This window comes from Kribbella sp. NPDC020701, from assembly GCF_055562215.1.
The window spans coordinates 1-112,102 of the sequence record NZ_JBVHFT010000016.1; the positions used below are offsets into that span (position 1 = coordinate 1).

Annotated in this window: 105 protein-coding genes; 58 read left to right on the top strand and 47 right to left on the bottom strand. The window is 68.0% G+C overall.

The window, feature by feature from the left end:
* Positions 1-95: 95 nt before the first annotated feature.
* Together ACZ3HV_RS32265 and ACZ3HV_RS32270 are read right to left on the bottom strand one after the other, a co-directional pair.
* Positions 96-389 carry a helix-hairpin-helix domain-containing protein gene (locus ACZ3HV_RS32265; RefSeq protein ID WP_465689820.1) on the bottom strand — a complete coding sequence of 98 codons (294 nt, stop codon included), beginning with the start codon at positions 387-389 and terminating at the stop codon, positions 96-98.
* A 74-nt stretch (positions 390-463) separates the two neighbouring features.
* Complete coding sequence (locus ACZ3HV_RS32270) at positions 464-1,462, bottom strand: hypothetical protein (RefSeq protein ID WP_465689821.1); 999 nt, start codon at positions 1,460-1,462, stop codon at positions 464-466.
* Between the two features lie 99 nt (positions 1,463-1,561).
* Between ACZ3HV_RS32270 and ACZ3HV_RS32275 the strand changes: the two genes are divergently transcribed.
* The gene (locus ACZ3HV_RS32275; protein ID WP_465689823.1) at positions 1,562-2,047 is read left to right on the top strand and encodes a P-loop nucleotide/nucleoside kinase family protein; all 486 of its coding nucleotides are present in this window, start codon (positions 1,562-1,564) and stop codon (positions 2,045-2,047) included.
* Here the strand turns inward: ACZ3HV_RS32275 and ACZ3HV_RS32280 are convergent.
* From ACZ3HV_RS32280 to ACZ3HV_RS32300, 5 genes are all read right to left on the bottom strand, one after another.
* Entirely contained in the window at positions 2,044-2,694 is a 651-nt protein-coding gene (locus tag ACZ3HV_RS32280) for a hypothetical protein (RefSeq protein WP_465689825.1), read from the bottom strand. The two genes, ACZ3HV_RS32275 and ACZ3HV_RS32280, sit on opposite strands and share 4 nt — an antisense overlap.
* 207 nt (positions 2,695-2,901) lie before the next feature.
* Positions 2,902-6,024, bottom strand: coding sequence for a coiled-coil domain-containing protein (locus tag ACZ3HV_RS32285; RefSeq protein WP_465689827.1), 3,123 nt, complete (start codon positions 6,022-6,024; stop codon positions 2,902-2,904).
* Positions 6,021-6,725 carry a hypothetical protein gene (locus ACZ3HV_RS32290; protein WP_465689828.1) on the bottom strand — a complete coding sequence of 235 codons (705 nt, stop codon included), beginning with the start codon at positions 6,723-6,725 and terminating at the stop codon, positions 6,021-6,023. Before ACZ3HV_RS32290 ends, ACZ3HV_RS32285 begins: the two co-directional genes overlap by 4 nt.
* Positions 6,718-7,467: a hypothetical protein gene (locus ACZ3HV_RS32295; protein WP_465689830.1), complete on the bottom strand. Its 750-nt coding sequence runs from the start codon at positions 7,465-7,467 to the stop codon at positions 6,718-6,720. Before ACZ3HV_RS32295 ends, ACZ3HV_RS32290 begins: the two co-directional genes overlap by 8 nt.
* Entirely contained in the window at positions 7,464-8,654 is a 1,191-nt protein-coding gene (locus ACZ3HV_RS32300) for a hypothetical protein (RefSeq protein ID WP_465689832.1), read from the bottom strand. Before ACZ3HV_RS32300 ends, ACZ3HV_RS32295 begins: the two co-directional genes overlap by 4 nt.
* A 332-nt stretch (positions 8,655-8,986) precedes the next feature.
* Between ACZ3HV_RS32300 and ACZ3HV_RS32305 the strand changes: the two genes are divergently transcribed.
* The 3 genes from ACZ3HV_RS32305 (at position 8,987) to ACZ3HV_RS32315 (ending at position 11,238) form a co-directional block, all read left to right on the top strand.
* Positions 8,987-9,781 (top strand): TrmH family RNA methyltransferase, encoded by a 795-nt coding sequence (locus ACZ3HV_RS32305; RefSeq protein ID WP_465689834.1) that lies wholly within the window; start codon positions 8,987-8,989, stop codon positions 9,779-9,781.
* Between the two features lie 47 nt (positions 9,782-9,828).
* The gene (locus ACZ3HV_RS32310; protein ID WP_465689836.1) at positions 9,829-10,809 is read left to right on the top strand and encodes an SGNH/GDSL hydrolase family protein; all 981 of its coding nucleotides are present in this window, start codon (positions 9,829-9,831) and stop codon (positions 10,807-10,809) included.
* Between the two features lie 75 nt (positions 10,810-10,884).
* Positions 10,885-11,238 carry an iron chaperone gene (locus ACZ3HV_RS32315; RefSeq protein WP_465689838.1) on the top strand — a complete coding sequence of 118 codons (354 nt, stop codon included), beginning with the start codon at positions 10,885-10,887 and terminating at the stop codon, positions 11,236-11,238.
* Here the strand turns inward: ACZ3HV_RS32315 and ACZ3HV_RS32320 are convergent.
* Both ACZ3HV_RS32320 and ACZ3HV_RS32325 read right to left on the bottom strand, forming a co-directional pair.
* Positions 11,235-12,785: an SWIM zinc finger family protein gene (locus ACZ3HV_RS32320; protein ID WP_465689840.1), complete on the bottom strand. Its 1,551-nt coding sequence runs from the start codon at positions 12,783-12,785 to the stop codon at positions 11,235-11,237. The genes ACZ3HV_RS32315 and ACZ3HV_RS32320 overlap by 4 nt on opposite strands.
* Positions 12,778-15,639: a DEAD/DEAH box helicase gene (locus tag ACZ3HV_RS32325; protein ID WP_465689841.1), complete on the bottom strand. Its 2,862-nt coding sequence runs from the start codon at positions 15,637-15,639 to the stop codon at positions 12,778-12,780. Before ACZ3HV_RS32325 ends, ACZ3HV_RS32320 begins: the two co-directional genes overlap by 8 nt.
* A 91-nt stretch (positions 15,640-15,730) precedes the next feature.
* Between ACZ3HV_RS32325 and ACZ3HV_RS32330 the strand changes: the two genes are divergently transcribed.
* Positions 15,731-16,702, top strand: coding sequence for a zinc-binding dehydrogenase (locus tag ACZ3HV_RS32330; RefSeq protein WP_465689843.1), 972 nt, complete (start codon positions 15,731-15,733; stop codon positions 16,700-16,702).
* On the opposite strand, the gene ACZ3HV_RS32335 is transcribed toward ACZ3HV_RS32330, so the two are convergent.
* On the bottom strand, positions 16,692-18,026 hold the full coding sequence (locus ACZ3HV_RS32335; protein ID WP_465689845.1) for a GGDEF domain-containing protein: 1,335 nt from the start codon (positions 18,024-18,026) through the stop codon (positions 16,692-16,694). The two genes, ACZ3HV_RS32330 and ACZ3HV_RS32335, sit on opposite strands and share 11 nt — an antisense overlap.
* A 121-nt stretch (positions 18,027-18,147) precedes the next feature.
* Between ACZ3HV_RS32335 and ACZ3HV_RS32340 the strand changes: the two genes are divergently transcribed.
* A complete protein-coding gene (locus ACZ3HV_RS32340) occupies positions 18,148-18,345 on the top strand; it encodes a DEAD/DEAH box helicase (protein WP_360378644.1) in 198 nt (65 codons plus the stop codon).
* Between the two features lie 81 nt (positions 18,346-18,426).
* Here the strand turns inward: ACZ3HV_RS32340 and ACZ3HV_RS32345 are convergent, their stop codons facing one another.
* Positions 18,427-19,671 (bottom strand): MFS transporter, encoded by a 1,245-nt coding sequence (locus ACZ3HV_RS32345; protein ID WP_465689847.1) that lies wholly within the window; start codon positions 19,669-19,671, stop codon positions 18,427-18,429.
* Positions 19,672-20,056: 385 nt separating this feature from the next.
* Between ACZ3HV_RS32345 and ACZ3HV_RS32350 the strand changes: the two genes are divergently transcribed.
* Both ACZ3HV_RS32350 and ACZ3HV_RS32355 read left to right on the top strand, forming a co-directional pair.
* Positions 20,057-22,624, top strand: coding sequence for an MXAN_6230/SCO0854 family RING domain-containing protein (locus ACZ3HV_RS32350; RefSeq protein ID WP_465689849.1), 2,568 nt, complete (start codon positions 20,057-20,059; stop codon positions 22,622-22,624).
* 144 nt (positions 22,625-22,768) lie between these two features.
* Entirely contained in the window at positions 22,769-23,320 is a 552-nt protein-coding gene (locus tag ACZ3HV_RS32355; RefSeq protein ID WP_465689851.1) for a hypothetical protein, read from the top strand.
* 99 nt (positions 23,321-23,419) lie between these two features.
* Here ACZ3HV_RS32355 and ACZ3HV_RS32360 read toward each other — a convergent pair whose 3' ends face one another.
* From ACZ3HV_RS32360 to ACZ3HV_RS32370, 3 genes are all read right to left on the bottom strand, one after another.
* The gene (locus ACZ3HV_RS32360; RefSeq protein WP_465689853.1) at positions 23,420-24,808 is read right to left on the bottom strand and encodes a sensor histidine kinase; all 1,389 of its coding nucleotides are present in this window, start codon (positions 24,806-24,808) and stop codon (positions 23,420-23,422) included.
* Positions 24,808-26,457 carry an NAD(P)/FAD-dependent oxidoreductase gene (locus ACZ3HV_RS32365; RefSeq protein WP_465689855.1) on the bottom strand — a complete coding sequence of 550 codons (1,650 nt, stop codon included), beginning with the start codon at positions 26,455-26,457 and terminating at the stop codon, positions 24,808-24,810. The genes ACZ3HV_RS32360 and ACZ3HV_RS32365 overlap by 1 nt, the downstream gene beginning before the upstream one ends.
* A gap of 75 nt (positions 26,458-26,532) precedes the next feature.
* Positions 26,533-27,291, bottom strand: a complete 759-nt coding sequence (locus ACZ3HV_RS32370) for a FadR/GntR family transcriptional regulator (RefSeq protein ID WP_465689857.1) — start codon at positions 27,289-27,291, stop codon at positions 26,533-26,535.
* 189 nt (positions 27,292-27,480) lie between these two features.
* Between ACZ3HV_RS32370 and ACZ3HV_RS32375 the strand changes: the two genes are divergently transcribed.
* The 9 genes from ACZ3HV_RS32375 to ACZ3HV_RS32415 all read left to right on the top strand — a co-directional run bounded on the left by ACZ3HV_RS32375 (position 27,481) and on the right by ACZ3HV_RS32415 (position 37,301).
* Complete coding sequence (locus tag ACZ3HV_RS32375; RefSeq protein WP_465689859.1) at positions 27,481-28,986, top strand: ABC transporter substrate-binding protein; 1,506 nt, start codon at positions 27,481-27,483, stop codon at positions 28,984-28,986.
* 6 nt (positions 28,987-28,992) lie between these two features.
* Positions 28,993-29,943, top strand: a complete 951-nt coding sequence (locus ACZ3HV_RS32380; RefSeq protein WP_465689861.1) for an ABC transporter permease — start codon at positions 28,993-28,995, stop codon at positions 29,941-29,943.
* Positions 29,940-30,758, top strand: coding sequence for an ABC transporter permease (locus ACZ3HV_RS32385; RefSeq protein WP_465689863.1), 819 nt, complete (start codon positions 29,940-29,942; stop codon positions 30,756-30,758). The genes ACZ3HV_RS32380 and ACZ3HV_RS32385 overlap by 4 nt, the downstream gene beginning before the upstream one ends.
* The gene (locus tag ACZ3HV_RS32390) at positions 30,755-31,846 is read left to right on the top strand and encodes an ABC transporter ATP-binding protein (protein WP_465689865.1); all 1,092 of its coding nucleotides are present in this window, start codon (positions 30,755-30,757) and stop codon (positions 31,844-31,846) included. Before ACZ3HV_RS32385 ends, ACZ3HV_RS32390 begins: the two co-directional genes overlap by 4 nt.
* Positions 31,839-32,684, top strand: a complete 846-nt coding sequence (locus tag ACZ3HV_RS32395; protein WP_465689867.1) for an ATP-binding cassette domain-containing protein — start codon at positions 31,839-31,841, stop codon at positions 32,682-32,684. Before ACZ3HV_RS32390 ends, ACZ3HV_RS32395 begins: the two co-directional genes overlap by 8 nt.
* Positions 32,681-34,114 carry an aldehyde dehydrogenase family protein gene (locus tag ACZ3HV_RS32400; protein ID WP_465689869.1) on the top strand — a complete coding sequence of 478 codons (1,434 nt, stop codon included), beginning with the start codon at positions 32,681-32,683 and terminating at the stop codon, positions 34,112-34,114. The genes ACZ3HV_RS32395 and ACZ3HV_RS32400 overlap by 4 nt, the downstream gene beginning before the upstream one ends.
* A 14-nt stretch (positions 34,115-34,128) precedes the next feature.
* Positions 34,129-34,929: an SDR family NAD(P)-dependent oxidoreductase gene (locus ACZ3HV_RS32405; RefSeq protein ID WP_465689871.1), complete on the top strand. Its 801-nt coding sequence runs from the start codon at positions 34,129-34,131 to the stop codon at positions 34,927-34,929.
* 83 nt (positions 34,930-35,012) lie between these two features.
* On the top strand, positions 35,013-36,389 hold the full coding sequence (locus ACZ3HV_RS32410) for an amidase (RefSeq protein WP_465689873.1): 1,377 nt from the start codon (positions 35,013-35,015) through the stop codon (positions 36,387-36,389).
* Positions 36,390-36,401: 12 nt separating this feature from the next.
* Entirely contained in the window at positions 36,402-37,301 is a 900-nt protein-coding gene (locus ACZ3HV_RS32415; protein WP_465689875.1) for a sigma-70 family RNA polymerase sigma factor family protein, read from the top strand.
* 10 nt (positions 37,302-37,311) lie between these two features.
* On the opposite strand, the gene ACZ3HV_RS32420 is transcribed toward ACZ3HV_RS32415, so the two are convergent.
* From ACZ3HV_RS32420 to ACZ3HV_RS32430, 3 genes are all read right to left on the bottom strand, one after another.
* Positions 37,312-38,088, bottom strand: coding sequence for a L,D-transpeptidase (locus tag ACZ3HV_RS32420; protein WP_465689877.1), 777 nt, complete (start codon positions 38,086-38,088; stop codon positions 37,312-37,314).
* 73 nt (positions 38,089-38,161) lie between these two features.
* Positions 38,162-38,734, bottom strand: a complete 573-nt coding sequence (locus tag ACZ3HV_RS32425; RefSeq protein WP_465689879.1) for a GNAT family N-acetyltransferase — start codon at positions 38,732-38,734, stop codon at positions 38,162-38,164.
* 51 nt (positions 38,735-38,785) lie between these two features.
* Positions 38,786-39,202, bottom strand: a complete 417-nt coding sequence (locus ACZ3HV_RS32430; protein WP_465689881.1) for a hypothetical protein — start codon at positions 39,200-39,202, stop codon at positions 38,786-38,788.
* 152 nt (positions 39,203-39,354) lie between these two features.
* Between ACZ3HV_RS32430 and ACZ3HV_RS32435 the strand changes: the two genes are divergently transcribed.
* Positions 39,355-40,260 carry a LysR family transcriptional regulator gene (locus tag ACZ3HV_RS32435; protein ID WP_465689883.1) on the top strand — a complete coding sequence of 302 codons (906 nt, stop codon included), beginning with the start codon at positions 39,355-39,357 and terminating at the stop codon, positions 40,258-40,260.
* 13 nt (positions 40,261-40,273) lie between these two features.
* Here the strand turns inward: ACZ3HV_RS32435 and ACZ3HV_RS32440 are convergent, their stop codons facing one another.
* Positions 40,274-40,426, bottom strand: coding sequence for a hypothetical protein (locus ACZ3HV_RS32440; protein WP_465690278.1), 153 nt, complete (start codon positions 40,424-40,426; stop codon positions 40,274-40,276).
* On the opposite strand from ACZ3HV_RS32440, the gene ACZ3HV_RS32445 reads away from it, so the two are divergent.
* Together ACZ3HV_RS32445 and ACZ3HV_RS32450 are read left to right on the top strand one after the other, a co-directional pair.
* On the top strand, positions 40,376-41,020 hold the full coding sequence (locus tag ACZ3HV_RS32445; protein ID WP_465689885.1) for a LysR family substrate-binding domain-containing protein: 645 nt from the start codon (positions 40,376-40,378) through the stop codon (positions 41,018-41,020). The two genes, ACZ3HV_RS32440 and ACZ3HV_RS32445, sit on opposite strands and share 51 nt — an antisense overlap.
* A gap of 146 nt (positions 41,021-41,166) precedes the next feature.
* On the top strand, positions 41,167-42,708 hold the full coding sequence (locus ACZ3HV_RS32450; RefSeq protein ID WP_465689886.1) for a plasmid pRiA4b ORF-3 family protein: 1,542 nt from the start codon (positions 41,167-41,169) through the stop codon (positions 42,706-42,708).
* A 95-nt stretch (positions 42,709-42,803) separates the two neighbouring features.
* Here the strand turns inward: ACZ3HV_RS32450 and ACZ3HV_RS32455 are convergent, their stop codons facing one another.
* Positions 42,804-43,307 carry a hypothetical protein gene (locus ACZ3HV_RS32455; protein WP_465689888.1) on the bottom strand — a complete coding sequence of 168 codons (504 nt, stop codon included), beginning with the start codon at positions 43,305-43,307 and terminating at the stop codon, positions 42,804-42,806.
* A gap of 10 nt (positions 43,308-43,317) precedes the next feature.
* Positions 43,318-43,776, bottom strand: coding sequence for a hypothetical protein (locus tag ACZ3HV_RS32460; protein ID WP_465689890.1), 459 nt, complete (start codon positions 43,774-43,776; stop codon positions 43,318-43,320).
* A gap of 159 nt (positions 43,777-43,935) precedes the next feature.
* On the opposite strand from ACZ3HV_RS32460, the gene ACZ3HV_RS32465 reads away from it, so the two are divergent.
* Both ACZ3HV_RS32465 and ACZ3HV_RS32470 read left to right on the top strand, forming a co-directional pair.
* Complete coding sequence (locus ACZ3HV_RS32465; protein ID WP_465689892.1) at positions 43,936-45,930, top strand: sensor histidine kinase; 1,995 nt, start codon at positions 43,936-43,938, stop codon at positions 45,928-45,930.
* Positions 45,927-46,574 carry a response regulator transcription factor gene (locus ACZ3HV_RS32470; protein WP_465689894.1) on the top strand — a complete coding sequence of 216 codons (648 nt, stop codon included), beginning with the start codon at positions 45,927-45,929 and terminating at the stop codon, positions 46,572-46,574. Before ACZ3HV_RS32465 ends, ACZ3HV_RS32470 begins: the two co-directional genes overlap by 4 nt.
* A 70-nt stretch (positions 46,575-46,644) precedes the next feature.
* Here the strand turns inward: ACZ3HV_RS32470 and ACZ3HV_RS32475 are convergent, their stop codons facing one another.
* From ACZ3HV_RS32475 to ACZ3HV_RS32505, 7 genes are read right to left on the bottom strand one after another with little or no spacing between them, the layout of a single operon-like run.
* Positions 46,645-47,619 carry an aldo/keto reductase gene (locus tag ACZ3HV_RS32475; protein ID WP_465689896.1) on the bottom strand — a complete coding sequence of 325 codons (975 nt, stop codon included), beginning with the start codon at positions 47,617-47,619 and terminating at the stop codon, positions 46,645-46,647.
* Positions 47,620-47,677: 58 nt separating this feature from the next.
* Positions 47,678-48,643, bottom strand: coding sequence for a BadF/BadG/BcrA/BcrD ATPase family protein (locus ACZ3HV_RS32480; RefSeq protein ID WP_465689898.1), 966 nt, complete (start codon positions 48,641-48,643; stop codon positions 47,678-47,680).
* Complete coding sequence (locus ACZ3HV_RS32485) at positions 48,640-49,941, bottom strand: family 4 glycosyl hydrolase (RefSeq protein ID WP_465689900.1); 1,302 nt, start codon at positions 49,939-49,941, stop codon at positions 48,640-48,642. Before ACZ3HV_RS32485 ends, ACZ3HV_RS32480 begins: the two co-directional genes overlap by 4 nt.
* A 3-nt stretch (positions 49,942-49,944) precedes the next feature.
* Entirely contained in the window at positions 49,945-50,718 is a 774-nt protein-coding gene (locus ACZ3HV_RS32490; protein WP_465689902.1) for a sugar phosphate isomerase family, read from the bottom strand.
* A gap of 1 nt (position 50,719) precedes the next feature.
* Positions 50,720-51,532 carry a carbohydrate ABC transporter permease gene (locus ACZ3HV_RS32495; RefSeq protein ID WP_360376533.1) on the bottom strand — a complete coding sequence of 271 codons (813 nt, stop codon included), beginning with the start codon at positions 51,530-51,532 and terminating at the stop codon, positions 50,720-50,722.
* A complete protein-coding gene (locus tag ACZ3HV_RS32500; RefSeq protein ID WP_465689904.1) occupies positions 51,529-52,461 on the bottom strand; it encodes a carbohydrate ABC transporter permease in 933 nt (310 codons plus the stop codon). The genes ACZ3HV_RS32495 and ACZ3HV_RS32500 overlap by 4 nt, the downstream gene beginning before the upstream one ends.
* A complete protein-coding gene (locus tag ACZ3HV_RS32505; protein ID WP_465689906.1) occupies positions 52,458-53,801 on the bottom strand; it encodes an ABC transporter substrate-binding protein in 1,344 nt (447 codons plus the stop codon). The genes ACZ3HV_RS32500 and ACZ3HV_RS32505 overlap by 4 nt, the downstream gene beginning before the upstream one ends.
* A gap of 123 nt (positions 53,802-53,924) precedes the next feature.
* Here ACZ3HV_RS32505 and ACZ3HV_RS32510 point away from each other — a divergent pair, with 123 nt between their 5' ends.
* Positions 53,925-54,638 (top strand): GntR family transcriptional regulator, encoded by a 714-nt coding sequence (locus tag ACZ3HV_RS32510; protein ID WP_465689908.1) that lies wholly within the window; start codon positions 53,925-53,927, stop codon positions 54,636-54,638.
* A gap of 56 nt (positions 54,639-54,694) precedes the next feature.
* Here ACZ3HV_RS32510 and ACZ3HV_RS32515 read toward each other — a convergent pair whose 3' ends face one another.
* From ACZ3HV_RS32515 to ACZ3HV_RS32525, 3 genes are all read right to left on the bottom strand, one after another.
* Positions 54,695-57,790 carry a DEAD/DEAH box helicase gene (locus tag ACZ3HV_RS32515; RefSeq protein WP_465689910.1) on the bottom strand — a complete coding sequence of 1,032 codons (3,096 nt, stop codon included), beginning with the start codon at positions 57,788-57,790 and terminating at the stop codon, positions 54,695-54,697.
* A gap of 138 nt (positions 57,791-57,928) precedes the next feature.
* Positions 57,929-58,378, bottom strand: a complete 450-nt coding sequence (locus ACZ3HV_RS32520; protein ID WP_465689912.1) for a deaminase — start codon at positions 58,376-58,378, stop codon at positions 57,929-57,931.
* 55 nt (positions 58,379-58,433) lie between these two features.
* Positions 58,434-59,060: a RibD family protein gene (locus ACZ3HV_RS32525; protein ID WP_465689914.1), complete on the bottom strand. Its 627-nt coding sequence runs from the start codon at positions 59,058-59,060 to the stop codon at positions 58,434-58,436.
* Positions 59,061-59,211: 151 nt separating this feature from the next.
* Here ACZ3HV_RS32525 and ACZ3HV_RS32530 point away from each other — a divergent pair, with 151 nt between their 5' ends.
* The gene (locus ACZ3HV_RS32530; RefSeq protein WP_465689916.1) at positions 59,212-60,228 is read left to right on the top strand and encodes a helix-turn-helix transcriptional regulator; all 1,017 of its coding nucleotides are present in this window, start codon (positions 59,212-59,214) and stop codon (positions 60,226-60,228) included.
* On the opposite strand, the gene ACZ3HV_RS32535 is transcribed toward ACZ3HV_RS32530, so the two are convergent.
* The 3 genes from ACZ3HV_RS32535 to ACZ3HV_RS32545 form a co-directional block, all read right to left on the bottom strand.
* Positions 60,225-60,836: a hypothetical protein gene (locus ACZ3HV_RS32535; protein ID WP_465689918.1), complete on the bottom strand. Its 612-nt coding sequence runs from the start codon at positions 60,834-60,836 to the stop codon at positions 60,225-60,227. The two genes, ACZ3HV_RS32530 and ACZ3HV_RS32535, sit on opposite strands and share 4 nt — an antisense overlap.
* Before the next feature lie 14 nt (positions 60,837-60,850).
* On the bottom strand, positions 60,851-61,204 hold the full coding sequence (locus ACZ3HV_RS32540; protein WP_465689920.1) for a hypothetical protein: 354 nt from the start codon (positions 61,202-61,204) through the stop codon (positions 60,851-60,853).
* Between the two features lie 79 nt (positions 61,205-61,283).
* Entirely contained in the window at positions 61,284-61,646 is a 363-nt protein-coding gene (locus ACZ3HV_RS32545) for a hypothetical protein (protein ID WP_465689922.1), read from the bottom strand.
* Positions 61,647-61,750: 104 nt separating this feature from the next.
* Between ACZ3HV_RS32545 and ACZ3HV_RS32550 the strand changes: the two genes are divergently transcribed.
* The 3 genes from ACZ3HV_RS32550 to ACZ3HV_RS32560 all read left to right on the top strand — a co-directional run bounded on the left by ACZ3HV_RS32550 (position 61,751) and on the right by ACZ3HV_RS32560 (position 65,871).
* Positions 61,751-62,125, top strand: a complete 375-nt coding sequence (locus ACZ3HV_RS32550; RefSeq protein ID WP_465689924.1) for an effector-associated constant component EACC1 — start codon at positions 61,751-61,753, stop codon at positions 62,123-62,125.
* 575 nt (positions 62,126-62,700) lie between these two features.
* Positions 62,701-63,057, top strand: coding sequence for an effector-associated constant component EACC1 (locus tag ACZ3HV_RS32555; protein ID WP_465689926.1), 357 nt, complete (start codon positions 62,701-62,703; stop codon positions 63,055-63,057).
* A 3-nt stretch (positions 63,058-63,060) separates the two neighbouring features.
* Positions 63,061-65,871 carry a caspase, EACC1-associated type gene (locus ACZ3HV_RS32560; RefSeq protein ID WP_465689928.1) on the top strand — a complete coding sequence of 937 codons (2,811 nt, stop codon included), beginning with the start codon at positions 63,061-63,063 and terminating at the stop codon, positions 65,869-65,871.
* Between the two features lie 40 nt (positions 65,872-65,911).
* Here the strand turns inward: ACZ3HV_RS32560 and ACZ3HV_RS32565 are convergent, their stop codons facing one another.
* Positions 65,912-67,042 carry an epoxide hydrolase family protein gene (locus ACZ3HV_RS32565; protein ID WP_465689930.1) on the bottom strand — a complete coding sequence of 377 codons (1,131 nt, stop codon included), beginning with the start codon at positions 67,040-67,042 and terminating at the stop codon, positions 65,912-65,914.
* A 54-nt stretch (positions 67,043-67,096) separates the two neighbouring features.
* On the opposite strand from ACZ3HV_RS32565, the gene ACZ3HV_RS32570 reads away from it, so the two are divergent.
* Positions 67,097-68,092, top strand: a complete 996-nt coding sequence (locus tag ACZ3HV_RS32570; RefSeq protein WP_465689932.1) for a helix-turn-helix transcriptional regulator — start codon at positions 67,097-67,099, stop codon at positions 68,090-68,092.
* On the opposite strand, the gene ACZ3HV_RS32575 is transcribed toward ACZ3HV_RS32570, so the two are convergent.
* Entirely contained in the window at positions 68,089-68,733 is a 645-nt protein-coding gene (locus ACZ3HV_RS32575) for a response regulator (RefSeq protein ID WP_465689934.1), read from the bottom strand. The genes ACZ3HV_RS32570 and ACZ3HV_RS32575 overlap by 4 nt on opposite strands.
* The gene (locus ACZ3HV_RS32580) at positions 68,730-70,766 is read right to left on the bottom strand and encodes a histidine kinase (protein WP_465689936.1); all 2,037 of its coding nucleotides are present in this window, start codon (positions 70,764-70,766) and stop codon (positions 68,730-68,732) included. The genes ACZ3HV_RS32575 and ACZ3HV_RS32580 overlap by 4 nt, the downstream gene beginning before the upstream one ends.
* A 168-nt stretch (positions 70,767-70,934) precedes the next feature.
* On the opposite strand from ACZ3HV_RS32580, the gene ACZ3HV_RS32585 reads away from it, so the two are divergent.
* The 4 genes from ACZ3HV_RS32585 to ACZ3HV_RS32600 all read left to right on the top strand — a co-directional run bounded on the left by ACZ3HV_RS32585 (position 70,935) and on the right by ACZ3HV_RS32600 (position 73,535).
* A complete protein-coding gene (locus ACZ3HV_RS32585; RefSeq protein ID WP_465689938.1) occupies positions 70,935-71,279 on the top strand; it encodes a hypothetical protein in 345 nt (114 codons plus the stop codon).
* Positions 71,276-71,962, top strand: a complete 687-nt coding sequence (locus tag ACZ3HV_RS32590) for a hypothetical protein (protein ID WP_360376591.1) — start codon at positions 71,276-71,278, stop codon at positions 71,960-71,962. Before ACZ3HV_RS32585 ends, ACZ3HV_RS32590 begins: the two co-directional genes overlap by 4 nt.
* 77 nt (positions 71,963-72,039) lie before the next feature.
* Positions 72,040-72,879, top strand: coding sequence for a methyltransferase domain-containing protein (locus ACZ3HV_RS32595; protein WP_465689940.1), 840 nt, complete (start codon positions 72,040-72,042; stop codon positions 72,877-72,879).
* A 68-nt stretch (positions 72,880-72,947) separates the two neighbouring features.
* Positions 72,948-73,535: a flavodoxin family protein gene (locus ACZ3HV_RS32600; RefSeq protein WP_465689942.1), complete on the top strand. Its 588-nt coding sequence runs from the start codon at positions 72,948-72,950 to the stop codon at positions 73,533-73,535.
* Here ACZ3HV_RS32600 and ACZ3HV_RS32605 read toward each other — a convergent pair.
* The gene (locus tag ACZ3HV_RS32605; protein WP_465689944.1) at positions 73,516-74,580 is read right to left on the bottom strand and encodes an alpha/beta hydrolase family protein; all 1,065 of its coding nucleotides are present in this window, start codon (positions 74,578-74,580) and stop codon (positions 73,516-73,518) included. The two genes, ACZ3HV_RS32600 and ACZ3HV_RS32605, sit on opposite strands and share 20 nt — an antisense overlap.
* Positions 74,581-74,704: 124 nt before the next feature.
* On the opposite strand from ACZ3HV_RS32605, the gene ACZ3HV_RS32610 reads away from it, so the two are divergent.
* Positions 74,705-75,520, top strand: coding sequence for a hypothetical protein (locus ACZ3HV_RS32610; RefSeq protein WP_465689946.1), 816 nt, complete (start codon positions 74,705-74,707; stop codon positions 75,518-75,520).
* A 28-nt stretch (positions 75,521-75,548) separates the two neighbouring features.
* Positions 75,549-75,908: a hypothetical protein gene (locus ACZ3HV_RS32615; protein ID WP_465689947.1), complete on the top strand. Its 360-nt coding sequence runs from the start codon at positions 75,549-75,551 to the stop codon at positions 75,906-75,908.
* On the opposite strand, the gene ACZ3HV_RS32620 is transcribed toward ACZ3HV_RS32615, so the two are convergent.
* Positions 75,905-76,819 (bottom strand): DMT family transporter, encoded by a 915-nt coding sequence (locus tag ACZ3HV_RS32620; RefSeq protein WP_465689949.1) that lies wholly within the window; start codon positions 76,817-76,819, stop codon positions 75,905-75,907. The two genes, ACZ3HV_RS32615 and ACZ3HV_RS32620, sit on opposite strands and share 4 nt — an antisense overlap.
* 78 nt (positions 76,820-76,897) lie before the next feature.
* Here ACZ3HV_RS32620 and ACZ3HV_RS32625 point away from each other — a divergent pair, with 78 nt between their 5' ends.
* From ACZ3HV_RS32625 to ACZ3HV_RS32645, 5 genes are all read left to right on the top strand, one after another.
* The gene (locus ACZ3HV_RS32625) at positions 76,898-77,803 is read left to right on the top strand and encodes a LysR family transcriptional regulator (RefSeq protein ID WP_465689951.1); all 906 of its coding nucleotides are present in this window, start codon (positions 76,898-76,900) and stop codon (positions 77,801-77,803) included.
* 81 nt (positions 77,804-77,884) lie between these two features.
* Positions 77,885-79,969, top strand: coding sequence for an alpha-amylase family protein (locus tag ACZ3HV_RS32630; protein ID WP_465689953.1), 2,085 nt, complete (start codon positions 77,885-77,887; stop codon positions 79,967-79,969).
* Between the two features lie 106 nt (positions 79,970-80,075).
* A complete protein-coding gene (locus ACZ3HV_RS32635; protein ID WP_465689955.1) occupies positions 80,076-80,993 on the top strand; it encodes a D-2-hydroxyacid dehydrogenase in 918 nt (305 codons plus the stop codon).
* A 41-nt stretch (positions 80,994-81,034) separates the two neighbouring features.
* Positions 81,035-81,700, top strand: a complete 666-nt coding sequence (locus ACZ3HV_RS32640) for a GntR family transcriptional regulator (protein ID WP_465689957.1) — start codon at positions 81,035-81,037, stop codon at positions 81,698-81,700.
* 312 nt (positions 81,701-82,012) lie between these two features.
* Positions 82,013-83,377, top strand: a complete 1,365-nt coding sequence (locus tag ACZ3HV_RS32645; protein WP_465689959.1) for an FAD-binding oxidoreductase — start codon at positions 82,013-82,015, stop codon at positions 83,375-83,377.
* 55 nt (positions 83,378-83,432) lie between these two features.
* Here the strand turns inward: ACZ3HV_RS32645 and ACZ3HV_RS32650 are convergent, their stop codons facing one another.
* The 4 genes from ACZ3HV_RS32650 to ACZ3HV_RS32665 form a co-directional block, all read right to left on the bottom strand.
* Positions 83,433-83,927, bottom strand: a complete 495-nt coding sequence (locus ACZ3HV_RS32650; RefSeq protein WP_465689961.1) for a hypothetical protein — start codon at positions 83,925-83,927, stop codon at positions 83,433-83,435.
* Complete coding sequence (locus ACZ3HV_RS32655) at positions 83,924-84,508, bottom strand: hypothetical protein (RefSeq protein WP_465689963.1); 585 nt, start codon at positions 84,506-84,508, stop codon at positions 83,924-83,926. Before ACZ3HV_RS32655 ends, ACZ3HV_RS32650 begins: the two co-directional genes overlap by 4 nt.
* Positions 84,509-84,692: 184 nt before the next feature.
* Positions 84,693-85,232 (bottom strand): dihydrofolate reductase family protein, encoded by a 540-nt coding sequence (locus ACZ3HV_RS32660; RefSeq protein ID WP_465689965.1) that lies wholly within the window; start codon positions 85,230-85,232, stop codon positions 84,693-84,695.
* A gap of 15 nt (positions 85,233-85,247) precedes the next feature.
* Positions 85,248-85,811 (bottom strand): NADPH-dependent FMN reductase, encoded by a 564-nt coding sequence (locus ACZ3HV_RS32665; protein ID WP_360369770.1) that lies wholly within the window; start codon positions 85,809-85,811, stop codon positions 85,248-85,250.
* 96 nt (positions 85,812-85,907) lie between these two features.
* On the opposite strand from ACZ3HV_RS32665, the gene ACZ3HV_RS32670 reads away from it, so the two are divergent.
* Positions 85,908-88,952, top strand: a complete 3,045-nt coding sequence (locus ACZ3HV_RS32670) for an AfsR/SARP family transcriptional regulator (protein WP_465689967.1) — start codon at positions 85,908-85,910, stop codon at positions 88,950-88,952.
* Between the two features lie 97 nt (positions 88,953-89,049).
* Positions 89,050-90,561, top strand: coding sequence for an LLM class flavin-dependent oxidoreductase (locus ACZ3HV_RS32675; protein WP_465689969.1), 1,512 nt, complete (start codon positions 89,050-89,052; stop codon positions 90,559-90,561).
* Here the strand turns inward: ACZ3HV_RS32675 and ACZ3HV_RS32680 are convergent.
* Complete coding sequence (locus ACZ3HV_RS32680) at positions 90,554-91,180, bottom strand: DUF6308 family protein (protein ID WP_465689971.1); 627 nt, start codon at positions 91,178-91,180, stop codon at positions 90,554-90,556. The genes ACZ3HV_RS32675 and ACZ3HV_RS32680 overlap by 8 nt on opposite strands.
* A 419-nt stretch (positions 91,181-91,599) precedes the next feature.
* On the opposite strand from ACZ3HV_RS32680, the gene ACZ3HV_RS32685 reads away from it, so the two are divergent.
* Positions 91,600-92,298 (top strand): lysine transporter LysE, encoded by a 699-nt coding sequence (locus tag ACZ3HV_RS32685; RefSeq protein ID WP_465689973.1) that lies wholly within the window; start codon positions 91,600-91,602, stop codon positions 92,296-92,298.
* Here ACZ3HV_RS32685 and ACZ3HV_RS32690 read toward each other — a convergent pair.
* Both ACZ3HV_RS32690 and ACZ3HV_RS32695 read right to left on the bottom strand, forming a co-directional pair.
* Positions 92,295-95,873, bottom strand: a complete 3,579-nt coding sequence (locus ACZ3HV_RS32690) for a UvrD-helicase domain-containing protein (RefSeq protein WP_465689975.1) — start codon at positions 95,871-95,873, stop codon at positions 92,295-92,297. The genes ACZ3HV_RS32685 and ACZ3HV_RS32690 overlap by 4 nt on opposite strands.
* A complete protein-coding gene (locus ACZ3HV_RS32695; protein ID WP_465689977.1) occupies positions 95,866-98,967 on the bottom strand; it encodes a PD-(D/E)XK nuclease family protein in 3,102 nt (1,033 codons plus the stop codon). The genes ACZ3HV_RS32690 and ACZ3HV_RS32695 overlap by 8 nt, the downstream gene beginning before the upstream one ends.
* Before the next feature lie 122 nt (positions 98,968-99,089).
* On the opposite strand from ACZ3HV_RS32695, the gene ACZ3HV_RS32700 reads away from it, so the two are divergent.
* The 11 genes from ACZ3HV_RS32700 (at position 99,090) to ACZ3HV_RS32750 (ending at position 107,219) form a co-directional block, all read left to right on the top strand.
* The gene (locus tag ACZ3HV_RS32700) at positions 99,090-99,287 is read left to right on the top strand and encodes a hypothetical protein (RefSeq protein WP_360369791.1); all 198 of its coding nucleotides are present in this window, start codon (positions 99,090-99,092) and stop codon (positions 99,285-99,287) included.
* A gap of 7 nt (positions 99,288-99,294) precedes the next feature.
* On the top strand, positions 99,295-99,690 hold the full coding sequence (locus ACZ3HV_RS32705; protein ID WP_465689979.1) for a VOC family protein: 396 nt from the start codon (positions 99,295-99,297) through the stop codon (positions 99,688-99,690).
* 104 nt (positions 99,691-99,794) lie between these two features.
* The gene (locus ACZ3HV_RS32710; protein ID WP_465689981.1) at positions 99,795-102,545 is read left to right on the top strand and encodes an FtsK/SpoIIIE domain-containing protein; all 2,751 of its coding nucleotides are present in this window, start codon (positions 99,795-99,797) and stop codon (positions 102,543-102,545) included.
* Entirely contained in the window at positions 102,542-103,219 is a 678-nt protein-coding gene (locus ACZ3HV_RS32715) for a hypothetical protein (protein ID WP_465689983.1), read from the top strand. Before ACZ3HV_RS32710 ends, ACZ3HV_RS32715 begins: the two co-directional genes overlap by 4 nt.
* Before the next feature lie 18 nt (positions 103,220-103,237).
* The gene (locus ACZ3HV_RS32720) at positions 103,238-103,498 is read left to right on the top strand and encodes a hypothetical protein (protein ID WP_328519649.1); all 261 of its coding nucleotides are present in this window, start codon (positions 103,238-103,240) and stop codon (positions 103,496-103,498) included.
* 10 nt (positions 103,499-103,508) lie between these two features.
* Positions 103,509-104,792 carry a hypothetical protein gene (locus ACZ3HV_RS32725; RefSeq protein WP_465689985.1) on the top strand — a complete coding sequence of 428 codons (1,284 nt, stop codon included), beginning with the start codon at positions 103,509-103,511 and terminating at the stop codon, positions 104,790-104,792.
* Positions 104,792-105,268, top strand: a complete 477-nt coding sequence (locus tag ACZ3HV_RS32730; RefSeq protein ID WP_465689987.1) for a hypothetical protein — start codon at positions 104,792-104,794, stop codon at positions 105,266-105,268. Before ACZ3HV_RS32725 ends, ACZ3HV_RS32730 begins: the two co-directional genes overlap by 1 nt.
* Positions 105,269-105,538: 270 nt before the next feature.
* Complete coding sequence (locus ACZ3HV_RS32735) at positions 105,539-106,000, top strand: hypothetical protein (RefSeq protein WP_465689989.1); 462 nt, start codon at positions 105,539-105,541, stop codon at positions 105,998-106,000.
* The gene (locus tag ACZ3HV_RS32740) at positions 106,000-106,122 is read left to right on the top strand and encodes a hypothetical protein (protein ID WP_465689991.1); all 123 of its coding nucleotides are present in this window, start codon (positions 106,000-106,002) and stop codon (positions 106,120-106,122) included. Before ACZ3HV_RS32735 ends, ACZ3HV_RS32740 begins: the two co-directional genes overlap by 1 nt.
* A gap of 450 nt (positions 106,123-106,572) precedes the next feature.
* Complete coding sequence (locus ACZ3HV_RS32745) at positions 106,573-106,827, top strand: hypothetical protein (RefSeq protein WP_465689992.1); 255 nt, start codon at positions 106,573-106,575, stop codon at positions 106,825-106,827.
* Positions 106,824-107,219 (top strand): hypothetical protein, encoded by a 396-nt coding sequence (locus tag ACZ3HV_RS32750; RefSeq protein WP_465689994.1) that lies wholly within the window; start codon positions 106,824-106,826, stop codon positions 107,217-107,219. The genes ACZ3HV_RS32745 and ACZ3HV_RS32750 overlap by 4 nt, the downstream gene beginning before the upstream one ends.
* 135 nt (positions 107,220-107,354) lie before the next feature.
* Here ACZ3HV_RS32750 and ACZ3HV_RS32755 read toward each other — a convergent pair whose 3' ends face one another.
* The gene (locus tag ACZ3HV_RS32755) at positions 107,355-107,666 is read right to left on the bottom strand and encodes a hypothetical protein (protein WP_465689996.1); all 312 of its coding nucleotides are present in this window, start codon (positions 107,664-107,666) and stop codon (positions 107,355-107,357) included.
* A 186-nt stretch (positions 107,667-107,852) separates the two neighbouring features.
* Between ACZ3HV_RS32755 and ACZ3HV_RS32760 the strand changes: the two genes are divergently transcribed.
* Both ACZ3HV_RS32760 and ACZ3HV_RS32765 read left to right on the top strand, forming a co-directional pair.
* The gene (locus ACZ3HV_RS32760) at positions 107,853-108,842 is read left to right on the top strand and encodes a Rossmann-fold NAD(P)-binding domain-containing protein (protein ID WP_465689998.1); all 990 of its coding nucleotides are present in this window, start codon (positions 107,853-107,855) and stop codon (positions 108,840-108,842) included.
* 11 nt (positions 108,843-108,853) lie between these two features.
* Positions 108,854-109,345 (top strand): metallophosphoesterase family protein, encoded by a 492-nt coding sequence (locus ACZ3HV_RS32765; RefSeq protein WP_465690000.1) that lies wholly within the window; start codon positions 108,854-108,856, stop codon positions 109,343-109,345.
* A 95-nt stretch (positions 109,346-109,440) separates the two neighbouring features.
* Here ACZ3HV_RS32765 and ACZ3HV_RS32770 read toward each other — a convergent pair whose 3' ends face one another.
* Complete coding sequence (locus ACZ3HV_RS32770) at positions 109,441-109,596, bottom strand: hypothetical protein (RefSeq protein ID WP_166677970.1); 156 nt, start codon at positions 109,594-109,596, stop codon at positions 109,441-109,443.
* Positions 109,597-109,747: 151 nt separating this feature from the next.
* On the opposite strand from ACZ3HV_RS32770, the gene ACZ3HV_RS32775 reads away from it, so the two are divergent.
* The 3 genes from ACZ3HV_RS32775 to ACZ3HV_RS32785 all read left to right on the top strand — a co-directional run bounded on the left by ACZ3HV_RS32775 (position 109,748) and on the right by ACZ3HV_RS32785 (position 112,102).
* Positions 109,748-110,248, top strand: coding sequence for a hypothetical protein (locus ACZ3HV_RS32775; protein WP_465690002.1), 501 nt, complete (start codon positions 109,748-109,750; stop codon positions 110,246-110,248).
* A 73-nt stretch (positions 110,249-110,321) separates the two neighbouring features.
* On the top strand, positions 110,322-111,551 hold the full coding sequence (locus ACZ3HV_RS32780; protein ID WP_465690004.1) for an exonuclease domain-containing protein: 1,230 nt from the start codon (positions 110,322-110,324) through the stop codon (positions 111,549-111,551).
* A 26-nt stretch (positions 111,552-111,577) separates the two neighbouring features.
* Complete coding sequence (locus ACZ3HV_RS32785) at positions 111,578-112,102, top strand: orotate phosphoribosyltransferase (RefSeq protein ID WP_465690006.1); 525 nt, start codon at positions 111,578-111,580, stop codon at positions 112,100-112,102.

Sequence of the window (112,102 nt, forward strand, 5' to 3'; positions counted from 1 at the left end):
GATGGTACTGCGACCGGGAGGTCGTGGGAGAGTAGGACGCCGCCGGACATTCACACTGTTAAGGGCCACCCCGCAAGGGGTGGCCCTTAACATTTCTACCGATGATTCTCCCCAAGCAGCTGCTTGCGGGTGGGAGTGTAGGACCACCACGGGCGAGCGGGGTTGCCGTTGGCTTGGTCCACGGCGGACATGATGGTGTCGAGGAGGCACGGATCGTGGCGGTGTCCGTCGACCGTGCAGATCTTGTCGTAGATGTCGACCGGGTCCCGGCCGGCCAGCTGGTGGACTTCGGTGATACCGGCGCGCTGCAGGTAGCCGGCTACGGCCCGGCCGACGTTCATGAGAGTCGTCAGATCTGAGGCTTTCGTGCTGTCTCGAGTGGTTGGCATCTGTCGATCGTCACCCGCGCTGGGTCCGGTGTCTTGAAGGTTTCGGACACACGTTGATCAGGTCCAGACCAGACTCAGTAGGTCTGGTAGTAGATGAGTTCGCCAGATTCACCAGGGGCGGCGCCCTGGCTCGGGATGAACAGCGTGACCAGGATGGCCGGCTGCCCGTTCGGTGCTCGGAGAGCAGTCACGGTCGGATTCGCGAAGGCCGTGCTGCCGCCGTCGGTGTGGATGGTGGTTCGGTCGGCATTGCCGGTTTGATAGTCGTACACGAATGTGCGCCAGGAGCCGAAGTCACCTTTGGTGTACTGGCCCTCGATCAGACCGAAGCTGTAACCGCGGAAGACAGCCTGGTCGCGGTCGCCGATCTTGCCGCCGACGCCCCAGTACAGGAGGGCGTAGTTCGGCTGCGCCGCCGTACTCCAGGAGCTGAAGTTGGTCAGGCGTCCGCGTTGCTGCCGGTCCCGGTCGCAGTTCCACCAATAGTGCCCACCGATGTCGATCGTCGAGTGGTCGATGTCGGGAGAGAGGGTGATCCCGTAGATGTTCGGCGTACCCTCGGCGCAGGACGACAACTGACGGGGAGCGTCGAAGGACCGCGTCACCTGGCCGGCCAGCAGGGCGGTGCGGCTGGCGAAGTAGCGGAAGGCGAGGTGATTGTTTCCACCTCCGGGCTGCTCCTGCTCCCAGGCGAGCACGAAGCCGCCGTTGGACGCCTGCGCGATCGTCGGCTGCGATGCCGGTCCAGTGTTGCTGCCGGCCAGCTCGCGAACCCAGTGCCAGTTCAGCAGGTCGGTCGAGGTGGCGAGGTTGACCCGGAAGTGGCCGTCTGCCGCCAGATGGTGCGAGACGGCGAGGTAGCCGCCGGTCGTGTCCTGAATGATCTTGACTGTGTCCATCACGTGACCGGCATCGTCCTGCACCGCATAGCGTTTGCCGGTCGCGCCGCTCACGTTCTCGACGATCGATCGGAGCTCGGCGCGAGCCGGATCCGATGGCGGGGCAGCGGCGGCTGCAGGTGCTGAGACAGTGGCGAGAAGCAGCGCTGAGCTGGTCAGGAGTCTGATGAGCATGGCGGTCCTCCGTGGGGCGGGTGTGTAGGACGCTTGCCCACCGCGGAAGCTCGGGAAACCCGTTGCCATGATCAACGGCCGGGTGCGTAGGGTCTGGGCATGGAGCGTGCGGTGATGGTGCTGATCGTGGGGTTGCCGGGAGCCGGGAAGACGACGTTGGCGCGTCAGTTGGAGGTTGAGCGAGCGGCGCTTCGGTTCACGCCGGATGAGTGGATGGAGGCGTTGCTCGGGGTGAGTGAGGACAACGGGCGGCGCTGGGTGCTGGAGTCACAGCTGTTCTGGGGGCTCGCCGCTCGGGCGTTGACGCTGGGCGTGAGCGTGATCCTGGATTACGGGTGCTGGTCCGAGGCTGAGCGGGACCTGTTCCGGGAGCGGGCCCACGAACTCGGGGCGGACGCGGAGATCGTCGTACTGGATCTGCCGTTGGACGTGCTGTGGAAACGGCTCGAGGCTCGTAATGCGGCATTGCCGGCCGGGACGTTCGCGATCAGTCGGCAGGAGTTGGAGGAGTACGCCGCCATGTTCGAGGTGCCGAGTGCCGCGGAAGTAGCGCGGTGGGATCGCCAGACCGTGGTGACGAGCTAAGCCTCGGGGGCGATACCGACCAGGGCGGCGGCTGCGCAGATGTGGACCGGGGTGAGGTCGGCCGGGGCGACCGGGGCCTGGAGCAAGGTGCCGCGCTCGAACGGCGTCAGTCCGATATCGATGCCGTGGGCACCGGCCACGAGACCGCGTACGTACGTGAGCCAGCCCATCATCGGGATCCCGCGACGGAACACGCCGGCCGCAGCCGCGAGTTCGGTGTCGGCGATGCTGGCCCACTCGGGCTCCCAGATCGTCACGACCGCGCGCAGCACCTGCGCGAACCGCTCGGACTGGGCGAGTGCATCCTCGTCGCTCCAGTGCAGCGTGAGCTGGTCGGAGACCGTGGTGAGCGTGCCGCCCATCGAGAGGTCGAACAGCCACGGCAGCTCGCCGGTGCTCTGCAGATGCAGCCGGGTCGTGCTGGAGCCGTTCGCCAGGACCTTGGTGGTTGCCTCGACCATCTCCTGGAGCGGGCTGGAGCCGTCGGCCTCGAGGACGTGGTACCCCCAGCGTTCGTCCTGAGTCCAGTTGTGTACGTCGGGGAACGCGACAGCGACCGCGGTCAGGGTGCGGCCCACGCGGAGCGCGCGGTGTTCGACGGACTCGTCACGATGGGTCCACTGGGCGCGGAGCAGCCACGATGCCATTCACGCCCTCCGATCGTGAGACGACCAGACCCGAACTGGAGACGGTACGCCGGTAGTCGAGCGCTTGACCAGAGCTCCGCGGACTCGGTGTGAGCGGGCGGCACGGATCTCTGGAGCGGTCACCGGTCCAGTCTGAGGCACCCCTGGGTAGGAGGTCTGCACCGGGGTCCGATTTAGGTAACCACCCGGCCAAAGTCTGGACAACTGTCAAGGAGTAAGGGTGGGGGAGGCGAGCTCGAGTGTCGGGGTCTTGCCGCGGTAGGAGCTCAGCCAGTCCCGGAGCAGCTCGACCCGGCCGGCGTACTCTTCGTTGCCCTTGACGACGGGTGCCTGGTTGTACGCCATGGTGTCGGAGCTCCGGCGGAGCTTGACGTACAGCCGCGAAGACGCCAGCGCATAGCGCTCCATGTCGTCCTGCAGGGCGCCGATGACGGTGATGTTCCGGTCGCGGCCGATCTGCTCGAACAACGCCACGGCCTCGCGGCGGTGCTGGGAACCCAGGTTGCGTCCCAGCTCGTCGAGGATCAGCAGCAGTGGCCGGTCCGAACCACCCGCGAGCGCGGCGGCGCAGACCAGCTTGACCGCTTTCTCGTCCATCTGGGCCGTGTTGCCCTTCACGTTGAACGCGGAGAACGGCCCGCCCTCCGAACGCCGCCACTTCGGCGTGACCGTCCAGCGCCACGGCTTGTCCGGCTCGGCCGGCGGGTCGGGCTCGGGGAACTCGAGCTTCGCGCCGTACCCGCCGTACTGCTGGTCGAGCCGGTCGAATTCCTGCGAGACCAGGCGGAGGCGCGCTTTGATGCCGTCGGCAAGCGACGCGCGGTGTGCGCGCGCGGTGCTCTCGGCCTCGTCCAGTCCTTCGCGGGCCCGTTCGAGGGCGGCGTTCCGTTCGGCGCGCTGGCTCGCGATCTGCTGTTGCTGCAGGCTGTCGAACGTCTCATGCTGCGCGAGGTGACTGCTCAGGGTCCGATGCAGCGCCGGGACCAGGCCGACGCGGGCGCCGAGAGTACCGTTCGACCAGCCGTCCGGACCGTTCAGGATCTCCCAGAGCTCGGTCGGGATCTCCTCCCGTGAGCGCGCGTTCGGGAAGCACCGGCGGATGACGTCGTCGAGCTGTGTGCAGGCCTGGTGGTTCCAGTCGGCCGTCGTACGGCGTTGTGCGTCGTCCGGCAGTCCGAGAAGGAACTCCTCGGCCTCGGCAGGAGTCCCGCCCCAGGCCGTGGCTCTGCTCGTCAGGTCGAGCGACGTCTGCTCCTCCAGCAGCGTCAGCCGGCGCGCGGTCAGGTCGTCGAGGATCCGCTGATGGTCGCGACGGGTCGATTCGAGGTTCTTGAGCCGTTCGTCCCGGACGAGCTGCTGTCCGGCGGCGGCCTCGGCGGACTCCTTGGCGGCCTGCAGCTCCGGCGCGAGCGCATCACGGTCGGTCTCGTGGCGGTCGATTGTCTCGCGGAGGGCGAGGATCTGCTCCTGCACCGACTCTGCGTGGGCGAGTGCGCGGGCGGCGGCCGTACGGCGCTCTGCCTGGTCGACCCGAGATCGGGCCTGCTCGAGCGCCGCGGATGCGACGGCCCGGGCCTCGACCGCGGCCTCGACCCGGCGACGGGCTGCCTCGATCCGCGCGGTCCGGCCGGTCAGCGGCTCGTCGAACTGGCCGACCGCGAGGACGCCCGCGACGTCGTCGATGTTGTCCTTGGTCGCGCGTTCGCCGATGGTCGCGAAGAAGGCGTCCAGCGTGAATCGCTTGTCGGCGGACTTCGGGCCACCGCGCTGACCCGTGCGCGCACCCGGCCGATTCGCGAGCACCAGCAGGAATCCGGCGTACCCGGCATCGGCCAGCGCAGTCGATGCGACCGTCGCGTCACCGGCGTCGATGACGACAGCCTCGCGGTACGGCGCGAGCCGCGGCTCCCACTCGGCTCGGTCCGACGACGGCAGCTCGGTGATGTCGGTCAGCGCACCGCACTCGATGCCTGCGTTCTCCAGGACCTGCTGCTGCGGCGCCGAGACGGTCTGGCCGCTCTCGGCCTCCCGCAGCTCGGCGGTCGCATAATCGATCGCGGATCGCGCCGCGTGATCCCGGCCGATGTGCTCCTCGAGAACGGCGCGAGCCTCGGTCTGCTCCTCGGCCGCGGCGGCCAGGTCACGCCCGTCCGCCGAACGCCCCGCGTCCACCAGCCGGCGATGCTCCTGTCCGAGCCGCTCCAACTGTTCCCGCACCGAGCGCTGCGCGAGGTCGAGCTCCCGGTCGCGTGCGTCCAGCTTGTCGCGCTCCTGCCGGGTCAGCTGAGCGTCCCGGAGGAGGACCTCTTCGTTGCCAAACGCATCGACCTCGGCGTCGACGGCCTCGCGCCGCGCCTCCTGCTCGGCCACCCGCTCGTCCAGTACGGCGAACTCCTGTCGGATCTCGTTGTTGCGTGCGTCGCCGTCGATCAGATGCCGGGCGCCACGAGCCTGCCAGGACTCCTTCGCCGCGGCGAGCGCCTCCCGGGCGGCGGCGCGCTGCAGGATGCCGGCCTCGACCGTCGCCATCTCCTGCTCCCAGCGCTGCAGGTCGGCCGTCGCCTGCTTGGTCGCCTCGCGCTGGGTGTGCTCGGCGGAGCGGTGCGCCTGCTCCTGCTCGAGTTCGTGATCGAGGCCGGTGAGGGTGGCGATCGCGTTGAAGATCCGCGCTGGGCCGAGCTCGTTGAGTGGCTCGGCCAGGAGGTTGGCGGTCGGACTGGATCGGACCGAGGTGGACAAGAACGAGACACACCGGACCTGACCGCCGTACAGAACTGTGGACAGCTTGTTGGCGTGGAAGTCGGTGCGGCCGTTCGAGTGCGGCAGCGCGGCCCACAACGCGTCGGCGCCGGCGGCACGCTCCGCCTCGGTTGCGCCGTACGGGACGTGCAAGCCGTTCTTCCAGCGCAGGTCGATGTACGACGCCTTGCGGTTGATGCGGATCCAGACGGTGATCGCGGCCGCCTCGATCTCGGCGAGGTCGGTCAGGTCGGGGTCGGAGAAAACGCCGACGATGTACCCGCGGTCGACGTTGGACCAGTTGCCTTCCTGGCCGGCCGCTTCGGCGGTGAACAGCAGTTCGGCGGAGCCGGGAGCACCGCTGGTCAGGCGCCACTGGTCGTCCGCGTGCAGGAGACTGAGCGCTGCGATCCAGGACGACTTGCCGGCGCCGTTCGAGTCGGTCGGGCCTTGACCGGCGACCGTGACGAGGCCCTGGCCGACCATCGGGATCGGGTGCGTCGAGAGGCGCGACAGGTCGACGACCTGGACGCCGAGCAGCACCTTGGACCCGAGGATGTCGAACGGACCGTCCTCAACAGTGCTGCTCATACCGCTCCTTCTTCCGTGGTGCCGGCGTCCGTCATGCCTTCGTCTGTGCTGCCTTCATCTGTGGTACTTGGCGTGCCGTTCCGGGCTCGGATGGCTTCGGCTATTGGGCTCGCGGGGGCGGCGGCGAGGATCAACTGGTCTTGCAGGCGGCGGCGGGCAGCCGGTGTGAGTCGCTGGAGTTGTGGGCCGGGGATGTAGCTCGGGCCGCCGGAGTGATCGCCGGAGAGCTGGATCAGGCCGGCGGCGCGGAGGCGCTGGAGTGCGAGGCGTCGTTCCTCGCCGCTGATCCTTGTTGTGCGCAGCTCGTCGACCGTTGTCGGGCGGGCGGACTTCCAGCTGTCGCCGGTCAGGATCCCTTCGCTGCGGGGGATCGCGACCGAGTGGATCAGCACGAGGACCAGTACGGCGCGGTCGATGACGGACAGGGGTTGCCAGCCCTGCGTGGTCAGCGTGGCGGCGATGTCGTCGGCGTACCCGGAGGTCCAATGCGTTCCGTCGACGTGGACCAGAGTCCGGCCGATGAGCTTCAGCATCTTCTGGACATGTCGACGAAGCGTCACGTCGCGCAGGCCGGCCAGCTGCACCTCGGCGACCGGGTGGGCGGCGTACTGCACCGCGCTGAACGCAGCCAGCACCTCGTCCCGAGCCCGATCACTCAAGTCCTGCAACAGAGGATCGAACAACACATGCTGCTCAGTCATCCGACACCTCCGTACGCCGCTCGTCCGCGGAGCCGGCGTCCGCGGCGGTGGGGATGCCAGCGCCCGTCGAATCGACCGCCGGGCTGGCGTCGGGTGGGAGGGGGTCTGGGGGTGTTTCTGGAGTGGTGGGGGTGGTGAGGAGGGCGGGGGGTGGGTCGGGGAGGTGGCGGCAGAGGTCTCGGAGGGTGGCTTCGTCGCCGGGCGTCCAGGTGATGACTCGCGGGCCAAGGCGGACCTCGCCGGATTTCTCGTTCCAGAGGAGCCAGTGCGTGGCGTGGAGGCGGCGGAGGCTACCGATGATCAGGGTCAGGTCGCTGGACTGCTCGGGGCGGCCGCGCATTCCGGCGTACACGGATCTGATCTGCGCGAGCGTGCCGGTGGAGCCTGGCCAGGCGGGTCCGCTGCGGTCGGTCCAGCAGCACGCGACGCAGATCGCGAGTACGCGGGCGGTCTCGTTCGGCTGTTCGACGGCGACTGGGGGAGTGCCGAGCTCTTCGAGGACGGCGTGACCGGCGCCGGAGGGCAGGGTGGGCACGAGCCAGACCGTCGAGCCGTCCGGCGATACAGCCCGGGTCAGGCCTGCGACGGCGGGTGTGTCCGGTTCGACCTCGAGCGGGCCGGCGGACTGCACCTTCGCCCACCACAACGCGTTGTACAGCCGCCGCTCCACAGCCTCCGACCCCCGCCGCGGCTGCGCGTCCGGCGCGCGTTGGTCCACGGCGTCCGGAGACGGGGTGCTCATGCAGTCACCCGGCGGAAGGTGCCCTCGGTTGCCCAAGGGGTGCCGGCTGTCGGATCGATGCGCATTCCGTCGGACCAGACCAGCTCGTAGTCGAGTTCGTCGTGGAGGTGTGCCGCGGTGAGCTCTGCCAGGACGCGGCGGGCGGTGATCCAGTCGCCGGCGTCGTCGAGGACCTCGACGATGTCCACCGACGTTCGTCCGGCCAGCACGCGCTCGGCTTCCGCGCGGAGTTCCTCCCGGTCCGTCGCGGCGGCCGACTCCGGTGCTTCGACGTCGCCGGTCGGGCGGGGTGGCGCCATCCGGGCCGTGCCGGTACGACGTCCTGTCTCGACGGCCTCCACCATCGTCTGAGGCGAGAAGTCCGGTGCGGCCGCGTCGAACAACAGCCCATCGAGCACCCCGGCCAGCACCTCCGGCTCACTGCTCCGGGTGAACGTCAGCCACGTCTCGATCGGCAGCAGCCCAAGTGCGCGCGTCGTACCCGCTCTCTCCACGAGGCGCCCAGCGGCGAGTTGCACGGCATCGGCGTACGCCGCCAGCGCCATCCGCAAGGAGGTACACGCACGGTGCAGCCCGGGCCACCGGTCCAGCACGATCCGGTGCACCTTCTCGGCCTGCTCGATCAGCCGCTCGTTACCCCAGGCGAGCTGCGCGTTCTCCCGCAGTTGGGCGGTCGTGCTGGTCGAGACCAGGATGGCGAGCTCGTTGCCGAGCAGCCGGAAGACCTTCGTGAGTCGCTGGATCGAGGCGAGCCCGTCGTCCTCGGTCGCGCTGGGGTCGCTGACGCTGTGAGCCTCCAGGGTCAGCAGTTGGTGCAGCTCGGCCTGACCGCCCTGGACCGACATCCGGCGCAGGAACATCAGCATCACGTACGGCGCGAACGCGGCGCGGTGCCGCAGCTCGTTCGGCCGGTCGACGAGTTTGGTGATCGCGCCGTACTGCCGCAGGACGTCGAAGCGCCGCACGATCACGTCATGCGGATAGGCGCGGCATGCGAGCGTCGCCTGCTCGACCGTGAGCCCATCGCTACCGGCCTCGGCGAACGCGTCCAGGATCGCCTGGTCGACGTCCAGCAGGTCGGGGTCGACGATCATCGCGCCGGCCTCGCGGGCGAGCACCGCGAACACCTGACGGTAGACGCGGAGGACAGCCGCCTCGGCCTCGGCATCGAGCAGTGTCGCGTCCATCCCCGTCCCTCCCGTGTGATAGCAGACGTGCCTACCAGAGCAATGGACTCTAACCACCGACACCGACAAGCCAAAACTCACCTGCCAGGTAGCTGTGGACAACCGCAAAGACCGGCCGGACGGAGCCCTGTGGAAAACCGGATGACGGGGTGAGGTGGGCGTCTTACCATCCGATACGTGAAGAGAATCCTTGGCTGATGCGGTCCAGGTAGACCGCGTCCGTACCACGGCGCCCTAGGTCAGTCATGACCGTGGGCGTTCGCCACGCCGGCGTGGACCCACGACAGGGTCCCCGGCGCGCTTGCTGATTCTCTCCTGACGGAGCTTTGCACATGACCGTGCATGACGCGCGCCCCATCGGTGCGCAACACCCCCGTGTCCGCGACCTGCTCACTGTCCGCAAGGATGCGTCTCCCGGCCGGATCATGGTCGAAGGCAGCTGGGAACACGACCGCCTGCTCGCCACAGTGACCACGATCGAGGCCTTCTTCTGGTGCCCTGAGGCCGGTACGACGAACGCCGTACACCGGATCGCCGAGCGCGCCGCCGAGGTGTACCGCATCTCGGAGAAGCTGCTCACCCGCCTGTCCCGCAAGACCCGTTCCGATGGGCTGATCTCGATCGCCCGCCTGCCGGTGTGGACGCCGCAGACGTTCCGGTTCACCAACGAGTCACTGGTCCTCGTCGCCGACGGCGTCGAGTACGCCGGGAACCTCGGCACCCTGATCCGTACCGCCGACGCGGCCAACGTCGACTGCCTGGTCCTCACCAGTCGGCGCGCCCGGCCCAGCCACCCGGCCGTGTACTCCGCGAGTCGTGGAACCGTCCTGTCCACACCGGTCGTGGAGTTCGACGACATCGCCTCGGCGGCAACGTGGCTGCGCGGCCACCACTTCCGCGTTCACCTCGCGGATCCGGCGGCGACGGGCAGCTACCGGGTCCCGCAGTACGACGGACCGACGGCCTTCGTGGTCGGCTCGGAGGGTGCGGGCCTGTCGCGTGAGTGGCACGAGCAGGGGTTCGGCGCGGTGTCGATCCCGATGCTCGGCCAGGCGGACTCGCTCAACGTCGCGCTGTCGGCCGGCATCCTGCTGTTCGAAGCGCGGGCGCGCAAGGAAGGCTGGTGACGGGCCAGGCAGAATTGCACCCGCCACCGAAACCAAGGAGTCAGCCAGTGCCGTTCGAACCAGGCGAGGTCGTCGCCCCGTCAGATCCGCGCATCGTCCTGGAAGGCCAGTGGGGTCAGCAGCCCGGAGTGGCGATCACCGTCAACTCCGGGTCGCGGATCTCCTTCTCGTACGCCGGCGAGCGGCTCCAGCTCCTGTTCGACACCAACGGCCTCACCGTCGCGCCGCACCTGTGGATCACGGTCGACGACGGTGAGCCCGAGCTCCACCTGATCGAGGACCCGGTCATCGAGCTGTCCGCGCCGACCGGACAGCACCGGGTCGAGGTCGTGGTCAAGGACGTGAACGAGCACGCCAACCGGTGGAACCCGCCGTTCGAGTGCGCGGTCGTGTTCGCCGGTCTCGTGCTCGACGTGAACTCGCGCCTGCGGCTGAGCGGGCGACCGGGCGGTCCGCGGCTCGAGTTCTACGGTGACTCGATCACGCAGGGGGTGCGGTCACTCAGCTCGCATTCGGAGTCGGAGGGTGCTGACGGTACGACGACGTACGCGTATCTGACCGCCCGCGCGTTCGGCGCGACGTCGTACCAGGTCGGGTTCGGGAGTCAGGGGATCAGCAAGCCCGGGAACGGCGAGGTGCCGGCCGGGGTGGACTCGTTCGGCTGGAACTTCGCGGGCTCGCCCGCCGAACGCGTCGAGCCGTCTGACGTCGTCGTGATCAACCTCGGCGTGAACGACCCGACGCTGGAGCCGGAGGAGTACGCCGGTTACGTCACGCGAGTGCGCTCGGTGTACCCGGAGAGCACGATCGTGGCGCTCACCCCGTTCAGCGGCAAGCACGCCGACATCATTCAGGCCGCGGTGAAGTCCCTCGACGACGCGAACCTCGTCTGCATCGACTCGACCGGCTGGATCACCGAGGACGACTGCACCGACCAGGTCCACCCGACGGTCGCCGGCCACGCCAAGATCGCTGCCCACCTGATCCCCGCTCTAGAAACCCACACCACCCTCCGCCGCCCCAGCTGATCCCGCGACCGGGTCCCCGCCGCCGCGCCAGGGTGGTGGGTTGCCGGGAGGGATGGGGGTGGTGAGGATGGCGGGGTGGCGGAGCAGAAGTTCGGGAGTGTGGATGAGTACATCGCGTCGTTCCCGGTGGAAATCCGGCAGGTGCTGGAGGAGGTACGGCGGACGATCCATGCCGTCGTACCGGGAGCAGGGGAGAAGATCAGCTACCAGATCCCCACGATCACCCTGGACGGGAAGTCGTTGCTCTACTTCAGCGGCTGGAAAGAACACATCTCCCTCTACCCGATCCCACCCGTCGATGACGCCCTCGCGGCGGCGATCGAGCCATACCGCTCCGGCAAAGGCACCCTCAAGTTCCCCTTGAACGACCCCATCCCCTACGACCTCATCACCCGCCTGACCCAAGCCTTCCTCGCCGCCCGCGGTTAATCCGTGAGGAGGTCGCGGGGGTCGGGGGAGGGTGGGCGGGTCAGGGTCCAGTCGTTGAAGTGTTGGTCGAAGCGGTACCAGAGGGCGTCCGCGCCGAGCCGGAGTTGGATCTTGCCGGCGGTGACGCGGTTGGAATCCGTGGTGGCGTTGGGGAGCGCCTCGAGGGCTTCGGCGAGGGATTCTGGGTCGACGTCGGTCGGTTCGTCGACCGTGGCGGCGAGACCGCCGGGGCCGGCCTCGCGCCAGGCGACGGCCCAGCTGGTGAGTTGACGGGCTGGTACGCCGGCTCGATGCGCGAGGTCGGCGAGCTCCGGCGTACCCAGGAGCAAGGCTGCTCGGCGGGTGAGGTCCTGATCGACGGTCAGGCCCAGACCTCCGTCGCCGTCGCCGGACGCGACCTCCCAGGCGCGGCGGGCGGCGTCGGTCGCCAGCGCGACCAGATCCCGTACGTCGACGCCCGACGACCGCGGTGGATCCAGCACGCGCACGGCCGCCGGGACACCGGGGGACGCAAGCGGCCTTGGGGGAACGGGCACTGGAACCGGGCCGGACGTGTCGTCGGAGTCGAGGTAGCGAGCGAACGCTGCTATTGCGGGAATACCTGGGGGAGCGGGCGCGCGGACTCGGGTCTCGACGGCTGGGGCGGAGCGGCGGGAGCGGAGGGCGGAGAGGAGCTCGTCCTTGCGGCGGCCGCGGAGGAGCAGCAGGGCGAACGGATCGTCGTCGAGAGCGTCGGCCACGAGGTAGCAGACGGCGGCGGAGTGCTTGCACGGTACGGCGAAGTCGGGACAGCTGCAGTTGGTGAGGACCTCGCCCGCTCCGGGGAGAAGGTCCAGGCCGGCGGCGTGCACGTCGTCGACGACCTCGGGTGGCAGCTCCCCGTCGAGGAGTGCGGCCACGCGGCCGATCTGGGCCGAGACCACGTCGAGGACGGCTTCCCATTCGGAGGTCGAGAACGCGCGGATCCGAACGGTCACCTGGTACGGCGTGACGCGGCTGCCCTGGACGACTGCCTCGACCTCGCCCGGGGTGACCGTTACCTCGAGCACACTTCCGCGCCGTGCGTACGAGCGTCCGCGCGACAGCCGGTTCGGGTCCAGGCGGGCCCGGTGCTCCAACGCGTCCAGCCAAGCCCGCCCCCACCACGTCGCACCGAACGGCCGCCGACTACCCGGCCCCTTCGCCGCCGGCAACCCAGCATCGTCCCCGGGCCGCCGCCACCCCTGCCACGGCGCCCGCTCACCCGCAGCCCGCACCTCCCGCGCTCCTGCCCTCAGCTCGAGCGACCCCGACCGCAACTCCAGCGACCCCGACCCACCGGCCCCCTTCCCCGGCGATCGCCTGTCCGCCGCCTGCCGCGCAGCAGGCGAACCCGCCGCCTCCCGCCCGTCCGCCGCCTCCCGCCCGTCCGCCGCCTCCCGCCCGTCCGCCGCCTCCCGCCCGTCCGCCGCCTCCCGCGCGGCCGGCGATACCGCCGTCTCCTGTGACTCCGCCGTCTCGCGCGCGGCCCGCGGATCTGGGGTTTCCTTCGGGGATTGTTCACTCATGGAGCTCACCGCCCGGAGTGACGCGCCCGACGGCGGACGGGTTGAGCGGCCCGGCCGCGCCGGCCCGGAGCGGCGTCGTCGACAGCTCGACCAACTCGGTCAGCTCGGCGTCCGACAGTTCGCTCAGCCAGGCTTCGCCAGACCCCACCACAGCGTCGGCGAGGTCGCGTTTGGCGGCGATCACCGTGGAGATGCGGTCTTCCAAAGTGTTCTCGGTGACGAGTCGATGCACCTGGACCGGCCGGTCCTGGCCGATGCGGTACGCACGGTCCGTCGCCTGGTCCTCGACCGCCGGGTTCCACCACCGGTCGTAATGCACCACGTGCGTCGCCTGCGTCAGCGTCAGCCCGACCCCGCCGGCCTTCAGCGACAAGAGGAACACCTGAGCCTCGCCGTCCTGGAACTGCGAGACGAGTTGCTCCCGCTTCCGCACCCCGATCCCGCCGTGCAGGAACAACGACTTGACCTGCCGCGCCGCCAGATGTGCCTCGATCAGCCGGCACATCTCGACGTACTGGCTGAAGATCAGGACCGATTCGCCTTCGGCCAGGATCACGTCGAGCAGCTCGTCCAGCGCCGCGAGCTTGCCCGACCGTCGCTCCAGCGGACCAGGCTCGTGCAGGAACTGCGCCGGGTGGTTGCACACCTGCTTCAACTGCGTGAGCAGGCTGAGCACCAGACCGCGCCGCGCGATCCCTTCCGCCGACTCGATCTTCGCCAGCGTCTCCTTCGCCACCGCTTGGTACAGCGTCGCCTGCTCGGTTGTCAGCGGTACGACGACATCGTGCTCGGTCTTGCGCGGCAACTCCGGCGCGATCCCGGGATCACTCTTCCGCCGCCGCAGCAGGAACGGCCGCGTCACCCGCGCCAGCCGAGCCGTCGCCTCCTCGTCGTGATACCGCTCCACGGGGACGGCGACGTCGTGCCGGAACCGCTCCAGCGTCCCCAGCAACCCGGGCGCCGCCCAGTCCAGGATCGACCACAGCTCCGACAACCGGTTCTCCACAGGTGTCCCGGTCAGTGCGATCCTTGTTGCTGACGGCAACGTCCGGAGCGAACGGGCGGTCCGGGACAACGGGTTCTTCGCGTGCTGCGCCTCGTCCGCGACCGCCAGCCCCCAGAACACCTCGCCGAGAACCCGGTGGTCCTGCCGCACCACGCCGTACGTCGTCAGCACGACCTCGTCCGCGGCGAGATCGGTCAACGACCGCCCGGCCCCGTGGTAGCGCCGCGTCGGCACGGAAGGCGCGAACCGGGCGAACTCCCGCTCCCACGTCCCAAGCAACGTCGACGGGCACACCACCAGCGTCGGGCCACGGCCGCGGCCCAGCAACTGAAGATGCAACGCGATGACCTGGATCGTCTTACCGAGACCCATGTCGTCGGCAAGACAGCCACCGAGACCGAGATCCGCGAGTTGCGCCATCCACGCGACCCCGCGCCGCTGGTAGTCCCGCAGAGTGGCCTCCAGCCCGGGAGGCGAGCTGAATGGCGCCGGCTCCTCGGCCGCCTGCAACCGAGCCAGCATCGAGGCCAGCGATCCATCGGCGTCGAACGCCACGAGCTCGCCATCGACCTCGATGGACCCGGTCAGCGCCGCACCGAGCGCCTCGGCTCCGGTCAGCTTCCGCGTGCCGCCACGGCGCAGCTTCCGAACCAGGTCGTGATCGACCCGGACCCACCGACCCCGCATCCGGATCATCGGCCGCTTCGCCTCCGCAAGCGCCGCCACCTCATGCTCGGTCAGCTCTTGTCCGTCCAGCGTCGGTCGCCATCGGAACGCGACCAGGTCGGTCAGACTGAAGTCCGGCCCGGTCACCGCACCAGGCGCCGGGGTCGCGACTGTCCCGCGCACGGCCAACTCACCCGCGAACAGTTCGGTCGGCCAGAGCACCTCGATCCCCGCGCCCTCCAACGCCGTACTGCCCTCGGCCAACTCCTCCAGCGCCGCGTCGTCGACCTCGACATCCGCCGGCGCAGCGTCCCGCAAGGCAGCACCCAACGGCGGCCAGACCCGAGCCCCACGCCGCAACGCCAGCAGCAGATCGGTCTCCGCCCGCTCCCCAAGCGCGGCGAGCACAGCCGCCGGCGCACTCCACACGTCTGACACGTCAACCAGCAGGCTGGGATCCACGCCGCTCCGCAACTGCAGCACGGCCCGGAACTCCTCGACCGACTCCGCCGGCGGCTCGATCCGCAGCACCAGCCGAGCCCCGGCCTCCTCACTCAAGGCAGTCTCGTCCAGCCACCCCGCAGGTCCGCTCAACTCGGCTGGATCCCACGACGCGAACGGCGCCGCCCCCGGACGTACGGCGACCGATGCGGCCGGCGTCCGTACGAGCGTGTCCGCCAACGCATCCCAGAACGCCCGGACCAACTGCTCCGGATCGACCAGTCGCACCGGTCGCGTCCCCTCGATCGCCAACGCATGTCCGTACGCCGGCATCGCGGCACCCAGATTCCGCAACCAGCCGCGGTCCAACAGATCCAGCGGCGCCACCCGCCAAGCGCCGTACCCGCTCGGGCTTCGATCCGGCACGAGCCGACCACGCCCGATCAACCCCAGACCGGCCAACGCCGCCGACCGCCACGCCTCCCAACTGGTCGAACCGGTCAGCCCCAGCCGCTCGAGGACCTCGTCGATCCGCAGCAGGCGCGCCGGGACCGTGGTCCGTCGCACCGCCGACCCCTTCGGCAGCACCAGATCCACGGTCCCATCGGCAACCTCACCGGCCGCCGCGAGATCGCCGTACAACGCCAGCCGGCCCGCGCGTGGCGGGTCGGCGGGGACGAAGACGGCGTCGAACATGCCCTGCACAGTACGCCGGACCACCGACAACTTCCCGCCCGTCACACCAGGCCTGTGGACAACTACCCGACTTGACCTGAACCAGCGTTGAGGTTGCAGTCTCGGAGACTCCAGGACACAGCCTGAAGGAGCAGATATGCGCGCAGCAGTAGTCACCGAGTTCGGCGGTCCGGATGTGATCAAGACCCAGGACTGGCCAGACCCCGTGCCGGCGGATGGCCAGATCCTGGTCAAGGTGATGGTGGCAGACGTCATCTTCGTCGAGACAGCGATCCGGCGGGGACAGCAGAGCCAGTTCTTCGACGTGAAGCCGCCTTATGTGCCAGGCGGATCACTGGGTGGACGGGTACGGGCGGTCGGCGCCGGCGTGTCTGAGGAGTGGCTCGGCAAGACCATCGTCGGTCGCTCGATCGGCTTTGGCGCGCACGCCGAGTTGGCCCTGGTGCAAGACCCGATCGAGGTGCCCGCCGAACTCGATCTCGAGACCGCGGGCGCAGTCTTCGGCGACGGTTTCACCGCCCTCATGCTCGAGGAACTGGCGCCACCGCTGCACGGCAAGGAGGTGCTGATCACCGCGTCTGCCGGCGGCATGGGACTGCTCCTGACTCAGCTCGCGCACCAGGCCGGAGCCCACGTCATCGCGGCTGCTCGCGGCCAGGAGAAGCTCGACCTCAGCCGCGCCCAGGGCGCCGAGGTGGTGATCGACTACGGCACGCCGGGCTGGGAGAAATTGGTGCTAGCGGCAACGAACAACGACGGGGCCGACATCGTGTTCGAAGGCGCCGGCGGTGAGCTCGGTGTGACCGCGTTCACGGTGGTGCGGGACGGTGGCTGGTTCTCCGCCCACGGAGCTCCGAGCGGCGGCTTCGCGGCGTACGACGCAGCCGAGGCGCAGCGGCGCGGGATCACGGTGAAGGGCATCATGGATCTCCGCGCCGACACGACGTCCACGACAGTCACCGGTGCCGAGGTGATCAGGAGAGCCGCCGTCGGTGACCTGAAGCCCGTGATCGATCAGGTCTACGACCTCGACCACGTGGCTGATGCGCACACCGCCCTGGAGAACCGGACTCTCCGCGGCAAAGCCCTGATCAGGGTCAGTCGCTGACCGGCTGATCCGCGTGGTCGGTGACAGAAGGCGGGTTCGGCCGGGCGGTCACGATGCGGTTCCGGCCGTCCCGTTTGGCGCTCAGCAGTGCGTTGTCGGCGGCGAGGATCAGCTGGTCCATGGTTTCCGCGACATCCGGATAGACAGCGGCGCCGAAGGACGCCGGCACACCGGTGATCACGGCCGTGGTGGCCGTCGTGGTGTCCACCGGCACGCTGAGTGTGCTGAGCCGGGCGCGGATCCGCTCGGCCACCTCCAGCACCTCGGTCTCTGAGGCGCCGGGCAGCAGGACGGCCAGTTCGTCGCCACCGACCCGGGCGACGAGGTCACCCTGCCGGACCTCTGCCCGGACGCTCTCGCCGACCGCGCGCAGTGCCTGGTCTCCGGCCGGGTGGCCGTAGGTGTCGTTGATTTCCTTGAACCTGTCCAGGTCCATCATCAGCAGACCCACATTGCTGCGCAGCGTCTCCGCCCGAGCCAACTCGGCCGGCACTGCGCTAGCCCAGTACGCCGGAGTCGCGAGGCCGGTCTTGACGTCGGTCCCCGCAGCCCGCTGGAACTGCGGGAGCAGCAGATCGCGGTGGAGCGTGAGCACCGTGACCATGAGGATCGGCACCACCCACGGGTACGACGCCTGGAGCGCGGCGACCGCCACACCGAGGCCGAGACCCGCGACCACGACGAGCTGATCGGCCAGATCACCCAGAGCGCCGCGAGCAGTGGCGTCCGGGGACGACAGCAGGATCGCGCCGATCACCAGTGCGAAGTTGACCAGCCACCACGTGGTCGCCGCGGCCACCACGACGACCAGGGACCACGGCCCGGTCGGCACCCGCGGCTCGGTCAGCAGACCGCCGGCCCGCAGCACCGCGGCGGCCGCGGCACTGGCCAGGATGAACGTGCTGGCGGAGAACACCTTGCGGTGCGCGATGGTCCGGCCGTAGACCCGGATCCATGAGTATCCGTACGAAACGACGACCAGTGCGACGACCAGGCTGAGCGGGAGCAGCAGCAGGCCAGCGAACACCCAGAGGCTCTTCAGGTTCGTGTACGGCGAAGTGTTCGCCGCCATCTCGCGTCGGCGCTCGATTCCGCGGGCAGACTCCAGGTGAAGCACCGAGGCGGCCGCGAGCACAGCGAAGGCGACCCACTCATCCGGCCTGATGCCGTTGTGGGCGCCGAACACCGTCGAGGCCACAGCCAAGGTGGTGATCATGACTGCAACCGCGTCGACACCGAGCACGTAACTCAGCGCAGGACGCGACAACGACCAGAGCTTCCACCGGCGGGGTGGCACCCAATTGCTCCGACCGATCAGAATCATGGTGGCCTCACACAGATAGACCTGAACGGCTATTCCTGAATAGTAACTGGTTGTTCACGCGAGGTCATCCCCGACCCGCATCTATTCCATCTGGCGGATGGCGAAGGAAGGATCCAGCACCATGTCGAAGATCAGCACCGGCAACGAGTGGTTCCGCGGCGGCAACGAGTGGTTCACCGGCGGCGGCAACGAGTGGTTCCGCGGCGGGAACGAGTGGCTGCACGGTGGGAACGAGTGGTTCACGCAGGGTGGCAACGAGTGGTTCCGCCGGCCCGGTGGATCCGGTAACGAGTGGTTCACCGACGGCAACGAATGGTGATCTGGGGCTGACCCCCGTAATTTCTTTACCGACATTTTACGGAGTCTGTCCGGAGGCAATTCCCCTGAATCTCCGGCCAGCTCATCCGGCACCCATTTCGGCGGCGCCGGCCCTGGATCGGCGGGCGCGCGACCACGCGGCGCCCGCCACCAGGGCGGCGATCGTTCCGGCGCCGCCCATCACGCCCAGCGCGACCGACGGCGAGGCCGCACTGGCGATCAGTCCGGCGATCAGGATGCCTGCGCCCTGACTGCTCTTCAAAGCCGTACTCGCGACTCCGAAAGCCTGTCCGCGCTGCGCGTCCGGCACGGCCTGGACGAACGCCGCACTGGTCGGCAGGTGGTACGCGGACGCGAGGCCTGAAACCGCCCACAGGACCATGGTGAGCACGAGCCCTGGCGCCAGGAAGCTGACGATCAGCGGCGCACACGCCAGCATGGCCAACGGGCCGAGGAAGTTCATCCGGCGCTCGGGCGGCCACAGCGTGATCAGCCACATGCCGGCGACCGCGCCGGCTGGGCTGGCGGCCAGGAGGAGTCCGGCTGCCGTGGTGCCCATGCCGATCTCGTGTGCGTAGGGGACAGCTAGGCCCTCCACAGTCACGTAGAACCCGGCGATCGTCGCCAGAAGGACCAGTGTGCGGAGTTCCGGCGTACGGGCGACCAGTGTGAAGCCGGAGGCCAAGTCCCTGAAGTAGTTGGTCGATGGCTCATCAGTGTCACGGGCAGGCACCGGGCGACGTCGTACACCGGCCGCGATCAGCACCGCGGAGAGCAGGAAGGTAGCGGAGTCCAGCAGCAGGCCGCCTGACGTTCCAACGGCGACCACTACGAGGCCTCCGGTCCCGAAGCCGAGCACCTGGCTGAACTGCACGACCATGTCGTTCGCAGCCTTGCCCAGGACGTAGTGATCGCCCGGGAGTACGGCGGGGAGCGTCGCTGCTCGTGCTGCGTTGAAGGGCGAGCCGAACGCCTGCAGTGCGAGCAAGAGGAGGATCACGACGACGAGCGGTAAGGCCTGGATCGCCATAGCTGCAACGAGAATCGCCCGTGCGAGGTCGGTGACGATCATCACGGTGCGACGGGGGTACCGATCCGCGAACCCGGCCAGCAGTGGCCCGAACAGCAGGTCCGGCACATACGTCAGGGCATAGGTGAGCGCAGTCAGTCCCGCGGAGGCGGTGCGGTCGAAGACCAGGACGGACAACGCCACCCGGGCCAGCTGGTCGCCTGCGACCGATAGCACCCCGGCCAGGAACAGAGCCCTGAACTCGGCGTGCCCGAACACGTCGCGCCAGCGTGCACGCTGGATCACCCCACCCTCCATACCTACGACCCTAACCACAATCCGTGGCGTGACACCTCCCGGCTGTAACTGAAAGGGTTTCCCTGCACCGGGATGACCGTGGTTCAAGGGTTTGATCACGGCGCATCAGTGCCAGATCGGGTACCCGGTGGCGCCGTATTTGGGTGAACGTTCTACTCTGGAGATCTCCGGTAGCGGGGTCTGGGCGGGGCGGCCCCGACCCTGCTACCGGAGCTCTTCTTTGTGGGGCCCGCTCGGCGCGAGAAAACTGTCGGTGGTGACCGGTAGCGTTCTCAGTGCCAGGGGCGGCTCCTGGACGTGCTTCCTTCTCCTTCACCAGGCCAAGTAGCGCGTCCGCTCTCCGCCCCTGGCGCCTTCGTCCACGACGCGCCAGTGGGGAGACGCGATGCCAGAGCTGAACCCGGACGCCACCGCCGCAGTGCTGCTGCGCCGCCGGCGCCTCGTCGACGCCACCGCGCTGACACCGCCGGTGCGTCGTTCCGCGTGGCAGTGGCTTCGACGCCCACTCACGATCCAGCTCGGACTGTCCGCGTTGCAGGCCGACCTGGTCCAGCGCGGCTTCCTGCTGTCGGTCAGCCTCTACCGGTACTGCGCCTCCCTGTCAGCGCCTGCACTCGCCGGATTCGGCGGCGCGCTGCTCGACCTGCTGGACGCCGAGTCCGGTCACGACACCGAGCACACACCGCTGTTCCGCGGCTTCCCGGAGAGCGTTCCCGGCAACACGGACACGTTCTACATCAACCGGGTGTTCGCCCGACTCCTGCAGGAGCCCGAGCAGCCGTGCGTACTGTGCGGCGACGCGAAGGCTGTGCATGCGGTCTCGCCCTGCGCGCATCTGGTCTGCCGGACGTGCTGGGACGGATCGGACCTCAGCGCGTGCCCGCTGTGCCTGCGCCGGATCGATCCGAGGGACCCGTTCCTCAAACCGTCGTTCGACGAGGTGCAGTCGGCCCACGTGCGGTCCGACCGCCTCCGTCTGCTTTCCCTCGCGTCGTCCGATTCCGCCCGCCAGGCACTCGAGGCCTTACTGGTACGACGCTCTCCGCTGTCGGCTGTGGATCGTGCCGACTTGCGCGTGCTGCTCGCCGGAGCCGACTCGTCCTGGTTGCCCGACGACATCCCCGTCCGCGAGACGCTGGCGCTCGTCATCGCGGACTTTCTCGCCGACGACCCCGAGCTGATCGATCGCGCCGGCACCGCGACCGACGTACTGCGGCTGCTCTACGCGCTGATGGATGCCGACCCCGGGTTGCGGACGCCGCCGGGCCGGCGGAAGTCGTTGCCTCGGGCAACGCGTCGACTGATCCTCGAGCGCCTCGATCGGCTGCCGGTCGAGGCGCTCGTAGAGGACATGCTCCGGCACGAGCGCGCATGGAAGCGGATCGCGGAGAACCTGCATCCGTTCGAGTTCGCGGCCCGGTATCCGGTGGCGGCGCTGGCGTTCGCGATTCTGCGCCGTACCGATGTGGATCTGGCGACCGCGGCGGGGCGGGCGGTGGCGGGCGAGGCGGCGCGGAGTCCTTTTGTGCGCCTGGAGGGCGGGCGGCTGGCGACCAGTACGTTCGCGTCGCGGGTCGAGGGTGCGTTGGCTAACGGGCGACCGGGACATGCGCTCGACCTGCTGCGTCAGCGGCCGGGAGACTTGGTGCGGCGACTCGTGCAGTTGGCGCGGGCGCTGCCGTCGGATCAGCACGGCGCCTTGATGGATGCGTTGACGACCGCGGTCTCGGATGTGTCGCCCGCGGTGATCACGGCCGCGCTCGGTCAGGTCCGCACGCCGCCGGGCGATCTGCGGTTGTTCTTCCCGCGCGGCGGGACGGCGCGGATCTGGACGGCGGTGGACGAGCGGGAGCCCTTGCCGTCCGAGCTGAGTGCGGCGCTGGCCGGCGTACTGGTCGGCGAAATGTTGCGCCGGGCAACTGATCTGCCGCGGTGGCGACGGGTGTTCCTGGACGAGGAGCTGACCCGGCTGGTGGCGCCTGGTTCGGAGCGGAGCTCGTCGTCGACCCTGCTGCGGATGACCCGGGGGAGTGCGGTGCCGATTCCGCAGGACGAGCTGTTGCGGCTGTTCCTGCACTGGGTCGAGCCGAGCGGCCGGCGAGTCGATCTCGATCTGTCGATCGCGGTGTTCGACGAGGAGTGGGGTTTCGTCGGGCTGTGCGACTACACGCGGCTCCGGTTCGATCAGGACGCGTTGGTGCACTCAGGTGACCTGACGTCGGCGCCCGCGCCGGATGGGTCGACCGAGTTCGTCGATCTCGACCTGCGCGCGGTGCGGCGGGTCGGCGGGCGGTATGTGCTGCCGGTGGTCTTCAGCTACAACAACGTGCCGTTCGACGAACTCGAGCGCGGGTTCATCGGGGTGCTGCGGCAGCCGACCGGGCTGTTCGACCCGGCGGCGGTCGAGGAGCGGTTCGACCTCGCGGGTCCGGCGAAGATCCTGCTGCCGTTCGGCATCGATCTGCTGACCAAGGAACTGCGCTGGTACGACGTCAACCTCAGCGCGGCCGGCTACGGCCACAACATCGCGCGGTACGGCGGTTATCTGGCGCTGATGGCGGCGACCCTGGAGGAAGTGCACGGCTCCGGGGATCGGGTGAGCCTGTGGGAGATCTGCTGCTGGCACGCGGCGGCCCGCTCCGACGACATCGCCGTACGGTGTGCCGACGGGTCGGTCGTCGGCTACCGGCGTGACCCGGCCGAAGACCTCGCGTCGTTCGCGCGGCGGCTCACGGCCCGGTTGGAGCCCGACCGCGTCTGGGACGAGGATGTGGCTGCGCGATCCGACTTCGTCGCGGTCCTGACCGGCGACATCACCGCCCGCCGGGGCGCGGAGATCTACGCGCTCCACCCGCACCTTCTGGACCACACCAGTCACCACCTGATCGACGCGCCGCACCTGCTCGCTGCGCTGCCGCCCGACTCCCGCGCCCACGCTCCACTCCCTACCTGAGCCGCGGATCCCCGGTCCGCGCGGTCGGGCGAGTCTGGCAGGAACCTGAGAGGAGTTTGACAATTCCGTGTCGGTGGCGCGGCGGGTCCTTTGGTGTGCTCCGGCGCAGGAGTACAACGGAAGTGACTGCGAAGGGAGCCACGCATGACGTACGACGTGGTGGTGCTCATCGAGCGGGAGATGAGCGAGGGCGACGCGCGCCGCGTTGCCGCCCTGCATGCAAGGTATGAAGAGCCCGTGGACTACCACCTGCTCGTCTCCAGCCATCCGGAGAGCGGATTCGGTGGCCCGATGGCATTGCTCGGCTCGACTTTCGCGGACGTGGCCGGGATGACCGGCTCGACGACCGTGGTCGGATCCGCGACCGGCCCGTCGGCCAGGGTCAGTGCGCCGGCCGCTCCGGTCCGGACGTCCTCGATGGCCGCCCTCGCGGACCCGGACGTCGATCTGGCCTCGGTGATCGAGCACAGTTCGCGCCGGCTGCGCGCGGCCAGTGGCTACCCGCTCAACGTCTCCATCACGCATGGCGAGGTGCTGCTGGCCCTGATGACCCTGGTCAAGAGCACCCATAGTCGCGAAGTCGTGGTGGTCGCCTGGCCGGAGACGGCGGCCAGGTTCGTCTGCTCCGACTGGATCACGAAGGCACGCAAGGTCCTCAAGGTCCCACGGGTCCGGATCCTCGAGCATGACACCTGACCGACAGGTTCCGAACGACAGGAGGTAGTCACCACGTGGAGCGGGCGGGCTCCGTGGTGACGGCGAGCGCCGCCACTACCTCCTGTCGTTCGGTGCCTGTCATCGCGTCGGCGGCTGACGCGGCAGCCGGACCTGCAGCGTCGTCTCACCGGGGTGGCACGTGATCGTGATCGTCCCGCCGTGGTGGTCGGCGACGATCCGCTGGGCGATGTCGAGCCCCAGTCCGGTGCCTTTGCCGACGTCCTTGGTCGTGTAGAACGGCTCGAACGCGCGCGCCGCGACATCGGCCGGCATGCCGGGTCCGGTGTCGGTGAACTCCACCACGATCCGGTCACCATCGGTTCGGGTGCTGATCCGCAGCGTCCCGGCGCCGTTCATCGCGTCGACCGCGTTGTCGATCAGGTTCGTCCACACCTGGTTCAGTTCGCCGGCGAAGGCGTCGATCCGCGGTACGTCGGCGCCGTACGACCGGATCACCTCGATCCCGTCGCGGAGTTTGTGCCCGAGCATGACCAGAGTGCTCTCGATCCCCTCGGTCACGTCGATCGTCTGGATCGAGCCGCGGTCCATCTGCGAGTACGAGCGGACGGCGGCGACGAGCTCGGTGATCCGCCGGGTCGACTCCTTCACCTCGCCCAGCAAGGTGGCCGCGGAGAGCGTGCTCGCGACCCACTCCAGGCCGGGCTCCACAGCATCACCCAGTACTACGGCCACGCGGTCGCACCACTCGACTCCGGCCCCGGCCGCGGCCAGCGGCGGCGCAATCAACCAGTCCTGGTCGACGCCATGCGCGTCGAGCCAGTCCGAGATCTTGTTCTCGTCGTCGGCCAGGTCGACCGGATCGGTCACCGTTGCGCGCGCGCCGAGTTCGCGCCGCAGGTCGTCGAGCGCGCCGAACTGGGCGGCCGTCACCTCGCCGGCCGCGAGCCGCCGCAGCGCCGACAGCAACGAGACACAGGCCGTGTCGAGAGCGCTCACCGAGCGTGCCGCAGCCGCGGCGGGATTGTTGATCTCATGCGCCAGCCCGGCCGCGAGCGTGCCGAGCGTGATCAGTGCGTCCCGCTGCCGCGCGGTCGACTCGATCGCCCGAGCGGTCCCGTAGACACCCTTGATCAGGTGCCCGCCGAGCGGGAACCAGGCGTCGACCCGGTCCCGCAGCACCTCCGCGGGCACCCGTAGTACCCGGCCTTCGGTCACCCCGCGGCCGCTGGCGAGGTAGACGCCGTGCTCGTCCCAGGCGCGGAACCCGCCGGCCCAGCGACCCGGAACGTCGATCTTGGCCATCACAGTGTCCTCGCGGCCGATCTTGCGATGCAGGGCGATCGCGCCGTCGACGAGCACCCACCAGAAGTCGGCCGGCTCGCCCTCGTGGAACAGGTCGACGCCTGGCTCGATCGGCAGTTCGGTGCTGCCGTCGATGAGCTCGGCCAGCTGATCGTCGGTCACTCCGGCGAAGAGAGCGATCCCCCGCAGGTCGTCGACGTTCATCAGATCGTCGCCAGGTAGCGGTGGACGAGATAGATCGACATAGCGCCCTCCCCAACGGCCGATGCGACCCGTTTCATCGAGTCGAGCCGGACATCACCGGCCGCGAACACGCCCGGCACGCTCGTCTCCAGCGCGTACGGCGGACGCCGCAAAGGCCAGCGCTCCAGCGCGACGGTGTCCGGCCCGGTGATGATGAAGCCTTTGTCGTCCCGGACGACGGCTTCGCCGAGCCACTCCGTGCGCGGTGAGGCGCCGGCGAAGATGAACAGCCAACTGGCCAGCACTTCCTCGACCCGGCCGGAGATCCGCTCGGCCAGCGTCAGCCCCTCGAGATGGCCGGAGCCCCGGCAACCGACCACCTCGGTCCGGCACCGGACCTCGATGTTCGTGACCTTGGTGATCTTGTCGATCAAGTACTTCGACATCGACGACTCCAAGGTGTCCCCGCGGACCAGCAGTACGACCCGCTTGGCGTAGCGCGCGAGGTTGAGGGCCGCCTGGCCGGCCGAGTTCGCGGCGCCGACGATGTACACCTCCTCGTCCTGCACCTGACTGGCCTCGCTCGCCGTCGCGCCGTAGTACACGCCGCGGCCGGTGAGGTCGCCGAGGCCGTCGACGTCGAGGCTGCGGTACGCGACGCCGGTCGCGACGATCAGCGCACGGGCCTCGATCTCGCCGGATCCTTCGAGCAGTACGGCGTGCACCGGGCCGCGGGACTCGAGTCCGACGACCGAACGGGCGAGCACCATCTCGGCACCGAACCGGGACGCCTGAGCAACCGCTCTCTGCGCGAGATCGGAGCCGGTCAGCCCGCGCGGGAACCCGAGATAGTTCTCGATCGCGGCGCTCAACCCGGCCTGTCCGCCGGGGGCCTCGCGCTCGACGATCACCGTGCTCAGCCCTTCGGACGCCGCGTAGACGCCGGCCGCCAGGCCCGCTGGTCCGCCGCCGACGATGCAGACGTCGTAAAGCGGTTGCTCGGCTCGGGTCCGCAGGCCCAGAGCGGAGGCGAGGTCGACCGTGGAGGGGGAGCGGAGGGTGTCGCCCTCGGGCATCAGGACCAGGGGCAGGTCGTCGTCCGACGCGTCGGCGAGGCCCCGGAGCCGTTGGCCTTCGGCGTCGCGCTCGACGTCGTACCACACGTACGGCACGTGGTTGCGGGCCAGGAACGTCTTGATGTCATGCGCTCGGTCCGACCAGCGGTTGCCGACCACGCGGAGGTCCGAGGTGTGTTCAGGATTGGCATGTCGCCAGTCGTCGAGCAGATCGTCGACCACGGGGAACAGCTGATCCTCGGGTGGGTCCCAGGGCTTGAGCAGGTAGTAGTCCAGGCCGATGTCGTTGATCGCCCGGATCGCGACATCGGTATCGGCGTACGCGGTGAGCAGGAGGTACTTCGCCGTGGGAGCCTGCTCCCGGGCCCGTTCGAGCAGTTCGATGCCGGTCATCCCCGGCATCCGCTGGTCGGTCGCGATCAGTGCGATCGGCTGGTTCCGCAAGGCGAGTTTGGTCAGGGCGGCGAGCGCCTGGTCGCCCGACGTCGCCTTCACCACGAGGTAGTCGTCGCCGTACCGCCGGCGCAGGTCTCGGGCGATGGCTGCCGAAACCATCGGGTCGTCATCGACGGTGAGAATCGCAGGTTTGCTCACGCGGTGCTCCCACAGCAGTGAACCCAGTCCCGTCAGAATGACACGAGATCCACGGCCGCGGCAGGGACAGTTGCCTCAGTCCTCGATCAGCGCGTGCAATGTTTCCCGTTCGGAGTCGGGCACGTACCCGGCGTAGTAGTCGTACATGTTCTGCCGGGCGAGCCGGGCCGCGGCGTGCCCGTCGCCGTCGCGAATCGCCTCGACCACTTCGGCGTGGTGGTGCAGTGACTCGAGCATCAGCGCCCGGCTGTTCGGCGCGTGCGCGATCTTGTCCGAGATCAGGCTCAGTACGACGCCGCGGACGACCTCGTTGCAGGTCTGGATGAGCGAGTTGCGGCTGATCTGCGCGATCACGTCGTGGAAGGCGAGGTCCGCCTCGCTGAACGCGGCGAAGTCGACCTCGATCGCCTCCCGCATGGCGATCAGCGTCTCCTCCATCTCGGCGAGCTGCTCGGGGGTGCGCAGCCGGGACGCCACCTGGATCGCGGCGCCGTCCATGATCATCCGGAACCCGATCAGCTCGGAGAGCGTGAGCTCGTCGACCCGCGCGAGCCGCACCATCTGCTTGCGCAGCGCCGAATGCGAGAACGGCAGGATCTCCGGACCGTTCGGGTCACCGGGGCGGGACCGGACCACGCCGTTGCTCTCGAGCACCCGGAGCGCCTCGCGCACGGTGGACCGGCTGACCGCGAACTGCGCCACCAGTTCCCGCTCGCTCGGCAGGCGTTGCCCAGGCGCGAGATCGCCCCGAGCGAGCGCTTCCTCGACTTGCTCGACGATCCGCTGGTACGCGCGCACGGTCTGCACCGGCTGGAACTGCGGGCCGTTCGCCATCCGGTGCACCCCATTCGCCTTGACAGACCCGTGTGGTGCGACAAACCTAGTGCCCCACTGATACCTAGTCCACTGGTCGGACCAGTCACAGCTGGACGGCGAAGTCCGCCGTACGGCGTGGCCCCGGCTGCGCGGGCGGACCGGGATCGTCAGAATGCGGCGACAGCTCGAGGCACTGGAGGAGTTCGCGTGAAGACGTTTCGCACCCGTGCGGTCGCGGTCGCCGCTGCGGCAGTTCTGGCCCTCTCGGCCTGCTCCGCCGGTTCGAGTACGACGGGTGGCAGCTCGCCGGGAGGTGATCAGTCGCTCGCGATCGGCCTGGTCGCCGAGCCGGCCAGCCTGGACTTCACCACCACCGACGGCGCCGCGATCCCGCAGGTGCTGCTCGGCAACGTGTACGAGAGCCTGGTCAAGCAGGACGACTCCGGCAAGATCGTGCCGTCGCTGGCGAAGTCGTGGACCGTCTCGCCGGACCACAAGACCTACACGTTCGACCTGGTCGACAACGCGAAGTTCACCAACGACAAGCCCTTCACCGCGTCCGACGCGGTGTTCAGCATCAACCGGGTGAAGACCGCCTGGACGACCTCGCTGAAGGCCGCGATGGACGTCGTCTCGGAGACGAAAGCGCTCTCTCCGACCCAGTTGCAGGTCACGCTGAGCAAGCCGAGCAACGACTGGCTGTTCCGGATGACGACCCGGATCGGCGCGATGTTCTCGGAGAGCGGTGTCAGCGCCCTGGCCACCGAGCCGATCGGCACCGGGCCGTACAAGTTCACGAAGTGGAACCGCGGCGACTCGATCGTGCTGCAGCGCAACGACGGCTACTGGGGGACCAAGCCGTTCTTCAACCAGATCACGCTGAAGTACTTCAAGGACCCGACTGCGCTGAACAATGCGCTGCTGACCGGCACGATCAACGTGGTCGGCACTGTGCAGGCGCCCGAGGCCCTCAGCCAGTTCAGCGGCAATGACAAGTACCAGGTGATCGAGGGCACGACGAACGGTGAGGTCCTGCTGTCGTTCAACAACTCGCGGCCGGTCTTCAAGGACATCCGGACGCGGCAGGGGATCCGGCAGGCGATCGACCACAAGGCCTTGCTGGACACGTGTTTCGCGGGTCGCGGCAAGCTGATCGGCAGCATGGTTCCGCCCACCGACCCGTGGTACGAGGACCTCACCGGGATCGCGCCGTACGACCCGGTCAAGGCGAAGTCGTTGCTGCAGGCATCGGGCGCGGCCGGCCAAACGCTCCGGTTGCGGTTGCCGACGTTGCCGTACGCAACGTCCTGCGGTCAGGTGGTGAAGAGCCAGCTGGAGCAGGCCGGGCTGAAGGTGCAGATCGACCAGCTCGAGTTCCCGGCGGCGTGGCTGACGACGGTCTTCAAGAACGCCGACTACGACATGTCGATCATCGCGCATGTCGAGCCGCGGGACCTGGGTGCGGTGTTCAACCCGAAGTACTACACCCGGTACGACGACCCGACGCTGCAGGGCTATCTGGCGGCGGCGGACTCGGGTGACGAGGCCGCGCAGGTCGACAACATGAAGAAGGCCGCGCGGCGGCTGTCCGAGCAGGCCGCGGGCGACTGGCTCTTCCTGCTCCCGAACCTGATCGTCGCGGACAAGAACATCAAGGGCCTGCCGCAGAACGCGATCACCGAGAACTTCGATCTCTCCAAGCTATCGAGGTGACCTGAGTTGATCCTCCGCCTGATCGAGCGCACCGGTGTGTTCTTGGTCAGCCTTGCGGTGAGCTCGGTGCTGGTGTTCGCGTTCATGGCCGTGCTGCCTGGCGACCCGGCCCGGGTCGCGCTCGGTGTGAACGCGTCGGACGAGGCCGTGGCCGAACTGCGCCGGCAGTTCGGCCTCGACCGGCCGTTGCCGACGCAGTACTTCGACTGGCTCGGCGGATTGCTTCGCGGCGACCTCGGGACGTCGTACATCTCGAAGGTGGCGATCGCGCCGCAGGTGTTCGACCGGCTCCAGGTGACGCTGTGGCTGGTCGTCGCCGGCATGATCATCGCGCTGGCGGTCGCGGTACCGGCCGGCACGGTGATGGCCGCGCGGCACCGCAAAGTCTCCGGGTTCGCGCTCTCCGCGCTCTCTCAGCTGGGCGTCGCCGTACCGGCGTTCCTGGCCGGCATCCTGCTGATCGTCGTGTTCGCGGTGAAGCTCGGCTGGCTGCCCGCGAACGGCTGGACGCCGCCGGCGCAGGATCCGGGGATGTTCTTGAAGCAGTTGATCCTTCCCGCGTTGGCACTCGGCCTGGTGCAGGGCGCGGTCCTCACGCGGTACGTGCGTAGTGCTGTGCTCGACGTGTTGCGTGAGGACTATCTGCGGACTGCGCGGGCCAAGGGTCTGCGTCCGTTCCAGGCGTTGTGGCGACATGGATTGCGTAACGCTGCCGTGCCGGTGGTGACGGTGCTCGGTCTGCAGTTGGCGACGTTGCTGATCGGGGCGGTGGTCGTTGAGCGCGTGTTCGTCATCCCGGGGCTTGGCAGCCTGTTGCTTGATGGCGTGTCGAACCGGGATCTGCTGCTCGTCCAGGACGTGGTGATGGTTCTGGTGGTCGCCGTGCTGCTGGTCAACTTCGTCGTCGATCTGTTGTACGTCGCGCTCGACCCGCGACTGCGGACGGGGTCGAGATGAGGCGACTGAACCCGAGTCTGGTCACCGGCGGCGTGATCGTCGGGATCATCGTGCTGATGGCGCTGGTGTCGTTCGTCTGGACGCCGTACGACGCGACCCTGGTCGACCCGGCTGCGCGGTTGCTGAAGCCCTCGTGGGAGCACTGGTTCGGGACCGACAAGTTCGGGCGGGACGTGTTCAGCCAGATCATGGTCGGGTCCCGGACCACGTTGTTCGTCGGTGTGGTCGCGGTGGGCGTGGCGGCGGTGATCGGCGTACCGCTGGGGATCCTCGCGGCGATGTCGCGGCGGTGGACCTCGGAGCTCGTCATGCGGACGAACGATCTGCTGCTGGCGTTTCCGGCGTTGCTGCTGGCCATCATGTTCGGCGCGGTGTTCGGGGCGAGCACGCTGACCGCGATGATTGCCATCGGCGTCGCTTCCGTGCCGGGCTTCGCGCGGGTGATCCGCAGTGGAGCGCTCCAGGTGATGCGGACCGAGTACGTACTCGCGGCACGGGCGGCCGGACGGCAACCGTGGCCGATCGCGGTCCGGCACGTGCTGCCGAACGTGACCAGCCTGATCACGGTCCAGGCATCGGTGTCGTTCGCGATCGCGGTACTCGCCGAGGCAGCGCTCTCTTTCCTCGGCTACGGCACCCCGCCGCCGACTCCCTCGTGGGGCCGGATGCTCCAGGAAAGCCAGGAGTTCCTCTTCACCGCGCCCCGACTCGCGATCTTCCCCGGCGTCGCGATCGCCATCGCCGTCCTCGGCTTCAACCTTCTCGGCGACGGCCTCCGAGACCGCTTCGACCCCAAACTGGAGGACCGCCGATGACTAACCGGGCGAGCCAGGTGCGGACCGATGAGGCGGATGACGTGCTGAGTGACGCGGAGGACCGCGTGCGGGATGACGTGGCTGACCGTCGCCCGGATGACGTGCTGAGTGTGAGCGGTCTGACCGTGACGGTGCGGGACCGAACGCTCGTGTCGGATGTGGATCTGACGGTCGGGCCGGGAGAGCGGGTCGGTCTGATCGGGGAGTCCGGCTCCGGCAAGTCACTGACTGCCCTGAGCGTCCTCGGACTGCTTCCCGAGGATGTGATCGCCTCGGGCTCGGTACGCCTGACCGGGGTCGACCATGACCTGATCGGCGCCGACGAACGCCGGATGTCGGGCATCCGCGGGCTGCGGATCTCGATGGTCTTCCAGGAGCCGATGACCGCGCTCAACCCGACCATGCGGATCGGCGACCAGATCGCGGAGGCGATGCTCATCCATCGCACCCGGTCCGGCCGCGCCGCCGCGCGAACTGCCGCGACCGACCTGCTCGAACGCGTCCAGCTGCCAGCAGAGACGCTGCGCGCCTACCCGCATCAACTCTCCGGGGGCCAACGGCAACGAGTGGTACTAGCGCTTGCCCTCGCCAACGATCCCGCGCTGCTGATCTGCGACGAACCAACCACCGCGCTGGACGTCACCGTACAAGCGCTCGTCCTGGACCTTATCGTCAAAGGCGTGGTCGCCCGATCTTCCGCCCTGCTCTTCATCACCCACGACCTAGCCGTAGTCGCCACCGTCTGCGAACGCGTCATGGTCATGTACGGCGGCCGCGTCGTCGAATCAGGCCCCGTCACCGAGGTGTTCACCCGCCCCCGCCATCGCTACACCGAAGGCCTCCTAGCCGCCTCGGACCTCGAAACAGCCGACCGCCGCCTCCCCACCATCCCAGGCAACGTCCCCCCGGCCGGCCAGTTCCCCTCCGGCTGCGTCTTCCGCACCCGCTGCCCCCACGCCACCGACCTCTGCGCCACCGCCCCTCCCTGGACCGGCACCTCCACAACTGGCTACGCCTGCCACCACCCAGCCAACACACCTAACGACCTAACCGCTGCCCAGCGTTCTGTGGGTGATGGTCATGACTGATGCTGCGGCGGCTATTCAGGTGGTTGACGTCGTGCGGGACTACCCGCGGCCGCGGACGTCGTTGCTTCGGCCGGCTCCCGTCGTCCATGCGTTGCGCGGGGTGAGTCTGGAAGTCAAGCAGGGTGAGCGATTCGGCATCGTGGGGGAGTCCGGCTGCGGCAAGTCGACTCTGCTGCGCATCATCGCCGCCCTCGATCGCGCGACCTCAGGACACGTGATCGTCGAAGGCACTGACGTCACCCGGCTGCCGGAGCGCCGCCTGCGCTTCCTCCGCGAGAACCTTCAACTGGTTTTCCAAGACCCGATGAGCTCCCTCGACCCCCGCATGCGCGTTCGCGACATCATCGCCGAACCCCTCGTCGTGCAAGGACATCCGGCCTCGGGCCAACGCGTCCGGGAGCTGCTCGAAGCGGTCGGCCTGTCGGCGGACGCGGGCGAGCGCTACCCGCACCAGTTCTCCGGCGGTCAACGCCAGCGCATCTCGATCGCCCGCGCCCTCGCTCCACGCCCGCGGATCCTGATCGCGGACGAGCCGGTGAGTGCTCTCGACGTCTCCGTCCGCGCCCAGGTCCTGAACCTGATCTCGGATCTCGTCGACGAGCTCAACCTGACCCTGGTCTTCGTCTCCCACGACCTGTCCGTCGTGAAGCACGTCTGCGACCGCGTCGCCGTGATGAACGCCGGCCAGATCGTCGAGACCGGGTTCACCGGCGACGTGTACGCCGCTCCCCAGCACCCGTACACCCAACGCCTCGTCTCCGCGATCCCGACGCTTCCCCGTGCGTTGTCCGGGGCAACGACCTCCGACCTGCTCACGACGAAGGGAGAACCCGCGTGACGTTCCCAGCCGGCCTGCCCATCGGAGAGTCCTGGATCGAGGCCCCGTGGACCGCTCCGGTCATCTTCCCGTACGACGGTTCGACGGTGGCGGACGCGCCCGTCGGGGATGTGGACCTCGCCCGGCAGGCCCTCGACCACGCCCTCGCCGTCCGCGAGACCGTCGGCCGATTGCCGTCGTACCTGCGCCGGAAAGTCTTGCAGAGCGTGCATTCCGCGGTCTTGGCCGCACGGGATGACTTTGCCGATCTGCTCGTGCTCGAGACCGGGAAGCCGCTGGTCGACTGCCTGGTCGAGATCGACCGTACCCTGCTCACAGTGGAGACATCGGCCGAGGAAGTCGCTCGGCTGCACGGCGAGACAGTTCCGCTCGACCTGCTCCCGAGCGGCGACGGTTTGCTCGGCTTCTGGGTCCGCAAGCCGATCGGCGTGGTCGTCGGCATCACCGGGTTCAACTACCCGCTGCTCCTCGCCGCCCACAAGATCGCGCCGGCCTTCGCCGCCGGCTGCCCGATCATCGTCAAGCCCGCGCCGCAGACTCCACTCGCCACCCTCTGGCTGGTTCACCTGATGCGTTCGGCACTGCTCGAGGCGGGAGCACCAGAGAGCGCCCTCCAGTTGATCACCGGTGGTCCCGACGTCGGCGCGGCACTCACCACCGACCGGCGGATCGGTGCCGTGTCCTTCACGGGATCCGCCGCCGTCGGCCACCGGATCGCCCGTGACGCGGCCCCGACCAAAGTCCTCCTCGAACTGGGCTCCAACTCCGCCCTGGTCGTCGCCGAGGACGCGGATCTCGACGCGGCCGCGGATGCCATCGTGCGCGGCGGGTACTACGCGTCCGGTCAGGCATGCATCTCCGTCCAAAGAGTCATCGCCGTCGAATCCGTCCGGCCGGCGCTGCTGGAGAAGCTCGGCGCGCGTCTCCCCACGGTGACCGTTGGCGACCCACGGGACCCGTCGACGCGCGTCTCTGCGCTCATCGACCCGAACTCCACGGCCCGCGTGCGTGAGTGGGTCGACGAGTCGGTCCACGCGGGTGCCACGATCGCCTACGCGTCCAACGGCGACGTACTGGGTCCGACCGTCCTGACCGACGTACCGTCCGGTCAACTCGCGTGGGACGAGGAGATCTTCGGACCGGTGATCGCCGTACGGTCGGTGCCGGACATCGACACCGCGTTCCGCATGGTGAACGAGACACGCTACGGCCTGCACGCCAGCGTGTTCACATCGTCGCTCGACACGGCGTTCGCCGCGATCGACCGGCTCGAGGTCGGGGGAGTGGTGATCAACGAGGTGCCGGGGTTCCGTTCCGACGTGATGCCGTACGGCGGGGTGAAGGACTCCGGCATCGGCCGCGAAGGCCCGCGCTTCGCGATCGAGGAACTCACCACCACCCGCATGGCGATCATCCGCCCGCGCCCATGACGAGAGGTGACGACGTGACGGACTACTCGAGGCTGTTCCGGCTTGACGGTAAGCACGCCGTGGTGATCGGCGCCGGCAGCGGAATCGGTCGAGAGAGCGCTCTCGCCCTCGCCGCTCACGGCGCCCGGGTAACCTGCGCCGACCGCGATCTCACGGCCGCCCACGAAACGGTGGCCCGCGGCAACGAATCGCTCGGCGGATCTGCGGACGCTGGTGGGCTGACGGCCTACGAGTTGGATGTGCTCGATGATGCGGCGATCGATCGGGCGGTGGTGGAGTTCGGGGCGGTCGACGTGCTGGTGTTCACGGCGGCGACCAATGTGCGGAAGCGGATCGTGGACTACTCCGGTGAGGAGTTCGATCGGGTGATCGCGCTGAATCTGCGGGCGTCGTTTCAGCTGATCCGGGCCTTCGGCAAGGAGATGGCGGCGCGGGGGAGCGGGAGCATCATCGGGTTCAGTTCGATCCGCGGTACGACGGTTGAGCCGGGGCAATCGGTGTACGCGGCAACGAAGGCCGGGCTCGTCCAGTTGCTCCGGACCGCGGCTGCCGAGCTCGGACCGTACGGCGTACGCGCGAACGCGATCGCACCCGGGGTCGTCGAGACACCGCTCACCGCCCAGATCAAGGCGAACCAGGCGTGGTACGACGCGTACGCACAGAAAGGCGCGCTCGGACGCTGGGCCCAGCCGGGCGAGCTCGCCGGCGCGGTCGTCTACCTCGCCTCCGACGCCGCCAGCTTCGTCACCGGCAGTGTCCTCGCCGTCGACGGCGGCTGGACCGCGGTTGACGGCCGCTTCGACCCACCCAACTGAGACGAGCTTCGATCCAACTGAGACTGCGGCGTCGTCCGCCGAACTGGGACGGCCGTTCGATTTCCGACCACTGAGGAGCCTGCATGAGTCTCGCTGATCTGACCGCGACCGACCTGCTGTCTCGCTATCGCGACCGTTCGATTTCACCGGTCGAGGTGATCGAAGACGTGCTCGCGCGGGTCGAGGAGTTGGAGCCACGGATCTGCGCGACGTACGCACTCGACCCGGACGGCGCCCGGGCCTCCGCGCAGGACTCGGAGCGCCGCTGGCGTGACGGAGTCGCCGGTCCGCTGGACGGCGTACCCGTGACAGTCAAGGAGAACATCGCCACCCGCGGCACCCCGATCCCGCAAGGCACCGCCGCCACCGTGCTGATCCCGGCCACCGAGGATGCGCCGGCCGCGGCGCGACTCCGCGACGCCGGTGCGGTGATCTTCAGTAAGACGACGATGCCGGAGTACGGGATGCTCTCGTCAGGCGTGTCGACCTTCCATCAGCTGACGCGCAATCCGTGGGACCTGTCGAAGACGGCAGGCGGTTCGAGCGCCGGCGCCGCGGCAGCCGCGGCGGCGGGGTACGGACCGATCCACCTCGGCACCGACATCGGCGGCTCGATCCGCCTGCCCGCCGGATGGTGCGGCCTGGTCGGACTCAAGCCCACGCACGGCCGGATCGCCGTCGGTAACCCGTACCCGGGTCGCGCGATCGGCCCGCTCACCCGTACGGCGGCCGACGCTGCGCTGGCGTTGTTGGTCACGTCTGGCTACGACCCGCGCGACCACACGTCGTTCCCATCGTTGTCTGATGAGTACACGGAGGACGTGCACGTCGACGGTCTCCGCGTCGCACTCCTGCTGGACGCAGGCGTTGGTCTGCCCGTGGATCCCGAGGTGACCGCGGCGGTCTCGTCGGCGGCCGCCGTACTCGAGAAAGCTGGGGCGATCGTCGAGCCGATCGCTCCTGTCATCACTCGCGAGATGCTGGATGGATTGGACCGCTTCTGGCGGGTACGGTCCGCGGCGGACATCGCGGCGCTGCCCGAGGAACGCCGTGCGAAGGTGCTCCCGCAGATCCGTTCCTGGGTGTCGACGGCCGGCGAACTGTCCGGGTTCGACGTCTTCGACGGGTACAGCCAGATGGGCGCGATGGCATCCGCGGTCACTACGGTGTTCACGTCGTACGACGTGATCCTGTCGCCGGTCGCGCCGATCACCGCGTTCGCGGCCGAGCTCGCGTACCCGACCGACGACCCGTCGAGACCCTTCGAGCACATCGGGTTCACCGTTCCGTACAACATGTCCGCCCATCCCGCGACCACGGTGAACGTCGGCTGGTCCTCCTCGGGGTTGCCGATCGGCGCGCAGCTCGCCGTACCGCATCATCAGGATCTGACCGCACTTGCCCTGGCCGGGTATCTCGACAGCCAGCAGACCGAGCGGCGAGACTGGCCTGTGGGGTGACGACTTGGGCTGATGGACGGCAACGTGTTCGACGAGGTGGCGGTTCGCGCTGACCCACTGCAGCGCGGGCTGATCTCCCACTGCTACCGAATGCTCGGCTCCGTCACCGAGGCGATCCAAGTCGCCGACAGTGCCTCGTCCTACGAGGTCGCGACGCGTGAGTGCCTCCACCGAGGCGGCGCGCGCCCGCTCCCGACCGACCTCGCTCCCGCGAGCGGCGATCCCGAGGGAGAGCTGAGCCGCCGTTCAGAGGTGCTCTGGCTCGAACCCATCCCCGACACGCTCGCCGACGACCACCTGATCGACCTGCAACTCATCGCCGCACTCCAACGCCTCCCGGCACACGAGCGGGCAGCGGTCATCCTGCACGATGTCGAAGGTTGGCCCGTGCCACGGATCACCGATCTGCTCGGTCAGGTCGACATCCGCCAGGCCAGGTCACACTTCCGCCCGGCGCCGGGTCATCAACTCGACCAGCCCGAGTTGCTCGGCCGGTATGCGCGCGCCTTCGAGGAGTACGACGTACCCGCGATCGTCGAGCTCTTCGGGGACGACGCGATCTGGGAGATGCCGCCGTTCACCTCATGGTTCCGCGGGGCGCGCAACATCGGCCGGCTCATCTCGACCCACTGCCCGGCCAAGGGGCCCGGCGACCAGATCCTCGTCCCGGTCAAGGCCAACCGCCAACCGGCCTTCGCCGTCTACATGCGAGACCCGACCGACAACATCCACCGAGCCTTCCAGATCCAGGTCCTCACCCTCACCGCCGCCGGCATCATCCACGCCATCGCGTTCTTCGACCTGAGCCTCTTCCCCACCTTCCAGCTCCCCGACCTCCTGGCCGGCCTCCCCCCAAACCCCTACGACGGCGCCCCCCGCCCCCACATAGAACGCCTCCACCCCCACGACTAGCCGGTGAGCGTCAGTACTCGCCGTAGACCTGGACTTTGGTGCCGATGGGGGTGTCGGCGAAGATTTGGTGGATCTCGGGGCGCATGACGCGGACGCAGCGGTGGCTGGCGGGGTAGGGCTTGATCAGGGAGTTGACCCGGGAGCCGTGCAGGGCGATGCCGGGGCGGTCGCGGAGGAAGTAGAGCGAGTCGTACATGAACGCGTCGTCGTACAGGCTGCTCTCGTGCGCGCCGGCCCACTTGCGCCAGACCTTGCCGGTGCGGTTCGGGGTCTCGTACCCGGGTGCGCCGGTCGAGACCCAGACGATCCGCTTGTAGGTCTTCCCGACGATTTGGTACAGGATCTGGCAGGTCTTGTTCACGTAGATGCCGGGGGAGCGGGTCGGCGTCGGGCGCTTGGTTGCGTTGAGCACCGAGTATGCGTCGGTCAGCGTGAGGCCGCCGCGGCTGACCGGCAGGCCGTTGGTCTCGCGCCACGCGCACAGTGCCTGCTTGGCGCGGACGGTGATGTCGCCGTCGATGTCGCCGACCGGGTACCCGAGCTTGTCGAGTTGCCGCTCCACGCGCAGCGCGTAGTACTGCGGCTTCTGCTTCACCTTGGGCTTCGGCTTGGCCGTCGGGGTCGTGGTCGGCTTCGCGCTCGGCGTACTGACGGAAGCGGAAGGCGTGCTCGAGGTCGGCGTACTGGAGGGGGATGGCGTCGATTCACTCGCGGCCACATCGGAACACCCCGCGAGTACGAAGGCCAGTACGACGGCACCGGCAACGAGACCACGTCGACGAGACACGATTCCCCTCTCCCTCGAGCACTTTTCAGGGTCGCAGAACCTCATCGAGTGAGCCTGCAACGACCCGCCGAGATTAGTGCTCCGAGGGTTCCCCGCAGGCGTGCTGACCCGGTCCCGTCACCGAACCGTTGTCGACCACAGGCCCCGGGTCGTCCCGCAACCTGCTGTACAGATACCCGTCGCGGTACTTTCCGGCCCGGAACTCACACGCGCGGATCACTCCTTCGAGGGTGAAACCCGCCTTCTCCAACGACTTCTGCTCGGCCACGTTCTCCGGATGCGTCGCGGCCTGGATCCGCTGCACCGGCGTGTGATGGAACAGGTACTCGGTCAGCATCGCCTGCGCGCGCCACCCGATCCCGCGCCCGCGGTACTCCGGCAGGAGCGCGATCCCGATCTCCCAGTACGACGTCCTGCCGTCGAACGACCCGGTCCGCCAACTTACGAGCCCGGCGGTCTCGTCGTCGGCCCGGACCATCAACCGGGAGTCGTCCTTACCCAGGAACCCGTCTTCGGCGAACCGCCGTACCGACGCCTGCGCGTCACGGAACCCACCCCAGTCCAGCCCGACCAACCACGGCTCGACCGAGAACCGCCGGAACAACCCGAGATCCTCTTCCACCGCAGGCCGCAGTTCAACGCGCATGCGGTTCAGATTAGGTGACTCCCGGACCACCCGTCGTACTCGGTGCGGCTGTCAGAGGCCGAGGTCGCGCAGGAACTGCGGCTTGTAGGCCTGCATCGCCACGTAGTGCGGATCCGGGACCTCCATGCCCGCATTCTTCGCCGCGTCGCTGGCCGCGTCGTGCTCACCCACTGGCACGCCCGGGTCGGTCCACTCCTGCTCGGCCGGATTCCACCGCGTCACCGTGTACTCGGCATCGAGTTTGTCCTTGGCAACGAGTTCCTTGGCGGTCCGCTCGGCCTCCTGCGCATCCGCGAGGGTGTGCGTGTACATCAGCATCCGGTTCCCGTCCCGGGTCACGGTCACGTGGTTCCCGAGCCGCTTCTTGGCATCGTCATCCAGATCCAGTGCCCGCAACCGATCCCAGAACGACAACCTGTGCTCTTCACTCCCGAGCACAACCTCAACCCGAAACTCCTCATCCGCCATGCCCACCACCCTACCGATCCCCAGACCTCGAGAGCGGGGAGGGCTTTGCCCCCGAATCGGGCAGAAATCCGCCCCAGTCCGGTTCTGGCGGCGGGTGGCCAACATGCGGGATAGGTGAATCGTTTTGCTTCGATCGACTAGAGTTCTTAGTCATGGAGCTGAGGCACTTGGAACACTTCGTGGCGGTGGCCGAGCAGAAGCACTTCACGCGAGCCGCCGAGGCGATGTCGATCTCCCAGTCCGGCCTGTCCGCCTCGATCCGCGCGCTCGAGCGTGAGCTCCGCGCCCCACTGTTCGTCCGCAACACCCGCAGCGTCGAGCTCACCGAGGCAGGGCGGGCGCTCCTGTGCGAAGGACGTCGTACGCTCGCCGCCGCCGAAGCAGCCAAGGACGCGGTCGCCGCGGTCCAGGGTCTGCTGCGCGGTCACCTCACGGTCGGGCTGGAGCAGTGCCTCGGGGTGGTCGACGTACCGGCGTTGCTCGCCAAGTTCCGCTCTGCCTACCCCGGCGTCGAGATCGAGGTCCGCCAGGCCGGCTCCACCCCGATGCTCGACGAGTTGGCGTCCGGCCGGCTCGACGTCGCTTTCGTCGCGACCGCGGGCGACCCGGTCGACGGCCTCGACCTCCGCCCGCTCTCTCGCGAGTCGATGGTGCTCGTCTGCGCCCCCGACCACCGCCTCGCCAACGCGACCGCGGTCACGCTCGATGACCTGGCGGGGGAGTCGTTCGTCGACTTCGACCCGACCTGGGGCGCCCGCGCCATCTCGGACCGGGCCTTCGCCACCGCCGGCGTCGCTCACCCGGTGACGATCGAGGTGAACGACGTACACACGCTGCTGGCCCTGGTCGCCCACAACCTCGGCGTGGCCCTGGTCCCCGAACGCATCGCCGCCAAACGAGGCGACCACGTCACCGTCGGCCTGACCCCGGGCAGCGCCTCCGACTGGCAGGTCTCAGTCGCCGTCCCCACCGGCACCGCCGCCTCCCTAGCCGCCGACGCCCTCATCGGCATGCTCCCCACCAGCGCTACGCATACCAGGCCCGATCGGCTTTCCTGACTCGGCCTCGCCCTTAGCCGACGAGTGCCGGCTCGGCTTCGAGCTGTTCGAGCGCCTGCCGCGCGGCCTGGCCCTCACCGACCAGGGGAGTGCTCTGCTCCCCGTCGTACGAGCGATGCTCGAGACCTGGGACCGCGGGTACGTCGAGGCGCGGGCACTCAGCCACCCTCAGCAGTTGGTCGTCGGCATGCAAACCGCCGTCGGCCGCGACCTCCAACGCCCCACGGTCCAGCGCTTCCGCGAACGCGCCCCCGGCTGGACGGTCGCTCTGAGGCTCGTCGGCTGGGATGACCCAACCGCCGGCCTCGCCGACGCCACCAGCGACGTTGCCTTCGTCTGGCTCCCGGTACCTACCGGGCTGGCGACCCGAGTCCTGATCTGCGAAGACCGCTGGGTAGCCCTGCCCTCAGGACATGCGCTCGCCGACCGCGCCGAGATCCCCTTCGCCTCGCTGCTCGACGAACCATTTGTCGCCTTGCCGGTCGCAGCGGGCCGACTCCGCGACTTCTGGCTGGCGCTGGACGCCTGCCGCGGCCCGGCGCTGATCGCAGCAGAGGCCACCGCCGCCGACGAGGTCCTGGAACTGGTCAGTGCAGGTGTCGGCGTCGCCCTCATCGCCGAGGGGAACGCGCACCTCTACAAACGCCCCGGCCTCGTCTTCCGCCCAGTCCCCGACCTCGCACCGACTGAGTTGGCCATCGCCTGGCGCCGGGACGACCCCCGCGACGTCGTCCGCCTCTTCGTCGACTCCATCGGGTGATTTCGCCAGTACGACGACCGGCCGCGAACCTCGGCGATACGACCGTGCGTCCCGTGCGCTGTATTCCCGCGGGGCCCGAGTGGGCTGCGCACCTACTACGCAGGCTTCCCCGCACCGTCACACCTGGCGGGCGGTAGCGTTTCCGTATGGTGCAGAACCACGATCCCCAGGTGGCTTCGGTCAGTCAGGCCGAGCTGCTGGAGCAGCTCAACGCGGTCATTGCGGGCAAGGGCTCCGATGAGCTGAGCAGACTGCTTCCGCAGCTGCTGGGTGCCGCGATGCCCGGGTTGGATCCGTTCGAACAGACGCCACCGCCGTCGCGGCGGCGAGTACGTCGCGCCGACGTGGTCACCTTCCGGGTGCGCGTCGATCTCACGGGGACCAAGCCCCCGCTGTGGCGGCGGTTGGAGCTCGCCTCCGACCTGTTCCTGAACGAGGTCCACGAAGTCATTCAGGCTGCGTTCGGCTGGACCGACAGCCACTTGCACGAGTTCGCCTCGGGCAAGGACTACTACCATCCTGCGACCGAGCACTACCTCTGCCCGTTCGAAGCCGGCGAGGGGCGGATCGGCGTGCCCGAAGAGGACGTACGCCTCGATGAGGTACTCGCGGAGCCGGGTGACAAGTTGTTCTACCTGTACGACTTCGGCGACAACTGGATGCACGTGATCAAGCTCGAAGCCGTGCAGCCCCTGGACGACTCCGCTGCCAAGGCTGTCTGCATCGGCGGCCGAGGTCCTGGCCCGAGCGAGGACTGTGGCGGGGTATATGGCTACGAGCTGATCACCGCCGCCCTCGATCCCGCTCATCCAGACCATGTCGAAGCGGTCGCTGACTATGCCCGCATGTACGGTGAAGACGCCGAACCCGGTGCTTACGAGCCCTCCCCGTTCGACCCCGAGGAGATCAACGAAATGCTGGCCGGGTTCAGCGACGGTGAACCCGATCTTCCTGGACCGCTTGGCGGACTCGTCCTGGCGATCCGCTCCACGGCGCACAGGAAGCTGTTCCAGCGGATGATCGTCGAGGCGGACCTGGACGCGTCTGTCGATATCACCGCTGATACCGCGACGCGGATGGTCTCGCCGTACCGTTGGCTGCTTGACCGCGTTGGGGATGACGGCATCAAACTGACCGGCGCCGGCTACCTGCCGCCCGTCCACGTGGAAGCCGCCATGGCCGAACTCGGACTGAACGAAGAATGGATCGGCAAGGGCAATCGAGAGATCCAGACCCTGCCCGTACTGGCCCTCCGAGAGTCGGCACAGGCCATGGGTCTGCTTCGGAAGCACCGCGGAACACTTCTACTCACACGGCGGGGACATGCTGTCCGCAATGATCCGCTCGCACTGTGGTGGCACCTGGCCGAGCGGATGCCACCGGCCTCGAAGGATGCCTGCGAAACCCAAGCCGGGCTCATCCTCTTGGCCGCTCTCGCCGCGCGATCCACTGATGAGCCGGAGACGACCATCGCGGAGTTGCTCAGCGCGATCGGCTGGATGAGCAGCAATGGAACACCGATGACGCCATCTCTGGCCGGCCAAGCGGCCTGGGATACCAGGGCTGTACTGCACCGGCTCGGAGCCTTCGTCAACGCGCCAGGCATCCACCGCCGGTCCGCCAAACCCACACCGCAGGGCGTGACGTTCGCGAGGGCCGCATTGCGCACCTGGACCAGCACAAACTGATCGATCACCTATGTCCCTGCATCGATGCACTGGCTCTGAGCAGAGCGGTTCGGCGTCCGCCATGATGGTGCGAGGACGCCGAACCGGTGGGTGTTTCAGCCGCAGGAGAAGGTGCCGCGGGATACGACGACGACGCCGTTGGCATTCAGGGTGAGTTTGCCGGCGAGCCGGAGGTCGAGGACCGTGCCGTCGGTGCCGCGGAGGGTGCTGCGGAGCCGGTACTGCGCGACTCGCGAGACATCGCCCTCATCGGTGAACGCTGTCACCACCCCGTTCACCTTCTCGCGGTACGTACCGGAGTACGTCGGCAGGGTGCGGTCGTCCGGGATCAGCTCGACCCGGCCGTCGATGACGCCGTTGACGTGGAACTCCCCGGCCAGTTGTCCGCCCGGTGGCGTCACCAGCCGATACCCGCCCGACCGGACCTCGTGGAAGGTGCCCGGCCAGGAGACACAAGGACCGTCGCCCGCCGCGAAGGGTTCGGAGTTGTCGTAGTCCTCGATGAGGAACGAATGCTCGGCCCCATCCGCGGATGCGGGAGCAGCGGAGACCCCGACGAGGGCCAGAGCGCCCAACGCAATAGCCAGCTTGTGCTTCATCGCCGCCCCCTCAGCCGACTACGCAGGTGATGGCAGCAGCAACCAGAGCGATCGCGCCGAGGATGAGTGCGGTCATCGTGACAGCCTCGAACGATCCGACCCGGCGCCGATACTCCAGGGCCAGGACGATGGCGACCGCGCCGAACACGAGCGGCCACCCCGACCAGAAGACGACGTACGTCGCGGCGGCCGCGATGCCGAGGCCGAGCGCGGTCCCGGCGAGCCGCCCGGGCGATCCCGCCCGGGCCCACAGGCCCAGCCACACCGCGATGACGCCGGCAGCAACCACGATCCCGACGTACAGCGCGATCTCCCCGGCCGTTGTGGCCGGTGCATCGTCCGCGTCGGCGTTGAGATTGAGGACCCCGCCGGCTGTAAATGCGAGGCCATAGATCACTGCGCCGGTCGCCGCTGCCCACAGCGGATTGAGTACGTCGAGTCGGTGTGAGGCGTTCGTGGTGGTAATCATGGGAACCCCCTCGGGTCTGAGATGTGCTTGCCTCGAGCGCACCACCACTGGCCGGCGGGACGGATCTGTCACGGGACGCGGTCGGGCCGGGAGAGTTGCCCGCGTGGACCGGGACCTCTGTCCCAGGACATCTGGCCCGATCGGGCGCACACTTTTGCCATGGGAACGCTGCGTGACGAGGATCTGGTCCGCCGCATCGGCGGCTGGTCGATCGCTGCGCTGACCCTCGCCCTGTTCGGGACGATCCCCTTCTCACTCTCGGGCGGAGTCATGTCGCGCCCGGAGGTGGTCGCCTCGGGCCCCGAGTTGTGGCTCGGATTGATCGTCGCCTGCTTCGCGATCTCCGGTGGGGCGTTGATCCACCTGCGACCAAGGAACTGGATCGGCTGGATCCTGGTCGCCTCGGGGTTGCTCCAGGTGACGAACGTGGCCGTGGACTCGTACGCCACCCGTGCGCTCACCGACCCTGACCATTCGCTGCCCTTGGGTCTCGCAGCGGTGTGGCTCGCATCGTGGACCTGGATCCCGTCATTGCTGTTGCCGGTGATCGTGCTCCCGCCGCTCTACCCGACCGGACGACCGCCGTCGACCTTCTGGTCATGGCACGTCCGGGTGGCGCTCCTCGGTATCGGGCTGGTCGTGCTGGCGGCTGCCACCGGTCCCGGCGGAGTCGACGACACCGTGCGCGGGACCCGGCTGCCCTGGGACACGCCGTCCTGGTGGAACTGGGGCGTCGGCTTGTCGGCGGCTGCGCTCCTGATCTCCACGGCGGCTGTCACTGTCGTCGGGACACTTATCCGCGCAGTTCGAGCCAAGACACCGGAGCGGCAGCAGTTGCTGTGGCTGCTGAGCGTGATCGGGGCGATGTTGGCGACGGTCTTCACCGAGTACCGGGTGCTGTTAGCCATCGCCTACTGCCTGGTTCCCGTCGCGGTGACGATCGGCGTACTGCGCTACCGCCTGCTCGGCATCGAGGTCGCCCTGCGTCGCACGCTGCTCTATGTGCCGCTGACTCTGCTCGTCGCCCTGGTCGTCGGCGGACTCACCACCATCATTGCCCGCCTGGTACCCGAGGGACCGCTGCCACTCCTCGCCGCGTCGGCCGTGGTGGCCGTACTGGTGATTCCCGTGGCAGCGCGCCTGCGACCCCTCGTCGATCGTCTGGTACTCGGTGATCGCGCCGATCCACTCGCCCTCGTCGACCGAGTCGGCGCCGGGCTCGAGATCGAGCATGATGATCCGGTCGTCTCCATGCTCGAGGCAGTCGCTTCAGCCGCAGGTACGTCGTACGCGGTGGTGCGGGATGTCGACGGCCGACCGGTCGCTGAGGTGGGGTCGTCAGACGGCCCAGGTCTCGACGTTGCGCTGCGGCACAGGGGAGTGCAGCTCGGGACGTTGACCATCGGACCGCGCCGCGGTGCGACGCAGGTGACCGAGCAGGACGCGCGGTTGGTGACGGCCTTGGCGCCGCACTTGGCGGTCGTGATCCGATCCGCGCGCCTCGCCGAGGAACTCGCCCACGAACGGAATCGCGTGACCACCGCAACCCTCGCGGAACGCGATCGCCTGCGCAGGGACCTCCACGACGGGCTCGGTCCTTCTCTCGCCGGTATCGCGCTCGGCCTTCAGGCCGCCGGCACCGCACATCGGACTGACCCTGAGGCCGTGCCGGCCCTGCTCGAGCGGACTCGTGCCGAGGCCGAGCTCGCGGTCAGCGAGATCCGCCGCGTACTCGATGGGCTGCGACCCACCTCGCTCGATCTGCACGGGCTCGAGGGTGCGGTGCGCGACACCGCGTCGTCGCTCGGGATGGGTCGGCCCGGTGGTCCTGCCTTCGATCTCCGGACGGAAGCGCTGCCTCTCCTGCGGCCGCAGGTGGAGGAGGCGGCGTTCCGGATCGTCGCCGAGTCCCTGACGAACGTCGCGCGCCACTCGGCCGCTGACCATTGCACGGTCCGGCTCAACCAGGCGAACGGAGACCTTCGGGTCCGGGTCTTCGACGACGGCTGCGGATTGGGTACGGCGGTTGCCGCCGGGCACGGGCTCGACTCGATGCGACGACGCGCCGCCGATATCGGGGGAGAGGTTTGCGTGGAACTCGCCGAACCGCGGGGGACGCTCGTGACCGCAGTACTGCCGCTGGAGGCGCCATGACGGTTCGCGTGGTCCTGGCCGACGACCACCCGATGTACCGCTACGGGCTGACCGCCGTCCTCGAACAGGCCGACGGCATCGACGTCGTCGCCAGCGTCGGGGACGGTGCCGCGTTGGTCGATGCGGTCCGGGACTTGTCGCCAGACGTCGTACTGACGGATCTGTCCATGCCTGGCCTCGACGGGGTGGTAGCGATCGCGCAGCTACTGGGTCTGCAGCCCGAGCTGCCGATCCTGGTGCTCACGATGCACGAGGACGACGCGCACGTCTTCGCCGCTCTGCGCGCGGGGGCCCGCGGGTACCTGGTGAAAGGCGCCGACGGTGCAGAGATCGTCCGCGCGGTGTACTCCGTCGCCTCCGGCGAGGCCGTGTACGGAGGTGCCGTCGCCCGGCGGATCGTTGCCTTCTACTCCGGCCGCCAGGTCGAATCTCCGGTCGCGCGCGCCTTCCCGGACCTGACCCCGCGGGAGCGGGAGGTCCTCGAGCTGCTGGCGGCCGGCTGCCGCAACCACGAGATCGCCCGGCGCCTCGGCATGTCCGAGAAAACCGTCCGCAACCACGTCTCCCAGGTACTGACGAAGCTCCAGGTCCCCGACCGCACCGCCGCCGCACTGAAGGCCCACGAATCCGGCATCGGCGGTTAGCAACAGGCAGCGGTCCAGGCAGAGGAAGGCCGTCGTACCCCCCGCGGGTACGACGGCCTCTGTGTTGCTCTTACCAGGCGTAGTCCTCGGGGGAGGTCTTGTAGCCCGGGAAGATCTCGTCCAGGCGGGCGAGGGCCTTCTCGTCGAGCTTGATGTCGACCGCGCGTACGGCGGACTCCAGCTGCTCCATCGTCCGGGGGCCGACGATCGGGCCGGTCACGACCGGCTGGTGCAGGAGCCAGGCCAGCCCGAGCTCGCCCGGCTCGTGGCCGAGCTCTTCGGCGAACGCCTCGTACTGCTCGATCTGCGGACGGAGCTTCTCCAGCGTCTCCTTGGCCCGGCCCTCGAGCCGGCGTACGCCCTGGTTCTCCTTGCGGATGACGCCGCCGAGCAGGCCGCCCTGCAGCGGCGACCACGGGATCACGCCGAGGCCGTAGTTCTCCGCCGCCGGCAGAACCTCACGCTCGACGTCGCGCACGAGCAGGTTGTAGATCGACTGCTCGCTGACCAGGCCGATGTAGTTGCGCCGCGCCGCGGCCTCCTGGGCCTGCGCGATGTGCCATCCGGCGAAGTTGCTCGACCCGGCGTACAGGATCTTGCCCTGCTGGATCGCGACCTCGATCGCCTGCCAGATCTCGTCCCACGGCGTCGCGCGGTCCACGTGGTGGAACTGGTACAGGTCGATGTACTCGGTCTGCAGCCGCTTCAGCGACGCGTCCAGCGCGCGCCGGATGTTCAGCGCCGACAGCTTGCCCTCGTTCGGCCAGCCCTCGCCCATGTCGCCGTAGACCTTGGTGGCGAGCACGGTCTTGTGCCGGTTCGCGGGGTCCTTCGCGAACCATTCGCCGATGATTTCTTCGGTCCGGCCCGGGTAGATGGCCCGCCCGTACCCGTTGGCCGTGTCGAAGAAGTTGATGCCCTTGTCATGCGCCGCGTCCATGATCGCGTGCGCGTCCCCCACCTCGGTGTGAGGCCCGAAGTTCATCGTCCCCAACACGATCCGACTAACCGACAATCCAGTACGCCCAAGATGAGTGAAGTCCATACCTCCACCCTTACGCGCGGACGCCAACTCTTCCAACAAAAGAATCAGGTCAGTGCCATCACCTGAGCTTCTGAGTCAACCTGTCGCGCACCGCCTCGGTCGGATTGGCCCCACCTTCAGCCAGAGCGTCCAGCAGCGCTCCCACGAGGGCGGGGTCCTGAGTGTGCCGAAGATCGAGGCCGAGATTCCGACGATCGCAGGTACGGCGAAGCGCGGCGAACATCGGCGCGTTCGGCTCCCGGACGAGACCGCCGCCGACCACCACGGAGACCGGATCGGCCAGTCCGCAGGTACGCGCGAGGCTGAGGATGTAGTCGGCGAGGTGCTCCGCCTGCGTGTCGACCAACTCAGCCACCACAGGGTCGTCATCGATGAGCGCCAGTACCGCCGGTGCGTACGCCGCCAGCGCCGCAAAGTTGAACGTGTTGCCCCGCTCGGTCGTGGTCTCGAGCATCTCCTCCGGCGTCGATGCGCCGAGCAGTGGGGGAAGTACGGCCGTAAGTTTCGTGGACTCGGCCAGCCCGAGCTCCGACAGATACACCGCTCGCAACGCCTGGCTCACCAGGCCCGCACCGCCGAGCGGGTGCTGCAGCCACCACGACAGCGCCCACTCCTTCGCCGGCCCCCTGCCGGCCAGCGCGGCCCCGGTGCCCAGCACGACGGAGATGCCCTGTCCATCAAGGCGGCCGCACCGAATCAGGGCGAATCCGTCGTTCTTGATACTGAAGCGCCTCACATCGAAATGCGGGCTCAGCGCCGTGGTCCAGAACTCCGCGTCGGCCGGCCAGTCGACACCCGCCAACCGGAAGGCAGCATGCCTGACGTCGGACGGCTCGATCCCGGCGGACGCGAGTACGTCGCCGACGAGGCTGAGGACGACGTCCTTGGCGGCCTCAGCCCCGGCCGGCGCGTAGATGTCGCCGACCCCGCCGCGGGCGAGGCCGATGAGGTCACCGTCGGCCATCGTCAAGCCTGCCCAGGTCTTGGTGTTGCCGGCGTCGACGGCAAGGAAGAGATCTCTCACCGCAGAAGTCTCTCCGGCAGGTACGCCGAGTGCGCGGCGGCCATCTCGTCGTACAAGTTCTCGGCGACGGACAGATTTGGCACCAAGGGGTTCGCGATCAGCGCCCGGATGGCGTCGGCCCGGGTGCCCTCCCACGCAGCCTTCGCCGCCAGCATCTGGTAGTCGGCGAGCTGACGCGTGATGCCCCGAACGGCAAGCGGCAGCGGCTGCTGCGGGTCGATGTGGCAACCCTTCCGGTTCACGGTGCAGTAGACCTCGACGACAGTCTCCGCGTCGAAGCCCGGGAGTGCATTGTCAACATTAGGAAGGTTGACCGGCAGACGGGCGCCAGTGTCGTTGTAGTACGCGCTCATCACGTCGATCGCCAGCTCGAGCTCGTGGATGCCGCCGCGCGACCGGGCCGGGTCGAGATGAGGATGGCTGGCCTCGGCCTGTTCGCGGTAGTGGTCCCAATAACCGGGAACGGCGTTCATGATGTCTTCCGAACGGGTTGTCGGCGACGCCTGCTGTGCTCTGAACAGCTCGTTCCGGAAGTAGTAGTAGTTGAAGTAGTCCGACGGGATGGACTGCATGACCACGGCGAGGTGCAGCGCTCGCTTCGAGTTGTCGTCGAGGGTCGGGTCGTGCTTGCGCTCTTCCCACGCCGCTTCGAGCAGCGGCATGACGTCCTGCCCGTCGTACAGGTGCTCGTAGCTCCAGCAGTTGTGGTTCACGCCGGCCATGGTGACCTTGGCTCGATCGGGGTCGAGCCCAGCAGCCTTGAGTACGACGGGTGGGAACACGATCGGCCCCTCGCACATCGAGTAGATGGGAATCGGCGTGTAGTCCGCGACCGCCTGGGAGACGATGTTGACCGGGTTCGTGTAGTTGAAGATCACCGCGTTCGGCGCAACGGCCTGCAGGTCATCGGTGATGCCGCGCATGTCGTTGATGGAACGCAGCGCCATGAAGAAGCCGCCGGGCCCCTGGGTCTCCTGCCCGATGACGCCGTGCTTCAGCGGGATCCGCTCGTCGAGCGCGCGGGCGGCGAACTTGCCGGGGCGAAAGCTCGTGAGTACGGCGTCGACGTCAGCCAAGCCGGCTCGCTGGTCCGTGGTCGCCGTGACGGTGATGCCGTCCCCGCCCTCCGCGGCGAGTTTCTTCGCGATCTTGAGGACGGTCTCCAGACGGTCCGGGTCCTTGTCGACGAGTACCACCTCCGACCCCGCGAACTCAGGGCCGTGCCACAAGAACGAGGCCATGGTGCCGGCCGCTCTGGAGGATCCTCCGCCGATGTAGGCCATCTTGATGCGAGCCATGTCTTATGAGACTCCTTCTCGTTCTGACTTCTGTGCGGCTTCTTCATCCGCGTAGATGAAGGCGTTGCGGCAGTCGTGGACGATGGTTGCCGGCCACAACGGGTCGTAGCTGTCGGCCTCGCGAATACGGTCGAAGGCGTACGCCTTGTTCGAACCCCACAGCAGCATCACCGCGGAGTGCGAGAGCTCCGCCAGTTCCGCCGTACCGATCGTGACGCCGTACGTCGGGACGTCCGCCAGGGACCGTAGATGGGGGAACGTGGACAGGTTGTCTGTCCGTGTTGATTGAGGCAACGTTACGACCCGAGTGGGCGCGTCCCGCGGCGTACCCGGTCCGTTGAGCGCGACGTGGCCGTCGCCCTGACCACTGGCCAGCAGGAAGAGATCGATGCCGCCCAGTTCAACGACCTCCTGCTCGAATGCGCTGGGCTCGTTGGGATCCGGGGCGATCACACTGTCCGGACGAAGGCCGAGGGGTGTCACCAGATTGCGCTGGGCCCATCCGATGCAGCTGTGCGGGGTGTGTGGCGATAACAGCTTCCACTGTCCGGCTTGGCCCTCGACGTACTCGTCCATCATCACCACCCGCAGGCCGTCCATGCGTGCGCCGCCTTGGTGCGCCAGCCGGGTCAAAGCGGCTGCCACTGGGGTTGCACTGCGACCGGCGGGGAAGCCGACGACGTACCGATCCTTGGTGGCGAGCTGATCCAGAATCTGCCGGGCAATGACTTCGCCGATCTCGGCTGCGGTGGACAGCACGGTGATAGGGGTGGTCACATCACTCCTTGACCGCGCCGGCCATGACGCCGCTGATGAACTCGCGCTGGAAGAACAGATAAAGAGCCACGACCGGCAGCGAGACGATCAGGGAACCGGCTGCCATCAGGTTGACCTGCAGCACGTGCCGTCCCTGGAAGGCGCCCAAGGCAACGGTTGCTGTCTGCTTCTCGGGATCGCCGAGGAAGATCAGGGACAGGAAGAAGTCGTTCCAGGTCCACATGAACGACAGCAGGACCAAGGTAAGAACCGCAGGACGAGCCATCGGAACCAAGATGCGCCACAGCGTGCTCCACACTCCCGCTCCGTCGACGGCTGCGGAGTCCATCACCGAGCGGGGGAGCGCTCTGAAGGTTGCCCGCATCCAATAGGTCCCGAAGGGGACTCCCATGCCGAGCTGAATGATGACCAGTCCCAACCAGGAGTTGGTGAGTCCGATGCGCTCGAACTCGTAGTACAGCGGAATGACGATCACCTCGGTGGAGACCATCATCCCGAGCAGGATGACCGGGAAGAGGAAGCGCTCCCCGACGACTCCGAGGATGCCGAATGCGTAGCCAGACAGGATTGCGAGCACCGTCTGTCCGGCAACCGCGCTCACGGTGATCACCAGGGACGCGTACATGGAGTGGGCCAGGTTGCCGTCACGCCAGGCCGCTCCGAAATTGCCCCACGAGATCCTCGAGAGGTCCAAGGCGCCCGAGGTGTTGGGGCTCAGGGAGGTGAGGACGAACCACGCGACGGGGAAGAGCACCCCGACCGTCAGCGCGATCACGATCACGTAGTTCGAAGCGCGCTCGTACCTGGAGATCATCGGTCTTTGTTCTCCATGATCCGCGTGATGGCGACCGCGATACCGAGGCACAGGACGGCCAGTACCACGCCGGTCGCCGAGGCCTTGCCGACATCAGGGTTGACGAAGGCCAACTGGTACAGGAGAAGTGCCGGGGTGGTCGTGGCAGACCCGGGTCCACCCTGGGTCGTGATGTAGACCATGTCGAAGGTCCGCAGCGCGCCGGTGATGGTCAGGGTCAGCGCGATGGCCATCTGCCCGCGCAGGCTGGGGAGAGTGATCAGTCTGAACTCCTGCCACCGCGTGGAACCGTCCAACCGCGCGGCCTCGTAGAGCTCGTCCGGAATGGCGAGGATGCCTGCCAGGAACAGCACCATGGTGAAGCCGAACCCACCCCAGACGCCGATCATGCCGAGCGACGGCAGGGCCCAGGTGAAGTCACCGAGCCAGTTGCGGGTCAGGTGGTCCAGGCCGACCCAGCGCAGTGTGCTGTTCAAGGGGCCGTCAGGCGCGTAGATGCGCTTCCAGATGATGGCCACCACAACGCTGGTCAACACCTGCGGGAGGAAGAGGAACCAGCGGTAGATGCCCTCGCCACGGATCTTTGCCCTGCTGAGCAAGGCGGCCGAGATCAGTCCAAGGCCGAGCGGAATCAGGCCGAACATCAGGATCAACACGAGCACGTGCCCGAAGGCGGCGTACATCCGCGGGTCCCGTCCGAACTCCAGGTAGTTCTGCAGTCCGACCCAGGACGGCTCGCTGACTCCGTCCCACTTGTAGAAGGAGTAGTTCACGGTCTGGAGCAGCGGCACCAGGACGATTGCGGCGTACAGCAAGAGTGCGGGCGACAGGTAGAGCAGTCCGATCCAGCGCCGCTTCTGCGTCTGCTTCGAAACCGTTCGTACTCGCGTCCTCGCGCCGACCGCCAGACGAGAGGTCTGAACGGTCATCGTCGTCCGGCCTGGAACTTGTCGTAGTCGGCCTGAACCGCCTTGACCAACGCGTCCGGGGCGGCCCGGCCGGCCAGCAGCACTTGCACCTGACCACCGAGGGTGTCGAGCATCGAGGGCGTGGACCAGTCGAAGTACGGAACGTAGCCGTTGTCCTTGTCCAGCGCCTGCTGGCCGGCGATCTCGGTGCCGAACTCAGGGTTGTCCGACGGTGCCTTGACCTCGTTGAGGAGGGGAAGGAGACCGTTCTCGACGACGTACTGCGCGGTCTGCGGGCCGGCGAGGAAGTCGAGGAACGAGGCGGCGACATCCGGATGCGTGCATTTCGAGCCGAGTGCGACGGCGGTCGATGCGCCCGTACCGACGACCTTCCCGCCGGTGGCCTGGGGGAGCTGCACGTACCCGTACTCCTGCTTCTGGGCGCCCTTGAATGCAAGGGATCCGGTGTACTCGAACCGGAACGCGGACTTCCCCTTGAGGAAGTTGTCGGCGGCATCGGCGTACTGGATGCCTGCGTGGTTGGGCGTGAGCCAGCCCTTGTCCTGGTAGGACTTGAGGCGTTCGGCCGCCTCCGTTAGCCCGATCTCGGCGGCCTGCACCGAGCCCGTCGAGTAGACGAAGTCGTTGATCTTCTTCTGGTCGCCGTACAGATCCTGCAGGGCCAGGAGGATCGCCGTCGACGAGCCCTTGTCCTGCGATCCGTAGCCGATCGGTACGACGCCCGCAGCCTTGGCCTTCTCGCACGCGGCCTCAAAGGAGGCGAGGTCCGTGGGCGGCTCTACATTTAGGCGACCCAGGACTGTCTTGTTGTAGTAGAGGCCGATCAATGACGAGCTGGCAACAGGTGTGGCGAACAGTGATCCGGAGCCCATCTCCTTGCCGTCAGGGGTGAACTGAGTCTGACGGAGGATCGTGCTCGGGAACCTGTCCCAGCCGAACGCCTTCGAGTAGCCGTCCAGGTTGAGGACGAGCCCTGCCTTGGACAGCGTCCCCAGGGACTGCCATCCGTTGTTGACCGTGATGATGTCCGGCGGGTTCTTCTCCTTCAACCGCAGATTGGCCGTCTGCGTCAGCTGACCCCAGTCGACTGACGTGCGCTTGATCGTCACGTTCGGGTACTTCGCCTGGTACGCCTTCACCGCGTTGGCCACCCACTGGGCCGCGTCACCGGACCACCAATCCAGCATCGACAGCGTCACCGCGCCGGCCTTGGCGACGTCGATCGACTTGGCGGGCGTGGACGGGGTGCTACTGGCCTTGCTGCCCTGCGGCGCGCAACCAGCCACCGTGAACAGGCCGAGCGCAGCCCCCGATTTCAACACCGTCCGCCTGCTGACCATCGTGACTCCTTCACCGTGTCCCGTGATTTCTCGCCACCTTACGACGCCCAAACCAGTTATGCCAGTCCCAACCAGTTTGGAGTTTTGCGGTCAGTTGGGCCCGGAACTGGTATAGTGGCGGTCGTGACGACAGGGGATTCCGCCATCGAGCGGGTCAAGAAACGGATCCGCGAGGGGATCGTCAGCGGTCGCTACCCGAGCGGAAGCCGGCTGCCGAGCGAACGGCAATTCGCCCTCGAGACCGGCCTCAGCCGAATGACCGTCCGGGTCGGATTCCAGGCCGCCTCCGACGACGGCCTCATCGTCCCGTCACCCCAACGAGGCTGGTACGTCCGCGACCTAGTGCTCCGCGAACCTCCGAGCCGACTCCAGTCGTTCACCGAAATGGCTCACGAGCTGGGCTTCCGACCCAGCTCCGAACTCCTCGACCGCCGCGAACGCCCAGCCACCCTCGACGAGGCCCACCGCCTCCACCTGGCCCCCACCACCCCGGTCGTAGCCATCCGCCGCCTCCGAGGCATGGACGGCCGCCCCGTCACAGTCGAAGACCTGGTCATCCCCGTCGCCATCGCCCCCTGGCTAGCCACCGTCGACCTAACCGATGCGTCCCTCTACGAACTCTTCTCAGCCCACGGCCTCGAGTTCTCCTACTCCCGCTACACCGTCCAAGCCCAGAACGCCGACTCCACCCTCGCGACCCTCCTCAACCTCCCCACCGGCGGCGCCATCCTCGTAGCCACCGAAATAGCCTTCACCCAAGACACCACCCCCCTCCTCTCCGGCACCAACCACTACAGAGGCGACGCCTACCAATTCACCGCCGACCTAACCCGCTAAGGTGCGGGCCAGGGCCCAACGTCACTCAGTCCCATGACCTGCCACCGAGTAGCGGTTCACGCCACCACCGATACAGCCTGGAAGACCTCGGTCGGCATCGGGTAGGTCAGTTTCCAGGTGATGGCAATCGGCCGGTCGCCGGTGTGTGCGGTATACGCGGCTGGACCCAGGAACAGGTACGGCGACGTGCCGAGATCGTTGCCTTTGTGCTGACGGGCAAAGATGAAGATGTTGGTCCTGAGCTCGCGATGGTTGAGATAGCGCTGACCAGTGCGGGAGCTGACCGAGGTGTTGCTCTGCGATTCCCAGTGAAAGAGCGTGGGACTGATCGCGTAATCCCGGTACAACGTGGTCGGTGAGTAGTCGGCCTCGGACTTCATCAAAGTCACCAGGAAGGCGTCGGCCTGGTGTTCCTGAGAGTACAGAACACCAGCGTTGAAGGTGCCGGGCCGCAGGCCATCCAGGCTCGCGTAGTCGAGCCCGGCGAGGATCTCCTCGCGCTGATAGTGAGCATGCACGCGGAGTGGTAGATCTGCCAAAGGCCCAGCGAGCTTGAAGGTGCGATGGCGGGCCTGATCCATCGAGAGTTGGATGACCTCGCGCAGTTCGTCGCGCAGAGCCCTCTCCCGGCGCAATGCATTGAGGCCGTCCGCATAGGAGGCGAAACTGCCGCCTCTGGGCCATAGGGAGAAGAACAGCATTCGTGCGTACGCGCGATCTGCTGCTGAGAGCTCGTCGTACGACGGTCCGTCGTCGTGCAGGAGTCGTTCGTATGCAGCGAGCCGGTCGGGATCGTCGACGTGCGCCAGCGCCCGCACTCGCTTCAGTAGATCTGACTCGCGGTCTGAACCTTCGCGAGTGGCGAGGCCGGCCTGGCGACGAAGGTCCGTCCAACTGTGCCGACGAAGTACGTCTGCGAGCTCAGCACCCGATTCGTGGAGAAAAGTTGGCAGGCTCTGATCGCCGTGGGTCTTGAGCTCCCTGATCAGGTCCCGCCATCGGCCGGCGATCTGCCCGCGGAGGTTGGACAGGACGGCGTCTTGCGTAACCCTGTCGAGGACGATCTGGCTTCCGGACGGAAGATGTGGAAAGCCCTTCTCGACCTGACGCTCTAGGCCTCGCCGAGTGTCACCTGTGAGTGCGCGGAACCGGAGGTCGAAGCGGAACTCCTTCCGCTGATGGCCGACGAAGTCAAGTGCGGTGAGCACTGGCTTGCCGTCGGCCTGCCGCAAACCGCGGCCGAGTTGCTGCAGGAAGATTGTTGGGCTCTCGGTTGGACGGAGGAATAGGACGGTGTTGACCTCGGGGACGTCCAGCCCCTCGTTGAAGAGGTCGGCGGCGAAGAGCACGTTGACCCGCCGCTCACGGAGATCACGCAAGGCTTCCTCACGCGCGGCGATCGGAGTCTGACCAGACACCGCTCGCGCAGGGATGCCTGCCTTGGCGAAGACCTTCGCCATGTACTCGGCGTGCGCCACCGTCACGCAGAAACCCAGCGCCCGCATCGTGTTCACATCTGTGAGCTTGTCGCGGAGCTCCCGTAGCACGATGGCTGCGCGAGCATCGTTGCCAGTGTAGAGCTGCTCAAGTTGGCGTTCGTCGTACCTTCCGCGAGTCCACTGCATGTCAGTGAGTTGCGTGCCGTCGGCAATTCCGAAGTAGTGAAAGGGACAAAGAAGATCTGCTGAGAGCGCGTCCCAAAGTCGCAGTTCAACCGCCGTCCGGCCGCCGAAGTAGCTCTGCACGTCGATGCCATCGGTGCGTTCCGGCGTAGCTGTGAGGCCGAGGAGTTCGCGAGGTTGCAGATGATCGAGGAGCCGACGGTAGGTCGACGCGGCGGCGTGGTGGAATTCGTCGACGACGACGACCTGGAAATGATCGGCTGGGATGGAGCTAACGTCATACGCGTTGAGGGCTTGCACCGACGCGAAGACGTGCTGCCAGCGTTCCGGCCGCGCGCGAGTGAAGTATGCCTCGCCGAAGTTTGCATCGCCGAGGACCTCGCGATATGTCCGCAGCGATTGCTGAAGGATTTCCCGTCGATGGGCGACGAAGAGCAGCGACGGTGGCGGCTCACCACGGCTGATGGCCGCGTCGCGTAGACGCCGATAGTCGAGCGCGGCAACGACTGTCTTGCCGGTGCCAGTCGCTGCCACGACGAGGTTGCGATGCCGGTCGTGGACCTCGCGCTCGACCTCGATCTCTTCGAGCATCTCAGCCTGATACGGCCGTGGCCGGACCTCGAGACCAGACAGCGAGATGGTGACGTTGCCCGATGACCTTCGGTCGCTATCCTGCGTGAGCGCGTCATCGAGTCGGTCGCGATCGCGTTCTGGGTCATAAGTCTCGAAGGTCGAGTCATTCCAGTACGTGTCGAAGGTCGCGCGGAACTTGTCCAGGAGGCTTGGTGTGGCAACTCGAGAGAGACGGACATTCCACTCGATGCCATCCAAGAGTGCGGCGTGCGAGAGGTTCGACGAGCCGACATAGGCAGTGTCAAAGCCCGTGTTGCGTCGGAACAGCCATGCTTTGGCATGGAGGCGTGTCCGCACTGCGTCGTACTGGATCTTGACCTCGGCACCGAAGTCGTTGACGAGCCGATCCAATGCCATCCGATCGGTGGCGCCCATGTACGTCGTGGTGATGACCCGGAACGGGGCGCCGCGTTCCCTCAGACGTCGGAGCTCAGGTTCGAGCACACGGAGGCCGTACCACTTCACAAACGCGCAGATCAGATCAACTTCGTCCGAGGTGTCGATCTCTGTCCGCAGTTCGGGACCGAGCGAAGGCTCACCCGCCGAATTGGTGAGCAGTGCGGCCTCAGACAGCGGAGTACTCGGACGAGTTGCGCCATAAGCGGTGACGCCCGGCCCGAGTGGAGCGTTCAGCGCGTGCAGTTGCCGTGGTCCTTCCGAGACCAAATCCTCGTGCGTCGCCACCTGGCGAAGCAGGTCATTGACCAGGCTGACTCGGCGTGCCGGATCACCAGTACTGCTCAGAGCACGCCGCACCGCGTCCCGAACATGCCGAGCCAAAACCTCCGGCTGATCAGCCTCGTCAACCTTGTGAAGCACCGATTCATAGTCATCAGACCGCTCGATCGCATCTCGCAGCCCATTCGTAACCAGCGCGTCGTAGATCCCTGGCTCCATGCAACTATCACCCCTCCCAACGCAGCTTGCCAGACGAGTCCGACAGTCACGCAACTTCAACCCGCGGCGAGAGTGTCTCGGCACGAAACTTGTGGGATCGCCGACGATCCCTTCAGCCGTCGATGGCTGGGGTGTTGGTCATCCGAGTAGGTAGGCGTTGATTTCCTTGACCTTCTCGGCTAGGTCGGGAAATTCGAGAACTTCAATGTTGGCTGCCGTGAGGAGTTCTACGCCCTCGCAGTCGACGAAGATTGAGGGTTCTCGCCAGGCTAGGACCACGCGGGGGATTCCCGCGGCGAGGATTAGGTCGGTGCAGGTTCTTGGGCGGGAGGCTCGCTTGCTGCAGGGCTCCAGGCTTGTGTAGATGGTGGCGTGACGGAGACGGGTGTCGTCGGCGGGGATCTTGGTGAGCGCGATTTCTTCGGCGTGGTCGTGAGGGTCGGTTTCGCGGGAGTAGCCGGTGGCTAGGACTTCGCCGTCAGAGCTGACGATGATGGCGCCTACGGAGAACGCGGTGGGGGAGGGCGGGCAGGAGCGGGAGAGGTCGATCGCCTGCTGGAGCCAGTGGCGGTCGTCGAGGTCAGGCATGGTGGGCGGCCTTTGGCAGGTAGCGGAGGAGTACGACGTCGCCGATTTGGCGTACTTAGGCTAGTTGCATCCGGTTTGACGGGTTCTGAGGGAATGTGGCGTCGCGAACGAAGCGCGGAGCGGCGCTGTTGCCGACGAAGAATGGTGCGACGACCAGGTGAACCTCGTCCGCCACTCCCGCGGACAAGAACTGGGTGTGTAGTGACCCGCCGCCCTCGACCATCAGGCGTCGTACTCCTCTCTGGGACAAGTCATCCAGTGCGGCCAACAGGCCGAGCGGATCGCCGGAGTCGACTACCTCGGCCACGTTGCCGACGGCTTGGCTCGTCTTCGATGCGGCGGTGGTGGACGTGTAGACGACCTTGGTTACGTTGCCGGCGGTGAAGAAGTTCGCCGCGGGGTTCAGATCGCCTGAGCCTGTGATCGTTGCCTTGAGTGGAGACTCCGGTAGTCCTTCGGCGAGTCTGCGTTCGCGGCGGGCTTGGCTTCTGACGAGGAGGCGGGGGTTGTCGCGGCGGATGGTGTTTGCTCCGACGAGGATCGCGTCGACGGATGATCGCTCTTCGTCGACGCGGTCGAAATCCTCCTCGTTGGAGAGCAGGAGTCGCTGCTCGGTTGTGTCGTCGATGTAGCCGTCCAGCGACGCTGCGACTGACAGCAGTACGTACGGGCGAGCAGGCAACAGATCTCCAGAGTGTCGTCAGCACAACCGCGAAGGTCTCGCGCAGGGGGACGTTACCGCGCCGGGCCGCTGCTGACTGGCTCGGGGCGGCGCCCGCTGGACGACGCTATCGCGGAAGGAAGCCTTCCGCGATTAGTGGGACGATGTGGGGATGTTGGAGACGTCGGCTCGGTTGCTTCGGTTGTTGTCGTTGTTGCAGGTCAGGCGGGACTGGGGTGGGCCAGAGTTGGCGGGGCGGTTGGGGGTTTCTACCCGGACTTTGCGGACTGATGTTGAGCGGTTGAGGTCTCTTGGGTATCCGGTGGAGGCTCGGTCGGGGGTGGCGGGTGGGTATCGGTTGGGGGCTGGTGGGGAGTTGCCTCCCCTGTTGTTGGATGACGAGGAGGCGGTGGCTGTGGCGGTGGGGTTGCGGACTGCGGCGGCTGGGGGTGTGGCGGGGATTGAGGAGACGTCGGTACGGGCGTTGGTGAAGTTGGAGCAGGTTTTGCCGGGGCGGTTGCGGCAGCGGGTGCGGGCGGTGGCTGGGGCGACGGTTGCGGTGGGTGGGGGTGGGCCTCGGGTTGATGCTGAGGTTTTGACTGCGGTGGCGGGGGCGATTCGGGATCGGGAGCGGTTGCGGTTCGACTATGCGGGTGGGTCGGATGGCGGGGTTTGGGAAGGCGAGCCGCGGGGGGATGAGGGTGCGGCCGGCGAAGGGGAGATCGTGCCGCCGCGCGTCGTGGAGCCGCATCGGTTGGTGGCTTGGGGGCGGCGGTGGTACTTGGTTGCCTGGGACAACGGCCGTGATGGGTGGCGGACGTTTCGGGTGGATCGGATGAACCTCAGGACGCCCAACGGCGCTCGGTTCACGCCGCGGGAATTGCCTGAGGAGGATGTGACGGAGTTCGTACGGCGTTCTGTGGGGAAGGCGTCATGGCACTACCGGGCGCGCATCCGCGTGGAGGCGTCGTCGCTTTACGTCCAGAACCGGATGCCGATCCCGATCGAGCCCGAGGTGGTCGACGACAACACCTGCATCGTTGAGCTCGGGTCTGATGATCCGCATCAGCTGGCTCTGTGGTTGGCGCTGATGGACGCGGATTTCGAAGTACTGGATGCGCCGGAACTGGCGGCGGCTGTGAAGGCAGTTGGCGATCGGTTCCATCGGGCAGCTGGGAAGGTTGACTAGAGCTCGCGGCCGGGCGGACGGTCGCTCTTTCGTGGGGCGAGTCGTCCGGGAGCCGGTTGCCCGGTGACGGCGCCGCGGGCGGGTGCGACATCGGAGGCTGCGGCGAGGGCCTTGCGGAGGTCGGGTGGGAGACGCAGACGGGGTGGGCCGGTAGGTTCGGCGGCGCCGCGTTGGAAAGTTGGGCGGTAGTTGGGTAGATGGGCGAGTTCGGGAGCCGGCCGGCCGACCTCACGCTGGAGGCGGGAGCCGGCGACCTCGAAAGGGCGGTCGTCTCCGCGGGGTTCGAAGCAGACAGCCTCGCGGTACGGAAGACCGCCGTCTTCGGGCTCGAACTCACGGTAGACCAGCCGATGTGAGGGGCCGAGGTCATGGCCGTAGCGTGACTCGGGGATGACCGGCACTTTGAGCTCGGCGCAGTCCCGGAGGTCGTGGTGGTTGGGTGAGTACCCGAGACGCTTGCTGCCGAACTCATCCTCGCGGCCTTCGGCGAGCGCTTGGAGACCAAGCATCAGCGCGCGGAGTTCCCGGGCGCGCAGGCTGTCAGGACGCGACGCGGCGGCTTGCCTGAGTTCCACGATCTTCCGCCGAAGCTTGGCATCGACGAGCATGCGGAATCGCGCCGTCATTTCTTCGGCAGGTCCGAGTCGTCGATCGGCTCGTTGAGGTTCCAGCCGATCTCCGCCGCCACGTCTTCCAGCGGCACAGACGGCTCGTTGTCCGCAAGGCGTTCCCGGGCGATGTCATAGACATGATCGAACTCTTCGGTCTCGGCCGAGAGTACGGCGAGGCGCTGGAAGGCATCCCACGAGATGAAGACGCCTTCCGGCTGTCCCGCGTCGCCGACGATGAATGGTCCGGCCTCGCCGGCGCGGAAACGTTCGAGCATCTGTGGCAGATGCTCGGCGGCGGACGGGGTGCCGATCACCCAGACGCGTTCACCGCTGCTGAGGATGTGGGGCGTTTCGTCGGAGCTCATCGAAGTCCTTCCCGAGGGTGCATCCTGATCAGCATAGGAGGGTGGGGCCGGCGAGGGCTGGACTTATCCACAGTGCGCTTCAGTGGCTGGGCTTCGGTTTGAACTCGGAGTCGTCGATGGGCTCGTTGAGGTCCCAGCCGAGTTCGGCGGCGACTTGTTCCAAGGGGATCGAGGGGCGCGGGTCGGCGAGTCTCGCGCGGGCGATGGCGTACGTCGTGTCGAAGCCGTCTTCGTCGAAGATGCGGGTGTCCAGGGCACGCCAGAGTTCGAAGGGGACCACTACAGCCTCGGGCTGGCCGGCGTCGCCGAAGACGAGGGGGTCCAGGTGGCCGATGCGGAAGCGGTCGAGCATTTGGGGTAGGAGTTCGCTGGCGGTGGGGGTGTTGATCACCCAGACCCGTTCGCCGTCGGGGAGGAGGTACGGCGTTTCCTCGGGCTCCATGGTGGTCCTTCCGGTGATGGGACGGTCCGATCAGAATAGGAGTGGCGGGCTGTTGGTGTGGGGAGTTATCCACAGGGGGCCTTGGGCAACGATGGGAGTTCGGGATGGGTGAAGGGCATTGGGTTGAGGTTCGGGTGGTGCCTGGGGCGGGGGTGGATGCTAAGAGGTGTTTGAAGGCTGTCCAGCAATTGAGGAGGGAGCTGGCTGAGGAAGGGGTGCCTACTCAGGAGGTGGTGGCGGGGCGGCCGGGTGGGTTGTCGCAGGATGACGGGTCGATTGCGATCGCGGTGGCGTTGGTGGGGGCGGGTGGGGTGGTGCCGACGTTGGTCGCCGTACTGCGGGACTGGATTCAGCGGCGGAAGAGTCCGGGGAAGATCGTGGTGACGTTGGGGGACGACTCGATCGAGATGGAGCGGCCGACGTTCGACGAGCGGGCGGAGTTGCTCGAGGCGTTCTTGAGCCGGCATCAGGAGAAGTAGCTCGGACGGGCGTTTGAACCGGGGTCAGGCGTTGTCGGGTGGGTGGGCCGGGCGTAGCGTCGGCGGTGGGATTCTGGCGACGTGGCCGGCTGGGGGCCGGGGTGCGGAACACGCTGGAGCGTGAGCCGCATCATTGCGCGGGGGGAAACGCGCGATCGTGCCGCGAGGAGACCGCCCGGTGCGAGGGGCGGACCGGGGGATGGGGATCTCCGAGGGGGAGAGGGTCATGAGGTCTTCGGTGGAGCACCGGCGTGTGGGCCGGTGCAGGATTCGGGCACACCTCGCTCACCGAGCGATTCGTTGCGGTCATGGGCGCGATCGGCAGCGGTACGGCGCTCGGCTGCATCGGACCTGGTGGCAGCAGGGCCACAGCGCCTGAGGTTTGCCCGGAGGAGGAAGCTCTGCCCGGACGTCCCTCCAGAAGGGTGGAGCCCAAAGGAGCCCGGGGTGCGCGAGCCCCCCGGGCTCCCTACGTCACGGGAGGACTCCCCGCTGACCGCAGGCGGACGGCTACGGACCGTTGCGGGATCACTTCCGGACCGGGATCATAGAGCGCGATCCTGGGAGGGATGGTCGTGGGGGTTTGGGTGGACGTCGTACTGCTGGATGACAATCCGGAGCTGGCGGATCGGGGGATCAGGCAGTTGCGGCGGGAGCTGCAGGAATTCGAGACACGCGCTGTGCCGGAGACCGCGCCGGAGGGAAGCAAAGGCGATGCGGCCGCGGTCGGCGCGGTGGCGGTGGCGCTCGGTGGAGCCGGCGGGATGGTGCCGCTGCTGATCGCGATCCTGCGGGACTGGCTGGGGCGGCGCGCGCCGGAGCAGCGCGTGAAGCTGACGATCGGTGGGGACTCGATCGAGGTCGATGCTGCGTCGACCGAGGAGAAGCAGCAGCTGATCGAGGCGTTCCTGCGCACGCACGAAGTGAGCTGAGTCGTGGGGCGTCGGCGGGCTCTGCTGGTGGCCACCTATGAGTACAACGACACCGGGCTGCGGCAGCTGACGGCGCCGGCGCAGGATGCCGAGGCCCTCGCGGCGGTGCTGGCGGATCCGGCGGTCGCCGGGTTCGACGTACAGATGTTGATCAACGAGCCGACGCATCGGGTCGGCGAGGCGATCGCGGACTTCTACGCAGCCAGTGAACGCGATGACCTGACACTGCTCTACTTCAGTGGGCACGGCCTGAAGGACGACAACGGCCGGCTCTATCTGGCGATGAAGAACACCAAGCGCGACAGCCTGCGGTTCAGCGCGCTGCCGGCGCATCTGGTCGACGAGGCGGTGTCCGAGAGTTCATCGCGGCAGAAGATCCTCATCCTGGATTGCTGCTACAGCGGGGCGTATGCCGTTCAGCAGTTCGCGAAGGCGGACTCGGCCGTGCACACCGGGGCCGAGCTCGGCGGTCGCGGGCGGACGGTGCTGACGGCAACGGACTCCACTCAGTACGCGTTCGAGGGCAGCACGATTCACGGCGACGCGGCGCAGTCGGTCTTCACCCGGCACGTCGTGGAGGGATTGCGCAGTGGTGCCGCCGATCTCGATGCGGATGGTGACATCACTGTCGACGAGCTCTACAGCTACGTGTACGACGCGGTCGTCGCCGAGCAGCCGGGTCAGCGGCCGAAGCAGTTCGCCGATGTCGAGGGCCGGACGATCATCGCGTCCAACGTGCGGTGGACACTGCCGGAGCAGATCACCACGGCGTTGGACAGTCCGCTCCCGGCGATCCGCGAGACCGCGCTCCAATCGCTCGGACAGTTGCTTCGGGCAAACAACGAGCTCGTACGGCGGACTGCCCGGACCCGGCTGGAACAACTCCTCGACGACGACAGCCGAGCGATTTCAGCCACGGCGCAGGCCCTCCTCGACGCACCGCCCGCGCCCGTCCGGCAGCTCCCGGTGGCGGTCGACCGTGCTCAGCCGGTGCGGCGTCCCTCCGGCCCGACCTTCGGGGCGGCGGCAAAGGCGACGTCCAGACGATGGCGGGCGACAGCCAGACGGTGGCAGGCACATCTCCATCCGCCGCAGGTCGTCTGGCAAGTGGTCACGCCAACCTTGGTCGCAGCGGGAGCGGCGATCGCGGCTGCAATCGTGGGTTTCCACCAGCAGCCCTGGTATCTGATCGCGGTCGCTGCCGTCCTGTCCTGCGCCGTCGCGGCGCAGATCCGATTCCGATCCTCAGCTGCTGCCTTCACGGCAGGCCTTGCAGCTCCAGCGCTGGCCGGCGCCGCCCTCGTCATCGGTTGGCTTACCCACCAGGTGCCGGGCCTGGGCGGTCTCGGCGCATTGTCGACCGGACTCACCGTAGGAGCGCATGCAGCATGGCTGACGGCCGGCGCTGTCGGATGGCTCATGCTGCTGCGAACTGGTGAGCTGAGACGTCCGCCCCAGATGCTCCTCATCGCGCTAGGAGCAGCTGCGGCACTTCTGATCCTCGTGATCCTGACCTACGACTACCATCACAACGCTGGCGTCGCCCGACACCTATCGATTGCCCCACGCCCGGTCTACCCAGCGGCGCTCGGCATCCTGGCTGCCGAACTGGCGATCGCCGGCCCACTATTTGGCCTACGACGATCGGTCCTAGCCGGATGGATACTCGGCGGATTCGCCGTCTGGATCGGCCTCCTGCACAGTCCGAGCGGAATCGTATCCCCACAGCTCGCGGTGATCGCCCTCTTCGTTGTCTGGCTCGTCCTCGGTCTCGTCGTGATGCGGACAGGCCGAGTCCAGCAAGAGACCACCACCAGGTCGACCCGCCGTTGGGTGATCGCGGCAGCGTTGCTGGCCCCCGCCGTCCTCGGCGCCGCGGCAGTCGCCGCGATTCCACCGGCGCTGCAGAACCCGCTCGTACTCGGGCTGGCGATCAGCCCGAACAGCGAGTTCCTCTACGCCGCGGACTACTCCAACGACCGAGTCGTGAAGGTCAGTACGACGACCCGCACTCAGGTCGGTGAATCACTCCGGGTCGGCGACCAACCGACCCGGTTGTTGCTGTCCCCGGACGGCGCGCGGTTGTACGTCGCCAACGGCGGAGCGAACTCGGTCTCCGTGATAGACACTTCAGCATGGCAGGTGGTCGGGGGGCCGATCGCCGTAGCGCCCAAGCCGACCAATCTCGCGCTGAACACCGCCACCCAACGCCTCTACGTGCTCAGCCAGCAGGCGGAGACGATCACCGAGGTCGATACAGCGACGATGAAAACGGTCGGCGGACCGTTGGCCAGCGGACCGACCGCGTCGGACCTCGCCATCAGCGAGAAGGGCGATCGGCTCTTCGTGGCTGGCAGGGATTCCGGCACGGTAGCGGTCATCGACGTCAAGACCCGGCAACCCGCGCGCAGCCCGATCACAGTGGGCGCGGAGCCGAGCGACCTCGCCCCCGGCCGGGACGGTTCCCTCTACGTGATCGGCAGTACGACGTACGCCGTCATCAACACGAACGTCGAGCAGTCCCGGCCGACGCCCGTCACGCTGCCGGGTCGATCGCAGGCTGCCGGACTGAGCTCGGACGGCAAACGTCTGTTCGTCCTGGGAACCGCTGACGACGGCGATGCCATCCGGGTCGTCAACCTCGGCAGCCGCGAGGTCGTGGCCACGTTGACGGATGACATGTCGCTGCCGACGAGTCTGGCGGTCAGTGCGGACGGTCAGCGCATCTATGTCAACCGGATCTACCAGTCGAGCATCTTGGTTCTGGATACCGCCGGTCCGAAGATCATCGGCACTATCAGCCTGACAACGTGATGGGCCGGCTCGTCAAGCGAGCCGGCCCGGGGTGGGTGGCCTACAGGTTGCGGAAGAAGGTTCGGATGTCGGTGGTGAGGTCCTCGGGGCGTTCGAGAGAGGCGTAGTGGCCGCCGGTCTTGAAGTTGGACCAGTGGACGATGTTGGTGTTGTCGCGCTCGGCGAGCGGACGGATCGTCTTGAAGTCGTCGGCGAAGACGGCGACGCCGGTGGGGGCGTGGTTGAGCTGGGGCTCGGTGCCGGCGTGGGCCTCTTCGTAGTGGTAGCGGCCGGCCGCGGCCGACGAGTTGGTGAACCAGTACAGCGAGACCTCGGTCAGGATCTGGTCGCGGGTGACCAGGCTGGTGCCGTTGCCGAAGCTGTTGAAGAGTTCGTTCCAGGCCAGTTGCCCGACCGGTGAGTCGGAGATGCCGACGGCAACGGTCTGCGGGCGGGTGGAGTTGATCGCGTTGTATCCGCCGACCGACTGGAACCACTTCAGGTGCTCCAGCGCCGCATAGTCCTCCGGCGTGAACTTCTCGAACTCGGCCGGGTCGCCCGACGGGAACGAGAACAGCTGCAGCACGTGCAGCCCGAGGAAGCCCTCAGGGTTGAGCAGGCCGAGCTCCCGCGAGACCATCGCGCCCCCGTCGGAGCCGTGCGAGCCGTACGACGTGTAGCCCAGCCGGCGCATCAGGGTGTCGAAGGTCCGAGCGACCCGGGCCATCGTCCAGCCACGGTCGACGAGCGGCGCGCTGAATCCGAAGCCGGGGATCGACGGGACGACGACCGAGAAGGCGTCCTCGGCCGAGCCGCCGTACGCGACCGGATCCGTGAGCGGGCCGATCATGTCGAGGAAGTCGACGAACGACCCCGGGTAGGAGTGGACCAGCAGCAACGGGGTCGCGCCCTCGACCTTGGACGGGACGTGGATGAAGTGCACGGTCTGGCCGTCGATCTCGGTCAGGTAGTGCGGGAACTCGTTCATCCGCGCCTCCTGCGCGCGCCAGTCGAACCCGGCCTGCCAGTGGTCGACCATCTCGCGGAGATAGTGGTTCGGGGTGCCGTACTCCCAGTCGTCGCCGGGAACGGGCTCCGGAAGCCGCGTCCGCGCAAGGCGGGCGAGCAGATCGTCCAGGTCAGCCTGGGCGATGTCGACGGTGAAGGTCCGGATGCTCTCGTTCGTGTTCATGGCTCTACCGTAGAATCCGTATAGGAACATCAGATTCCTATTTAGGAGACGGATGTGCTGGAAACTTCGTCGCGGTTGCTGTCCCTGCTCGCGCTGCTGCAGACCCGGCCGGCCTGGACAGGCACTGAGCTGGCCGAGCGGCTGGAGGTGACCACGCGGACGGTTCGCAACGACATCGACCGGCTCCGTGAGCTCGGGTACCCGGTGGACGCGACGCGTGGGCCGGCGGGTCATTACCAGCTCGGCGTCGGCGCGAAGCTTCCGCCGCTGCTGCTCGACGACGAGGAAGCGGTGGCGGTCGCGGTGGGGCTGCATACCGGCGCCAGCATTGCCGGGATGGCGGACAGCAGTGCGCGGGCCTTGACGAAGCTGGAGCAGGTCCTGCCGCACCGGCTCCGGCGCCAGGTGAACGCGGTCCACCGCGCGATGGAGAAAGGCCCGGAGATCACGGGATCGAACGTCGAGGCTCCCGAGATCGAACCCGCCGTACTGACCGCGATCGCCGCGTGCATCCGCGACGAGCACCAACTGCGCTTCGACTATGCGCTGCCGGACGGTGTTTCGATGCGCAGCGCGGGGTCGGGGATCGGCCACGAGCTGCCGGTGCTGGTCGAGCCGTATCGGTTGGTCAGCTGGCAGCGGTACTGGTACTTGGTCGCACGTGACGAAGCCGGCGAGTGGCGGACGTACCGGGTCGACTGGATGTCGTTGCGAATGGCAACAGGTCGTCGCTATCAACCACGACCGATGCCCGGTGACGACTACACCGATTTCGTACTGCGCGATGTGGCGTCGACCGGGTGGAAGGTGCATGCCCGGATCACCGTGTTCGCTCCGGCTGAGGAAGTCCTGTCGCGCATCCATGCGGCCGTGGGAGTGGTCGAATCGGTGGACGACAGTACGAGCGTGCTCGTCACCGGCGGCGAGTCGTTGGAGATCGTTGCCGTCTACATCGGAATGCTCGGCCTCGACTTCCACGTCGACGGACCGCCCGCCCTCCTCGAACATCTGCAGACGATCGGCAACCGCTATCTCCAGGCGATCCGCTAGTCGGCGTCCGAACCGAGGCCGGCGTTGCGGGCTTGGATGATGGCGGCCGAGCGGTCGGCGGTGCCGAGTTTGGTGAAGATGGTGGAGACGTTGTTGGCGACGGTCTTCGAGGCGAGGTTCAGGCGGTCGGCGATGGCGGTGTTGGACAGGCCCGCGGCGAGGAGGTCGAGGATCTCGCGCTCGCGGGTGGTGAGTTCGGGGAACGGTTCGGCGGCGGGCGGGGGTGCGGAGAAGAAGCCGAGTACGCGCCGCGCGACGCCGGGGCCGAAGATTGCCTCACCGGCTGCGACCGCACGGATTGCTCGGGCGATCTCTTCCTGCTCGGCGCCCTTCACCAGGTAGCCGCGGGCGCCGGCTCGCATCGCGGCGAAGACCGAGTCGTCGTCCTCGAACATTGTCAACACCAGTACGGCGACGTCCGGAGCTGACCGCGCCAGCTCACGCGTGGCCGCGAAACCGTCGAGGTCGGGCATTTGCAGATCGAGTACGGCGACATCCGGGCGCATCGTGATCACCTCACGAACCGCCTCGCGCCCGGTCGACGCGACACCGACCACCGCGATGCCGTCCAGCGAGGTGAGCAATGCCGCAAGGCCCGCCCGCACCACGGGATGATCGTCAGCCAGCACGACACGAATCATCTGCGCTCCAAGGGAAAACGCGCCCGAACGACCCCACCGCGCTGGGTCGGACCGGCCTCGAACTTTCCACCCAGCTCGGCGGCGCGCTCTCGCATCGCATGCAGGCCGACGCCCGGTCGCCAGGCCCCGTTCGGCGGGCCGTTGTCGGTCACTTCGATCTCCAGGTCGGCGTCACAGCGCAACGCTAGTACGGCGGATGTCGCGCGGGAGTGCCGTACGACGTTCGTCAGCGCCTCCGTCGCGATGCGATAGGCGGCGACCTCCAATGCGGCGGGCAGGGTCGGTAGGCCGTCTGCCGAGACCTCGACCTGGATGGACGCGCCGTCGGCACGGAACGACAGTTGATCCGCGCGTTGACGCAGTGCACCGATCAGGCCGAGCTCGTCCAGGGCTGGTGGACGCAGATCGTCGACAAGGCGACGTACGTCGGCGATCGCGGTGCGCGTGTCGGCGCGGAGGGTGGCGAGGAGTTCTCTAGCTCGCTCGGTATCGGTGGCGACGAGGTTGGCGGCCGCGTCGGCGGTGAACGCGACGCCGGTCAGTGTCGGGCCGAGGCCGTCGTGGAGGTCGCGGCGGAGGCGGCGGCGTTCCTCTTCGCGGGCCGAGACGAGCTTCTCGCGGGACGACTGCAGTTCGGTCGACAGGCGGGTCGCGTGCACGGCGACGGCGAGCGGTACGGCGACCAGCCCGAGCACATCGCGGTCCGCTGAGGACAAGCCGGACTCGCCCGAGCGCAGTCCGACTTCGAGCGATCCGACCACCTGCCCGCCGTACTCCAAGTCCAGCCGCACGACGGTCTGCAGGGGCGTGCCGTCTTGGGCGATCGTTTGATTGTCGACGATCAGGGCGGCGTAGGGGAGGCGGAGGGCGGTGCGGATGGCGGCTATGACGCCGGGGAGGCCGGCGGAGAGTTGTTCGCCGACGCGGGACGCGACGCGGGCGGGGTCGTGGCGGTCGCCGTAGAGGGCTCGGTCGACTAGTTGCTGGAGACGCGGGAGGACCGGCGCGATGATCAGGGCGACGAAGACGGTGACCGCGGCGGAGCGGCCGACCTGGGATGCGATGAGTGAGTCGAGGAGCCCGACGAGGGCTGCATAGGCGCCGATGGCAACCAATGACAACAGCGCCCAGGTCAGCGCGCGGGAGACGACCAGCCGGATGTCGAGCAGTTGGTAGCGCACGATCGCGACCGCTACCGAGATCGGGATCAGCGGGATCGTCAGCAGGACAAGGATCGGAGTCCCCGCGATGAACGCCCACGGAGTGACGAACAGGAGCGCGATGACGGACGCCAGCAGCAACCACAGGAGTTGCCGCCGGCCCATTTCGTCGGCTCGCCGGTATCTGATCAGCAGGCAGGTGATTGCCAGCAGCAACGCGACCAGGTTGCGCAGCTCGGCGGCGGTCCACAGTGGCTGGAGGTCGTCGTACGACGAGATGGCCAGGTAGCCGTGGGGGAGGCCGGGCGAGATCGTGTCGCCACTCCCGACCATCTCGAGGACGAACAGCGGCGCCGTGACGACGATGCCGATCGCCGCCCAACGCCAGCGAGGGCTGAGCAGCCGGCCGGTCGGGAAGAGCAACAGTGCCAGTGGGAGGAAGAGAGCGATCGACCACGGCCAGGACGCCAACGCGATGGTGACAATCAGACGTTGGACGGTCGTGGAGGCGCCGGCGTCGGCCATCAGCGGGGCGAGGGTGCCGCCCAGGGCCGTGGTCGCGTGACCGATGCCGTCGGCGATGAACAGCCAGCCGATCGGGTTCGCCGGTCGATGCCACGCGATCACCGCACCGCACAGCCCGAACGTCAGGCCCATCAGCCCGTTCGTCACCACGAACCCGTCCACCAGTTCGCGCCAGCCCCACCCGACCATCGCGCCGAGCACCAGGGCGGCGACGACCTCGGCGACGGCGAACGCACCAAGCCCGGCGGCTGGCCCGCGACGGCTCGTGACAGGTGTCGCCGCGAGGTCCGCAGCTGAACTCAGCGCGGCGGGTGAGCCCGGGTGCGGGCTGCCGGCAGGTGAGGTCATATCGGCAGTGTGCTCCCGGAAGTGTCCCGGCGTCTCGGGACTGGGTTCCCGCGGAGGCCGGGGAAGTGCCTGAGCGGCTGGGATCTCGCGCCCGGGCGCCATCCCCGGGTGAGCCCCGACGGTGGAGGCATCGAGAAACCTGACTAGGGGGTAAACAAGATGTCTCGGATGAACAGGGCTGGTCTGGTCGTGCTCGGACTGCTGTCAGTGGCGGATCTGTTCGGGCCGCTGCTGACCGACGGGGACCACCCGCCGATGGAGATCGCGATCGGCGGGTCGGTGGTCGGGCTGGTCAGCGTGGTACTCCTCGCCTTCGTCTGGCAGGGAAAGCGGTGGGCGCTGGCTCCGCTGATCACGCTGCGGCTCGCGTCGGCGCTGCTCGCCGTACCTGCGTTCTTCGCGTCGGATGTCCCGGCCGCCGCGGTGGCAGCTGCGGGTGTCGGTGTAGCGGCAACGGTGTTCGGTGTCGTGGCGGTGCTCCTGCCGTCGCCTGAGCTGGTAGGTGCGCGATGACTCAGACGATGACGCGTACGACGCGCGCCGACGTACGACCGCTGTCCCGGTGGGTCGCGGCGTTGATCCTGCCGATCGGGCCGGCCGCGATCGCGTTGCTGCGGTACTTCCTGCCCTACGACACGGTTGACGACGTTCCGACAATCGTCAATAAGATTGTCGACAATCTGGATCGCAGTTCACTGGTGATCTGGCTCGGATACATCGGGATCCTCACGCTGGTTCCCGGCGCGTACGCCGTCGGCCGGCTGACCCGGCGAGGGGCGCCCTGGCTGACCGCAATCGCGCTGTTCCTCGTCGTACCGGGGTATCTGTCGTTGCCGTGGACGGCGTCGAGTGACCTGTTCACCTGGTCGGCGGGGACGGCTGGGCTCGACCCTGCGTCGATCGCGAAGGCGGTCGACGTGACGCACGGATCGATGAACCTGGCCGGAGCGGTCTTCGTGATCGGGCACGTGGTCGGCACGGTCCTGCTCGGGATCGCGATGTGGCGGTCCCGGATCGTCGCCCGGTGGGCCGCGGTGGCGGTGATGGTGTCGCAGCCGATCCACTTCGTCGCGGCGATCATCATCCCGAATCACACGCTGGACCTGTTCGGTTGGGGTCTGCAGGCAGCCGGGTTCGCCGCGGTGGGGTGGGCGATCCTCCGGATGAGCGACGACGAATGGCAGCCCTTGCCCTAAAGGGTTGTACCTAGGGAAGGGCCTTCGGGGGTGGGCTCGTCCGGCGCTACTCTCTGCGTACTGGAGGGGGAGATCAGATGGCCGAGACTCAGGTGCCGGACGAGCCCGCCGTCGACCCGAGGCGGGGGAACTTCCGGCTGAAGCACGTCGGCGAACAGAACATCGAGCAGCAGGCGTTCATCCTCGACGAGATGGCCGCGCGACCCGCCGTACGGACGCTCAAGGCGTGGGTGCTCGCCCACGTCGAACCGGCAGCCGGCGAGACCGCGGTCGACGTCGGCTCGGGGACGGGTGAGGACGTGGTCGCGTTCGCGGAGTTGGTCGGATCGGACGGTCGTGCGGTCGGGGTCGAGCCGAGTCCGGGGCTCCGGGCGGAAGCGGTACGGCGTTCCGACGGGGTGCGGGCCGAGTACGTCGATGGGCACGCGGAGGCACTGCCGTTCGACGATGAGTCCGTGGACGTGCTGCGGAGTGAGCGGGTCCTGCAACATGTCGACAATCCGACGGCGGTGGTCACGGAAATGGCGCGCGTACTGCGCCCTGGTGGGCGGATCGCGTTGATCGACACGGACTGGGGTACGGCGATCATCCATCCGGCCGATCCCGACGTACGGCAACGGATGATCGACTACTTCCTCCGTGGGTCCGCGAACCCGTTCTCCGGCCGGCAACTGCGCGGTCTGCTCGCCGACGCGGGACTCGAGATCACCGGCGAGACGGCCGCCACCTGGATCGAGCCGCAGGAGGGCGCGCGCCATGGATTCGTCTCGATGATGCATCTGACGTCCGCCCAGGCCGGCGTCATCACGCCCGCCGAGGCCGACGCATTCGCCCAGGGCCTCGCCGCGGCGGCCGATCGGGGAGCATTTCATCTGTCGCTGACGATGTACGCCGTCTCAGCGCGCAAGCCGGCCTGATGCGCGCAGCTCGCGCCTGTTGTACGCTCATGCAATAGTTGCACGTGCATGAGTAGGGGAGTGAGTTGATGAGCCGGAGCTTTCTGTTCCTGTTGGGGACCACGCGGCCGGGTGGGAACACCGAGGCGCTGGCGCGGCTCGCGGCGGATGAGTTGCCGGACGACGTGCGTCAGACCTGGCTTCGGCTGAGCGACCTCGAGGTCGAGCCGTTCCGGGATGTCCGGCACGACGGCGACGGTGTGTATCCACTGCCGGGCGGTGATCACCGTATGTTGCTGGAGGCAACGCTGGACGCGACCGATCTGGTGATCGCCTCGCCGCTGTACTGGTTCACGGTGTCGGCGAGTGTGAAGGAGTATTTCGATCACTGGTCGGGCTGGATGCGGGTGCCAGGGGTGGATTTCCGGGCGCGGATGGCGGGCAAGACACTGTGGGCTGTGACGGCGCATACGGCCAAGGATTTGGCTGAGGTCGAGCCGATGCTGGGGACATTGCGGCTGATCGCGGACTACCTCGGAATGCGATGGGGCGGTGAACTGCTTGCCTACGGCAATCGACCGGGTGAGGTGCTGACGCCGGAGGTCGGCGTACGGGCCCGTGGGTTGTTCGCCGAGTCACGTACGGCTCAACCTGACCTTAGAGGCCGTGTTGCTTGAGGAAGGTGACGGTGCGGGCCATCGAGGTCGGCCAGGCGGGGCCGAAGGCGTGCTCTTCGCCGGGATAGGTGTACATGGTCGCGTTCTTGCCGGCGGCCTTCAGCGCGGCGAGGCTCTCCCGGGACCAGGCGATCGGGCAGGTCGAGTCCGTCTCGCCGTGATGGATCAGCAGGGGTTCGGTGACGCGGTCGAAGAAGTTCACCGCGGACAGGTTGTGCCAGAACGTGGGGTTGCGTGACGGTTCGCCGTACGCGCGCAGGATCGTGGTCGCGATCGGGCGCTCGTTCCGCACCCAGCGGTTGAAGTTGTCGATGGCGTCCGAGCTCACCGGCGCGAAGACTACGGCCGCCTTCACGAGGCCGGGTTGGGCGACGAGCACGTTGTACGTGATCCCGCCGCCCATCGACCGGCCGAGCAGTCCGATCCGCTCGGGGTCGACGTACTGCGAGGTCCGCAGCGCGAGTACCGCGTTGATCACGTCCTCGGTGTAGCCGAGTCGCAGGTCCAGTTCTGAGCGTGGATCGTCCGAAGACTGTGCATGGTTGCGGTAGTCGGTGTGCAGTACGACGTACCCACGTCTGGCGAGGTAGTCCTGCTCGCGCATCAGGCCGCGGCCGTTGGTGTACACGGCGGGGTCGATATAGCCGTGGTTCAGGACGAGTGCAGGGTGCGGTCCTGGTGTGGTCGGGACGTTCATGATCCCGGAGATTGTCAACGATCCGCTGGTGTACGTGACGTGGTACCGGGTATAGGCGGCGTTGCGCAGGAGGACCCGGCCGAGGCGGAGGTTGCCGCCGTTGTACTTCTTCGCCATCAACGCCTGCAGCGACACCGGATGCGGGGCGACGGTCGGAGTCGCCGGGGGAGCGGACGGCGTTCCGGGTGCTGAACTGGCGGACGGCGTGGGGGCGGCGGATGACGCGGCAGGGGTCGAGGAGGTCACGCTCGGAGTGGACGCAGGGGGCGCCGCGTCGTCAGTACTGCAGGCGACGGCGGCCGTCATCACGAACGCGACGACTCCCGCCCACGCCATCCGCCGGTCCATACCGTCCAGTCTGCCGTCGTACCCGCCCAACCCGGTCGAAAGTTCCCACAACGATTGCGGCAACGCCCGCTGTGTCCGAGTGGACCCGGTCGGTCATTGTGTCGTACGGAATGCAGGATTACTGGTGCGTACCGTGAATAGCTCGCGCATTCGTGGTTGGCGTGGCAGCATTTTGGGCCGGACAGATTCTTCAGGCTGGGGGGCCCTTGAAATGTCGCGAGCCAAACGAGCCATCCATCGGCGGCGTGGACCGGTGTTGGTCGTCGTGGGCGTGGTCGCCGCGGTGACGGTGGCGGCGAGCGTGGCGATCGCACAGTGGGGATCGGCGGACAAACAGGCGAGTCAGCCGCCGCCGAGCGCGAGCCATGCTGCCCACAGTGCAAGCCATTCCCTGCCGGCAACAACGTCGGCCAGTGTGCCGGCGGCGAACAACGGCGCGGGCTCATCGGCGGACGCGTGTGCCGCGGAGATCCGGACGACCGAGGCGGTGGTGGCGGCCGCGCGTACTGCCGCTGAGCACTGGCGCGAACACGTTCAGGCACGCACCGATTTACTGAGTGGAAAGAACTCCGAGGCGACCACAAAAGCAATCTGGAAGCGGACCCGACTGGCCGGACCTGGCGATATCGCCGCACTGAATGCCGCTCTGGCCGCGCAGGCGAAATCAACGAATGACTGCGCGAAACTGTCGGGCACCGCCGCGGCGGCGTGCACCAAGCGCCTGACGGCCCTCGACGCGGCGGCAACCGCCGACCGCGCGGCCGCCGGCGACTGGGCCAACCACCTCGCGATGATGGCCGCCCACGCGGCCGGCGACTTCGGTGCGGAACACGCCCAGCAGATGTGGGTCGCCGCCTGGACCCACGCCCCGAGGAACCTCAACGCAGCCGCCCGTGCCAACGCAACCCTGGCCGAAGCCCCGACCTGCCAACCCGCCTGACAGGGGGCATCAACACAAGGAGACGTGCATGGCCAAAGCTCCGGCCGACAAGGTTGCCCTGTTCGACGCGCTGGTCGGACTGTTCCCCGACGTCGAACGCAAAGGCGCCGGCTTTCCCTATACCTCGGTCAACGGCAACATGTTCTCGATGCTCAACGAGAACGGCACCCTCGCCCTGCGTCTTCCCGAGGTCGAGCGCGCCGCGTTCCTGACCAGGTACGACACGGCCCTCAACGTTGCCCATGGCGTCGTACAGAAGGAGTACGTCGTCGTGCCCGACGCCCTCCTGGTCAACACGGACGAGCTGCGCGAGCACTTCGCGGTGAGCGCCGCGTACGCGCGTTCGCTCAAGCCGAAAGCCACAACCCGCAAGAAGCGCGCAGGCTAGCTGCTGACCAAGGAGTCGGCCGGGCGTGGTGAGAGTGACGCCGATCGGCTTGGCCATTGGACGATTAGTACGGCGGATAGGACCAGGGCGCCGCCGAACCACTGGGTTGCGGTGAGGTGCTCGCCGAAGACCGCGGCCGCCGCGACGACCGTCACGACCGGCTCGAGGATGGAGAGGATCGAGGCGACCGACGGGCCGACTCGAGCCATGCCCGCGAAGAACAGCAGGATCGCCGCGACCGTGCTCACGATGGACAGCGCCCCGAGCCACAGCCAGCCCACGGGAGCGAAGTCGAACCCAGTGCCGCTCAAGAGCGGTCCTCCGCCGCCCCGGAGCAGCCCAGTGAGCAGAAACGAGCCGAACGCGCCGGTGCAGACGAGCGCCGCGAGCGCGAGCGGAGGGACCTCAGCGCGATCGCCGGTCAGGATGTAGACCGTGTAGACAATCGCTGCCCCCAGCGCCAGCAGCGCACCGAGCACATCGAAATGACCTGTCGCCGCTCCGCTGAGCACTAGTCCGATCCCGGCCAGTGCCAGGCCCAGCGCCCACACCCTTCGCCGCGACGCGCGCTCCCGCCCGAGTACGACGGCCCCAGCCATCACCAGCACCGGGTACACGTAAAGGATCAGCGCGACGAGCGACGCGTCGATCCGAGCCAGCGCGGAGAAGTACAGACCGGCTTGCGCCGCGTACCCGAACACCCCCATCCCCAGCCCCACCAGTACGGCGTGACGCGACAAACCCCGGAATGCACCACGAGCCAGCGTGACGGTCAGCAACACAACCCCGGCCAGTCCGAAGCGGACCAGCAACAGAGCGTCCACAGACACACCTGCGTTGTACGACAGCTTGCCGAACACGGCCATCGCCCCGAAAGCGGCGGCGGAAAGAAGACAGAAGAGGGCGCCCACGACATCGATGGTCGGGGCTGCGGATTGTTCACGTCCATTGCGGCTTCTTGGACAGGATCGTGTAGCTATTCTGAACAGATGCTGGATCTGCACCGCCTCCGCCTGCTGCGCGAAGTCCACGACCGCGGCACGGTCCATGGTGCCGCCCGCGCCCTCGGGTACACCCCCAGCGCCATCTCGCAGCAGCTGTCCGTTCTGGAGCGCGAGGCGGGAACGCCACTGCTCGAGCGGGTCGGGCGTAACGTCCGGCTGACCGCGGCCGGGCAGGTCCTGGTGCGGCATGCCTCGACGCTGCTGGAGGGCGTGGAGGCTGCCGAAGCGGAGCTGGCAACGGTCGCGGCCGGCCGAGTGGCCGGCGTGGTCCGGATCGCGTCGTTCCAATCCGCGTTCCTGCGCGTCGTGGCACCAGCGATCCGAACGCTCGCCGCCACGCACCCGGACATCCGGGTAGAAGCCACCGAGACCGAGGTGGAGCAGGCCGTACCGGCACTCCGACTGCAGCAGTTGGACGTGGTCGTCGGCGACGAGTACGACGGCCAGCCCCGAGCGGTGCACGCGGACCTGCATCGCGAGCCGTTGCTGCGCGAACAGATCCGCGTCGTCCTGCCCACCGACCACCCCGAGGCCGCCGCCGACCGGGTGCCAATGAAACGACTGGCCGACATCGCGTGGGCCTGCTGCCAACCCGGCACTGGTCACCGCGAGATGCAGGTGCGAGTCTGTCGCGAGCTCGGCGGCTTCGAACCCGACCTCCGCTACAGCTCCGACGACTTCCTCATCCTGCTCGAGCTCGTCCGTACGACGGGAGCCGGCGCACTCCTCCCGGACCTGGTCCTCGGCCACGGCGCTCCCGGCGTTGCCGTCCGCCTACCGGCCGAGGGAGCTGTCGGACGCGAGGTCTTCCTGCTCACCCGTCGTACGCAAACCCCGCCCGTAGCCGCAGTTGCCAACGCCCTCCGCGCCGCCGCAGCCGAAAGCCGTTAGACCCAAAGGCCTGACAGCCGCTCTTGCCAGGCGTGCATTCTTGTCTGACAATTTTGGGGACCCGACGACTCCGGAGGCGCGATGCACACCGAGCCCGAGCAGCAGGCCCCAGCAGTCGATTCCGATCCGGACTGGCCATTGGCGGCGACTCGCTGGGCCCAGATCACCTTGGCCGAGGTCGATCCCGCACACTTCGACGCGGACTTCTGGCTCCGGCTGATGCGCGAGAGTAAGTCCAACGCGACCTGCATCAGCGCCGGCGGTTACGTCGCCTACTACCCGACGCAGCTCGAGTACCACTACCGCAGCAAGTACCTCGGCGACACCGACCCCTTCGGCACTCTCGTCGACGGCGCCCGGAGTCTTGGCATGAGCGTGATGGCCCGCGTCGATCCCCACGCGGTCCACGCCGACGCCGCGGCCGCGCATCCTGAGTGGCTCGCCCGTGACCGCGACGGCAATCCGATCGAGCACTGGGCGTACCCGGGGATCTGGCTGACGTGCGCGTTCACGCCGTACCACCGGGAGTTCATCACCGAGGTGATCCGCGAGATCGTTCGCGAGTACGGCGTCGACGCGGTCTTCGCCAATCGCTGGGAGGGGTACTACGGCATCTCGTACAGCGAGGGCGCTCGCAAGTCGTTCCGGGACGAGACCGGTCTCGAGTTGCCCGCCGCCGACCACGCCGACGGTTGGCCGGAGTACGTCGGCTGGCGACGCCGGCAGCTCGGTCAACTCGTCGGCATCTGGGACCAGGCGGTCCGCGACCTGCGGCCGCACGCGCGGTTCGTCCCGAACCTGGGAGCGCTCGCCGCACGGGATCTGGCCCGCGACCTGGCCGAACCAATCTCCCCGCTGTTCATCATCGACAAGCAGGGCCGCTCCGGGACCGAAGCGCCGTGGGCGGCGGGCCGCAACGGTAAGCGCAACCGTGGTGTCTTCCCTGATCGTCCGATCCGGCTGATCACGTCGGTCGGACCCGAGCACAAGTACCGCTGGAAGGATTCGGTCGCGCCCGGCGAAGAGACCAAGACCTGGATCGTCGACGGGTTCGCCCACGGAGCGCTCCCTTGGTTCACCAAGTTCAACGCGAGCGTGCCGGACAACCGCTGGGTGCAGCCGATCGTCGACGCCTTCAACCTGCACGCGACCGTCGAGCCGGTGCTCAAGGACCTGCGGATCACCGCAGAGATCGCTGTCTTGGATCCGACGCGCAGCGGACAGCTCCGCGCCGGCGATCACGATCACGACGACGGCTTCTACCACGCGCTCGTCGAGGCACGGGCCCCGTTCGAGTTCGTCTCCGATCAGCTGCTGACGGCCGAGCGGCTGCGCCCGTTCAAGGTGGTCGTCCTCGCCAATGCGGAGCAACTCAGCGACGAGCAGTGCGCGATCCTGCGCGAGTACGTCGCTGGTGGCGGCTCGCTCGTGGCGGCGTACCAGAGTTCCTTGTACGACGAACGCGGCGAGGCGCGGGCGGATTTCGGGCTCGGCGACGTGCTGGGCGTGAGGCTGGCCGAACCGAGTCGGGCGATCAAGAACAACTACATCGCGCTGATGGGCGAGCATCCGCTGAACGCCGGGTTCGAACGAACGACCCGGATCATTGGCGGCACCCACATCCTCGGGGTCGAGGCGAACGGAGTGATTCCGTTCCGGTTCATTCCCGACTTCCCAGACTTGCCGATGGAGGAGGTGTACCCGCGGGAGACGCCGGATCGGCCGGCGGTGATCTGCACGGAGAACGCGAACGGCGGCCGGACCGTCTACTTCCCGTTCAACCTCGGCGCGATCTTCTGGGAAGCGCTCCAATCCGACCACGGCCGGTTGATCGCGAACGCGGTCGGCTGGGCGCTCGGCAAGACGCCCGAGGTGACCGTCGATGGCGCCGGCTTGGTCGATGTCGCCGTATATCGCGGTGACACCGGCGTGGCCGTTGCCCTGGTCAACCTCACGAACCCGATGGCGATGCGCGGTCCGATCCGCGAGACCCTCCCGCTGCCGCCGCAGACCGTGTCGATCGCCGTACCCGATCGGCCGCTGAAGGTGCGGCTGCTCGTCGCCGGCGTGGACGTCGAGCCGACGGTCGCAGACGGCCGGGCCGAGGTGGTCATCCCGACCGCGGGGTTGCTCGAGGTCGTGCACGTCGACTGGAGCGGCGCATGAGGATCGGCTTCGTCGGACTCGGCGTGATGGGCCCGTGGGGTGGGCATGCTGTCCGCGAGTCACTGCTGTACTACCTCATCCGCGGAATCGCCACGACGGGACTGAAATGATGATCGTTGTTGTAGGCAAGGAATCGCCGGCGTATGTCGAGGCTGCCGGTGCCGCCCGGATCCGGTTCGTCGACACGCTCGACGACGCCGCGGACGTGTTCGGGGAGATGGAGGCGGTGATCGGCCGGGTTCCGGCGGCGGTGCTGGCGAAGGCGCCGCGGCTGCGCTGGGTGCACAGCCCGTCGGCCGGGGTCGACGCCGACCTCTCACCCGAGATGCTGGCGTCGCCGGTGGTGCTGACCTCGAGCGCCGGCAACGGTGGGATCTCACTGGCCGAGCACTCGCTGCTGCTGATGCTCATGCTGAACCGTGACGTGCCGCGGTGGATGCGTGCCCAGGCGGAGCATCGCTGGGACCACTTCGTCCACAGCGAGCTGGCCGGACTCACGGTCGGCATCTACGGCCTCGGCAACTCCGGACTCGATCTCGCGCTCAAGGCCAAGGCGTTCCACATGCGCGTTCTCGGCGTACGACGTCGGCCCGAGCTGCCCTCGCCGTACGTCGATGAGTTGTGCGACCTGGACCGGCTACTCGCGGAGTCGGACTTCGTCGTGGTCACGGCACCGCGGACGGCTTCGACGGCCGGCGTGTTCGGGCGGGAGGCGTTCGCGCGGATGAAGTCGTCGGCGTACTTCATCTGCATCTCGCGCGGCGGGATCGCGGACGACGACGCGTTGCTCGACGCACTGCGGACCGGGCAGATCGCCGGCGCCGGCCTGGATGCGCACGGGGTCGAGCCGTTGCCGCCGGAGAGCGCGTTCTGGTCGTTGCCCAACGTCATCGTCACGCCACACAACGGCGCGACCAGCACCGGTACGCGGCGCCGTAGCCAGGAGATCGTCGCCGAGAACGTACGCCGCTTCGTGGCCGGCGAAACGCTGCACAATGTCGTTGACAAGAGTGCCGGTCATTAGACCAGTACACTTGCCAGACAGTTGCTCCTGGAGGGGGTGGAGTGGGTACGGATACGCGCCTGGAGCTCGGGCCGTCGTCGCTGACGGACGCCTTGTACGAGTCGGTCCGCAAGCGGATCGTGAACGGCGAGATCCCCCAGGGCGAGAAGCTCACCGAGGTCCGGCTCGCGACCGAGTACAACGTGGCCCGGCCGACCGCGAAGGCGGCGCTGGAGCGGCTCACCGGGCTCGGCCTGTTACGCCGTACGGCCCACAAGACGGCAGTGGTCCCGGTGCTCGACCAGGACGAGATCCGGGACCTGTTCTTCAGCCGCGTCACGATCGAGAAGGCCGCGGTGTCGGCCCTGGCGGCGACCGGCGAGGTGCCGGCCGACGCCGCGCGGGCCCAGGTCGCGATCGAATACGCGGCCCGCGACCGGTTGTTCGAGGATCAGGTCGAGGCCGACATCGCGTTCCACTCGGCGCTGGTGTCGGCGGTCGGGAGCCGGCGGTTGTCGCGGATGCACGAGCTGATCCTGGGTGAGATGCACCTGACGATGGGCCAGTACAAGGCGCATCGCAAGGCCGATCCGTCGACGGTCGCGTCCGAGCACGCCGCGATCCTCGAGGCGATCCGCGCCGGTGACGCGACCGCCGCGGCCGAGCACATGGCCTACCACCTCGACCACGCCCAGAACCGCCTCCTCAGCACCCTGCAGCAGGACTGATCAGACCAGGTCGTGACGCAGCAGGACGGTGCTCGTCGGGGTTCTGCCGGCAGCTTCTGGTCGGTACCGGAATGGCGTCTTTGACATCGGCCGCGGAGATCTCCCGGCGGATTCTTGAGGGTTGACGAAAGTCGGGCCGCGCGGGAAGGTCGGGGATGAACGGGCGGGGTCTGGGGGAGGTCCGCGTTGCCCGTCGGGGGATCAGACGCTCTCTGGGGTGAGGTTTCGCGCTGCGCTCGACGGTGGCGACCGGTCTGCGCGGCCTGCGTAGTACGCACGCCGCTCTGAGGCTGGAACTGTCGGGGAGAGAACATGGGCACGATCGACGACTTGAGAGAACGCACCAGAGGGCTGATCCTCACCGAAGGTGACGAGGGGTACGACGAGGCACGCAAGGTCCACAACGCGATGCACGACAAGCGGCCACGGGTCGTGGTGCGCTGTGAGAACGCGGGCGACGTGATGGCGGCCATCGACTACGCGCGGACGAACGAGCTGGATCTCGCGGTCCGCGGCGGATCGCACAGCGTGCCCGGGTTCGGCACGGTCGACGGCGGTGTCGTCATCGACCTGAGCGGGATGCGGAACGTCCGGGTGAACCCGGTCAGCCGGACCGCGCGGGCCGGCGGCGGCGCGACCTGGGGTGACTTCAACGCGGCCACGCACGCCTTCGGGCTGGCGACGACCGGCGGGATCATCTCGACCACCGGCGTCGGCGGGCTGACGCTCGGCGGCGGGATCGGGTACCTGGCCCGCGGGCTCGGACTGTCCTGCGACAACCTGATCTCGGCCGATGTGGTGACGGCGGATGGGCAGTTCCTGATCGCCAGCGAGAAGGAGAACGAGGACCTGTTCTGGGCGCTCCGCGGGGGCGGCGGCAACTTCGGGGTGGTGACCGCGCTGGAGTTCCGGCTGGCGCCGGTGTCCACGATCTACGGAGGTCCGATGTTCTTCGAGCTGTCGGACGCTGCCGCCGTACTGTCGGGGTTCCGCGACATGATCGGGGATGCGCCGGAGCAGCTCGGCGGGTTCCCGGCGTTCCAGATCGCGCCGCCGCTGCCGTTCATCCCGGAGAACCGGCACGGCGAGCCGTTCGCCGCGATCGTCGGCTGCTGGGCCGGTGATCTTGACCAGGGCGAGGCGCAGATCTCGAAGTTCCGCGAGTTCGCGCCGGTGGTCGCCGAGATGGTCGGCCCGATGCCGTACCCGGCGCTCAACGCCGCCTTCGACGGGCTCGTGCCACCGGGGCTGCAGCACTACTGGAAGGCGAACTTCGTCACCGAGCTCACCGACGACGCGATCCAGGCGCACCTGCGGCACGCGCCCGGCCTGCCGGCGGTGAACTCGACCGTGCACATCTACCCGATCGACGGCGCCTGCCACCGGGTGACTCCGGACGGCACCGCGTTCGCCTACCGGGACGCGAACTTCGCCACCGTGATCGCCGGCATGTGGCCGGACCCGGCGCAGAACGAGGCCGGCGTCGAGTGGGTCAAGTCGTACTACGACGACGTCTCACCGCACTCGGAGTCGGGCGGGTACATCAACTTCATGGCCGGCGACGACCAGGGGCGGATCCGCGACAACTACAAGCACAACTACGACCGGCTGGTCGAGGTCAAGCGCAAGTACGACCCGGGCAACGTGTTCCACCTGAACCAGAACATCGCGCCCTAGGCAACAAAACGGCCGGCCCGTACGGCGTGCGCCGTACGGGCCGGCCGTGGTTGCGTCAGAGGGTCAGCAGCCGCTGGAAGAACGCGCGGTAGCGCTGCAGGGCGGAGCGGAGGTCCTCGGTGGAGGGTTCTCCGTCGGACCACTGCTTCTCCAGGTCCTGATGCTGGCGCTCGAACGTGTCCGAGAGGCGCTTGAGCAGATCGTCGACGAGGTTGTCGGCCTCGGTGACGGCCTGGCGCGGATCGTCCACGAAGCCTTGCTGGATGACCTCCCAGCGCGCCCGGAAGTCGACCACCGCATCCGGCGCCACCAACGGCTCCTCGGACGCTCGTTCGCTCGCCGGCTCGTCCGTCGTACGGTCGTCGCGCGCATAGTCGGTCCGGTCGCCCAGGGCGTCGCTCGTACGGTCGTCGCGCGCATAGTCGGTCCGGTCGCCCAGGGCGTCGCTCGCACGGTCGTCCGTGGACAGGCCGGTGTCGGTGCGGTCGGTGTCGGTCATCATGCGGTCGTCGTCCGTCGTCTCGAAGCGACGGTCATCGTTCATGGTCATGCTTGCTCCTTGGCGTCTGTCGGTTGGGTGCGGTGCCGCTCGTGGTCGTCCTCGCTGCCGGCCAGCAACGCGTCGACGAGCGCGCGGTACGACGTGACGGCCTGACGAAGTTCTTCCGTGTCGGTCTCACCGCGAGCCTGTGCGACCGCGACCCGGTGCGCGTTGCGGTAGTGCGTGGCGACCTGCGGATGCTCGACCGAGATGTCGTTCACGCGCTGGTCGAAGTCGTCGACCGGGTACCCGGTCTCACGCATCATCCGCAGCACCAGCCGATCGGCATCGCTGACGGCAGCGGCCGGCTGATCGACGAAGCTCTGCTGGATCTCGGCCCATTCCTCGCGGTACAGCGCCGCGGACCCGCCGCTCAACGGCACGATGTCGAGCTTCGCGACCCGGCGTTCGCGCTCGCGCAGCTCGCGCTCGGCGCTGCGCTGATCACCGGACTCCTCGAGCGTGCGCTCGTACTCCGGGCCGAACCGCTTGTGCAGCTGGTCCGATTGTCTGCGCTGATAGACGAAGAACAGCGCGGCCGCCGCGAGCAGGACGACGACGATGATGACAATGGTCAGGACGGTACCCATCAGACCTCCAGTCCGAATCGTGTGCGGACCTTGCGATCTGGCGTAGCCGATCGCGAGGACCTGCGGCAGGCGGTCCCCAGTGCCGCCTCACATCCCCGAAGTCGCACCGGTACCCACGGTCTGGGCAGACAAGCGTGCAGCCGGCCACCGATGACGAATCGGTGGCCGGCTGGGAGCGGTTGGTTCAGGCCTTCGGAGCCAGCTTGTGCACGACGATGCCCGACTTGAAGGTGGTCGTGCCGAGCAGTTCGAGGTGGGTGATGTCGAGGCCGACGCCGCGGAACATGTTCTCGCCGTCGGCCACCACCGGGAAGATCCAGAAGTGGTACTCGTCGACCAGTTTGTTCTCCAGCAGGGTTTTCGAGAACGACCCGGTCCCGTACTTGATCAGGTCGCCGCCGTCTTCGGCCTTGAGCCGCTTGACCGCCTCGGCGGCGTCGCCCTCGAGCGGCTGGGCGTTCCACTTCCATTCGGTCACCGTGCGGCTGGCGACGTACTTCGGCATGGCGTTGAAGTGGTCGGTGAACGGGTCGCCGCCGCGCTGCGACCACGCGTCCGCGAACCCTTCGTAGGTGACGCGGCCGAGCACCTGCGCGTCGACGCCTTCCATCAGCCCCTGGGAGTAGGCCGCGTGCTCGTCGTCCCAATACGGCGGGCTCCAGCGCTGCGGGTTGTCGATGACGCCGTTCAGGGTGACGAAGGTGGTCTCGATCAGCTTCCTCATGGGTCTTTCCCTTTCTCAGTGTTGGTAAGGACGCTTGGTGCGCGCGTCCCGGAGCGCTTCGGCCCACCAGACGAGCTGGTCGAGCATGAGCTTGGCTTCCGCCTCGTACCCGGCGGAAGGTCGTGGCCAGTCGCCGTTCGCGGTGAACTGCTCCCAGTAGCAGGGGAGCGCGACCGTGTTGCGGATGGTGACGGCGTGGAGTTCGGCGAAGACCTGCCGGAGTTGCAGGGTGGCGCACCGCCCGCCGGTCTCCCGGCCGTAGCTGACGATTGCGACCGGCTTGGCGTGCCACTCGTCGTAGTACCAGTCCAGTGCGGTCTTCAACGGCGCCGGAAAGCTGCTGTTGATCTCCGGTGTCACCACTGCGAACGCATCCGCGTCCGCCAGCCTCGGAGCCAGTACTGCGACCTCCGCCGGCGTCTCGTCGTCGGTATCGGGCAGTGTGCTCGGCAGATGCGCGGTGGCCAGGTCGACCAGGTCGATCTCGAACTGCTTGGCCGCCTGCCGGGCCAGCCAGTGCGCCACGGTCGGACCGAACCGCCCGTGGCGGGTGCTGCCGATGATCACTGCCAGTCGCATGTCCTGCCTCCTTTCCGGTGACACAGACTCTGCCGGAGACCGTTTACGGTTTCTTTCCGGTCAGTGCGTGAGTCGGCGGAAAGATAAGGTGCGGCCATGCGTTTCGGGGTGCTCGGACCGGTCACTGCCTGGACGGACGCGGGGACGCCCGTCACCATCCAGGGCCTGAAGGTCCGTGCGCTCCTGGCCGACCTGCTGGTGCACGAGGGCCGCCCTGTGCCGGCAGACCGCCTGATCGACGACCTGTGGGGTTCAGAGCTGCCGGGCAACCCGTCGGGCACGCTCTCCGCCAAGGTCTCCCAGCTCCGCCGTGCCTTCGAGGACGCCGAGCCCGGCAGTCGTGCCCTGGTCAAGTCCGGCCCCGCGGGCTATTCGATCACCGTCGACAGTTCGTCGTACGACGCTCTGGAGTTCGCCGACCGGGTTGCGGCAGGAGAGCTCGCTGAGGGGCTGGCGTTGTGGCGCGGACCGGCGTACGCCGACTTCGCGGACGAGGCGTTCGTGGAGACGAGCGTGGCCCGGCTGACCGAGCAGCGGCTGACCGCACTGGAGACGTGGCATGAGGAGCGGCCTGGCTCGGTCAGTGAGCTCGCCGACCTCGTCGCCGCCTATCCGTTGCGAGAGCGGCTGCGGGCTTCGCACATGAAGGCCCTCTACCGGAGTGGTCGGCAGAGCGAGGCACTCGACAGCTACGAGCAGCTGCGCCGCCTGCTACTGGACGACCTCGGTCTGGACCCCAGCCCAGAGCTGGTCGCCCTCCACCAGTCGATCCTCACGCAAGAGCTCCCGCACGCCCGCAGCAACCTCCCGGCTCAACTGACCGAGCTCATTGGACGTGTGGACGCCATGGCCGACGTGAGCTCGTGTCTGGCCTCCTCACGCCTCGTGACGCTGACTGGCCCTGGGGGAGTAGGCAAGACTCGGCTGGCGCTCGCAGCGGCCGGTGAGGTGGCGGACCGCTTCCCGGATGGCGTCGTTCTGGTCGAGCTGGCCGCGGTGACACCAGATGCGCTGTCGGTCAGCAGTTCGCTGACAGACGCCGTACAGGCGGCACTGGATCTGCGGGACGCCAGTGGTTCCGGCGACGGTGTGGTCGAGCGGCTGGCTGCGGTCATGGGGTCTCGACTCTTGGTCCTCGACAACTGCGAGCAGGTCGTCGCAGAGGTGGCCGAGTTGACCGATCGACTGTTGGCGGCCGCGCCGAGTCTGCGCGTACTGGCGACGAGTCGTGAGCCGCTTGGTCTCGCCGGCGAAGTGGTGTGGAGCGTGCCGCCGCTGGACGTCCCGTCGCCTGCTCTGGAGCTGGAGGCCTTGAGCGAGTGCAGTGCCGTCGAGTTGTTCGTGACCCGTGCCGCTGCGGCCTCTCGGGACTTCACTCTGTCTGCGGAAACCGCGGCCGATGTGTCGGTGCTGTGCAGGCGGCTTGACGGGATCCCACTGGCGTTGGAGCTCGCTGCGACTCGCGTGCGTGCGTTGGGAGTGCGTGGTTTGGTCTCGCGACTCGATGACCGCTTCCGGCTGCTGGCGACCGGACACCGCGGTGCTGCGCCGCGTCAGCAGACGCTGCTGGCGATGATCGACTGGAGTTGGGAGCTGCTCGATCCGGAAGAGCAGTCTGTGCTGCGACGTCTCGCCGTACACGCGGACGGGTGTACGGCGGAGGCTGCGGCCGTGGTGTGCGATGAGGCCGACGTTCTCGATGTGCTGGTACGGCTCGTCGACCGGTCGCTCGTCGTACCCGTGCAAGGGGTGGATGGGCCGCGCTATCGGTTGCTGGAGTCCGTCGCGGCGTACTGCGTGGAGAAGCTACGTGCGGCCGGTGAGTTGGAGTCGGTGCGGCAGCGGCATCTGTCGTACTACACGTCATTGGCTGAGGCGGCCCGGCCTGCACTCTTCGGTGGTGATCAGAGTCGGTGGTTGGAGCTGCTTGACGAGGACTCCGCGAACTTGCGGACCGCACTGGACCGCGCTGTGGCCACAGGGCAGTCGGAGCTGGCTGAGCGCTTGGTGGACGCACTGGCCTGGTACTGGTTCCTGCGTGGGCGCCATGTGGAGGCTCTGCGGTCTTTGGAAGCCGTGCAGGGGTCCGCGCGGGTCGGGGCTTGGCGGGCTGGGTTCAAGTACCTGCTGGGCGACAGCGAGGCGGCGGCGGAGCGAGACCGGTGGACTGATGCGGCTGACGCTTTTGGACTGTGGTGGATCGCCTATGCAGCGAGCGATGCCGGTGACCTCCCGACTTGTCAGTCCCTGCTCGACCGGGCGCTGAAGAGGTTCGAGGCCGACGGGGACCAGTGGGGTGTCGCGGCCGTGCTGGCCGCGCGGGCGAAGCATGCGCACGTGCGGGCGGATCTGCCGGCCTTGTTCGACGATGCGTGCGAGAGCATCGGGATCTTCCGCTCGCTGGGAGATCGGTGGGGTGTGCTGCAGGCAACGGGCTGGTTCGGGGCGCATGCCGAACTCGTCGGCGACTTCGACGAGGCAGAGCGGCTTCACCTCGAAGGCGCGCAGGCCGCGGAGGAGATCGGGTTGTGGCCCGAGGTCGCCAATGCGCTGGGCATGCTCGGGTGGACGTCGATCCGGCAGGGCCGCTATGACTTGGCCCGCACCCACGGCGAGCGCGCACTGCGGCTGGCCACCGAACAGGGCCAGCGCTCGACCCAGGCCCTGGCGGAACTCGTGCTCGGCTTCGCGGCCCGGCGTACCGGCCTGCTGGCCGAGGCATCGCAGCGACTGGGAGCGTTGATCGACGTCGCTCGCCGGCAGAACGAATCCGTCCTCTATCTGTCGATCGTCCTGGAGGAGCTCGGCTTCGTCCGCGAGCTCGAGGGTGACGTTGTTGCCGCCTTGGAGCTCCACGAGGAGGCGTTCCGGATCTCCGTCGACTTCGAGTCTCTCCGCGGCATGTGCTGGGCCCTCGAAGGCATCGCCGCCTGCCACCCGGACAAGACCCTGGCTGCCACGCTCCTGGGCGCTGCCGCGGCCACCCGAGCCACCGAGAACTACCTGATCGCCGCAACCGAAACCTCAGACCTGGACCGAGCGATCGCCGCGGCTTCAGCCGCCCTGGGCCGGTCGGCTTACGAGGCCGCGTACACCACTGGCACGACCCTGACTCCGGAACAGGCCTTCAGTTTGGTCTAGCCGGTTCGGTCCGCCAGCAGATGTTCTGTGGTTGAGATTATTCGTTCAGCGAAGTAGTTTTGCTCGCGAGCGCACTTCCGACAGGTGAAGGTGAACCATGGACTACGGCCACGAGCTGGTCTTCGGCACGTTCCTGACCCCAGCGGTCGACAATCCCGCGCGGGTGATCGCGCTGGCCCAGCTGACCGAGCAGGTCGGCCTCGATCTCGTCACGTTCCAGGACCATCCGTACCAGCCCCGCCTGATGGACGCCTGGACCCTGCTGTCGGTCGTCGCCGCGCAGACCCAGCGCGTGAAGGTGGCCACCAACGTCGCCAACCTCCCGCTCCGCCATCCCGTCGTACTAGCACGCAGCGTCGCCACGCTGGACCTGATCTCCGGCGGTCGCGTCGAGCTGGGTCTCGGTGCGGGCGGCTTCCTGGATGCGGTCGCCGCGAACGCGGGTCCGCGGCTGACCGCCGGCCAGAGCATCAGTGCGCTCGAAGAAGCCATCGCGATCATGCGTGAGGTCTGGACGCCGACCGGCGGCGGCATCCGGCTGCCCGGCAAGCACTACACCGTCTCCGGCGCCAAGCGTGGCCCGCAGCCTGCTCACGACGTCGAGATCTGGCTGGGCGCCTACAAGCCCCGCATGCTCGCCGTCACCGGACGCCTCGCCGACGGCTGGTTGCCGAGCAGTGGGTACGCCGGCCCTGACCAGCTCGCGTCCATGAACAAGATCATCGACGAGGCAGCCGTCGAGGCGGGTCGCGATCCGGCTTCGGTACGACGGCTTTACAACCTCTCCGGCCGATTCAGTGGGAGTGGTGGGTTCCTGCAGGGTCCGGAGGAGCTGTGGATCGACCAGCTCGCTGAGCTGACCTTGGGCGAGGGGATGAGCACGTACATCCTCGGCTCCGACGATCCGGACGACATTCGCCGGTTCGCTGAGGTGGCCGCTGGTGTGCGTGAAGCCGTGGAGGCTGCGCGCTCAGGTGCTGTTGTCGCGGCTGCTCCCGTGGTCGCTGGGGGCGGATTCACCGTCGTACCGACTCCACCTCCGGCTGTACGGCGGAGCGCCGTACAGCTGCTCGACGAGTCGGAGCGTCCCACGGGTCCCGCGTTCGACCCGTCGCGCACGTACACGTCGTACCAACTGTCGTCGGGTCAGCACCTGATCGACGTACACGACCATCTGCGTGCGGAGCTCGAGCAGATCCGTGATCTGGTCGAGCAGGTGGCCGCGGGGTCGCTCGGTGTCGGACAGGCTCGGTCGCACATCAACACCATGACCATGCGGCAGAACAACTGGACCCTCGGCACGTACTGCGAGTCCTACTGCCGTCTGGTGACCACACACCACTCGCTGGAAGACGCCTCGCTCTTCCCGCACATCCGGCGAGCCGACCCCGCACTGGCGCCGGTTGTCGACCGGCTGCAGGAGGAGCACCACATCATCCACGACGTACTGGAAGGTGTGGACAAGGCACTGGTCGCACTGGTTGACGGCTCAGGCTCCATCGACGGTCTGCGCGCAGCGGTCGACCTGCTGGACGACACGCTGCTCTCGCATCTGTCCTACGAGGAGCGTGAACTGGTGGAGCCGCTGGCGCGGCTGGGGGTTATTTAGCTTCACCCAGGAGTGAGGCGAGGATGTCGAGCAGGCGAAGCGTGGGGACCTCGCCGAGCAGCCGTGCGGCCGAGGTGGGCGGCTCGGCGATGAGCCGGACCTGCAGCAGCTTGAAGTCGCGGACGTTGGCCGGGTTCACCAGGTCGCGGTGGATCGCGGCGAGGAACTCCGCACCTGCCGACGCGGTGCCATAGGTCATCCGGATGAAGCTGTCGGTGACCGGGAAGAGGTAGGGCCGCTTCAGGTGCAGCAGCTTCGACTTCTTGGCGTGGCCGAAGCCGCGGTGGCCGGTGAACTTGTCGTCCAGCGCCATCGCCGCCTCGAACAGGTCGCCGCCCGGCTTCGCGTCCTCCAGCCGCGCGTCGACCGGGATCGCCGCGAACTCCTTCTCCGCCTCGACCTCGAGCAGCCACGGGATGTCCATCGCCCGCAGGTCGGCGCCGATCACCATGGTGCGAGCCAAGTCCTCCAGCGTCACCTGGTTCGGGTCCGAACCGCCGACGCAGGTCAACCCCGGCAAACCGTCGTAGTACTGCAACACGGCGCCGTTGGTTTCGGCGTACAGCCGCAACTGCGCGATCGCCTCGTCAACGACGATTTTCCGAGTACCGATGTTCATGAGCCACACCCTCACACTCTTGGTGGCAGACCCGCCAGCGGGCGGACCATCATCCGAACGATTCCCTCACTGTTTCCGCAGATCGTAGGCGACCCGCCGCTCATCCACACGGCAGGGTCACTTCCCGTTATCCACAACCTGTAACCATCCCCTCGCAAGGCCTCCGATCTCCATAGACTCTCAGTGACGAACCATCAACTGAGCGGAGGCAACCATGCCCAACCCGATGCCTGCCGCGCTCAGTCGCTGACCTGCTCGTCGCCGTGCCGTTGAACTGTGAGCTCACGGGCGAGGGGTTGTAATTGGGTTGTGGGGGTGGGGCGGGGTGCTGATCATGGGGGGATGATTACGACCATTGGAGTGTTGCTGTTGATGCCTGTTGCCGGTTGGGCGGCGCGGGTGCAGCAGCAGGGCGGTCGTTGGGGGAGGTTCTGCCGCGGTCGATCGTGATCGCGGCGGTGGTCGCCGGGGTGTTGGCTGGGTATGGGATTGCCATGCCGGTCGGGCCGGTGGGGACCTATCTGGTGGGGTTGACTGCTCGGAGTTCGTTGCGGGTGGGGGCCTGTGCGGCGCTGGGGGTTGCGTCGGCTGACGGGTTCTATGCGTTGGTGGCTGCCGTGGCGGGGTCTGCGTTGGCGCCCTTGTTGGTGCCGGTGGTGGGGCCGCTGCGGTGGGTTTCTGTGGTGGTGCTGGTTGGGTTGGCCGTGATGGGCGCGGTCAAGGCGGTACGTCGGTACCGGGCGCATCGGCTGGGTGGGATCAGCCAGAACGTGCCGGTGGGTGCGCGGATGGCGTACGTCGGGATGCTCGGGATGACGTTGCTCAGTCCGATGACCGTGATCTACTTCGCCGCACTCGTGCTCGGCGGATCCGGGACGGGGTCGGCTGGCGGGTCGGGGATCGCTGCCAGCGGACCCGGGGCGGCTGCCGATCCACAAGTGTTGGAGCGGGCCGTGTTTGTGGCCGCGGCGTTTGTGGCGTCGGCCAGTTGGCAACTGTTGCTTGCCGGTGGTGGCGCGTTGCTGGGGCGGGCGTTGACCGGGCGCCTCGGTCGGTTGCTGACGGCAATCGGTTCGAGCGTGGTGATCGTCGTACTGGCGGTGCGGTTGGTCGTCTAGAGACGGCGCTCGATCGCCTCGGTGGGGTTGAGGAACAACAGGACCGGCGGGCCGGTGTTGGGGAGGATGGCTGCGTACGCCTGCAACTGGGGTGCGTAGTAGGCGACTCGGCTCTCCAACGCCGCCGCGGGGATGGCGTCGGTCTTGTAGTCGACGATGGTGAGGCGGCCGTCGTCCTCGCGGTAGATGAGGTCGACGAAGCCTTCGAGGACGGTGCCGTCGGGTTGGGCGGTGCCGACGTACGACTCGCGCCAGTGTTCGCGGGCGGCGGCACGCTTCACCACATCGGAAGCGAGAGCTGAGCGGACGAGTGCCGTGACGACGTCGGCGTACTCGAGGACGCCTTCGGCGAGGCACTGGGTGGACACGGCGGCGTCCAGGCCCGCGCCGCTCTCCAAGTCGACGACCTGCAGTACGGCGTGGACCGCGCGGCCGATCGCGGTGCCGTAGCGGCCCTTGGACCAGGGTGGGAGTTCGAGGTCGCGGGGCGCCTTGGCGGTGCCGGGATCCACGTCGGCGAGGGCGACGTCCGGGCCGGTGCCTTCCAGGCCGGAGGCGCTCTGGGCGGAGCGCGCCCGGCTGGCGGCCTGGGCCGCAGTCGCGCGGGACTCCCAGTCGGTGCGGGAGATCGGCGGGGTGACGTCGGGTGTGATCCGCGGTTCGCGCTCCACCCGTGGTGGGCTGGTGAAAAGCGTGGCGTGCGGCGCCTCGACACCGCCGGCGGAGGCGAGGAGCTCGGCGTTGCTCGAGTGGCGGCGGTTGCCGGAGCGGTGCATCGAGACGATGAGGTGGTCGCGTGCGCGGGTGGCGGCGACGTACAGGAGGCGGCGGCGTTCGTAGTCGTCCATCTGCTCGTCGACCGGTTGGACGAGGTCGAAGTCCTCGGTCTGCACGGATGACTTGAGCTTCACGGCGTACCCGCCGTCCGGCGGCCAGAGCACCTGGACGCCGCGCTGCCGGTTCGGCGCCGCGGTCATGCCGGACAGGATGACGATCGGGAACTCCAGGCCCTTAGCGGCGTGGATGGTCATGACGCGGACGGCGTCGGCGTCGGTTTCGGGGAGGACGGCTTCGGCGACGCGGGAGGCTTCTTCGCCCTGGTGTGCGGCCCAGGCGAGGTACGAACGCAGCCCGCCGTGCTCCACCTCCGACCAGGCGCGGGCCTGGTCGACGACGAAGCGGATCCGGCGCCAGGCGTCGCGCGCGCGGGGGCCGATGGCGGCGACCTCGAGCATACGGCGGTCGGCGACGATCTTCGCGAGGACTTCGCTCGGGGTGAGCCAGCGGGCGGCATAGTAGGTACGGCGGAGCCACTCCATCGCTTCGCCGACCGGGTGCGTCAGGAGCTGGTCCGGGACCGGTGCGGTCAGGGTGAACGAGCCGCCGGAGCGCTTCCAGACGAACAGGTCGTCGTCGCCGCAGCCGAAGAGTGGTGAGCGCAGTGTCGTGACGAGGGCGAGTTGGTCGCTCGGGTCGCCGAGGGCGCGGGCGCAGGCGAGGAGGTCGCGGACCTCCGCGGTCTGGTAGACGAGCGAGCTGGCCTCGGCGCGGTACGGGATGTCGGCGCGGTCGAGGGCGTCTTCGAGGAAGGGCAGCGAGGTACGCGCGGGGACCAGTACGGCGACGTCGCCGGCTGCCGCGGGACGCCAGTAGCCGGCGTGGTCGTCGTACACCTGCCAGCCGTCGCGGAGGGCCTGCTCGACGACGGCGGCGACGTCGATGGCTTCGCGTTCGCGGAGGACGGAGGCTTGTGCGCGGGGGAGGTCGTTATGGGGTTCCGCGCCGAGGATGGTGACGGAGGGGCCGGTCAGAGATTCGTCGTACGCCGCTGAGGTGTCGTCGGCCGTGGGTATGGCGGCCGAGGCGGAGTCGCCGGCCCGCCGGAAGGGCAGGACCGTGGCGAGGTCGCCGAGCCGGTCGCCCGAGCCGGAGGTGGGCGAGCCGGAACCTGAGGGGTCGGCCGAGGAGCCTCGGTCGCCAAGCGTGGCGGCGGCGGAGTCGGATGCGATGTCGTCGAAGAGCGTGGGCTCGTCATCGGAGTCGCCGAAGAGGGAGAGTTGGTCGCCGCTGGCTGGGGTGGTGGGGTCGAGGCGAGACCGGCGCGAGGCAGCGCCTGCGCCTGGGCGGGATGCGGTCGCACCGCTGGCGGGACCGGTGCGGGCCGTGGCGCCGGACGGACCGGTGCGGTGGGGGGACAAGGACTGGTACGACGGTTGGGCGGCTTCCTGGGGTTGGATCAGAGTCTCGAAGACCGTGTTGATCCACCGCAGGATGGGCGGCACCGTCCGGAAGTTGGTCGTGAGCGCGACCGTTTCGCCGAGCAGGTCCTGGGCGGTCAGGTACGTCGCAATGTTGGCCCGCCGGAACCGGTAGATCGACTGCTTCGGGTCACCAACGACGAACAGCCGCCCCTCAGGAACCTCGACGTCACGCCAGTCCTCGGCCTCCGCCTCCGCGCCCCCTGCGATACGGACCGCAAGCTCGATCTGGATCGGATCCGTGTCCTGGAACTCGTCGAGTAGCAACCGCTCGAACCGCTCCTGCAGCGCCGACCGCACCGACGGATCCCGCCGGAGCAGATCCCGCGCCAGCACCAGCAGGTCGTGGAACTCGAGCCGCCCCTCCTCCCGGCGCAGCCGAGCCGACTCGAGCACCCGGCGAGCGATCCAGTGTGAAAGGTGCCGAAGGCAAGCATCCAGCAGCAGTTCGACCAGCGACCCGGCGACCTCGACCACCTCGGTGCAGTCACCGCGCACACGACCGATGTCCGGCCAGTTCTCCTTGCGCCCGATCCGCCCGACCTTGAGACCGCGGAACGTCTGCAAGATCGCGAGCTGCGTCTCCTGGTCGGATGCGGCGTCGAGCATCAGACCCAGCTCCCGGATCTGCACCACCTTCGGCAGCAACCGGTCCTCAGGATCCAGGCACGACTCGGCCGCGCCACCGATCTGCGCCGCGGCCGCGACCAGCCCGGTGAGATCCGGCATCGCCACCAGCTCCGGCGGATCCACGAGTACGCGCTCGGCGATCAGGTCCCAATCGTTGCCGAACAGCCGCGCCAGCGACCGCAGATGCTTCAGCTCGACCCCGACCGCCATCGCCAGCAGCAACGGCTCCGCGATCGAGTCGTCGTCCAGCAACTGCTGCTGCAACTCCGCCCAGCGTTCCTCGAAGGCGACCGACGACCCGACCTCGTCCAGTACGTCGATCAGCGGCGGCAGCCCAGCTTCGATCGGGTGTGCGAGCAGGATCTGCTGGGCGAACGCGTGCAACGTCCCGATCGACGCCGAGTCGAGGTCGTCCAGCGCCGCGTCCGCCAGCGCACCGGCCGGGCCTCGCCGGGCCCTCTCGAACTCGACGCGCAGCCGGTCACGCAACTCCGCGCCGGCCTTCTCGGTGAAGGTGACGGCCGCAATCGTGCGCAGGGGCACGCCGTCGCGCAGAACGAGTGTGGTCACGCGGTCGACGAGGGCGTGGGTCTTGCCGGAACCTGCGCCCGCCTCGACGAAGAGTGTGGAGTCGGTGTCCGACCGGATCCGCTCCCGCGCCGGACCGTCCAGCAACTGCTCACTCATGGCCGGCCTCCGAAGCGGGGGCAGTCGGATCGAGCGGATCCAAGGCGGTCGGGTCGATCAGGCGAACCAGGCGGTCGAGGACCGGGTCGTGACGTTTGCGATCCCACCGCGCCCGCACCTCACTGTGCCCGAGTCCGTCCGGGTTGCAGTACGGGCACTGGACCCACAAGAAGTCGGGGATCTCGGGCGCCTTCGGTGGGAAGTACCCGGCCGCGATCGACGACACGATCACGTCGAGCGTGTCGACGTACCGCTGCTCGACCTCGGTCGTCAGTGGCACCGGGATCCGCTTCCCGCCGCGCCGGACGAACCAGTACGACGCCTCGACCGGTGTCGACTCCTCTCCCAGCCGGGCCCGCGCCGCATACGCGTACACCGGCAACTGCAGCTTCGTCCCGCCCGCCACCGGATCGGACTCGATCGCCTCGTACCGCGAGAACCCGCCGGTCTTCACGTCCGTCACATAGATGGTCCCGTCCGCGCCGAGATCAACCTTGTCCGCCGACCCGCGCAGCAGCACCCGCCCGGACGGCACCGGAATCTCCACCGGCGGCTCACCGTCGAACCCGAACCGCAGCTCGCTCGCCACCACCGACGCGTCCCGGTCCGCCCGCCAGCGGTCGTCGTCGGTCAGCAGCACCATCAAGTCGCCAAGGATCCGCAGCCGCTCCCGCTGCCACAACCGCGGATGCCCGGTCAGCCCCTCCGCCTCGAACCGATCCGCGAGCTCCGCCCCGATCGCGAGCAACAGCGACCGCTGCTCCGCCGTCCACGGCTCGCCGCGCTCAGGGAGCGATCCCCTCAGCTGCGACACGAAGGCGTCGATGCTGTAGTGGATCAGATTCCCCACCTGCAAAGGCGAAATCACCAACAGGTCCTCAGGCGCCTCGAGCGGCTCCACCTGAAGCAGCCGCTCGACGAAGTAGGCATGCGGACACGTCGCATACGCCTCGAGCGACGTCGGCGACGCGATCCGGTCCTCCACCGCGTACTCCGGCAGCCCCGACACCCCGGACAGATCCCCGTCGAACCGCGTGAACGCGTTGCTCCCACGCCCGCGCAACAGCTCACGCGCCCGCACCAGCACCCCGTCGTTCACCCACAACCGCGCCGCCGCGGCCCGGACCTGCCACTCCTGCTCGGTCGCCGGCATGGTTGCCGTTGTCAACGATCTCGCGTAGGACGCCGACGTCCGCAGCAACTCGCCGTACCTGTCCCACTGTGTCGCGGGCAGCCCGTGATCGCCGGTCAGCTCGCGCAACGACCCCAGCAACCAACGCGTCGGCAGTCGCCGTGACGACCGCCTCAGATCGCCTCGCGGGAACGACGCAACGACGCGCGACCCGGCCGAGAACGCGACCAGCAGATGCCGCTGCTTCTCGTCGAGGCGATCCCGGAAGGACGCCAGCTCCGGCGCCGCCGCCTGGCGCACGCGATGGGGGAGCAGTGCGTCCTCGTGCACGCGCCCCGGATGCAGGTCCTCCGACAGGCCCACGACGTACACGATGTCCGCCGACAGCCCGATGCTCGCCGACAGCGGTGCCACCAGCACACCGGTGCCGAACGTCCCGACCCGGGGGAGCGACTGCTGCAGCTCGAGATCCAGTACGTCGCGCAGGACGGCGAGGCTGGCCGGCGTACCGAGCTCGTCCAACGTGGACAGGCCCTTCAACGAGCTCTCGACCGCGGCCGCGGCGTACTGCTCTTCCACCGGCAAGGACGAGTAGTCGCCCAGCAGAGCGTGGAAAAGCTGCAGCACCCCGTCCGCAAGCTCGGACCAGGTCTCCAGCAAGGCCAGGGCGCTCAACCGGCGACGGAGTTCCGAAGCGAACGCGTGCAGCCGCTCGGCCTTGGATGCGTTGTACTGCGCGCGCCGTACCGCGGCCGGCCGTGGGTCCTCGGCCGCTTCCTCCTGATCAGCAGTACGCTGCTCAGCCTCGGCGTACCGTGCGAGCCGGGTATCCCAGTCGTCGCCTCGAACCACACCGGCGACCCGGGACATCCGCTCCCACTGCGGCACGGGGATCCGCTCGCCGGTGAAGTCGCGCGTTGGCGCGTTCGCGAGCGCACGGAACACATCCGCGCGCGGCAGGTCCTGATCGACGAGCGCCAGCACTTCGAGCAGGGTCCGCGCGATCGCGCGCTCGTGCACGGGACGCGTGCCGGGTCCGTTCACCTCGATCCGGGCGGCGGCCAGGTGCTCGTGCAGGAGCCGCGCGTACGGCGAGGCGGCCGAATAGAGCACCGCGATCCGATGCGCCGGCGTGTGCTCGAGCGATTCGACGACGTCGCGGGCGACGCAGCGCACCTCGTCGTCGGCGTCGGACGCGTTCAGGATCTCGGTGGCGACCGGGTAGTTCTTCGAGATCGACGGTGGCAGGTCTATACCGATGCGTTCGAGGGACCTGCGGACGGCACGGTCGGCTCGTCGGACGTCGGTCAGACCGACGATCACTGTGAGATCAGCCGCGGCGCTGCCGAGCGCTTCGACGAACGCCGCCTCCGATTGGGTGAGCTCCTGGGGTAGGTAGAGGACAAGGGCGCCGAGCTCGCCGGCGATGCCAGGCTCGTCCGCGAGGCGCGCGGCCGCTGCCCGGAGAAGATCGGTCTCGTCGTACCAGTCGGCGGCGAGATCGGTGGTGACGTGGCGGTGCAGACGGACCAGGTCGGGACCGAGCGCGGAGGCATGGGCGACGTTGTCCAGCGCGGGGTCGCTGAGATCGCGAAGCTCGCGATGGGCTGACGCAAGCGCTTGGATGGTCGACGGATGCTCGGCGACCTCGTCGAAGATGCCCGGCGCCTTCGACAGCGCCGTACGCCAGGTCGCCGCGACGATCGGCCGGGTCGCGGGGCGGCGCGGCGACAGGACTCCGGCCGCGAGCTGCTCGGCGAGGCGCTCCAAGGTGGCGAGATAGAGGCCTGCGATGCCCGACCGGGCGAGATGGCGGCGGGCGATGACGCCGGCCAGGTTGTTGGGCAGCAGCAGGGTGACAGGGGTCATCGGATCGTCCGCCTTCAGCCGTGAGACCACGGCCTGCAGGCTTTCGAGCGCGGCGGCTCCGTACGCCGTGCTCTCGATCCGGGTGGTACTCACCGCAACCCCCGATCCGTTGACTGTCATCGCAGACGGTAAACCCTGCCACGGACAGAAAGATGACGGGGCGCGAAACGCCAAGATTTTCTGCAGGGGCCGCGTTCGGCTCTCACAATGAAGAAATGACCAGGGAGACGACGATCGCGCGGGTTCTGCTCGTGCTCGTCTTCGCGCCGGCCGGCGGCCTGTTCGGCAAGGCCGTCGCCGAGGCCGCGCAGAGCCGCGAATGGTGGCCGTGGCTGGTCGCGGCGCTGGTCTGGCTGGTGCTGTCGGGGCTGATCTCGGTGGCGGTGTCGAACCATTTCGACGAGCACAGATAATGCTCCGATGGTCGCTGCGGTGCATCACGTCGAGATCTGGGTCCCGGACCTGTCCCGGGCGCAGGAGAGCTGGGGCTGGATCCTCAATCGGCTGGGCTGGAAGGACGGTGACGGCTGGCCCGGCGGCATGACCTGGGCGGCGCCTGACGGCAGTTACGTCGTGGTCGAGCAGAGCCCGGCGATGTCGGCCGGCGAGCACGACCGGATGCGGCCCGGGATGAACCATCTCGCGTTGAACGCAGCCGGCCGGGCCGAGGTGGACGCCATCGTCGCGGAGGCCGCCCGGCACGGCTGGACGCTGATGTTCGCCGACCGGCACCCGTACGCCGGCGGCCCGCAGCATTACGCCGCCTTCCTCCACAACACCGACGGCTACGAACTCGAGATCGTCGCTCCTGATTAGCAGGTGAGACTACTGATGCCTGGAGTGACGCTTGGGACTACCCGTATGACATGGTTACTCCAGGCAATATGGAGTCGCGGGGCAAGTGTGGAAGGACGGTGCTCGTGACGGAGAAGCCTGACGGGGGAAGTACGCCCGGACCGGTTTCACCGGAGCTCCTGGAAGCGCGGATCCGCGGTCTGCAGCACGCGCTCGGCCAGTTGCTGGAGAATGCGCGCCGGCTGACGCACGGCGAGCACCAGCGGGCTGTGCAGTTGCATCGTCAACTGCAGGAGCAGACCGCGATCGCCCGGCGTGAGTCGCGTGCCCTCGTCGACTCCAAGACCGCGGAAGCGCTCTCGACGGCCGAGCCGAAGGCGCGTCTGCTGGCGGACCGGCTGGCGCCCGGCCTGGCGTCGATTCCGCCGAACGACGCGCGCTGGCGTTCGCGTCAACTGGTCGGCGCAGGCATCCCGTCGTACGTCCGGATCGGTGAGCTCGACCCCGGTACGCCGGTGGTCGCGCCGCTGCTGCGGACGAACGGCTGGAAGGTGACCGCGGACCGCAACCAGTCCGCGCGCAGACTTCTGCAGAGCATCGCCTTGCGGCTGGTCGCGGCCGCCGAACCCTTCCGGCTCAGGATCGACGCGTTCGACCCCCGGCTGACCGGCATGATGGGTCTGCTCGGTCACCTGACCACGAAGTACCCGCAATTGGTGCCCAGGGCAACGCATACCGCCGAGCAGTTGCACACCGTGCTGTCCGGACTCGTCGATGTGTCGTCGCTGCGGGCCAGCCGGCAGGCGCAGCTCGGGCACCAGCGGTTCGAGGATCTGATCCGGGAGACCGGCCAGGTCACCGATCCGTACCGGCTGGTCGTCCTGTTCGACTACCCGGCCGGCATCGACTCGCTCGCCCAGCGCGACCTGCTCCGGCTGGCCGCGACCGCCGGCGAGCGCGGCATCTGCTTCCTGGTTCACCACGACCCGTCGACGAGTTCCGAGATGGACGTCGAGACCAAGCAGTTGCTCGAGTTCCTCAATCCGGTGGTCATCGGCGGAGACAGGGTCGAGGTCACGCAACTGCCCGGCGTGGCCGCGAAGCTGGATCCGCCCTTCGACGCGAACGTTGCCGCCGGCATCTGTGACGTGGTGGCCGAGCTCGCGGAGGCCGCCGTACTCCCGACCATCGACTTCGAGCGCACCCTGCCGGACCGCTCGACCTGGTGGCAGCCGGTCAAGGACGAGATCGGCACAGTGATCGGGTACGACGACCGCACGCCGGCGCTGGTGCGGTTGCGCTCTGGGAACCCAGCGCTCCCGCATGTGCTCGTCGGGGGCGCGGTCGGTCAGGGCAAGTCGAACCTGCTGCTTGTGATGATCCACGGTCTTGCCGCGCGCTACGACCCTGTGGACCTGGCGATGTACCTGCTCGACTTCAAGCATGGTGTCGAGTTCTCCGCGCTCGGTCCGGCGGGGGAGCGGGAGCACTGGCTGCCACAGGTGCGCGTGCTCGGTGTGCACAGCGACCGGGCGTTCGGTCTCGCCGTACTGCGGCATCTGTCGGACGAGTTGGCGCGGCGCAGCGAGATCTTCAAGTCGCACGGCAACGTTGCCGATATCGCGGAGCTTGCCCCAGGCCCCGATCGGCCGCCGCGGATCCTGGTCGTCCTCGACGAGTTCCAGGTGCTGCTCGAGGACGACGACGAGCTCGCGGACGAGGCGGCGAAGTTGCTCGAGCGGTTGGTCCGGCTGGGACGCGCGTACGGCGTGCATGTCGTACTGGCGACGCAGACGATCGAAGGCGTCAAGCGGCTGGCGACCCGGCGCGACTCGATCTTCGGCCAGGTGCCGTACCGGATCGCGCTGAAGACGACGCCGGCCGACTCGCAAGCGATTCTGCGGAGCGGGAACACTGCCGCGGCTGAGCTGCAGTTCCGCGGCGAGGCCGTGCTCAACGCGAACTTCGGGTCTCCGGACGACAACCAGCATGTGCTGGTCAGCTTCGCGGACAAGGCCGTGCTGGACTCGCTGCGGCGTGAACTGTGGGAGCGCGCGGGTACGACGGCGCGCCCCCCGCGGATCTTCCATCTGGCCGAGCCGGCCCGGCTGACGGACACCGCGGTTGCGGTGAAACCGGAGCTGGGGCGGCCGTGGACCGGACTGCCGATCGCGGTGACGGAGGAGCCCGTGCAGGTCGAAGTACGGCCCGAGCCGGGAGCGGGCGTACTCGTGCTCGGTGACGGTCCGGCGGATGCGCTCGGCGTACTGAGTGGGCTCGCGTTGTCGACGGCGGCCGCGGCTGTGGATCCGCCGCAGTTCATCTTCATGGACGGCACCGACTCGTCACCGACTGTTGCCGAGGGCAAGGACGCGCTGGTGCAGGCGTTGCGGCAGCTCGGCTGCGAGGTCGAGACGGTCGACAAGCATGCGGACATCGCGCCACGGTTGTTCTCGCTGCGGGACGCCGTACGCAATGGGCACGTCGGCGAGACCTATCTGCTCGGGTTCGGGTTCCATGGGGTGCCGCGGATGCAGTTGCACGCGGAGGGGTTGTTCGAGAGTCCGGCGAACGCGCTGCAGGACATCGTGCGCGACGGGCCGGCGCAGGGGCTCATCACGTTCGGGTGGTGGAACCGGCTGCATGTGTGCACAGAGCAGCTCGGGTACGGGCGCGCGAACGTGGCGACACACCTGTTCCTCCGGCACCCACAGGACGGCGTACGCGCGGTGGCCGGGCCGCTGGTGCGGTGGGCTTCGGAACCACACCGGGGTCTGTTGTGGGACGGGCTCCACCCTGAGGCACAGGTCGTCGTACCGTTTGCCGCATTGCGGTCCGACGAGGTGGACCGCGCGGTGGAGTTGGTACGGCGATGAAGGTAGAAGAGAAGGCGTGGTCCGAGTACGCACGGGCGCTGCGGACGGTCGCGGGAGCACGTGCGGACGCGCAGCAGGCGCAGGACCGGCTGACCGCGCACAAGTCGAAGGCCGAGGCCACTGCGATGGCAGAGGCCGACGCCATGGCCGAGCGCGGGCGGCTGTTGGAGCTCCGGCTGAACGCACTGGCCGAGAAGGCCGCTGCGAGCCTGCAGCGGGCCGGACTGCCCGCTGACGGCAAGCGAGTGAACCATGCGCTGCCCGAGATCCGCGTACTGAACGAGATCGAGACGGTCGCGGTCCGGATCACCAAACAGCTGAGTGAGACCGTCGAGCAGCTCGAAGAGGTCCGTGCGGCCGCCCGGGCTGAGCAGGAGCGACGGAAGCGACGTACCATCAGCGCGGTCTTGATGCTGGTCGGGTTCGTGGTGGTGTGGGTGCTGACAGGGTCGTTCCTGGCCGGAGTCGAGGCCGCGGCCATCGCCGCCGTCACGATGCTGGCCGCGTCCCGGGCGCTCGGGCTGCCCAGGCTGCCCGGTGCGCGCTGGTGGGGCTGGGGTGGTGCGGTCGCGGTCGTCGTCGCCATGGCGGCCGGTCTGCCGTGGTGGCTCGCGATCCTGGTGCCGGTCATCGTGGCCGGTACGGCGATCGTGCTGCCGAAGAAGCGCAACTAGGTTTGGGAGTGAGTTCAGGTGTCCGACGTACAGCGGCTCAAGGAACAGCTGCACCAGGTCTCGATGGAGGCCAAGCAGGCAGCGGGCGGCCTGGCCGGTTTCAAGCTGCGCTTCACCCAGCACAGCCAGCTGGTGGAGAGCCTGATCGCCGGTACGGCGACCGGCGTCGACCGGGACATCACGGAGATCCTGGACGCGGCCGGCAAGGCGGTCGAGCAGGCCGCCGAGGCCCTGGAGATCGCGTCGGCCGGATGCAAGAGCTACGCCGACCAGATCTGATGGGTTTGTCGTGCCGTCGGAGCTGCAGCGGGTCGCCCGGGGGCTGGTGGACAGCCTCGACGAGGTGCCTTCCGTCGTTGCCCACCTGCGCCGTACGGCGGACCGCTGCCGGGAGAACGCCCAGGTCGCGCTGATCGCCTCCCATGGGCGCGCCACCGTCGCCGCCCAGCAACTCGACGCCGCCGCCCGCGCCTGCGAGGCCGCTGCCCACTACCTCACCCTGGCGCCACCGAAGGCCCGCGCCTGGGCTGAGGGGTTGGTTGGCATCGGCGGACCCACTACCAACCGCCCGTCCGCCGACTCGGCCGACCGCAACAAGTCCACCGGCGGCCTCGGCGACGTCGCCGAACGTGACTCGCAGGGCCGAACCAAACGCCTCACCGCCACCTTCGAAGACCTGGACCTTGCCGAGGACAACGAACCGCCTCTGATCACGGTCGCCCGCAAAGCCTTCGAAAAGTTCCGCAAGCGACACGAGAAGGACGACGAGGAACGCTTCGAAGATCCGCTCGAAGTGGAGATCACCGTCACCGAAACCGGCGACCTCGAGTTCGAAGAACGCGACGAGAAGGAAGAAGACAAGCGCGAAGAACGACTGTCCCGCGACTTCGAAATCGCCGTAGACCTCACCGAGCCGGTCAAAGCCCTCCTGGCCGCCATGGCCGAATCCGCCAACCAACAATGGCAACACGCCACCCTCACCATCACCCCCAACCACATAGAAGCCACCTTCGACTACCCGAAGAACGACCGGCCACAGCCGATCGTGGTCGACATCGACCTCCCAGATCTGCCAACCGCAGCCGACCTCGACTTCGACTTCGCGTTCGATGTCCGACCAATAGGCGTTGACTTCGCTCCTGGAGTCTTCGATCCGCGAGGATCGTTCGAGCCGAAGGAGCGGCTGATCGCCGACCGACTCGTAGCGGAAGGCTGGCGTCTCGATGCCAGACCTCCGGATCACACCGTCGACGGCCACAAGAACCCCGACGCGATGCTGCGAAGGTCTGGTTCCGACGAGGGCTCGATCATCGAGTTCAAGACGCTCACCAGCGGCGCGTCGAACACGGTGAAGCGCAGCATGCTGAAAGCCAGCGGCCAGGCGCTGAAGGCCGCGCGCGAGCTCACCATGGGACGCGAGGTGGTTGTCGACGGCCGACCGGTCGGACTGACGGAGGAAACCGCTCTGCGGTCCTTTCGCAGGGCCTGCGGTCAGCCGGGCTCCACCGTGGCTGCGGTGGTACATGTCATTCTCGGTGACGGACGTTTGGTCACCTTTACCAAGGAGCAGTGATGTCGACCGACGACAACATCTTTCTTGCGGCGGACCAGCCGCTCGGGGAGGTGGCCGGATGGCTGCGCGGCATCCTCGGGCTCGAGCGCATCGAGGATCCCGACCTGAAGGAGAACCAGCACTTCTTCCGCGGGCCTGCCCGGACCATCGAGGGGAAGGTTCTGCTCGTGGTCGGCCCGAACGTCTACGGCGAGGTCGATCCCGAGCCCGAGGACGTCTCGGCAATCGACCACTACGCGGGCGTCGTCGACGTGCGCCTCGCGGGCCTGAAGGACGAAGAGACACAGGAGAGGGAAGCCCGTGCCGTGTTCGACGAGCTGGCGGCGGCGCAGTCCGACGTTGCGTTGGTGCTGGGTCACGACATGGCCTGGATCGTGGCGGCGTACCTGCCCGGCGCCGGCGCGCATGCCTTCCCGCCCCGCACCTCCCTCGACGCCGACGACATCGACACCTGGCGCCCCTGGGTCGTGAGCTGAGTCCGACGTGTCTGTTGTCGAGTCTGTGTTCGCCGCAGTTTCCGAGACACCGGGACAGGTGGCTGGGTGGCTGGTGAGGGCCACTAGGTGCGAGGTCGTCCGGACCGAAAGCTCTGCGATTCGCCTGCGGATGCGCGCGGCTTCGGTCGATGCGTGGCTGGGCGTCGTGGTGCAGCCCCGATGCGGCTGACATCGAGATCTGGCGCAGCTGGATACAGGCCTGATGCCGAGCGATGACAAGCGACCGATAGCGACGAGGGCGTGGTCCTGATGGCTGATAGCGATGAGATCTTTTTGGCGCTGGACGAACCGCTCGAGGTGGCGGCAGAGCGGGTCGCCGCAGTGCTCGGACTTGAGTTCAACGGCGACCTGCGAGCCGAGACGGGCGAGTTGCAGTACAAGGTGCGTGCGCGGACGTTCGACGGTGTCATCGGTGTCTACCTCGGTCTGAACACGTTCCAGCCTGAGTCGGATGAGCTGCAGGCGATGGATGGATACGCGGTGGTCGTCGACGTCCAGTCCCGCAACCGGAAGGACGCCCAGGCGGAGGAAACCCGACTGGCCTTCGAATCCCTGGTCGACGCACTCGGCGACGTACCAGCGCTGCTGTCCCACAACGTCGAGATCCTCGTCGCGGCCCACCTCCCAGGCCGCGGAACCCACACCTTCGCCCCCGGCACCACCCTCGACGACCCAGACCTCGACACCTGGCGCCCGTGGGTCGTCGGCTGATGGCGTCGTACGTGCTTGCGCCGCTCGAGGAGCCTGAGTCGGTGGTGGATGCTGAGGCGGCGGCGGAGTTTGCGGAGTGGTTCGTACGAGCGGTTGTCCCGGACGGCGCGGTCTGCATCTGATCGAGCCGGGCTCCATGCGCACTGTCGAACTGACAGACAGCCTGTCCGCAGAACAGATCCGCCAGCGCATCAGCTGAGCGCACGGAACCCACCCCTTCACCCAATCGCCTGATGTCGTCGTAGCTGATTTGCCCTGACGCCTCTCGGGGGTGGGGACACCGTCTGGGGGCCTGAGACAGGAAATAACGTGTCTCGGCCCACCGGTTCCTGTCCCAGCCCACCAGTTCCACACAGCCCTGCGGGTCGGCTTTCGTGTGCTGCGATCGGTTGCCTCAGGGGAGTGACGCGGCGGGGCGAAAAGTTCTTTGGGGAATCGCGTCATGAACGGGTGGGAGGTTCGTCACTTCTTGTGAACCCATCCCCACAGGGAAGTGGAAGTGATTGACGTGAAGGGTTGTACTTCGAGGTCGCTGATGGGAACTGGCTCGACTGGGCGTCGGGTGCATTGAGATGACTGACAACGCTGATGGGGACCCTCACCCTGCTGCGGTCAGGGTTGTCGAACGCCGGCGCGTGCGGGTGTGGTTCGGGGACCACGTCGTCGCCGACTACCGGGCCGAGGCCGAGTTGGCCGAGCGCTACGCCGCTGCCATGTCGCGCCGGTTCGCCGGGTTGCGCGTGACCAGTGATCCGATCCCCGATGCCGACCCCGGCCCGGATCGCAAGCTGCCGGGCGAGCGGCTGTGGGAGGTAGCCCCGAAATGAGTATTCGTCGCTTCCGGCTGATCCGCCATCATGATGTCTCCGGTGTCAGCGGCACCGGACCTGTCGCCGAGGGCGTGCTGTTCACCGACGGGGCGGTCGCGCTCCGCTGGTACGGCGACTATCCGACCACGACCGTCTGGGACGGGATCGACTCCGTCGTCGCCATCCACGGTCACGGCGGGGCGACCGAGGTCGAGTGGATCGACTCGGACCCGGGTCCGGACCCCGACCTGCAACTGCCACCCCGCGAGACCCTTCCGCCCAGACCATGGCCGGATCTCCACTCCGCCCCCGAGCCACAGGATCCCGACCCCCTGCACAACGACCAGGAACTCGGTTCGTACGGCGCTGCCCCGCCGACCGCCTGGCCGTCGTACCGGGTCTTCCGATGAACCGGTACGGGTCCGGCGCCGCGGACCCGGACTGATCGGGGTGGGCCGGTGCCGACCTCCCTTGCGGCACCGGCCGCCATTCCCTGCCTCAGGCCCAGTCGTGATCGCGAGTCCGGCTGGGCCTGAGTCCTGCGGTCAGCTGTACTCGACGGTCTGGACCAGATCGAGGTTGTAGAACTTGGTGGGGCCGTCGCACAGTTCCATCATCTTCTCGGCGAACTCGGTGGTGTCGGCTCGCTTGGAGTTCTCCATCGCCTCCTCGTACGACGCGAACTCGATGATCGAGAAGTAGCGCCCCGACTCGTCGCGGTCGGCACAGGTGATCCCGCGGGTCGGCGCCGGGCCGTCGCCGGAGGCCTCGCGGGTCTTCTGGAACTCGTCCATGAGCGCCGTGATCTCGTCCGGCTTCTGCGTCCGGTACTCGATGATCTGAACGAAACCAGCCATTTCTCCCCCTTGCCCATGGCACCCACTTCGGGTGCCTCTTGCTGCCGACAGTGCGCCTGCGACGCCCGTACTGCAAGGGGTCGAGGCTTACGGTGACCTGACGCTGGCGACGGATCACGCGGTGTTGTTTCTGCCCTCGGCAAAGATGTCTGGGTTTTGTCGGCGAGGCCTGATTGGCTTGCCCGCATGGAGATTCTGATCCTCGGTGGGACGGCGTGGCTCGGTCGTGAGATCGCGACGCAGGCGTTGGCGCGCGGGCATTCGGTCACCTGCGTGGCCCGTGGTGAGAGTGGCGAGGTCGCGGCCGGGGCCACGTTGATCGCGGCCGACCGCAGCCGCCCGGATGCGTACGGCGCTGTGCCCGAGAAGGACTGGGATGCGGTGTTCGAGGTGTCGTGGCAACCGGGATTCGTGCGTGGCGCGTTGGCGGCGTTCGGTCCGCGGGCGAAGCATTGGACCTACGTGTCATCGGGCAACGCGTACGAGAAGTTCGACACGCCAGGCGCCGACGAGTCCGCCGTACTGCGGGAGCCGACCGAGCTGGACGTGGCCGAGCGGGAGCAGTACGGCGAGGCGAAGGTCGCCAGCGAACTGGCTTCGCGGGAAGCAGTGGGGGATCGGCTCGTGATCGCGCGGGCCGGCCTGATCGGCGGGCCGGGGGACAAGAGCGATCGGGCCGGAGCGTGGGTCGCGCGGGCGGCACGAGCGCCGGAGGAGCCGATGCTCGTGCCGGACACGCCCGATCTCGCGACTTCCGTGATCGACGTGCGGGACCTCGCATCGTGGTTGCTGGATTGTGCGGCGGAGGGCCGGACGGGGACGTTCGATGCCGTCGGACCGGTGGTGCCGTTCGGCGAGTGGATCGAGCTCGTGCGCGAGGTCGGTGGTCATACCGGACCGGTCGTGCTCGCGCCGCGGGCGTGGTTGGAGGAGCAGAAGGTCGAGCAGTACATGGGGCCGGATTCGCTGGCGATGTGGATCACCGAGCCTGGGTACGAGGGTTGGTCGTCTCGCAGCGGCGCTGCGGCGCTCGCGGCCGGGTTGACGCACCGGTCGCGGCGAGAGTTCCTGGTGGACACGCTGGCCTGGGAGCGGGAGCTCGGACTGGATCGAGAGCGGCGCGCCGGGCTGAGTCCCGCAAAGGAGAAGGAGTTGATCGAGTCACTGCAGGCATAGAGAGTGGGCGCATGCGTTTGGTGCTGATCTCGGACACTCATCTGCCGGTGCGGGCGAAGAAGCTGCCTGAGCCGGTCTGGGACGCGGTCGAGCGTGCCGACGTGGTCATCCATGCTGGGGACTGGGTGAACGTCGGATTGCTGGACGAGTTGGAGTCTCGTGCGGCCCGGTTGATCGGGTGCTGGGGCAACAACGACGGTCCGGAGCTACGGGCGCGGTTGCCCGAGGTCGCACGGGTGACGCTCGACGGGCTGTCGGTTGCCGTCGTGCACGAGACCGGGCCGGCCAAGGGGCGCGAGGAGCGCTGCGAGAAGGATTATCCGGGCGTGGATCTGCTGGTGTTCGGCCACAGCCACATCCCGTGGGACACGACGAGCCCCGGTGGGCTGCGGTTGCTGAACCCGGGATCGCCGACGGATCGGCGCCGGCAGCCGTACTGCACCTACCAGACCGCCACCATCACGGCCGGTCGCCTCGAGAAAGTTGCTCTCCACAACCTTTGACCAGGGCAACGACTTCGGCCGGGCGTGCGGGATCAGCGCCGTACCACCGAGCTACGGCGTACCTCGCACCCCCGGCCGATCGTTCGACCGGGAGATCAGGCGTTCGCTGCTTCCTTGACCCGCGTCTTGAGCCGGTCGCGAACCTCTTCCGGCGTGTAAGCGCGGCGCTTCCGCTCGCCCCGCGCGACCACTACGCCCGTTGCGGCCACGCCGACGAGCCCCGCAAGTCCTACCACCTTCCATACCTTCATGCGGACTAATCTAGCGACTGTGGACAGCCGGATTTCACTGGATGACGCTACGGAACTGACACGAACAGGTGACATTTGGCTGTTCCGTGGCGAAAGCGCTGCGGATCGCGCCATCCAGCTCACGACGAACAGCCCGGTCAACCACGTCGGCATGGCGATCGTGATCGAAGATCTGCCGCCGCTGATGTGGCACGCCGAACTGGGTCGCTCGCTGCCGGACGTGTGGACCGGGACCCACCACCGTGGCGTGCAGTTGCACGATCTGCGCGACGCGGTGCTGGTGTGGGGACGCAAGTACGGTCAACGCGCCTGGTTGCGGCAGCTCGATCACCCTGTCACGCGGGAGATGGAGGACGCCGTACTGCGGACTGTCGCAAGGCTGGACGGTACGCCGTTCCCGTCGACGGCTCGGTTGGCGTCGCGATGGGTGCGTGGACGGGTGCCGGCGATCCGGCGCGGATCGCGGGAGCTCGAGCTGGAGTCGGCGTACTGCGCTGAGGTGGTCGCGGTGACGTACGAGGAGATGGGGTTGCTGAGCGGACGGCGGCCGAACTGGTACGACCCGGGACGGTTCTGGAGTGGTGACGAACTCGAGTTGGCCCACGGCGCCCGATTGGGTGACGAGATCGCCGTCGATATCCCCGATGCCTGACTCGACGGAAACTGTCGGCGCCGTGTGATTGGGTTGTTCCAGTCGGTCATCGAGCCGGAGGAGGGCCCTGGGAATGTACGCCGTCATCGATACTGAGACGACTGGCCTGCTGCCGAGTCATCGGCATCGGGTGATCGAGATCGCCGTCGTGCTGCTGGACGCTCGCGGGCAGGTCGAGCGCGAGTGGGTGACGTTGCTGAATCCGCAGCGCGATCTCGGTCCTCAACATATTCACGGGATTCTCACCGCCGACGTGCTCGCGGCGCCGGACTTCGCGGACGTCGCGCAGCAGTTGGGGGAGCTGCTCGCGGGGCGGATGGTTGTCGGGCACAACGTTGAGTTCGACCTCGGGTTCCTGCGGGCGGAGTTCGCCCGGCTGGGCGTCGCGGTGCCGCTGATCACCGAGCGGTCGATGTGCACGATGGCGCTCGCCGGTTATCTCTACCCGGGCGCGAAGCGGACGCTTGGCGCGTGTTGTGCGGCGGCGGGGATCTCGATCGAGGGATGGCATTCCGCGCTGGCCGACACCCGGGCCACGGCTGAGCTTTTCGGTCAGTATTTGCAGGCGTTTCCGTCACCACCGCCGTGGCAGTGGGCCTACGAGGAGGTCAGCCGGCTGCAATGGCCGCCGCTCCCGGGGACGGACGTGGCGCCGACCGTTCGGCCGGTGCATGCCGGTGGGCGACATGGGTGGATGAGCCGGCTCGTCGACCAGTTGCCGCGCGTCCCCGAGCCGCCGCAGGCCGATTCGTACCTCGCCCTGCTCGACATGATTCTCGCCAATCGGGAGATCACGGCCGCCGACGCGGATCAGTTGGTGCAGGCGGCGACCGACCTCGGTCTCGCGCGCTCGGAGGTGAAGCACCTACACCAGTACTACGTTTCCGCGCTCGCGGAGGTGTCGTGGGCTGATGGAGCGATCACGGCGGATCAGCGGAACGATCTCGACCGGGTGGCGGTGATGCTCGGGCAGCGGGCGACGGATGTCGATGAGGCGCTGCTCCGTGCGAGTCGCGGGCGGTACGTCGTACCGGCTCGTCCGGGGGCACGCGGGTTTCCGCGGGGGAGCACGATGGTGTTCACGGGCGACATGGTGGAGCCGCGGGAAGTCTGGTGGGATCGGGCGGTGGCGGCGGGGTTCGTCCCGCAGGAGGCCGTTCGGCCGGACACCACGTTCGTGGTTGCCGCTGACATCGACAGCTTGTCGGTCAAAGCGCGGGTCGCGCGTGAGCTCAACATCCCGATCATCTCGGCCGAGGACTTCCGCCGCTTACTGCCGGCGGATGAGCGGAGGGCCGGCTAACCGGGTTCGCCGGTTAGGGTGCGGGCGTGAATCGTGAAGAGTTGGGGCGCCGGATCTACGCGGCTGCTCATCTGACTGGGGAGTTCGTACTGCGGTCGGGGCAGACGACGAACGAGTACTTCGACAAGTATCGCTTCGAGGCGGATCCGGTGCTGCTGGACGCGGTTGCCGAGGCGATGGTCCCACTCGTGCCCGCGGACACTGAGGTGCTGGCTGGGCTCGAGATGGGCGGGATCCCGGTGGTGACCGCGCTCGGACGTCGTACCGGGCTGCCGTGTGCGTTCGTACGGAAGGAAGCGAAGGCGTACGGGACGCGTCGGCTCGCCGAGGGGGCCGAGACCGCGGGGCGGCGGGTGACGATCGTCGAGGACGTCGTCACGACGGGCGGGCAGATCGTGCTGTCCACTCAGGATCTGCGTGCACTGGGTGCCGAGATCAGCGACGCCCTCTGCGTCATCAACCGCAACCCCATCACCCCGGCACCGCTGACCGAAGCCGGCCTGACCCTCCACGCCCTCCTGACGTCAGAGGATCTGACGCCCCAGAGCTGA

Bases quoted from the DNA above. Each gene is read 5' to 3' on its own strand.
- ACZ3HV_RS32415 (WP_465689875.1), top strand. From the start codon at position 36,402: ATGGACGGCAACGTGTTCGACGAGGTGGCGGTTCGCGCTGACCCACTG.
- ACZ3HV_RS32670 (WP_465689967.1), top strand. From the start codon at position 85,908: ATGCGTTTCGGGGTGCTCGGACCGGTCACTGCCTGGACGGACGCGGGG.
- ACZ3HV_RS32280 (WP_465689825.1), bottom strand. From the start codon at position 2,694: ATGGCATCGTGGCTGCTCCGCGCCCAGTGGACCCATCGTGACGAGTCC.
- ACZ3HV_RS32605 (WP_465689944.1), bottom strand. From the start codon at position 74,580: ATGGACCGGCGGATGGCGTGGGCGGGAGTCGTCGCGTTCGTGATGACG.
- ACZ3HV_RS32705 (WP_465689979.1), top strand. From the start codon at position 99,295: ATGGTCGCTGCGGTGCATCACGTCGAGATCTGGGTCCCGGACCTGTCC.
- ACZ3HV_RS32285 (WP_465689827.1), bottom strand. From the start codon at position 6,024: ATGAGCAGCACTGTTGAGGACGGTCCGTTCGACATCCTCGGGTCCAAG.
- ACZ3HV_RS32495 (WP_360376533.1), bottom strand. From the start codon at position 51,532: ATGATCTCCAGGTACGAGCGCGCTTCGAACTACGTGATCGTGATCGCG.
- ACZ3HV_RS32350 (WP_465689849.1), top strand. From the start codon at position 20,057: ATGCCAGAGCTGAACCCGGACGCCACCGCCGCAGTGCTGCTGCGCCGC.
- ACZ3HV_RS32755 (WP_465689996.1), bottom strand. From the start codon at position 107,666: ATGGCTGGTTTCGTTCAGATCATCGAGTACCGGACGCAGAAGCCGGAC.
- ACZ3HV_RS32355 (WP_465689851.1), top strand. From the start codon at position 22,769: ATGACGTACGACGTGGTGGTGCTCATCGAGCGGGAGATGAGCGAGGGC.
- ACZ3HV_RS32750 (WP_465689994.1), top strand. From the start codon at position 106,824: ATGAGTATTCGTCGCTTCCGGCTGATCCGCCATCATGATGTCTCCGGT.
- ACZ3HV_RS32540 (WP_465689920.1), bottom strand. From the start codon at position 61,204: ATGAGCTCCGACGAAACGCCCCACATCCTCAGCAGCGGTGAACGCGTC.
- ACZ3HV_RS32630 (WP_465689953.1), top strand. From the start codon at position 77,885: ATGCACACCGAGCCCGAGCAGCAGGCCCCAGCAGTCGATTCCGATCCG.
- ACZ3HV_RS32655 (WP_465689963.1), bottom strand. From the start codon at position 84,508: ATGGGTACCGTCCTGACCATTGTCATCATCGTCGTCGTCCTGCTCGCG.
- ACZ3HV_RS32430 (WP_465689881.1), bottom strand. From the start codon at position 39,202: ATGGCGGATGAGGAGTTTCGGGTTGAGGTTGTGCTCGGGAGTGAAGAG.
- ACZ3HV_RS32590 (WP_360376591.1), top strand. From the start codon at position 71,276: ATGACTCAGACGATGACGCGTACGACGCGCGCCGACGTACGACCGCTG.
- ACZ3HV_RS32615 (WP_465689947.1), top strand. From the start codon at position 75,549: ATGGCCAAAGCTCCGGCCGACAAGGTTGCCCTGTTCGACGCGCTGGTC.
- ACZ3HV_RS32600 (WP_465689942.1), top strand. From the start codon at position 72,948: ATGAGCCGGAGCTTTCTGTTCCTGTTGGGGACCACGCGGCCGGGTGGG.
- ACZ3HV_RS32565 (WP_465689930.1), bottom strand. From the start codon at position 67,042: ATGAACACGAACGAGAGCATCCGGACCTTCACCGTCGACATCGCCCAG.
- ACZ3HV_RS32265 (WP_465689820.1), bottom strand. From the start codon at position 389: ATGCCAACCACTCGAGACAGCACGAAAGCCTCAGATCTGACGACTCTC.
- ACZ3HV_RS32335 (WP_465689845.1), bottom strand. From the start codon at position 18,026: ATGATTCTGATCGGTCGGAGCAATTGGGTGCCACCCCGCCGGTGGAAG.
- ACZ3HV_RS32735 (WP_465689989.1), top strand. From the start codon at position 105,539: ATGGCTGATAGCGATGAGATCTTTTTGGCGCTGGACGAACCGCTCGAG.
- ACZ3HV_RS32765 (WP_465690000.1), top strand. From the start codon at position 108,854: ATGCGTTTGGTGCTGATCTCGGACACTCATCTGCCGGTGCGGGCGAAG.
- ACZ3HV_RS32690 (WP_465689975.1), bottom strand. From the start codon at position 95,873: ATGAGTGAGCAGTTGCTGGACGGTCCGGCGCGGGAGCGGATCCGGTCG.
- ACZ3HV_RS32545 (WP_465689922.1), bottom strand. From the start codon at position 61,646: ATGGAGCCCGAGGAAACGCCGTACCTCCTCCCCGACGGCGAACGGGTC.
- ACZ3HV_RS32385 (WP_465689863.1), top strand. From the start codon at position 29,940: ATGAGGCGACTGAACCCGAGTCTGGTCACCGGCGGCGTGATCGTCGGG.
- ACZ3HV_RS32330 (WP_465689843.1), top strand. From the start codon at position 15,731: ATGCGCGCAGCAGTAGTCACCGAGTTCGGCGGTCCGGATGTGATCAAG.
- ACZ3HV_RS32370 (WP_465689857.1), bottom strand. From the start codon at position 27,291: ATGGCGAACGGCCCGCAGTTCCAGCCGGTGCAGACCGTGCGCGCGTAC.
- ACZ3HV_RS32585 (WP_465689938.1), top strand. From the start codon at position 70,935: ATGAACAGGGCTGGTCTGGTCGTGCTCGGACTGCTGTCAGTGGCGGAT.
- ACZ3HV_RS32300 (WP_465689832.1), bottom strand. From the start codon at position 8,654: ATGGACGCGACACTGCTCGATGCCGAGGCCGAGGCGGCTGTCCTCCGC.
- ACZ3HV_RS32410 (WP_465689873.1), top strand. From the start codon at position 35,013: ATGAGTCTCGCTGATCTGACCGCGACCGACCTGCTGTCTCGCTATCGC.
- ACZ3HV_RS32505 (WP_465689906.1), bottom strand. From the start codon at position 53,801: ATGGTCAGCAGGCGGACGGTGTTGAAATCGGGGGCTGCGCTCGGCCTG.
- ACZ3HV_RS32595 (WP_465689940.1), top strand. From the start codon at position 72,040: ATGGCCGAGACTCAGGTGCCGGACGAGCCCGCCGTCGACCCGAGGCGG.
- ACZ3HV_RS32340 (WP_360378644.1), top strand. From the start codon at position 18,148: ATGTCGAAGATCAGCACCGGCAACGAGTGGTTCCGCGGCGGCAACGAG.
- ACZ3HV_RS32665 (WP_360369770.1), bottom strand. From the start codon at position 85,811: ATGCGACTGGCAGTGATCATCGGCAGCACCCGCCACGGGCGGTTCGGT.
- ACZ3HV_RS32535 (WP_465689918.1), bottom strand. From the start codon at position 60,836: ATGCTCGTCGATGCCAAGCTTCGGCGGAAGATCGTGGAACTCAGGCAA.
- ACZ3HV_RS32700 (WP_360369791.1), top strand. From the start codon at position 99,090: ATGACCAGGGAGACGACGATCGCGCGGGTTCTGCTCGTGCTCGTCTTC.
- ACZ3HV_RS32775 (WP_465690002.1), top strand. From the start codon at position 109,748: ATGGCGATCGTGATCGAAGATCTGCCGCCGCTGATGTGGCACGCCGAA.
- ACZ3HV_RS32770 (WP_166677970.1), bottom strand. From the start codon at position 109,596: ATGAAGGTATGGAAGGTGGTAGGACTTGCGGGGCTCGTCGGCGTGGCC.
- ACZ3HV_RS32460 (WP_465689890.1), bottom strand. From the start codon at position 43,776: ATGATTACCACCACGAACGCCTCACACCGACTCGACGTACTCAATCCG.
- ACZ3HV_RS32680 (WP_465689971.1), bottom strand. From the start codon at position 91,180: ATGAACATCGGTACTCGGAAAATCGTCGTTGACGAGGCGATCGCGCAG.
- ACZ3HV_RS32475 (WP_465689896.1), bottom strand. From the start codon at position 47,619: ATGGACTTCACTCATCTTGGGCGTACTGGATTGTCGGTTAGTCGGATC.
- ACZ3HV_RS32645 (WP_465689959.1), top strand. From the start codon at position 82,013: ATGGGCACGATCGACGACTTGAGAGAACGCACCAGAGGGCTGATCCTC.
- ACZ3HV_RS32650 (WP_465689961.1), bottom strand. From the start codon at position 83,927: ATGACCATGAACGATGACCGTCGCTTCGAGACGACGGACGACGACCGC.
- ACZ3HV_RS32295 (WP_465689830.1), bottom strand. From the start codon at position 7,467: ATGAGCACCCCGTCTCCGGACGCCGTGGACCAACGCGCGCCGGACGCG.
- ACZ3HV_RS32730 (WP_465689987.1), top strand. From the start codon at position 104,792: ATGTCGACCGACGACAACATCTTTCTTGCGGCGGACCAGCCGCTCGGG.
- ACZ3HV_RS32450 (WP_465689886.1), top strand. From the start codon at position 41,167: ATGGTGCAGAACCACGATCCCCAGGTGGCTTCGGTCAGTCAGGCCGAG.
- ACZ3HV_RS32580 (WP_465689936.1), bottom strand. From the start codon at position 70,766: ATGACCTCACCTGCCGGCAGCCCGCACCCGGGCTCACCCGCCGCGCTG.
- ACZ3HV_RS32500 (WP_465689904.1), bottom strand. From the start codon at position 52,461: ATGACCGTTCAGACCTCTCGTCTGGCGGTCGGCGCGAGGACGCGAGTA.
- ACZ3HV_RS32760 (WP_465689998.1), top strand. From the start codon at position 107,853: ATGGAGATTCTGATCCTCGGTGGGACGGCGTGGCTCGGTCGTGAGATC.
- ACZ3HV_RS32305 (WP_465689834.1), top strand. From the start codon at position 8,987: ATGACCGTGCATGACGCGCGCCCCATCGGTGCGCAACACCCCCGTGTC.
- ACZ3HV_RS32290 (WP_465689828.1), bottom strand. From the start codon at position 6,725: ATGACTGAGCAGCATGTGTTGTTCGATCCTCTGTTGCAGGACTTGAGT.
- ACZ3HV_RS32675 (WP_465689969.1), top strand. From the start codon at position 89,050: ATGGACTACGGCCACGAGCTGGTCTTCGGCACGTTCCTGACCCCAGCG.
- ACZ3HV_RS32270 (WP_465689821.1), bottom strand. From the start codon at position 1,462: ATGCTCATCAGACTCCTGACCAGCTCAGCGCTGCTTCTCGCCACTGTC.
- ACZ3HV_RS32740 (WP_465689991.1), top strand. From the start codon at position 106,000: ATGGCGTCGTACGTGCTTGCGCCGCTCGAGGAGCCTGAGTCGGTGGTG.
- ACZ3HV_RS32660 (WP_465689965.1), bottom strand. From the start codon at position 85,232: ATGAGGAAGCTGATCGAGACCACCTTCGTCACCCTGAACGGCGTCATC.
- ACZ3HV_RS32395 (WP_465689867.1), top strand. From the start codon at position 31,839: ATGACTGATGCTGCGGCGGCTATTCAGGTGGTTGACGTCGTGCGGGAC.
- ACZ3HV_RS32575 (WP_465689934.1), bottom strand. From the start codon at position 68,733: ATGATTCGTGTCGTGCTGGCTGACGATCATCCCGTGGTGCGGGCGGGC.
- ACZ3HV_RS32715 (WP_465689983.1), top strand. From the start codon at position 102,542: ATGAAGGTAGAAGAGAAGGCGTGGTCCGAGTACGCACGGGCGCTGCGG.
- ACZ3HV_RS32445 (WP_465689885.1), top strand. From the start codon at position 40,376: ATGCTCGAGACCTGGGACCGCGGGTACGTCGAGGCGCGGGCACTCAGC.
- ACZ3HV_RS32780 (WP_465690004.1), top strand. From the start codon at position 110,322: ATGTACGCCGTCATCGATACTGAGACGACTGGCCTGCTGCCGAGTCAT.
- ACZ3HV_RS32345 (WP_465689847.1), bottom strand. From the start codon at position 19,671: ATGGAGGGTGGGGTGATCCAGCGTGCACGCTGGCGCGACGTGTTCGGG.
- ACZ3HV_RS32455 (WP_465689888.1), bottom strand. From the start codon at position 43,307: ATGAAGCACAAGCTGGCTATTGCGTTGGGCGCTCTGGCCCTCGTCGGG.
- ACZ3HV_RS32530 (WP_465689916.1), top strand. From the start codon at position 59,212: ATGTTGGAGACGTCGGCTCGGTTGCTTCGGTTGTTGTCGTTGTTGCAG.
- ACZ3HV_RS32625 (WP_465689951.1), top strand. From the start codon at position 76,898: ATGCTGGATCTGCACCGCCTCCGCCTGCTGCGCGAAGTCCACGACCGC.
- ACZ3HV_RS32275 (WP_465689823.1), top strand. From the start codon at position 1,562: ATGGAGCGTGCGGTGATGGTGCTGATCGTGGGGTTGCCGGGAGCCGGG.
- ACZ3HV_RS32520 (WP_465689912.1), bottom strand. From the start codon at position 58,378: ATGCCTGACCTCGACGACCGCCACTGGCTCCAGCAGGCGATCGACCTC.
- ACZ3HV_RS32635 (WP_465689955.1), top strand. From the start codon at position 80,076: ATGATGATCGTTGTTGTAGGCAAGGAATCGCCGGCGTATGTCGAGGCT.
- ACZ3HV_RS32550 (WP_465689924.1), top strand. From the start codon at position 61,751: ATGGGTGAAGGGCATTGGGTTGAGGTTCGGGTGGTGCCTGGGGCGGGG.
- ACZ3HV_RS32320 (WP_465689840.1), bottom strand. From the start codon at position 12,785: ATGAGTGAACAATCCCCGAAGGAAACCCCAGATCCGCGGGCCGCGCGC.
- ACZ3HV_RS32390 (WP_465689865.1), top strand. From the start codon at position 30,755: ATGACTAACCGGGCGAGCCAGGTGCGGACCGATGAGGCGGATGACGTG.
- ACZ3HV_RS32465 (WP_465689892.1), top strand. From the start codon at position 43,936: ATGGGAACGCTGCGTGACGAGGATCTGGTCCGCCGCATCGGCGGCTGG.
- ACZ3HV_RS32515 (WP_465689910.1), bottom strand. From the start codon at position 57,790: ATGGAGCCAGGGATCTACGACGCGCTGGTTACGAATGGGCTGCGAGAT.
- ACZ3HV_RS32435 (WP_465689883.1), top strand. From the start codon at position 39,355: ATGGAGCTGAGGCACTTGGAACACTTCGTGGCGGTGGCCGAGCAGAAG.
- ACZ3HV_RS32485 (WP_465689900.1), bottom strand. From the start codon at position 49,941: ATGGCTCGCATCAAGATGGCCTACATCGGCGGAGGATCCTCCAGAGCG.
- ACZ3HV_RS32470 (WP_465689894.1), top strand. From the start codon at position 45,927: ATGACGGTTCGCGTGGTCCTGGCCGACGACCACCCGATGTACCGCTAC.
- ACZ3HV_RS32745 (WP_465689992.1), top strand. From the start codon at position 106,573: ATGACTGACAACGCTGATGGGGACCCTCACCCTGCTGCGGTCAGGGTT.
- ACZ3HV_RS32425 (WP_465689879.1), bottom strand. From the start codon at position 38,734: ATGCGCGTTGAACTGCGGCCTGCGGTGGAAGAGGATCTCGGGTTGTTC.
- ACZ3HV_RS32360 (WP_465689853.1), bottom strand. From the start codon at position 24,808: ATGAACGTCGACGACCTGCGGGGGATCGCTCTCTTCGCCGGAGTGACC.